Origin of the sequence: Nonomuraea turkmeniaca (assembly GCF_005889735.1) — a bacterium.
Classification (GTDB): Bacteria; Actinomycetota; Actinomycetes; order Streptosporangiales; family Streptosporangiaceae; genus Nonomuraea; species Nonomuraea turkmeniaca.
Genome location: NZ_VCKY01000015.1, coordinates 1 through 83267, shown reverse-complemented (window position 1 = coordinate 83267; position 83267 = coordinate 1). Strand labels below are relative to the sequence as shown.

Annotated in this window: 78 protein-coding genes; 41 read left to right on the top strand and 37 right to left on the bottom strand. The window is 71.4% G+C overall.

From position 1 onward, the window contains the following. Window positions 1-1259 (top strand): aldehyde dehydrogenase family protein (locus ETD86_RS06885; RefSeq protein WP_211369867.1); only part of this gene is annotated, 1259 nt, incomplete at its 5' end. A 9-nt stretch (window positions 1260-1268) separates the two neighbouring features. On the opposite strand, the gene ETD86_RS06880 is transcribed toward ETD86_RS06885, so the two are convergent. Then, complete coding sequence (locus ETD86_RS06880) at window positions 1269-2183, bottom strand: LysR family transcriptional regulator (protein WP_170222915.1); 915 nt, start codon at window positions 2181-2183, stop codon at window positions 1269-1271. Between the two features lie 78 nt (window positions 2184-2261). Between ETD86_RS06880 and ETD86_RS06875 the strand changes: the two genes are divergently transcribed. Then, the gene (locus ETD86_RS06875) at window positions 2262-3086 is read left to right on the top strand and encodes an isocitrate lyase/PEP mutase family protein (protein ID WP_138665252.1); all 825 of its coding nucleotides are present in this window, start codon (window positions 2262-2264) and stop codon (window positions 3084-3086) included. Window positions 3087-3146: 60 nt separating this feature from the next. Here the strand turns inward: ETD86_RS06875 and ETD86_RS06870 are convergent, their stop codons facing one another. Continuing rightward, entirely contained in the window at window positions 3147-3320 is a 174-nt protein-coding gene (locus ETD86_RS06870; protein WP_138665251.1) for a CsbD family protein, read from the bottom strand. A gap of 184 nt (window positions 3321-3504) precedes the next feature. On the opposite strand from ETD86_RS06870, the gene ETD86_RS06865 reads away from it, so the two are divergent. From ETD86_RS06865 to ETD86_RS06825, 9 genes are all read left to right on the top strand, one after another. Next, window positions 3505-3954 (top strand): hypothetical protein, encoded by a 450-nt coding sequence (locus tag ETD86_RS06865; protein WP_138665250.1) that lies wholly within the window; start codon window positions 3505-3507, stop codon window positions 3952-3954. 5 nt (window positions 3955-3959) lie between these two features. Continuing rightward, complete coding sequence (locus ETD86_RS06860) at window positions 3960-5183, top strand: SRPBCC family protein (protein WP_138665249.1); 1224 nt, start codon at window positions 3960-3962, stop codon at window positions 5181-5183. A 195-nt stretch (window positions 5184-5378) separates the two neighbouring features. After that, the gene (locus ETD86_RS06855; protein ID WP_138665248.1) at window positions 5379-6035 is read left to right on the top strand and encodes a GvpL/GvpF family gas vesicle protein; all 657 of its coding nucleotides are present in this window, start codon (window positions 5379-5381) and stop codon (window positions 6033-6035) included. Further along, entirely contained in the window at window positions 6026-6298 is a 273-nt protein-coding gene (locus tag ETD86_RS06850; RefSeq protein WP_138665247.1) for a gas vesicle protein GvpG, read from the top strand. The genes ETD86_RS06855 and ETD86_RS06850 overlap by 10 nt, the downstream gene beginning before the upstream one ends. A gap of 4 nt (window positions 6299-6302) precedes the next feature. After that, entirely contained in the window at window positions 6303-6632 is a 330-nt protein-coding gene (gene gvpO / locus ETD86_RS06845) for a gas vesicle protein GvpO (RefSeq protein WP_138665246.1), read from the top strand. 1 nt (window position 6633) lies between these two features. Beyond that, on the top strand, window positions 6634-7038 hold the full coding sequence (gene gvpJ, locus ETD86_RS06840) for a gas vesicle protein GvpJ (RefSeq protein ID WP_138665245.1): 405 nt from the start codon (window positions 6634-6636) through the stop codon (window positions 7036-7038). Then, a complete protein-coding gene (locus tag ETD86_RS06835; protein WP_138665244.1) occupies window positions 7031-7819 on the top strand; it encodes a GvpL/GvpF family gas vesicle protein in 789 nt (262 codons plus the stop codon). Before gvpJ ends, ETD86_RS06835 begins: the two co-directional genes overlap by 8 nt. After that, a complete protein-coding gene (locus ETD86_RS06830; RefSeq protein ID WP_138665243.1) occupies window positions 7806-8036 on the top strand; it encodes a gas vesicle protein in 231 nt (76 codons plus the stop codon). Before ETD86_RS06835 ends, ETD86_RS06830 begins: the two co-directional genes overlap by 14 nt. Continuing rightward, window positions 8029-8349, top strand: a complete 321-nt coding sequence (locus ETD86_RS06825) for a gas vesicle protein K (RefSeq protein ID WP_138665242.1) — start codon at window positions 8029-8031, stop codon at window positions 8347-8349. The genes ETD86_RS06830 and ETD86_RS06825 overlap by 8 nt, the downstream gene beginning before the upstream one ends. A gap of 132 nt (window positions 8350-8481) precedes the next feature. Here ETD86_RS06825 and ETD86_RS06820 read toward each other — a convergent pair whose 3' ends face one another. Further along, window positions 8482-9039 carry a DUF4142 domain-containing protein gene (locus tag ETD86_RS06820; protein ID WP_138665241.1) on the bottom strand — a complete coding sequence of 186 codons (558 nt, stop codon included), beginning with the start codon at window positions 9037-9039 and terminating at the stop codon, window positions 8482-8484. A 68-nt stretch (window positions 9040-9107) separates the two neighbouring features. Further along, window positions 9108-9869 (bottom strand): SDR family NAD(P)-dependent oxidoreductase, encoded by a 762-nt coding sequence (locus tag ETD86_RS06815; protein ID WP_138665240.1) that lies wholly within the window; start codon window positions 9867-9869, stop codon window positions 9108-9110. A 273-nt stretch (window positions 9870-10142) separates the two neighbouring features. Here ETD86_RS06815 and ETD86_RS06810 point away from each other — a divergent pair, with 273 nt between their 5' ends. Continuing rightward, window positions 10143-10772, top strand: coding sequence for a hypothetical protein (locus ETD86_RS06810; RefSeq protein WP_138665239.1), 630 nt, complete (start codon window positions 10143-10145; stop codon window positions 10770-10772). Between the two features lie 21 nt (window positions 10773-10793). Here ETD86_RS06810 and ETD86_RS06805 read toward each other — a convergent pair whose 3' ends face one another. The 4 genes from ETD86_RS06805 to ETD86_RS06790 all read right to left on the bottom strand — a co-directional run bounded on the left by ETD86_RS06805 (window position 10794) and on the right by ETD86_RS06790 (window position 13258). Beyond that, window positions 10794-11342 carry a GNAT family N-acetyltransferase gene (locus ETD86_RS06805; protein WP_138665238.1) on the bottom strand — a complete coding sequence of 183 codons (549 nt, stop codon included), beginning with the start codon at window positions 11340-11342 and terminating at the stop codon, window positions 10794-10796. 130 nt (window positions 11343-11472) lie between these two features. Continuing rightward, window positions 11473-12498: a zinc-dependent alcohol dehydrogenase gene (locus tag ETD86_RS06800; protein WP_138665237.1), complete on the bottom strand. Its 1026-nt coding sequence runs from the start codon at window positions 12496-12498 to the stop codon at window positions 11473-11475. An 89-nt stretch (window positions 12499-12587) separates the two neighbouring features. Further along, window positions 12588-12974 (bottom strand): VOC family protein, encoded by a 387-nt coding sequence (locus ETD86_RS06795; RefSeq protein WP_138665236.1) that lies wholly within the window; start codon window positions 12972-12974, stop codon window positions 12588-12590. Continuing rightward, entirely contained in the window at window positions 12971-13258 is a 288-nt protein-coding gene (locus ETD86_RS06790) for an ArsR/SmtB family transcription factor (RefSeq protein ID WP_138665235.1), read from the bottom strand. Before ETD86_RS06790 ends, ETD86_RS06795 begins: the two co-directional genes overlap by 4 nt. A gap of 100 nt (window positions 13259-13358) precedes the next feature. Between ETD86_RS06790 and ETD86_RS06785 the strand changes: the two genes are divergently transcribed. The 4 genes from ETD86_RS06785 to ETD86_RS06770 all read left to right on the top strand — a co-directional run bounded on the left by ETD86_RS06785 (window position 13359) and on the right by ETD86_RS06770 (window position 18705). Continuing rightward, window positions 13359-13736: an aldo/keto reductase gene (locus ETD86_RS06785; protein ID WP_246147706.1), complete on the top strand. Its 378-nt coding sequence runs from the start codon at window positions 13359-13361 to the stop codon at window positions 13734-13736. Window positions 13737-13747: 11 nt separating this feature from the next. Then, window positions 13748-13942: a DUF1918 domain-containing protein gene (locus tag ETD86_RS06780; RefSeq protein WP_138665233.1), complete on the top strand. Its 195-nt coding sequence runs from the start codon at window positions 13748-13750 to the stop codon at window positions 13940-13942. 95 nt (window positions 13943-14037) lie between these two features. Beyond that, window positions 14038-14544 carry a methyltransferase family protein gene (locus ETD86_RS06775; protein WP_138665232.1) on the top strand — a complete coding sequence of 169 codons (507 nt, stop codon included), beginning with the start codon at window positions 14038-14040 and terminating at the stop codon, window positions 14542-14544. 129 nt (window positions 14545-14673) lie between these two features. Next, window positions 14674-18705 (top strand): hypothetical protein, encoded by a 4032-nt coding sequence (locus ETD86_RS06770; RefSeq protein ID WP_138665231.1) that lies wholly within the window; start codon window positions 14674-14676, stop codon window positions 18703-18705. A 20-nt stretch (window positions 18706-18725) separates the two neighbouring features. On the opposite strand, the gene ETD86_RS06765 is transcribed toward ETD86_RS06770, so the two are convergent. Next, a complete protein-coding gene (locus ETD86_RS06765) occupies window positions 18726-19001 on the bottom strand; it encodes a hypothetical protein (RefSeq protein ID WP_138665230.1) in 276 nt (91 codons plus the stop codon). A 120-nt stretch (window positions 19002-19121) separates the two neighbouring features. On the opposite strand from ETD86_RS06765, the gene ETD86_RS06760 reads away from it, so the two are divergent. Then, a complete protein-coding gene (locus tag ETD86_RS06760; RefSeq protein ID WP_138665229.1) occupies window positions 19122-20102 on the top strand; it encodes an acetylxylan esterase in 981 nt (326 codons plus the stop codon). 51 nt (window positions 20103-20153) lie between these two features. Here ETD86_RS06760 and ETD86_RS06755 read toward each other — a convergent pair whose 3' ends face one another. Then, window positions 20154-20453, bottom strand: coding sequence for a Fe-S cluster assembly protein HesB (locus ETD86_RS06755; protein WP_138665228.1), 300 nt, complete (start codon window positions 20451-20453; stop codon window positions 20154-20156). A 169-nt stretch (window positions 20454-20622) separates the two neighbouring features. Here ETD86_RS06755 and fxlM point away from each other — a divergent pair, with 169 nt between their 5' ends. The 3 genes from fxlM to ETD86_RS06740 all read left to right on the top strand — a co-directional run bounded on the left by fxlM (window position 20623) and on the right by ETD86_RS06740 (window position 22840). Next, window positions 20623-21777, top strand: a complete 1155-nt coding sequence (gene fxlM / locus ETD86_RS06750; RefSeq protein ID WP_211369866.1) for a methyltransferase, FxLD system — start codon at window positions 20623-20625, stop codon at window positions 21775-21777. A gap of 108 nt (window positions 21778-21885) precedes the next feature. Beyond that, a complete protein-coding gene (locus ETD86_RS06745) occupies window positions 21886-22416 on the top strand; it encodes a DUF4142 domain-containing protein (protein ID WP_138665226.1) in 531 nt (176 codons plus the stop codon). 67 nt (window positions 22417-22483) lie between these two features. Then, window positions 22484-22840 carry a PRC-barrel domain-containing protein gene (locus ETD86_RS06740; RefSeq protein ID WP_170222914.1) on the top strand — a complete coding sequence of 119 codons (357 nt, stop codon included), beginning with the start codon at window positions 22484-22486 and terminating at the stop codon, window positions 22838-22840. 63 nt (window positions 22841-22903) lie between these two features. Here the strand turns inward: ETD86_RS06740 and ETD86_RS06735 are convergent, their stop codons facing one another. Further along, a complete protein-coding gene (locus ETD86_RS06735) occupies window positions 22904-24601 on the bottom strand; it encodes an exo-alpha-sialidase (protein WP_138665224.1) in 1698 nt (565 codons plus the stop codon). Window positions 24602-24854: 253 nt separating this feature from the next. Between ETD86_RS06735 and ETD86_RS06730 the strand changes: the two genes are divergently transcribed. The 8 genes from ETD86_RS06730 (at window position 24855) to ETD86_RS06695 (ending at window position 33257) form a co-directional block, all read left to right on the top strand. After that, window positions 24855-25757: a hypothetical protein gene (locus ETD86_RS06730; protein WP_138665223.1), complete on the top strand. Its 903-nt coding sequence runs from the start codon at window positions 24855-24857 to the stop codon at window positions 25755-25757. 70 nt (window positions 25758-25827) lie between these two features. Continuing rightward, entirely contained in the window at window positions 25828-26085 is a 258-nt protein-coding gene (locus tag ETD86_RS06725) for a hypothetical protein (RefSeq protein ID WP_138665222.1), read from the top strand. Between the two features lie 24 nt (window positions 26086-26109). Then, complete coding sequence (locus tag ETD86_RS06720) at window positions 26110-27510, top strand: FAD-binding oxidoreductase (protein WP_138665221.1); 1401 nt, start codon at window positions 26110-26112, stop codon at window positions 27508-27510. A 94-nt stretch (window positions 27511-27604) separates the two neighbouring features. Continuing rightward, window positions 27605-29191: an MFS transporter gene (locus tag ETD86_RS06715; protein ID WP_138665220.1), complete on the top strand. Its 1587-nt coding sequence runs from the start codon at window positions 27605-27607 to the stop codon at window positions 29189-29191. A 26-nt stretch (window positions 29192-29217) separates the two neighbouring features. Beyond that, on the top strand, window positions 29218-30357 hold the full coding sequence (locus ETD86_RS06710; protein ID WP_138665219.1) for an FAD-dependent monooxygenase: 1140 nt from the start codon (window positions 29218-29220) through the stop codon (window positions 30355-30357). 223 nt (window positions 30358-30580) lie between these two features. Continuing rightward, a complete protein-coding gene (locus ETD86_RS06705; protein WP_425465616.1) occupies window positions 30581-31603 on the top strand; it encodes a fatty acid desaturase family protein in 1023 nt (340 codons plus the stop codon). Window positions 31604-31630: 27 nt separating this feature from the next. After that, window positions 31631-32278, top strand: coding sequence for a copper resistance CopC family protein (locus ETD86_RS06700; RefSeq protein WP_170222913.1), 648 nt, complete (start codon window positions 31631-31633; stop codon window positions 32276-32278). Next, window positions 32268-33257: a hypothetical protein gene (locus ETD86_RS06695; protein WP_138665217.1), complete on the top strand. Its 990-nt coding sequence runs from the start codon at window positions 32268-32270 to the stop codon at window positions 33255-33257. Before ETD86_RS06700 ends, ETD86_RS06695 begins: the two co-directional genes overlap by 11 nt. Window positions 33258-33301: 44 nt before the next feature. Here ETD86_RS06695 and ETD86_RS06690 read toward each other — a convergent pair whose 3' ends face one another. Next, window positions 33302-34288, bottom strand: a complete 987-nt coding sequence (locus ETD86_RS06690; protein WP_138665260.1) for an aldo/keto reductase — start codon at window positions 34286-34288, stop codon at window positions 33302-33304. 23 nt (window positions 34289-34311) lie between these two features. Further along, window positions 34312-34905, bottom strand: a complete 594-nt coding sequence (locus tag ETD86_RS06685) for an NADPH-dependent FMN reductase (RefSeq protein WP_138665216.1) — start codon at window positions 34903-34905, stop codon at window positions 34312-34314. Between the two features lie 169 nt (window positions 34906-35074). Between ETD86_RS06685 and ETD86_RS06680 the strand changes: the two genes are divergently transcribed. Beyond that, the gene (locus ETD86_RS06680; RefSeq protein WP_138665215.1) at window positions 35075-35932 is read left to right on the top strand and encodes a helix-turn-helix domain-containing protein; all 858 of its coding nucleotides are present in this window, start codon (window positions 35075-35077) and stop codon (window positions 35930-35932) included. A 7-nt stretch (window positions 35933-35939) separates the two neighbouring features. Here the strand turns inward: ETD86_RS06680 and ETD86_RS06675 are convergent, their stop codons facing one another. The 4 genes from ETD86_RS06675 to ETD86_RS06660 all read right to left on the bottom strand — a co-directional run bounded on the left by ETD86_RS06675 (window position 35940) and on the right by ETD86_RS06660 (window position 40589). Beyond that, window positions 35940-36551: a pentapeptide repeat-containing protein gene (locus ETD86_RS06675; protein ID WP_138665214.1), complete on the bottom strand. Its 612-nt coding sequence runs from the start codon at window positions 36549-36551 to the stop codon at window positions 35940-35942. Window positions 36552-36568: 17 nt separating this feature from the next. After that, the gene (locus tag ETD86_RS06670) at window positions 36569-37729 is read right to left on the bottom strand and encodes a cation:proton antiporter (RefSeq protein WP_138665213.1); all 1161 of its coding nucleotides are present in this window, start codon (window positions 37727-37729) and stop codon (window positions 36569-36571) included. Window positions 37730-37737: 8 nt separating this feature from the next. Further along, complete coding sequence (locus tag ETD86_RS06665) at window positions 37738-38223, bottom strand: cation:proton antiporter regulatory subunit (RefSeq protein ID WP_425465615.1); 486 nt, start codon at window positions 38221-38223, stop codon at window positions 37738-37740. A gap of 62 nt (window positions 38224-38285) precedes the next feature. Beyond that, complete coding sequence (locus ETD86_RS06660) at window positions 38286-40589, bottom strand: phosphoketolase family protein (protein WP_138665212.1); 2304 nt, start codon at window positions 40587-40589, stop codon at window positions 38286-38288. A 62-nt stretch (window positions 40590-40651) separates the two neighbouring features. Between ETD86_RS06660 and ETD86_RS06655 the strand changes: the two genes are divergently transcribed. From ETD86_RS06655 to ETD86_RS06640, 4 genes are all read left to right on the top strand, one after another. Next, complete coding sequence (locus ETD86_RS06655) at window positions 40652-42358, top strand: IlvD/Edd family dehydratase (RefSeq protein WP_138665211.1); 1707 nt, start codon at window positions 40652-40654, stop codon at window positions 42356-42358. Window positions 42359-42459: 101 nt separating this feature from the next. Then, window positions 42460-44091: a glucose-6-phosphate isomerase gene (gene pgi, locus ETD86_RS06650; protein WP_138665210.1), complete on the top strand. Its 1632-nt coding sequence runs from the start codon at window positions 42460-42462 to the stop codon at window positions 44089-44091. Between the two features lie 60 nt (window positions 44092-44151). Next, window positions 44152-44505 (top strand): spore germination protein GerW family protein, encoded by a 354-nt coding sequence (locus tag ETD86_RS06645; protein WP_138665209.1) that lies wholly within the window; start codon window positions 44152-44154, stop codon window positions 44503-44505. A 35-nt stretch (window positions 44506-44540) separates the two neighbouring features. Next, the gene (locus ETD86_RS06640; RefSeq protein WP_138665208.1) at window positions 44541-45179 is read left to right on the top strand and encodes a LysE family translocator; all 639 of its coding nucleotides are present in this window, start codon (window positions 44541-44543) and stop codon (window positions 45177-45179) included. Window positions 45180-45258: 79 nt separating this feature from the next. On the opposite strand, the gene ETD86_RS06635 is transcribed toward ETD86_RS06640, so the two are convergent. Both ETD86_RS06635 and ETD86_RS06630 read right to left on the bottom strand, forming a co-directional pair. After that, complete coding sequence (locus ETD86_RS06635; protein ID WP_138665207.1) at window positions 45259-45981, bottom strand: VIT1/CCC1 transporter family protein; 723 nt, start codon at window positions 45979-45981, stop codon at window positions 45259-45261. A gap of 235 nt (window positions 45982-46216) precedes the next feature. Then, entirely contained in the window at window positions 46217-46900 is a 684-nt protein-coding gene (locus ETD86_RS06630) for a hypothetical protein (RefSeq protein ID WP_211369865.1), read from the bottom strand. A gap of 235 nt (window positions 46901-47135) precedes the next feature. On the opposite strand from ETD86_RS06630, the gene ETD86_RS06625 reads away from it, so the two are divergent. From ETD86_RS06625 to ETD86_RS06610, 4 genes are all read left to right on the top strand, one after another. Then, the gene (locus ETD86_RS06625; RefSeq protein WP_138665206.1) at window positions 47136-49316 is read left to right on the top strand and encodes a hypothetical protein; all 2181 of its coding nucleotides are present in this window, start codon (window positions 47136-47138) and stop codon (window positions 49314-49316) included. Window positions 49317-49378: 62 nt separating this feature from the next. Then, complete coding sequence (locus ETD86_RS06620) at window positions 49379-52777, top strand: phosphodiester glycosidase family protein (RefSeq protein ID WP_246147704.1); 3399 nt, start codon at window positions 49379-49381, stop codon at window positions 52775-52777. A 120-nt stretch (window positions 52778-52897) separates the two neighbouring features. After that, a complete protein-coding gene (locus tag ETD86_RS06615; RefSeq protein WP_138665205.1) occupies window positions 52898-54043 on the top strand; it encodes an amidohydrolase family protein in 1146 nt (381 codons plus the stop codon). A gap of 65 nt (window positions 54044-54108) precedes the next feature. After that, complete coding sequence (locus ETD86_RS06610; RefSeq protein ID WP_138665204.1) at window positions 54109-56889, top strand: glycoside hydrolase family 2 TIM barrel-domain containing protein; 2781 nt, start codon at window positions 54109-54111, stop codon at window positions 56887-56889. A gap of 87 nt (window positions 56890-56976) precedes the next feature. On the opposite strand, the gene tuf is transcribed toward ETD86_RS06610, so the two are convergent. From tuf to ETD86_RS06570, 8 genes are all read right to left on the bottom strand, one after another. Then, entirely contained in the window at window positions 56977-58155 is a 1179-nt protein-coding gene (gene tuf, locus ETD86_RS06605; protein ID WP_138665203.1) for an elongation factor Tu, read from the bottom strand. Between the two features lie 245 nt (window positions 58156-58400). Beyond that, window positions 58401-59231: an NAD-dependent epimerase/dehydratase family protein gene (locus ETD86_RS06600; protein ID WP_138665202.1), complete on the bottom strand. Its 831-nt coding sequence runs from the start codon at window positions 59229-59231 to the stop codon at window positions 58401-58403. A 4-nt stretch (window positions 59232-59235) separates the two neighbouring features. Beyond that, entirely contained in the window at window positions 59236-61428 is a 2193-nt protein-coding gene (locus ETD86_RS06595; RefSeq protein WP_138665201.1) for an FAD-dependent oxidoreductase, read from the bottom strand. After that, window positions 61425-63665, bottom strand: a complete 2241-nt coding sequence (locus ETD86_RS06590) for a hypothetical protein (RefSeq protein ID WP_138665200.1) — start codon at window positions 63663-63665, stop codon at window positions 61425-61427. The genes ETD86_RS06595 and ETD86_RS06590 overlap by 4 nt, the downstream gene beginning before the upstream one ends. Window positions 63666-63686: 21 nt before the next feature. Beyond that, a complete protein-coding gene (locus ETD86_RS06585) occupies window positions 63687-64538 on the bottom strand; it encodes a carbohydrate ABC transporter permease (RefSeq protein ID WP_138665199.1) in 852 nt (283 codons plus the stop codon). Further along, window positions 64535-65380, bottom strand: a complete 846-nt coding sequence (locus tag ETD86_RS06580; protein ID WP_138665198.1) for a carbohydrate ABC transporter permease — start codon at window positions 65378-65380, stop codon at window positions 64535-64537. Before ETD86_RS06580 ends, ETD86_RS06585 begins: the two co-directional genes overlap by 4 nt. A gap of 89 nt (window positions 65381-65469) precedes the next feature. Beyond that, window positions 65470-66837 (bottom strand): ABC transporter substrate-binding protein, encoded by a 1368-nt coding sequence (locus tag ETD86_RS06575; protein WP_138665197.1) that lies wholly within the window; start codon window positions 66835-66837, stop codon window positions 65470-65472. 98 nt (window positions 66838-66935) lie between these two features. Continuing rightward, the gene (locus tag ETD86_RS06570) at window positions 66936-67907 is read right to left on the bottom strand and encodes a LacI family DNA-binding transcriptional regulator (RefSeq protein WP_211369864.1); all 972 of its coding nucleotides are present in this window, start codon (window positions 67905-67907) and stop codon (window positions 66936-66938) included. 170 nt (window positions 67908-68077) lie between these two features. Between ETD86_RS06570 and ETD86_RS06565 the strand changes: the two genes are divergently transcribed. Then, the gene (locus ETD86_RS06565; protein WP_138665195.1) at window positions 68078-69214 is read left to right on the top strand and encodes a mandelate racemase/muconate lactonizing enzyme family protein; all 1137 of its coding nucleotides are present in this window, start codon (window positions 68078-68080) and stop codon (window positions 69212-69214) included. 108 nt (window positions 69215-69322) lie between these two features. Here the strand turns inward: ETD86_RS06565 and ETD86_RS54875 are convergent, their stop codons facing one another. Continuing rightward, the gene (locus ETD86_RS54875) at window positions 69323-69610 is read right to left on the bottom strand and encodes a carbohydrate-binding protein (RefSeq protein ID WP_170222912.1); all 288 of its coding nucleotides are present in this window, start codon (window positions 69608-69610) and stop codon (window positions 69323-69325) included. On the opposite strand from ETD86_RS54875, the gene ETD86_RS06560 reads away from it, so the two are divergent. Beyond that, on the top strand, window positions 69596-70549 hold the full coding sequence (locus ETD86_RS06560) for a serine hydrolase domain-containing protein (RefSeq protein ID WP_170222911.1): 954 nt from the start codon (window positions 69596-69598) through the stop codon (window positions 70547-70549). The two genes, ETD86_RS54875 and ETD86_RS06560, sit on opposite strands and share 15 nt — an antisense overlap. On the opposite strand, the gene menC is transcribed toward ETD86_RS06560, so the two are convergent. The 7 genes from menC to ETD86_RS06525 all read right to left on the bottom strand — a co-directional run bounded on the left by menC (window position 70539) and on the right by ETD86_RS06525 (window position 77994). Next, a complete protein-coding gene (menC, locus tag ETD86_RS06555; RefSeq protein ID WP_211369863.1) occupies window positions 70539-71639 on the bottom strand; it encodes an o-succinylbenzoate synthase in 1101 nt (366 codons plus the stop codon). The two genes, ETD86_RS06560 and menC, sit on opposite strands and share 11 nt — an antisense overlap. A gap of 112 nt (window positions 71640-71751) precedes the next feature. After that, window positions 71752-72753 (bottom strand): M24 family metallopeptidase, encoded by a 1002-nt coding sequence (locus ETD86_RS06550; RefSeq protein WP_138665193.1) that lies wholly within the window; start codon window positions 72751-72753, stop codon window positions 71752-71754. Further along, entirely contained in the window at window positions 72750-73691 is a 942-nt protein-coding gene (locus ETD86_RS06545; protein ID WP_138665192.1) for an ABC transporter ATP-binding protein, read from the bottom strand. The genes ETD86_RS06550 and ETD86_RS06545 overlap by 4 nt, the downstream gene beginning before the upstream one ends. Further along, window positions 73688-74461 (bottom strand): ABC transporter ATP-binding protein, encoded by a 774-nt coding sequence (locus ETD86_RS06540; RefSeq protein WP_170222910.1) that lies wholly within the window; start codon window positions 74459-74461, stop codon window positions 73688-73690. The genes ETD86_RS06545 and ETD86_RS06540 overlap by 4 nt, the downstream gene beginning before the upstream one ends. Beyond that, window positions 74461-75318, bottom strand: coding sequence for an ABC transporter permease (locus ETD86_RS06535; RefSeq protein WP_138665190.1), 858 nt, complete (start codon window positions 75316-75318; stop codon window positions 74461-74463). The genes ETD86_RS06540 and ETD86_RS06535 overlap by 1 nt, the downstream gene beginning before the upstream one ends. Beyond that, complete coding sequence (locus ETD86_RS06530) at window positions 75315-76403, bottom strand: ABC transporter permease (RefSeq protein WP_246147702.1); 1089 nt, start codon at window positions 76401-76403, stop codon at window positions 75315-75317. The genes ETD86_RS06535 and ETD86_RS06530 overlap by 4 nt, the downstream gene beginning before the upstream one ends. A gap of 13 nt (window positions 76404-76416) precedes the next feature. Continuing rightward, the gene (locus ETD86_RS06525) at window positions 76417-77994 is read right to left on the bottom strand and encodes an ABC transporter substrate-binding protein (protein ID WP_138665189.1); all 1578 of its coding nucleotides are present in this window, start codon (window positions 77992-77994) and stop codon (window positions 76417-76419) included. Between the two features lie 109 nt (window positions 77995-78103). Here ETD86_RS06525 and ETD86_RS06520 point away from each other — a divergent pair, with 109 nt between their 5' ends. Both ETD86_RS06520 and ETD86_RS06515 read left to right on the top strand, forming a co-directional pair. Further along, entirely contained in the window at window positions 78104-78751 is a 648-nt protein-coding gene (locus tag ETD86_RS06520) for an Lrp/AsnC family transcriptional regulator (RefSeq protein ID WP_342779230.1), read from the top strand. An 83-nt stretch (window positions 78752-78834) separates the two neighbouring features. After that, complete coding sequence (locus tag ETD86_RS06515; RefSeq protein ID WP_138665187.1) at window positions 78835-79791, top strand: TIGR01777 family oxidoreductase; 957 nt, start codon at window positions 78835-78837, stop codon at window positions 79789-79791. A 58-nt stretch (window positions 79792-79849) separates the two neighbouring features. On the opposite strand, the gene ETD86_RS06510 is transcribed toward ETD86_RS06515, so the two are convergent. Together ETD86_RS06510 and ETD86_RS59005 are read right to left on the bottom strand one after the other, a co-directional pair. Then, the gene (locus ETD86_RS06510) at window positions 79850-80188 is read right to left on the bottom strand and encodes an avidin-fold protein (protein WP_246147698.1); all 339 of its coding nucleotides are present in this window, start codon (window positions 80186-80188) and stop codon (window positions 79850-79852) included. A gap of 94 nt (window positions 80189-80282) precedes the next feature. Continuing rightward, window positions 80283-83267, bottom strand: a 2985-nt coding sequence (locus ETD86_RS59005) for a helix-turn-helix transcriptional regulator (protein WP_211369862.1), incomplete at its 5' end; no start/stop codon positions are given.

Genomic DNA, 83267 nt, shown 5'->3' with positions numbered 1-83267 from the left:
CCCCCGCCATGGCCGCCCTGCCCTCACACGCCCGCCGCGCCGCCCTCATGAAGGCCCACGACGCCCTCGACGCCGACCGCGACGCGTTCGAGCGCCTGCTCGTCATGGAGACCGGCAAGCCGCTGGTGGACTGCAAGGTCGAGGTGGCCAGGACACTCGTGACCCTCGCCACCGCCGCCGAGGAGGTCGCCAGGCTGCACGGCGAGACCGTGCCGCTCGACCTCCTGCCGTCCGGAGAGGGCCTCATCGGGTTCTGGACGCGCCGCCCCATCGGCGTCGTCGTCGGCATCACGGGCTTCAACTATCCGCTGCTCCTCGCCGCCCACAAGATCGCCCCTGCCGTGGCGGCCGGCTGCCCCGTGATCGTCAAGCCCGCTCCGGCCACCCCGCTGGCCACGCTCTGGCTGGTCCACCTCCTCCGCTCCACCGGCGTCCTCCCGGGCGCGGCCGTGCAGCTCGTCACCGGCGACATCGAGGTCGGACGCACCCTGGTGGAGGACCGGCGGGTCGGCGCGGTGTCGTTCACCGGCTCGGCCGCCGCCGGCCACGCCATCGCCCGCAACGCCGCGCCCACCAAGGTCCTGCTGGAGCTCGGCTCGAACGCCGCGCTCATCGTGGCGGCCGACGCCGATCTCGAGGCCGCCGCCGACGCGGTCGTGCGCGGCGGCTACTACGCCTCCGGCCAGGCGTGCATCTCGGTCCAGCGGGTCCTGGTCGAGGAGCCGGTACGCGAGGAGCTCGTGTCCCTGCTGGCCGACCGCGTCAAGACCGTCGCCGTCGGCGACCCGCGGCTGCCCGAGACCCGGGTGGCCCCGCTCATCGACGGGGCGGCGACGGACCGCGTCCTGGAGTGGATCGCCGCCTCCGGGGCCGAGTCGATCATCGGCGGGAGTCGCGACGGCCGGGCCATCGTGCCGACCGTGCTCGCCGGCGTCCCTGACGGGGCGGCCGCCTGGGACGAGGAGATCTTCGGCCCCGTGGTGTGCGTGCGCGCGGTGCCCGACCTGGAGGCCGCGTTCAGGGCGGTCAACATGTCGCGGTACGGGCTGCACGCGGCGGTGTTCACCCGGTCGCTGGCCACGGCGTTCGCGGCGATCGAGCGCATCGAGGCGGGGGGAGTGGTGGTCAACGACGTGCCGGGGTTCAGGGCGGACAACATGCCGTACGGCGGCGTCAAGGACTCGGGCACCGGCCGCGAAGGGCCACGCTTCGCCATCGAGGAGCTCACGGTCACCAGAATGGCCATCATCCGGCCCTAGCACCTCTCGCTAGCCGAGCAGGCCTGGCGTGTGGTCCTTCAGCACCCGCAGGAAGGCCGCCGCCGGTCGGCTGTGGTAGCCACGCCTCCTGCGGACGACGACCACGGGCAGGCCCGCGCCCATGCTCTCGACCTCGATCGCCCGCACGCTGCCGATGCGCAGCTCCTCCCGGACGCTGCTGACGGGCATGAGCGCGACGCCGAAACCGGCCTCCACCAGCCGCTTCTGCGCGGTGAGGCTGTCGACCCTGGTGATCGGGGGATCCATCAGCCCCGACGCCGTCAGCCGGCGTTCGAGAAGGTGGCCGAAGGAGTCGGGCTGGCCGCGCTCGGGTGAGAAGCCGAGCCACCGCTCGTCCGGGAGCGCTCGCAGGTCCGGCACGCTGGAGGCGGTGACCGGGTGCGACGCGGGCACCACGACCAGGAGCTTCTCCGTGCCGAGCGGGATGGACTCCAGCTGCGGGTCGGCATCCGGGAAGTAGCGCAGGCCCAGGGACGCCTCGCCACCGCGGACGAGCGTGCTCACCTCACGGCTCGTCGCGGTGCGCAGCTCGACGGAGACCTCGGGGAAGTCCGCCTCGAACGCGCGCAGCGCGTCGACGATGTGCGAGTCGGCCAGGGTGCCGACGATGGCCAGGCCGAGCGTCCGCGCGCCCCCGGCGTCTCGCGACAGGTCCCGTACGGCTCGCTCGCCGTCGCGGATCGTCGCGAGAGCGGCTTCGGCGTAGGGCAGGAGCGCCGTACCCGCCTCGGTGAGCGACACCTGGCGCCCGGCCCGCTCGAACAGCGCCGCGCCCAGTGACCGCTCCAGCTCGCGGATCCGGCGGCTGATGGCGGGCTGGGACCGGTTGAGCCTCCTGGACGCCTCCGTGAACCCGCCCGTCCGGGCGATGCAGACGAAAGCCTCGATCTCCTCGACCGTCACAACCCATAAGTATTCCTGATCAAAGTGATCATTTCTATGCATTTGACTGATTGATGGGTGGCGGCAAAGCTCGTACCCATGACCGATCAGATGGCCAGGGCGGCCCGCTTCCGGGCCCTTCACGAACGCTCGGAGCCCTTCCTGCTCCCGAACCCCTGGGACGCCGGAACGGCGCGGCTGCTGGCCGGCCTCGGTTTCGAGGCCCTCGCCACGACGAGCCTCGGCGTGGCGAACATGCTGGGCGGCCCGCGGGCCGGTCGGCAGGACATCCTCGACAACTGCCGCGTCATCAGCGCGGCGACGCCTCTCCCCGTCAACGCCGACCTCGAGAACGGCTACGCCGCCGAACCGGCGCAGGCGGCCAAGATGATCGAGGACGCGTGCGCGTGCGGCGCGGCCGGGGCGTCCATCGAGGACGGGTCGGGCGACCCGCGAGCGCCGATCTACGACTTCGGGCTCGCCGTCGAGCGGGTGCACGCGGCCGTCGAGGCGACACGTTCGCTGCCCGTGCCGCTCGTCCTGACCGCCAGGGCCGAGAACCTGCTGTACGGCGTCGCGGACTTGGACGACACCATCAGGCGACTCCAGGCGTTCGAGTCCGCCGGTGCGGACGTCCTGTACGCGCCTGGATTGCGTACCCTCGACCAGATGCGGGCCGTCGTCTCCTCCGTCGGCAGGCCGGTCAACGTCGTGATGGGCTTCGCCGACCCCGCCATCACGCTGGAGCAACTGGCGGAGATCGGGGTGCGCCGGGTGAGCATCGGAGGCGCGCTCTCCCGGCTCGCGCTGCGCTCGTTCCTGGACGGCGCCCGCCAGATGCGGGACGGCCGGTTCGGGTTCGTCACTGAGATGGCCTCGATCTCCGAGCTGCACCAGGCGTTCGAGCGCGGCCGCGGGGAGTGACGACGGCGGAAGCCCTCTGTCCGAGGGCTTCCGCCGTTGTCGTCCGCTGTCGCGGAACCACTACTTCTTGAAGGCGTCCTTCGCCTTCTCCTTCGCCTGCCTCAGAGCGCCCTTGGCCTTCTCGGTCTTGCCCTTGGCCTGCTGAGACGCGTTGTCGGTGACGTCGCCGGCGCGCTCCTTGCCCATGCCTTTGATCTCTTCGGCCTTGCCCTTGGCTTTTTCCTTGCGGGCCATATCGGTCTCCCCCCGTGCGGCACATGGTCTGCTTGGACCGGCTTCCCACTGCCCGAGCAGCCGGCGAATACACGCGGTGTCCCGTAGCACCAGGCCGCCGCTATATCCCCGTTTTTCGCATATGTGTTTGTTCGTCCTGTTTGGCGGGCAGGCGGTCGCTTAGGAGAGCGAGGGGGCGCTAATCATGAAAGACAGCACCCGCGTGGCGCTGGCGATCGCGGCCGGGTACTACCTCGGCCGGCGTCACAAGCTGCGTTTGGCGGCCGCGCTGGTGGCGGCCGGAGTGGCCGGACGGATGCGACGGGGCGAGGGCGGCGGCCTGCTCGAGCAGGGGATCAAGGCGCTAGGAGCGACACCCGAGCTGGAGGACATCTTCGGCCGCATCCGCGGCGACCTGACGGAGGTCGGCAAGGCGGCCGCCGTCGCCGCCACGAGCAAGCAGATCGACACGCTCAGCTCCAAGCTCCACGATCGCGCCGAGGCGCTGCGCACACCGTCCACGCCTGAGGCGGAGCACACGGAAGAGGAGCCTTACGAAGAGGAAGAACCAGAGGAGAGTCCGCCCGAGGAGCCGGTCGAGGAACCGGTCAAGGCCAAGCGCAGGCCGCACCTGGCACGCACGGGGCGGAGGTGAATCGGATGGCTCAGGAGACGAAGTCCGGACCGGTGCGGGAGGCCGTCCGGGAACAGCTGCCGACGGAACAGCTGCCGACGGACCAGCTGCCGACGGACCAGCTGCCGACGGAGCAGCTGCCGACGGAGCGGCTGAAGCATGAGCTGCTGAACCTCGCCGGGGCGATGGCGGAGCGATCGCTGAGCTCCTTGGCAAACCGGGTCGAGGGAACGACCGGCCGGCTGGCCGACTACGCGGAGGGGACCGGGTCCGGTCTCATGTCCGCGCTCACAGGGAAGTCCGGGGGCGGATCAGTCGTGGGTGGTCTGGCGAAGGGCGCCGTCAAGGGAGCGGTGGGAGCGCTGTTCAAAGGCGGCAAGGACAAGCAGCGCAAGAGCAAGAAGCTGAAGCTCACCAACATCGTCGAGACCGTCGACATCGGCGCTCCGGCGCGGGTCGTCTACAACCAGTGGACGCAGTTCCAGGAATTCCCGGGCTTCATGAAGAAGGTCGAGACCGTCGAGCAGGCCTCGGACGAGAAGCTCGCGTGGAAGGCGCAGATCTTCTGGTCGCACCGGACGTGGGAGGCGCAGATCGTCGAGCAGGTGCCCGACCACCGGATCATCTGGCGGTCCAAGGGTGACAAGGGCCACGTCGACGGCGCCGTGACATTCCACGAGCTCGCGCCCGATCTGACGCGGGTCATGCTCGTCCTCGAATATCACCCGCAGGGAGTGGTCGAGCGTGTGGGCAACATGTGGCGGGCGCAGGGCAGGCGGGCACGACTGGAGCTCAAGCACTTCGCGCGGCACGTCATGACCCAGACCATGCTGCACCCCGACGAGATGGAGGCGGACGGCTGGCGCGGCGAGATCCACGACGGCGAGGTCGTCAAGGATCACGAGACCGCTCTCCAGGAGGAACGCGGCGAGGAGGAAGAGAAGTCCGAGGCGGCCGCCGAGGTCGAGGAGCCAGAGGCGGAAGCCGAAGAGCCTGAGGCGGAGGCCGAAGAGGAAGAGGAGGCCGAAGAGGAAGAGGAGGAGGAAGAGGAGGAGGAAGAGGAGGAGCCCGAGGAAGAAGCGGAGCTCGAAGAGGAAGAGGAAGAGGAAGAGGAAGAGGAAGAGGAGCCCGAAGAGGAAGAAGAGACCGCCCGGGAGCGTCCGCGGACGAGGCGTGCCGAGCGGCCGATTCGCGCGGAGGAGTCCCCTTCGCGACCGGTTCGCCGCAGGCCGGCCGGCAGGCAGGCCTGACGCCACAGCGGCGGACCGAGAGGAGGCGTATGACTGTCCAACCCGCGACTGGAGGACCGGCCCGCGGACCGTCTCCATCGGGTCTGACGGACCGGACAGGGCCGCCCGAGCGGCGGGGGCAGATCGGCGACGGCTCCGGAGCGCGTGCGGACGAGTTCGCGGAGGTCAGGCGGCAGCCGGAGAGGGTGCGCTGACATGGGCACCGGCGTGTACGTCTACGGCCTGGTCCCCGAGGACGTCGAGGTGTCCGGTGACGCTCGCGGCGTGGGCGACGAGCCGGGCGAGATCAAGGTCGTACGGCACCGTGAGATCGGCGCGCTGGTGAGCGAGGTCCCACTCGATCGCCCGCTCGACACGGCCGACGATCTCCTCCGGCACCAGGGGCTCCTGGACGCCACGGCCGCCGAGGTCCCCGTCCTGCCGCTCCGCTTCGGCGCGGTCCTGGCGGACATGGACGCCGTCGTCGATGAGCTGCTGGCCCCGCATCACGACGATTTCCTCGCCGCGCTGAAGGAGATGGAGGGACGGGCGGAGTACGTCGTCAAGGGCCGTTACGTCGAGCAGGCGGTGCCGCGCGAGGTGATCGAGGCCGCGCGCAAGGCCGATACCCGCACGCTGCTGGATGCCCTCACTCCGGTGAGCGTGCTGTCCGCTGTACGGAAGCCGTCCGCTGAGCCGGACGCCGTCCACCTGGCGCTGCTCGTGGAAAGGGACCGGCAGGACGAGCTCGAGGAGGTCGTGGCGGAGTTCGCGGACCGGTGGGCGGGACGGGTGGAGTTCCGCCTGCTGGGGCCGATGGCGGCGTACGACTTCGTCATGGGCGCCCGAAGGGGTGGTGACGAATGGGATTGATCAGTCTGCTCTTCGGCTGGCCCCTCGCGCCGGTCAAGGGCGTGATCCGGCTGGGAGAGCTGATCCAGGAACAGGCCGAGCGGCAGATGCACGACCCGGCCGTGATCCGGCGGCGGCTCGAGGAGATCGAGGAGCTCCAGGCCTCCGGCGCGATGTCGGAGGAGGAGGCGGCCCGGGAGGTCGAGCTGGTCTTCCAGCGCGTCACCGGCCGATCCGGCCCCGCGAGCACCGGTACGACGGCTGGTGACGAGGAGAGGGGATGATCCTGTGCCTGCCAGGCGTGTTTCGGAGAACGAGGAACGGGTCGAGCCCAGGCAGCGCCGTTCCCGCGCCCTGTCGGCGTTGACCGCGGGAGAGGCCGGGCTGCGGCACATCGCCGAACTCACCGGCGTGGAAGTCGCGGCCGCCACGCGGGTCCAGCCGGTCGACGAGGGCTGGCTGGTGGACGTGGAAGTGGTGGAGGACCGCCGCATCCCCTCGTCCGGCGACATCCTGGCGCTCTACGAGGCCGAGCTCGACGTGGAGGGAGACCTGATCGCTTACCGCAGGAAGCGGCGCTACAGGCGCGGCAGCAGCGACAACGGTGAGGCACGGTGACATGACCGAATCGAGGCCGGTGGTACGCCAGCCGTACTCGCCGACGCCCTCGCCCGCGGGCGCGGGCAGGGAGCCGGCGAATCTCGGTGACATTCTGGAGCGGGTCCTCGACCGGGGGATAGTGATCGCCGGAGACATCCGCGTGAACCTCCTGGACATCGAGTTGCTGACCATCAAGCTCCGGCTGATCATCGCGTCCGTCGACACCGCCAAGGAGATGGGCATCGACTGGTGGGAGCACGACCCCTTCCTGACCGGGAAGAACCAGGAGCTGCTGGAGGAGAACCGCAGGCTCCGCGACCGGCTCGCCGCCGTGGAGGGCGCTCGCACCCCGCGCCGCGAGCTGGCTCCGGAGGCGGACAGGACCAGGAAACGGTCGCGTGAAGCGGAGGAGCCTGATGAGTGACGTCGGCACGTACCTCTACGCGGTCGCCCTGGCGGAGGACCCTGCTCCGTCGGAGGGCCTGACCGGCGTCACGGGCGGACCGGTGAGGGCGATCTCCCATGCCGGGCTCGTGGCGTACGTGAGCGCCGTTCCCCTGACGGAGTTCGGGGAGGAGCCGCTGCGGCGGTCCTTGGAAGACATGGACTGGCTCGGCGAGACCGCCCGCGCGCACCACCGGGTGGTGGAGGCGGTCGCGGCGAAGGCGCCCACGGCTCCGGTGCGGCTGGTCACCGTCTACCGCGACGATGCGCAGATCCGGTCACTCCTGGAGCAGCGGCATGACGACTTCGTGGACGTGCTGTCCCGGATCGCCGGCCGCCAGGAATGGGGGGTGAAGGTGTACGCCGCCCCGTCCGAGGCGCCCCAGCCCGAGGAACCGGCCGCGCCGAGCAGCCCCGGAACGGCGTACCTCAAGAAGCGCCAGGCCAGCCTGCACACCCGCGAGGAGGCCTGGCGGCAGGCGGTCGCGCGGGCCGAGCAGATTCACGACGTGCTCGGCTCTGTCGCCGTGGCGAGCCATCGCCATCGAGCCCAGGACCCGCAGCTGTCGGGCCGCGAGGAGTGGATGGTCCTCAACGGCGCGTACCTCGTCGACGAGGAGCGCGGCGGAGAGTTCGGGCAGGTCGTCGAGGGCCTGCGCGGGGAGGGGATCGAGGTGGAGCTGACCGGCCCGTGGGCGCCCTACTCCTTCACGACGGCCGTCGAGACGGGGGAGAGCGAGGCACGAGATGACGGACCTTGAGCCACGCGGCGCCGAGCTGGCGCGCGAGGGCCGCTTGCCGTCCGAGCGGGTGGCGCTCGTGGACCTCCTGGACCGCCTGCTGGCCGGCGGGGTCGTCGTCAGCGGGGACCTCGTGTTGTCGATCGCGGACATCGATCTCGTCCGCATCTCCGTCCGGGCGCTGGTCATGTCCGTGCGGGAGTCCGACACGATCGTGGGTGCGCGCCGCGATGAGTAGTATCCAGGGCGCGCGGAACGCCTACTCCGGGAAAGACCGTCGGCTGCGTATCGAGGCGGACCGCGAGGCGGTGGAGCGGGACCTGTCCCGCCTCGTCCTGACGCTCGTCGAGCTCATCCGCCAGCTCGTGGAGCGGCAGTCCATTCGCCGGATGGAGCAGGGGGACCTGTCGGACGAGCAGGTAGAGGTGCTGGGCCTGACGCTGATGCGCCTGGAGGAGGCCATGAACGAGCTGTGCGAGCGGTTCGAGCTGTCGCCGTCCGACCTCAACATCGACCTGGGGCCGCTCGGCCCGCTCCTTCCCCGCTCGTGACGCGGGTTCCCGGCCGTGACCGCGGGTTCCTGGTCGTGACCAGCGGGTCTCGATCGTGACCGGTCGTGACGGCACGCCGGCGCAGCGGCGGCCGCGACCCTTCCGGGCCGCGGCCGCCGGGGGAATGCGCCGTTACTGCTCGGCGCGGATCATGCGCAGGTGATGCCGGATCACCGGCGCGCTGTCGCGCGCCAGGTCCTTCACCCATTCCGAATGACCCAGGCGCAGCTCCACCTGACCCAGCCGGAGCGACCGGTAGTGGGCGTCGGCCTGCAGCCGCAGCCACGCCCGGTCGAAGCGATGACCCGACCTGGCGGTCACTGCGCGCAGGGCGGCCTGCTGTTCGGCGCTGGGGGCGTCCGGGATCCGGACGTCCAGCCGATGGGCGACCGACCGCAGCCGCGCGTCGAGCCGGCGGTGATCACGGATCAGCCGCCACGCGATCGCGCGTACGCCCCTGTCGCGGGACTCACGCAACGCGGCCCTTCCGGCCGCGATCTCGGCGAGGTGACCCCTGTGCGCCTGCCTCAGATACGCCCTGTCCTGGGCGGAGGCGTGCAGCACCCAGCCGGCCTGATCGACCGCGCCAGGAGCGGCGGTCGCCGTGGTCTGGGCCTGCGCCGCAGGGGCGATGGTCAACGTCAGCACGGCCGCGAGGGTCGCGGGCGCTAATTTCCGTGCTGTACTCATCGGTCAGGTCCCTCCTTTCATCGGGACGGACTCGTGCTTGCTGCCCTATGAGGGCGGATGTATTCACCTCAATTCGGCGGGTCGAAACGGCCGTCCACGGCGGTCCAGCCGCCGTCCACGTACAACACGGAGCCGGTCACGAAACTCGCCGCGTCGCTCGCCAGGTAGACCACCGCCCCGGCCATCTCGTCCGCGGACGCCCACCGGCCGAGCGCGCTCTTGGCCGCGTACGCGGCGTACCAGTCGGGATGGTCCTTGATCTGGCGGGTCAGCGGCGTCTCGACCACGCCGGGCGCGATGGCGTTCACCCGCACCCCCCGCGGCCCGAACTCGGCTGCCGCCGTGCGGAGCAACTGCACGAGCCCGGCCTTCGTGGCCGAGTAGACGCTCTGCCCCGGTTCGGTGACGGATGCCCGGATCGACGCGAACCCGATGATCGAACCCCGTCCCCGCTCCACCATGCCCGCGCCGAACGCCCGTATCACGTCGAACGAGGCCCGCAGGTTCAGGCTCACCACCCGGTCGAACTCCTCGCCGGAGTAGTCGAGCAGTCGCTTGCGGACGTTCGTGGCGGCGGTGAACACCAGGACGTCGGCCGGCTCCTCGTCGGCGGCCCGGCGTACGGCGTCGGCGTCGAGCACGTCCAGCAGCCGTGCGCTTCCCCCGCACCGGGTGGCGGTCTCCTCCGCCGAGGCCAGGTCCCGGTCGGCGCACACCACGGACGCCCCGTGGGCGGCCATGGCCAGCGCCGCCTCCCTGCCGATCCCGCTTCCTGCCCCGATCACCACGGCCCGCCGCCCGTCCAGGCGGAACAGCACGTCATATCCCATGAGAGGCACCCTAGCGACTGGTCTGACCAGTACACCAGGTGCTCGTGTGCGTGAACTGTCGGTGGCGGTGAGGAGATCGATGACGAGCGTTACGCGGTGGTCGCGGTGACGTAGCCCGCCCCGGTCTTCGGCAAGGCCGCGATCAAGGCCGGTGTGTAGCGTTGACGTCGCTCTGAGTGATCGGCAAGGTCGGGAGGCGTCTCGATCATCGCGGGCGCGGCGACGGTAGTCGTCCGTCGCCGCCGCTCTGCCTGCCTCGGAAGGAGCAGCAGCATGCCCTCTCGCCCCACCGTCACCGCGCTCGTTCTCGCCCTGGCCGCCGCGCCGCTGGCCGTGCCCGGCCCCGCGCACGCGGCCACCTCGATCTCCTGCCACGCCTCGGGCGACGTCAGCTTCAAGCCCGGCGTTCAGGCGTTCACCCAGAGGCACGAGGTCGCCTACTTCGGGGAAAGGCGCTCCTGCGTCGACCACAGCGATCTCGGCATCAAGTCCGCCGCCCTCTTCGTCGGCCTGGACGACGTCGACCTGAGCTGCCTCGCCCACGACGTGGGCCACGGCAGCGGCATGGCCATCATCAGGTGGAACACCGGTTATGCGGAGCTGGTCAGCGAGGCCGACGTCACGGTCGAGGAGACGACGGGCAACACCGCCACCGTGACGGGCATCGTACGCAGGGGCCCGTTCGAGGGCCGGCGGCTCACCGGGCGCTTCCAGACCGGCCTGCTCGGCGAAAAGGGAGAATGCGCGCACATCGCCAAGGCGGCCAAGGAGAAGGAGGCGCACGACACCAAGGACGAGGGCCGCGACGCCTGGGACCACCACAGCGCCGCTGACAAGATGTACGGCCTCGACGAGTACGGGGTGCGTGGCGCCGGGTTCAAGGGCGACTTCACCGTCGGCTGACAGGCGGCGGGGGTCCGGTGCTCACGTCCCGCGCCGGGCCCCCTCCCAATCGGCCCGCAGCAGCTCGTACTCCACCACGCCCTGCTCGCTGCCGTCGATGGCCTCGGGCCACTCCTTGAAGAAGGTCCGGACGTACCTCAGCCCGCACTTCTCCATGACCCGTCGCGAACCCCGGTTCACCGTCATCGTCTGGGCGAACACACGACGCGCCCCAAGCTCGGCGAACGCCTTGTCGATCAGCGCCAGCGAGCCCTCCGTCGCGTACCCCTTGCCCCAGGCCGACTTGTGCAGCCGGTAGCCGATCTCCGGCTCGTCGGCGGGCTCACCCTGCGGCGCACGCAGGTGGAACCAGCCGAGGAACGTCCCGGGGGGCTTCTCGATCGCCGCGAAGAAGCCGGAGGCGATGAACCTGGGGAGCGTCTCCTCGACGATCACCTTGCGCGGTGCCGGCCTGCCGCCGTTGAGGTAGCGCATGACGTCGGGGTCGTTGTGCAGGGGGAAGAGGTGGTCGGCGTCCGACTCGGTGAAGCGGCGCAGGATCAGGCGGTCGGTCTCCAGGTAGCTGGGCACGGAGAAACGCTAGCCACCGGCGGATGCGGGTGCGACGGATTTTCCGGATACGCGGATCAGGTCGGGGCGCGACGGATTCTCCGAGTGCGCGGATCAGGTCGGGGCGAGACCGATTCTCCGGATGCGCGGATCAGGTCAGGCGGGGGTCGATGAGGATCTTCGGGGCGTCGCCCCAGCCGGGCCGCCGTTTTCCCGACACGACCGCGGCGGCCTCGTCCAGCGGTACGGTGGCGGCAACCAGAGGGCGCGGATCGACCTGCCCGGAGGCGTACAGGTCGATGGCCCCGGCGAGGCCGCCCGAAGCGCTGAGCACGCCGACCGCCGTCACGTCCTTGAGCACCAGGCGGCGCGTGTCGGCCAGGCTGGGCTCGGCCGACAGGCCGATGAAGACGACGTTGCGACCCGGCTCCACGGCCTCGAGCGCGAGCGCCGGCGAGCCGGCCCCGGTCGATGCGTCGATCGCGGCATCGAACCGCGGCCCCTGGACGGGATCGAACGGCGGCGTCGTCCAGGTGCGGGTGAAGCCGAGCGAGCGGGCGAACGCCAGCGAGTGTTCGGTCACCCCGAGCAGATGCACCTCGGCCCCCTGCGCCGCCGCGATCATGGCCGCCAGCAGACCGATCGTACCCGGCCCGATGACCAGCAGCCGCTCGCCAGGCGCCACCGCGGCGGCGCGGACCGCCCGCAGCGCGTTCCCGCCGGGCTCCACCAGCGCGCCGAGCACCGCGTCGACCGGGTCGGGCAGCGGCTGGAGCGCCCGCACGGGCACCGGGAGCCGCTCGGCCAGCGCGCCGGGCCGGCCGTTGCGGACGCCGATCTCGTACCGGTCCGCGCACAGGTGCTGCCGGCCCGCCACGCACCGCGCGCAGTGGCCGCACCCCAGCATCGTGTCGCCGGTCACCCGCCGCCCCACCCAGGCGGGATCCACGCCGTCGCCGATCTCCCGCACGGTGCCGGCCCACTCGTGCCCGATCCGCACCGGGTAGCGGGCCTCGCCGGTACGCAGGTACGCCATCGCGCCCGAGTAGAACTCCGTGTCGGTGCCGCACACCCCGGCCCGCTCGACCTCGACCACCACCTCACCGGGCATCGCCGCGGGCGGTTCGACCTCCTGGACCTCCGCACGTCCTGGACCTGTGATGACGAAGGCGCGCATGCGGCCAGACGTTACCCCAGGCCCACGCCTACCTCGCCGACCTGCACCCCCGGCGGCCTGATCTGACCCCTCGGCGGCTGGGCCCCCGGCTACGCCTGCGCGGCGATCTGGATGAGGTTGCCGCAGGTGTCGTCGAAGATGGCCGTGGTGACCGGTCCCATGTCGACCGGTTCCTGCGTGAAGCGCACGCCGAGGCCCTTCAGCCGCTCGTACTCCTTGTGCACGTCGGACACCGCGAACGAGGTGAGCGGGATGCCGTCCTCCACCAGCGCCTGCTTGAAGGGTGGCACGGCGGGGTGGCTGGAGGGCTCGAGGACGAGCTCGGTGCCGTCCGGGTCGTCCGGTGACACGACGGTCAGCCAGCGGTGCTCGCCCATCGGGATGTCGTGCTTGACCGTGAAGCCCAGCACGTCGGTGTAGAAGCGCAGGGCCTCTGCCTGATCGTCCACGAACACGCTGGACAGATGGATCTTCATTCTGGCTCCTTCGGGATGCGCCTGAGCCATCGGTCGACGATGGGTTCGAGCGGCGCCGTGTTGATGAAGTGGAATTTGTAGCGACCTTCGCGGCGCGTCTCCACTAGGCCGGCGGCCTCCAGCACGTCGAGATGTTGCGAGATCGCCTGCCGAGACGACGCGAGCTGGTATTTCATCGCCAGGCGCGCACAGATCTCGAACAGGCTCTGCCCGTCCTTCTCGGAGAGTTCGTCAAGGATCTTGCGTCGCGTCGGGTCGACCAAGGCCTTGAACACGTCGCTCACGGACCCCACGATAGGCAAGTGGCGGCTTGCATGTCAATGCGCCGCACGTCGCGACACCGCGCCGCCCCCCGAAGGGATGGGTCGGCGACGCGGCGCGACCTTGATCGACACCGCCGACGTGTGCGGGCCGTACACGAACGGGGAACTCGTCGGCCGGGCGCCGGCGGGCGGCTGCCCCGAGCACGTCCACCGGTCCATCGACGCGAGCCTGCGCCGCCTCGGCACCGATAACGTGGATCCCTACCAGCCGCATCGGGTGGACCCGCAGGCGGTGCACCCGGTGACGTCGGTGCAGCCGGAGTTCCCGTTGTGGACGGGGCGGCGGCACCTCGATCGGGTCGCCCTCCAGCTCCTGGGCCAGCTCGGCGGCCGCTGGCTCGCCCTCGGCGTCCGCACGCCGCCGAGATGCCCGCCTTCCCTCGAGGGAGCGGCTGGTGCAAGGTGGGGAGGAACCTCAAAGTTGTCCTTGCCCAGCTGAGAGGAACGATCATGCAGGCGAACGTCGGTGACACCCTGCTCGTGCACGGCCACGTGGTCGGCCAGAAAGACAGGAAGGGCCAGATCGTCGAGGTCCGCGGCCCGGGCGGCTCGCCGCCCTTCGTCGTCCGTTACGACGACGGCCACGAGCAACTCGTCTACCCCGGCCCGGACGCGGTGGTGATGCCGCCCGGCGACGGATCCTGACACCGCGGCGGGAGTCCTCGTCTCACGCGTTGACGCTGGTCGGGATCGCTTCCTAAACTCATCATGTAGGGAATTAAGTGGTGAGGAGCGATCCCGTGCGCAGGACTCCCGCAGCCGTCGTCAGCGCGGTCTTCTTCGCCGTCGCACCGGGCACCGCCGCCGGCCTGGGCCCGTACTGGATCAGCGGATGGCGCATGCGCGACCCCTTCCCCGACCCGGTCATGATGCCGCTCAAGGTGCTGGGCGGTGTCCTGGTGCTGGGCGGGATGGTCGTGCTGGTGCACGCGTTCGTCAGGTTCGTGGTCGAGGGGTTCGGCACGCCGCTCCCGGTCGCGCCGCCCGACCGGCTGGTCGTCGGCGGCCTCTACCGCCACGTCCGCAACCCCATGTACGTGGCGGTCTTCGCCACCGTCATCGGGCAGGCCATGATCTTCGGGGATCCGTGGCTGCTGGTCTACGTCGCCGTCATGGCGATCCCCGTCTACTCGTTCGTGCGCTGGTACGAGGAGCCGCACCTGCGTGCGAAGTTCGGCGCCGACTACGACGACTACCGCGCCCACGTGCCCGGATGGTGGCCGCGGCTGCGCCCGTACCACTCCTGAGGGATCTCCGTCGTCCCGGATGTTGGAGTTCCATTTCCGTAGCGGTTTGACTACTGGTGAGGAATATGGTCGTCTCGTGACCATTGTTTCTGATGGGATGAATTAGACCGGTCCGGGGGAGAACGTTTCATGCTGCACGCCCTTCTGCGCGTGCTCGCTTCGACGTCCATCGCAAGCACTGTCCTGGTGGCCGTGCCGCCCGCCGCCCAGGCCGAGGCGCGTACATCAGCGGGGACGACCGTCACGGTCCGGCCGGTGCCCGCCGTCGAAGAGCCGCCGGCCGCCACGGTCACCGTTGCGACGCGGCCGTCTCTCGCCGTCCGGCCCGCGGTGGACGAGCCGGTCGGGCCGGCCGAGCCCGACGTGACCACGCCCGCGGGCCCCGGGCTGATCGACCAGATCGCCGCCGACGCCGCCGCCGTCCAGGAGGCGCAGGGAGCGGGCGGCAAGGCGCCGGACATGCGGAAGATCCTTCCCGACACCGGCCAGGCCCAGACGCTGACGCTGATCAAGCCGCTGGCCGCGGTCGCCAAAGTCTTCGACGGGCTCGGCAAGGCCGTCCCGGGGCTGACGTACCGGCTCTGCGTCGAGAGCGCCGAGGTGCCGGTGTCCTGCTCGATCCGGCAGCCCGTCGGCGTTCCCGCGGCCGCCGACGTCACCGGCGACGGCACCCCTGACCTGGCCGCCGACCTGATCCCGGCGGCCATGCCCGCGGAGGGCGCGATCGGGCTGGTCTTCGCGGTCAAGCGGCTGGCGCCGGCGAACCTCAAGGCGCGAGTCTGGGCCGAGTACGACGGCAAGGTGTCGGTCGGGTTCGACGGGCTGGGGCGCGGCTCGTCGTTGTCGGACTACGACCGGGGCACCTTCACCGTGGACACGACGGGCAAGCGGGTCAAGGCCGTGGTCCAGCGTAAGGAGCCGGGCGTGTCCGCGGCCGTGATCGCGGGCCTGACCGGGCGCAGCGCGGTGCGGCTGCGCCAGTCGCCGGCCACCGAGAAGCTCACCGTGACCGCCGCACTCGACACGCCCGAGCTCGACGTCAGCGCCTCCGCGCCCGCCAAGGTCGAGGCGCTGGCCGTGACCGGACGCCAGTTCACCCAGGCCGTGCTCGACCGGATGCCCACCCGCGCCGAGGTGCGGTTGTCGAACGGCGAGATCCGCTTCGCCGGGCCGGCCCCCATCGCCCGCGCCCGGGTGCACCACTACACCTACCGCGACGGGCGGCTGGCCAGGGTCGTGAGCGCCGAGCTGCGGAAGGTCCCGCCCACCCTCACCGCCAAGTACACCGCGGCCAACGGCAAGCAGACCCTGTCCGTCGACTCGGGCCGCCCCCGCGCCGGCGCCGCCGACCTGGTCTTCTTCGACAGGAACGCCGACAAGACCGTCCTGCGCGCCGAGCTGAGCGACCTGCCCGCCAAGGTGCGCCTGGTCAACGACCTGGCCGAGCACCGCGTCACGCACACGACCAGCTCGCCCATCGGCAGGTTCGCGGTGGTGCTGCAGCGCAACGAGGGCGCGATCTCCAGCCCGCGCGGCGGCCACGTCACCATGATCAAGAATGGTGCGGCGGTCGGGGTGTCGGGGCTGCTGACGGGGCTGTCCGGCTTCGACGTCACGTACGGGGCCGTGCCGCACGCCCACCTGGAGGTGGACTCCAGCGGCCGGTCGTTCGTGGGCGCGGCCAGCATCGACGGCACGCACCTGGCCCGGCTGGAGATCTCCAACACGCCCGCCACCGTGGACGTCACGCTCGACCCGGCGGCCAGGAAGGCCCAATACCAGGCCAGCGGCACGATCGACAAGCTTCGGGCCGCGTACGCGAACGTCAGGTCGGGGCCCACGATCGACGGCACCGTGCTCGGCGTGCGTGACGACGTGAAGGCGTCGTGGGAACTGGGCGAACGCACGACGGTCAAGGTCGACTCGTCCTCCAAGATCCGCCAAATCAAGATTTATGCCAATAAAGCGCCCGTAACGTCGAGCCGTGACAGCGGCGGCACCGGCGACGACGTGCGCGCCACCGTCGAAGGCGTGCGCAAGCATGTCGAACTGGTCGCCGACACCAAGGCCCAGACGCTCGCCTGGACCGCGGACACGCCGGTCGCCAAGGTGACCGCGCTGGCCAGAGCCAAGCTCGGCGACCGCTACGTCAGGGCCGCCGCCGAGGTGACCGGCGTGCCGGCCCGCTTCGACGCCTCGTGGAACGCCGCCTCATACCGCTTCCGTGGCCTGTCGGGGCCGGTCGGCTCGGCCGCGCTGGCCTTCACCAACCATGACGGCGCCACGTCGCCCACGGGGCCGCACCTGGCGGCGCACTACGACCAGGCGTCCGGCGACCTGGACGCCAGCGTGCTGGTCAAGGGGCTGTCACAGGTCGAGTTCAGCCCGGCGGCGCAGGGGTTCACCGCGGACTTCCGCTCGGCCAGGCAGACCCTCGCCGTGGACGCCGACGTCACCCAGGGGGACGTGCGCTACGGCCTGATCGGCAGCCTCGGCCCCGTGCCGGGCCGCCTCGCGGTCTCGGCCGCCGACGGCAGGCTCACGTACTCCGGCTCCCGCCTGGACGTGCGTGCCCGCGCCTGGCTCGGGAAGACGGCGGCGCTGCGGAAGATGCGCGCCGCGCCGGCCCTGCCGGGCGGGGTGTCGCTGGTGGACGGCGGCTGCGCGGCCGGGACCTCCGGTTGCGCGCCGGGGCCCTTCTGCACACCCGACCGCGGCTGCTTCGGGCTGCAGGGCTACCTCGACGTGACCGGGCTGCCCGATCAGGTGTCGGTGGACCTGGCGGCCAAGACGTTCGCGTTCTCGGGCTTCAGCCCGCGTCGCCGGAGCCTGGGGGTGTACCTCGCCAGCAGCGTCCTGTCACCCGTGCCGATCAAGGCCAGGGCCACGCTGACCGGCCTCCCATCCAAGATCACCAGCATGTCGCTGGGGCCGTTCGGCGTCGGGCAGGGCAATGTGGTCCAGGCCGCGTACCGCATCGAGCCCGCCGCCACGCTCGGCGCGCTCGACGTGACGGCCGAGACCGGTGACCTGCGCGGCCACGTGGCGATCAACCCGGTGCCCGCAGCCGTGAACATCCAGGGCACGTACGGCGCCCAGACCCGCATCCGCGTGCAGAACTCGGCCGCCGTCAAGCGTCTCGTCGCCAAGGTCACGCTGGCCGGCAAGGGCACGGGGGAGCTGCGGTTCGGTGACGTGCCCGCCCGGTTCGGGGTGGACGCGGACGCCTCCGCCGCCGGGCTCGGCGTGCCGGCCGTCACGTACAAGGCGGAGGGCGGCGTCAGCACCCTCGACGGGTATCTCGGCGTCGAGGGCGGGCTGGTGGACCCGCAAAAGCGGTACGGCGACGTGTCGTTCTCGGTGACGGACCTGGCCGCCGACACCACGATCAGGCTCAACCCCGACCAGACCCTCGACCTCGTCTCCAGGCCGGTGCCCACGGGCCGCATCGCGGTGCGCGGCGGGCTCACGGTGGATCCCGTCGCCCGGCAGGGCATCGCGGTGAGCAAGGAGATCCCGTACACCACCGGGTTCCTGACGTATCACCTCGGCGGGACCTTCGGGCTCGGGGCCAGCTCGGTCAAGAACCTCGGGCTGTCGGTCCGGCGGGTGTCCTGGCTGCGCGTCCGGCCCGGCAAGATCCCGTTCGGCCTGAAGGCGCCGCCGGCGCTCGGATACGTCGCTCCGGGCTTCGAGGGGGACTACGAGCGGCTCCACCTCACCGCCAAGGGCGTGGACCTGCGGCCGGACGTGGCGCTGGAGGTCAAGCTGAGCAGGGAGCTCGGCAACGACGTCTTCCGCGACTCGATGCGGCTCGGGCCCACGACGTCGCTCGCGCTGCGCCGCTACGACCAGCGGATGCGACGGATCGGGGCCAAGCAGGAGGTCAAGGCGGCCGGGATCAGCCTGGCGTGCGTGACCGTGGACGCCAAGCCGGGCTTCGCGGCCGGGGGCGCCGGGAACTCGATCACGTTGCGCGGCGCCGACGGGCCCCAGATGGTGTCCCTGCTCGACCCCGGCGGGCAGGCGCCCGACTACGCGGTGGACCTGCTGACGCACTTCATGAGCCCTTTCCCGGGGGCGGAGTGGAAGGTGGCCTCCACCAAGGCCGGCTCCTGCGCCGCCACCCGCCCGTCCCCGCATCCCCAGGCCCAATCCTGAGATCGCGCGCCCCGGCGGGGCTACGGGAGGGAGTGGCCCAGGCGGAGGCGGACGCGGTCGCCGTGCCGGGCGGCCTCGCGTACCGTCCACACGCGCTCGTCGATGACCGTGCCCTGGGCCGTCATGTACCCGCCCATCCTGAGCACCGGCCGCCCCGTGTCGTCCCTCATCAGCTGCGCCCGCGACTCCGAGTCGTCGCCGAAGAGCACCAGGAAGTCGGGGGCGTCCGCGGGGGCGTCCAGGATCAAGCCGGGATGGACGTGGGAGTAGGGGATCTGGACGACGTGTCTGCTCACGCGATCACCCCTACCCTGGAGCGGAGCTTTCACCGGACGCGGTGGAAGTAGGGGACCGGGATAGCGCTTTCCGCCATGATGGGATGAAATATCACCATCTTCGATGGGATTGGAGAGCCCGTGCCACTGTTCGACTTGCCGCTTGAGAAGCTTCGCGCCTACCTCCCCGACCGCGACGAGCCCGCGGACTTCGACGACTTCTGGTCCCGCACCCTGGCCGAGGCCAGGGAGTTCGACCTGGCGGCCGAGTACGTCCCGTACGACCTGCCCTTCGCCGCCGTGGACGTGTTCGAGGTGTCGTTCGCCGGCTGGGGCGGGCACCGGATCAACGGCTGGTTCCTGCTGCCGCGCGGGGCGGACGGGCCGGTGCCGTGCGTGATGCACTACATCGGCTACAGCGGCGGGCGCGGGTTCCCCAAGGACCACCTGTTCTGGCCCGCGGCCGGGTACGCGGTGTTCGTGATGGAGACCCGCGGCCACGGCGGCGGCAACGTGGGCAGCCCGGGCACCACGGGCGACCCGCACGGCAGCGGCAACCCGCAGGCGCCCGGCATGATGACCCGCGGCATCCTCGACCCCGAGGACTACTACTACCGGCGGGTCTTCACCGACGCCGTCCGAGCCGTGGACGCGGCGCTGGAGCACCCGGCGGTCGACGGGGGCCGCATCGTGGTCTCGGGCGGCAGCCAGGGCGGCGGCATCGCCCAGGCCACGGCCGCGCTGCATCCGGCCGTCCAGGCGGCGCTCATCGACGTGCCGTTCCTGACGCACTTCCGGCGGGCGGTCGAGATCACCGGGCGCGACCCGTACCAGGAGCTGGTCCGGTTCCTGGCCACCCGCAGGGACAGCGCCGAGCAGGTGTTCCGCACGCTGGCGTACTTCGACGGCATGAACTTCGCCGCGCGCGGCCAGGTGCCCGCGTTGTACTCGGTCGCGCTGATGGACGACGTGTGCCCGCCGTCGACGGTGTTCGCCGCGTACAACCACTGGCAGGGCCCCAAGGAGATCACCGTCTGGCCCTGGAACAACCACGAGGGCGGCGGCGGCTTCCAGTCCGAGGAACAGCTGCGCTACCTGCACAAGCTGCTCTCCGGCAGCTGAGCGGCGGCCCCGCCGCGGCCTGGCAGGCCGCGGCGGGGCGCCCGTGTCGTGTCAGGTGTCGTATCCGCCGGACTGGTCGGTGACCAGGAACGACACGCTGCCCTGGTCATCGGCTCCGGCATCGAGAGCCTTGTCGTCAAGCACGGTGGCGGCCACAGGGTCCAGGTAGACCCGCGCCCCCTCGGTCTCCACGATCGCATCAGCCGGTTCGGGCGCGGTGGCCAGCGAAAGGGTGAGCGAAGTCGCGTTCTCGCCCTGAGACGAGATGCGAATCCCGCTCTGGGCCGCATCCGGCGCGGACGCGGTCAAATCGCGAATCGCCTGTGCTGCGTTGGCTGTCAGGGTGAGCACTACGGCTCCTCCTCACGGTCGACGTTCAGGAGTTGGCTGCCCTTCCCCCCTTATCCGCCCTCAACCCTTATTAGCTCGTTCTTTACCAACTGTTCTCACGCGATCTTGTACGGGATTTCCCGACGTGCAGGCGGGCGGGGCGTGACGGGGGGCGTGGACAATGGGGGTCATGGACTGCGCGACGCAGAGGGAAGCCATGGTGGCGCTGCTGCGGGAGCGCCAGCACGTCAGCGAGCCCGTGGCCGCGGCCATGCGTGACGTGCCGCGCCACCTTTTCGTGCCCGGCGTCGAACCCCAGGACGCCTACCGCGACGAGCCCATCGTGACCAAACGCGACGACGAGGGCCGGCCCATCAGCTCCTCGTCACAGCCCGCCATCATGGCCACCATGCTCGACCAGCTCGACGTGGCGCTCGGGCACCGGGTGCTGGAGATCGGCGCGGGCACCGGCTACAACGCCGCATTGCTCGCCCGCCTGGTCGGCCCTGAGGGGCGCGTCGTGAGCGTCGACATCGACGAGGACCTGGTCGCCGGGGCCAGGGAGCACCTGGCGGCCGCGGGGGAGTCCCGGGTGGAGGTGGTGCGCGGGGACGGGGCCGCCGGCCATCCCGAGCTGGCCCCGTACGACCGGCTCATCGCCACGGTCGGCGTGTGGGACCTGGCTCCCGCCTGGCTGGCCCAACTGCGCCCGGACGGGCGGCTGGTGGTGCCGCTCGACCTGCGCGGCGTGCAGGTGTCCGTGGCCATGGAACGCGATGACGGGCACTGGGTGAGCCGGTCGGTGGCCCCGTGCGGGTTCATGCGGATGCGAGGGCCGTTCGCCGGGCCCGAGGTGGTCATCGTGCTGCGGCGGGATCCCGAGCTCATGCTGGCGCTTCCCGGGCCGCGCAAGCTCGGCGACGTGGCCGCCGCGCTCGACGCCGCGCCCACCGAGATCACCACCAAGGTCGAGGAGCCCGCACCCGTGCCCGTGATCGGCATGGGCATGTCGTTGTGGCTGGCCCTGCACGAGCCGCGCTGGTGCGCGCTCAGCGGCCAGACGGCCGCCGGGCCGGCGATCAGCGCCGGCCTCGTCGAGGGTGACAGCATCGCCGTGCTGGCGGCCGAGGGCTTCCTGGTCGCCCGCGGCCACGGCGGCGCCGGCGCCAGGCTGGCGGCCGATCTGGCCGGGCACGTCGCGGCCTGGGACGAGGCGGGCCGCCCGCAGGCGGGCGACCTGCGGGTGAAGGCCTACCCGGGGCAGGCGGACGCCGAGGGGATCGTCATCCGCAAGCAGCACACCACCCTGGAGCTGAGCTTCCGCTCCCCGGCCCGAGGCTCCTGACGTCACATCGATCCCGGGACGCGCCCGGGCCACCGGAATGCTGGGGCCGCGCCAAAGGGACCGTTACCCTGCGTAGTGGATCAGTGTCACCATGCCATAGGAACGCCCATGCGTACACGCCTGACCCTCTTGCTCGCCGTCGCCGCGCTGGCCGGATGCGCCGAGGTCCCGACCAACACCGCGGCCCTCGCGCCGAAGACCGACACGCCGCCGTCCGAGCAGGACGTCGCCTGGCTGCGGACCATCCACCAGGGTGACATCGCCGAGATCCAGGCGGGCCGGCTGGCGCAGGGCAAGGGCTCCACCAAGCGGATCAAGGCGATCGGCAGGATGCTCGTCCAGGACCACACCAAGTTCGACGTCAAGGTCTCCCAGGTGGCCACGCAGCTGGGCGTGCAGCTGCCCAGGTCGATCTCCGCCCATCAGCGGGAGGAGATCCTCCAGTTGCGGGACGCGGTGGGCAGGGACTTCGACCAGGAGTTCATCGCGACCATGACCAACGAGCACCTGGCCGCGATCGCCGCCACCAAGAAGGAGATCTCCGGGGGATCGTCCCAGCCGGTCGTCGCCCTGGCCAAGGCGGCGGCTCCGACGCTCGAGCAGCACCTGGCCGAGTTGCGCGGCTTCCACGGCGAGTAAGTGTGCATATGGGCGATATGGGGTATTAATCCCATTTACGGCAGGGTCAACGCATCGGGGGGTCGTCGTGACCGTGCAGACCGAGATCCGTAATCTGCTCGAATGCCATGTCGTCGGGCCGGACGGGGAGCCGATCGGCGAGGTCGGCCAGGTCTACCTCGACGAGCGCACCGAGGAGCCCCAGTGGGTGACCGTGCGCATGGGGTTCCTCGGGATGCGGCAGCCTTTCGTGCCGCTGGCCGGCGCCCACCGGTCGGGTCACGAAATCCGCGTTCCCTTCGACCGGGAAACGATTCACGAAGCCCCGCACATTGACGTCGACGGGCACCTGACCGCGGCGGAGGAGATGGAGCTCTACCGCCATTACGGATTGGGCCCGAGTATTCCGCCGCAGCGCGCCGGTGACCACGACAATTCCCTATAAAGAGGCCTTCGACCTGGCCTGTCACCGTCCGTTGACGCGGTGGACATATGGGAAGTCAGGCCGTCAGGAATAGAGCTCGACCTCGTTGAGCACAGCGCACCTCCGCCCAGTTTCAGGAGTGCAGTCAGCGGTCGGTGACACGACGATTTTGACGTGCCGGCCCGTCCGGGAAATAGGGTCGTACCGAAGCGCGTAATCCGTCCTGCCGATGATTCTGAGGACCGGATCGCCCCACGAGCGCCCGTCCGCGGAGACGTACACGCGCGCGTTCGCCGGATGCCCCGGCCGCAGGCTGAGCCCGATGCGGGTGAGCGGGTACTGCCGGTCCAGATGCAGCACGTAGCGCCCGCGGCGGCCCATGGCGCTCGACCAGTAGCCGGTGCTGCCGTCGAAGGCGGCCTCCGGGCGCGTCCTGGGCCGATCCCGGCTGGACCAGCGCATCGTGGTGTCGATCGACAGCTCGCCGCGCCGGTGCATGCCGGCGAGGTCCAGCAGGCCCGGACCGGGCGGGGCCACGGTGAACAGACGGCGCTTGATCGCGTACCAGCCACCGTGCTCGAACCGCCCGTGCGCCGGGCACGTCGTCTCGTTCAGCAGCCCGCCGGCACCCACGCCCGGCAGCTTGCAGTTGTCGAACACCTGGATCAGCCGGTGCGGCCCGACCGCCGCCACGCCGGTGTAACCGGACGACCCGTGCGTGTCCCACACCCCGTCCCGGTTGTGGTACGTCACCCGCGGCTCCCGCCACTCGTGCCCGAGCCCGTCCGGCGAGACGGCCAGCCAGTTGTCCGGCCGCCCCGCGCTGAGCACCAGCACTCCGTCCGGCATCAGCAGCAGTCGCGGCGCCACCCCGCGCACCACGCAGTCCATGCCCGCGAAACGCACCTCGCTCACCGGCGACCAGGTCCGGCCGCCGTCGGCCGAGCGGCTGTGGTGCAGCGTCGAGTACGGGCCGCCCTCGCGCCGCACGACCGCCAGCAAGGTGCCGTCCATCGTCTGCGCGACGGTCGCCTCGTTGTACGCGAACCCGCCGGCGGGCCGGGCGATCACGCCGCGCCGCGCGAACGTCCTGCCGCCGTCCGCGCTGGCGTACACCTCGGCCTGGTGCGCCCCCGTGTCCCGGTAGCGGACGTACGCGGTGATCAGGATCGTGCCGTCGGCGAGTTGCACCGGCGCGCCGTGCACGACCCCGCCCGGCAGCCGCTCGTCCGGCGTGGACAGCGTCGACTCGGCGCGGACCCAGCTCTCGCCGGCGTCGTCGGACGAGGAGGTCAGCACGCCCAGCCGGGCCGTGTGCGGCCCGGTCCCGGTCAGGTAGTACTCCGTGGCGAAGAACCGGCCGTCGAGCAGCTCGACCGGCGCTTCCCGCAGCGGCGTGGCCCCGGACGGGCCGAACGTCGCCCCGCCGTCGTCCGAGACCGCCGCCTCGCCGGTGAGGGTGACGACCCTGTCCACGTTCGTGGTGAACGTCGTGATCACCTTCCGTGCCGGCGTGCCGTCGGGGCGGACCACGTCGAAGGCGGACACGTTCGGGAACCCGGCGAAATCCAGTCGCTCCGAGGCCGTCGGCTCCCGCGCGGCAGGCGGCGGATTGGGATGAATCCAGTCTAGTGACGAATCACTATCGATCAGGTAAGAGGCGGACTGCTGGGAGTGCTCCGGTAGCACGCAGTGACCGCCTCTTGCCTGCGCAGCGCCGGGCGACGCGGGCAGCACGGAGGCGAGCGACATGGCCGCGACCACGGCTCTAGGCACCGGCACGGGCTGCTCCTCGCCTGTCCTTCACGCTTGCCGAACCGTACGGACTCTAGATCATCCACGGCCCGAAACGCGGGATTCACGTGCGGGAAGTCGCCCGTTCACGCCACGGCCTGACCTCTCGGCGAGGGATCCATACCCTATCTGTTAAGTGCCAGTTGACAGAAAACCGCCCGGTGCTCACGATCAGAGCGGCAACATTAAGTGTGAATTTACAGAGATCGAATACGGCCCACGGGTCAGGAGGTGGCCTCAGATGAGCATCGAGCCAAGGGCGAAAGTGGCCCCAGAGCGAGTGCCGCCTGTCTGGGACGGCTCGGAGTCGGTGGCTCCGCCGCATCTGCGCGTGGTCCGGCGGATCTGCGCCAGGGTCGCGCCCGACGGCATGGACGTCGGTGTCGGCGAGCTGCCGCCGGGCGGCCTGCAGGTGTGGATCGACACCCCGGAGCCGCCCGCCCGCCAGGAGGGCTGGGTGCTCTACCACCGCATGGCCCGCGAGGTGTCCCTCGTCGGCTGGCACTGCGAGGCCGACCAGGACCGGCTGCTGGTGCTCGGCTGGAGCGCCGCCTGCCTGCACAACCGCGTACGCCTGCTGCAGAGCGGTCTGCGCCGCCTGTCCGACTTCGCGTACACCGCCCAACGCGCCGTTCAGCTCGAGGGGCAGAGCCCGGACGACGGACCCGCCGCGGAGGTCGTGGCCGCCACGTGCGCTTCGATCGAGCGGCGGCTGCGCTGGCCCGCGCGGCTGGCCGAGCTCGACGGGTTCGAGCGCAGCTCGGAGCTGCCCCACCTGCAGCTGCTGCTGGCCCAGGTCATCGGCCTGGAGGCCAAGGTGGCGAAGGCCTGCGAAGAGCACCTCGTCATGGCGCGGGTGCTTGCGGGCGCCGTCTGCGAACAGTACGCGCGGCACTCCGACCTGCGCCGCGCACAACGAGACGTGCTGGCCGAGTCACACCGATGGGTGCACGCCAGCTCCATGATCCGCGGCTCGGCCACCCGGCCGGGCTCCACCGGCGGCGGCCGCCCCCACATGGGGCTCGCGGAACGCCGCATCGCCGCGAGCGTCATCAACCACGGCGCGCCGCGGGTCATCCCCACGGCGGTCACTCCACGGGCCGGACACCCCGGTCACGAGGAAGGCCGAGCTCCGGCGCGCTGACACAGACGCCGCTCAACGGCGAGCGGCCACCCGGAAAACACCCTTCACATCCGGTAGGAGAGCTCCCGTCATGCGAACCCCCCCGCACCTGCCCGGTCGCACCAGGCACGAGTCCCGTGACACCGACACCGTCCGCCCGCGGCGTCACCCGTACGCCCTGCACGAGGTCCCCGTGCAGTCCCCGCCGCGCGCGAGCTCCGGCACTCTCGACCTGCCCGACGCCCTCCCCGAGACCGACCCGTTCGTCGAGCAGCGCCTGCTCGGCATCAGGGAGATGTCCAACCAGGCCATCGGCTCCATCGACGACCTGCTCCAGCACACCGCCTAGCACGTGGAAGACCTGAGGAGAGACATGCAGGAGCTAACGCGAGTGGAGTTGGTGCCGCGTGACGTCGGCGGTCACCAGCCACGCTCCGTGGTGGGCACCGAGACGCCGCGCACCCTCGACGAGGTACGCGCCCTCGTCAGGAAGGCCATGACGACCAGGCACCACCTCTACCCGATCAGCACCGGCAAGAACTGGGGAATGGGCTCGGCCATGCCGGTCACCGACGACAACGTCGTCGTCGACCTCAGCGGCATGAACCGCATCCGCAGCGTCGACCTGGAATCCGGGTTCGCCGTCATCGAGCCCGGAGTCACGCAGGCGCAGCTCTCCGCGGTGCTGCGGGACACCCCGTGGATGCTGAACGTCACCAACTCCTGTGCCGACACCTCCGTCGTCGGCAACGCCCTCGACCGGGGCGACGGCACCTTCCGCTCCCGCGTCCACGACGTGGCCGGGCTGGAGGCCGTGCTGGCCGACGGCAGCGTGGTCACCACCGGCGGGCTGGACCCGACCGGCCGCTACCACGGCCGGGTCGCCGGGCCCGACCTGACGGCCGCGTTCGTCCAGCACAACCTGGGCATCGTCACCGCCATGGCGGTCGCGCTGGTGCCGCGGCCCCAGACCGTCGGCCTGGTGCACGGCCGCATCCCGCGCGACCAGGTCGGCGTCGCGCTCGACGCGATCGCCGGCTTCCTGCGCCGCGGCAACCCCGCCGACGGGATGCTGCGCGTGCGCGAGCTGGCGCTGGTCCCGAGCCACGGCGACTGGATGTTGCCCAAGGGCGCCGACCCCAGCCTGTTCAGCATCATGGGGCCGCTGTTCGGCAGCGACGCCGCGGTCGAGCTCGCCGAGGAGCTCCTCCGCAAGGCGCTGGTCGAGGTCGAGGGCGCCGAGGCGCTGCGCGTGCTCGACACCGCCGAGGTGCGGCCCGGCGACCCGCTGTACGCCAGGGCGCTCATGGCGCAGGGCATCCCCACGTGCCTGGGCGTGCGCAACGCGCTCGGCGTGACCTCCTGCGACCAGATCGACGAGGGCCGGATGGGCTTCCTGGCGCTGATGCCGCTGATGCCGACCAGCGCCCGCAGGACCGAGGACATCGTGGCCGCCCTGCAGACGGCCGTGGACGCGCACACCACCGCCCTCATGGTCGAGTGGAACCTCGTCAGCAAGCACATGGCCAACGGCGTCATCCAGATCTTCTTCGACCGCCACGCGCCGGAGGCCCCCTACCGGGCGCACCAGCTCCGCAACGACGGCAACTGCGTGCTGCGCGGCCACGGCTGCGCGATCTACCGCTCCGACATCGACCACGCCGCGGCCGACGTCTGGTCCGAGACCAGCACCGCCAGCCTCGGCATGCTCCACCGGCTCAAGACGGCGCTCGACCCCGACGGCCTGCTCTCGCCCGGCCGCTACGGCGCCTGATTCATTCGCGCACAACTCGACATGTCCATCTCGCCGGTCGCACAGCCGGAGTGTGCCGGCCGGCGGAGACCACTCATAGCTTGGAGGTGACCACGTGCGTTCGTCACCAGCGCGGGGGACGAGCACGACAGGCGTAAGCCGCCGCCACGCGGTGATGCTGCGGCTGGTCGGCGCGGGTGTCATGTTGACGGTGATGGCCGACACCACGGCCACCACCCTGGCGGTCGGGGTGCTGCGCTACACGCCGGCAGGCGCCGCCATGCCCCTGGGCGACCTGGTCTGGCTGACCAGCGCGGCGTTCATCCCGATCGCGGCGCTGCTGGCGACGGCCGGCCGCTGGGCCGATCTGTTCGGCCGCCGGCGGGTCCTGGTCGTCGGGCTGGTGGTGTTCGTGCTGGGTGGCGTCGCCACCGTCGCCGTGGAGTCCTGGTCGCTCGTGCTGGCCGCCCGGGCCGTCCAGGGCGCGGGCGCCGCGGCGATGATCCCGGCCAGCCTCGGGCTGCTGCTCGGGGAGCTGCCGGAGTCGCAGCGGCGCGGCGCGATCGCGCTGTGGAGCTCCGCCTCTGGGCTCGGCTGCCTGCTCATGCAGGCGGGCGGCGGCTGGCTGGCCGCCACCGTCGGCTGGCGAGCCCTGTTCGTCCCGGACGTCGTGATCGGCGTCGCGCTCCTCATCGCGTGCTTCGCGCTGCCCTCGGGCCGGCGCGCCGGCGCCAGAGGCCTCCCCGACGTGCTCGGCGCATGGTTGCTCGCCGCCGGGATCGCGGTCGTCGTCCTGGCCATCTCCAAGGCCATGGCCTGGGGCATGGACGTGGTGTGGCTGGCGCTCGCCGCCCTCCTCCTGCTCGGCGGCGCGCTCGCGCAGGCCAGGCACCACCGCCTGCCCGCCATCGACCTGGCGTTGTGGCGCCGGCCCAAGTTCGTCTGGGGCTGGCTGGCCACCTGGGGGTTCGGCGCGCTGTCGTACGGGCTGCTGACCGTGCAGCCGCTGTACCTGCTCCACCTCGGCTACCCCATGCTCGAGGTGGCCATGTGGCTGACGCCCACGTCGGTGGCCGTCGTCGTGACGAGCTTCCTGGCCGGAAAGCTCGTCAAGCGGATCGGCGCGTACGGCCTGATCTACGCCGGCTCGCTGCTCTGCGGCGGCGCCTGCGTGCTCGTGCTCACGCAGGTCGGGCCCACCGTCTGGGGGCTGGTCGCCAGCGTCGTGCTGGGGATGGGCGTCGGCGCGCTGGCGCCGGGCACCTCCGTGGCCACCACCCTGGCCGCCCGCCCGCAGCAGTACGCCTCAGCCGTCGGCGCGGCCACCATGGCCCGCATGGTCGGAGGTGCCGTCGGCATCACCGTCGTATCAGTTGTCATCGACCACCCGTTCGTGGCCGGCCCCTTCGCGGGCCCGTTCGCCGGCCTGGCCGGCGCGCTGGCGATCTGCGTGGCGATCTCGGTCCTCATGGGCGCGCTGGCCCTCACGAAGATCACCCGGCTGCGGCCCGACCCCGGCGACGTCATGATCAAGGTGCCGCGCCGGATGTTGCTGGAGTTGCGGATGACCCTCGCCACCGTCGCGGCGGAGGCGGACGCGTTGCTGCCTGTCGAGACCCGCACACCCCCCATGGACCACATCCCGCGGCAGCGGGCGGCCGAGGCCGGACCGCTCGCGGGGACCCGCGGGAATTCGAACTAGTTCGTACCACCGAAAGGGCTCTCGTCATGGCAACCACATCGTGCGACGTAGCCATCGTCGGCGCCGGGCTGGGCGGCTGCTTCCTGGCCTTACTCCTGGGCCGGCGCGGCCGGCGCGTCGTCGTCATCGAGCAGGGACCGTCCATCCCCAGCGCGGGCGCCGACTTCCTCAAACCCCCCGGGCTGCGGGTGCTCGCTCGTCACGGGCTGGCGAACCTCGTCGAACGCCATGGCCTGCGGCGCGACATCATCCGCTATTACCACGACGGCGACCCGATCAGGGAATGCCGCTTCCCCGACGGCGGCTTCCTCATCCGCCCGTACAAGGAGCTCGTCGAGCTCATCTACGCGGCCTGCGCGATGGAGGGCGTGGACTTCTGGTTCGACGCCGAGATCGCCGACATCGCGGTCGACGACCACCGGGTCGAGGAGCTCACCCTCTCCGACGGACGGCGGCTGCGGGCCGACGTCGTCATCGGCGCCGACGGCACCAAGTCCGCCGTGCGCCAGGCGCTCGGCATCGAGCAGGTCACGATGCCGTACGAGCGGCTGCTGATGCGGGTGGCCACCGTGCCGCTGACGGCCAGCGTCGCCCAGCTCAACCGGCTGTACTTCAGCTCCGACGGCTGGCTGGCCTACCTCTACCCGCTCAACAGGGACCAGGCCAGGGTGTTCGTCGGCCTGCCCCCCGAGGACGACAAGGAGATCTTCGAGGACGGCATCCCGGCCCTGATCGACGAGCTCAAGAAGTTCGTCACCGACAGCTCCGACGCCTTCAACGTGCTCCAGCCCGCCAGCTGGCAGCGGATCAAGGTCTCGTCGCTGCGGGTGTCGGCGTACCACAAGGGCAACGCCGCCCTGCTCGGCTCGGCCGCGTTCGCCTGCCACCCGATGACGGGCATGGGCATGAGCTACACGCTGCACGACGCGGAGATCCTCGCCGACGTCATCAGCGCGGCAGGAGGCGACGCCGAGCTGCTGGACCGGCTGCTGTACGCCCGGTACGAGCCACGCAGGCACGCGCACCGGCAGCTGATCGACTACGGCGACGCCCTGGCCGCGACCTTCCGCGACCGCGAGGCGTACCTGGCCGCCTTCCGCCCGGAACTGCACATCCACGGGGTGGCGGCCGCGCCGGCCGAGATGCCGGCCCTGCAGCTCACCTGAGCCGGCGCCCCCGCCGCCCGCCATTCCCGAACCCGGTGAGGTCGTCCAGTGCCACGCTGAGTGCGGTGGGCAGTCCGATCCCCCAGGCGGCGGGGGCGCCGTTTCACGCCCGTGGTAGGGCCAGCCCTACCACGAACAAGGGTGTCAGCGGGGATTCGCATGGTGCGGGCGCCCGCGATGCTGTTGAGTGATCATAAACGACTCGGCAGCATCGGAGAGAGCCTTGACTGTGCTGGACACCGCCCGTGCCGAACGGGGAAGCGACTTCGCCAGGCTATCGCGCCGCATCGCGCAGGCGGGCCTGCTGGACAAGCGGCCCGGCTACTACGCGGCCCGGATCGGCCTGGTATCGGCCCTGTTCGCGGGCGGCTGGGCGGTGTTCGCCGCCGTGGGTGACACCTGGTGGCAGATGCCGGTCGCGGTGCTGCTCGCCGTCGCGTTCGCCCAGGTGACGCTCCTGGCCCACGACCTGGCGCACGGCCAGATCTCCCGCTCCCGGCGCACGTCCAGGATCGCCGGGCTGCTGGTGGGCAACCTGGCCGTCGGGCTCAGCTACGGCTGGTGGATGGACAAGCACACACGGCACCACGCCAACCCCAATCACGAGGACCACGACCCCGACGTCTCGCCGGAGGTCCTCATCTGGTCGGAACGGCAGGCGGCGGCCGCCCGCGGCGTGGCCAGGATCGTCGGCCGCTGGCAGGCGTTCCTGTTCTTCCCGCTGCTCACCCTCGAAGGGGTGAACCTCAAGGTCTCCAGCTTCCGCGCGTTGCGCCGCCCGTCGCTCAAGAACCGCAGGACGGAGGGGCTGCTGCTGGGGGCGCACGTCCTGGCGTACCTGGGCGCGGTGTTCCTGGTGCTGCCGCCCGGCAAGGCGCTGGTCTTCCTCGCCGTGCACCAGGCCTGCTACGGCGTCTACCTGGGGTGCACGTTCGCGCCCAACCACAAGGGCATGCCCGTGCTCACCGCCGAGGACGAGCTGGACTTCCTCCGCCGCCAGGTCCTGACCTCCAGGAACGTGCGTGGCGGGCACCTGATCACCACCGCGCTCGGCGGGCTGAACTACCAGATCGAGCACCACCTGTTCCCCAGCATGCCCACCGCGAACCTGCGCAGGGCGCAGCCCATCGTCCGCGACTACTGCCGGTCGATCGGCGTCGACTACGCCGAGTGCGGCCTGTTCGCCTCATGGGGGCAGGCCCTGCGCCACCTGCACGAGGCCGGCCGGCCACTACGTCGCTCGTAGCACGCCCGGCGTGGGAGGATGTCGGTTGTGTCGTCCGCGTCATCAGCGCTGCGGCTGTCGAGGGCCGTCGTGTTCGCGACGGTCTGCGGTGCGCTGGCCTGTGCGCTGGCCCTGACCCCTACGCCGGCCCTCGCCCACGACGCGCTCAAGAGCAGCTCGCCCGCCAAGAACGCGCAGGTCTCCGCGGCCTCGCTCGAGGAGATCGAGCTCGAGTACACCGCGAGCGTCAAGTTCCCGTTCGTCGTGCTGCACGACGCCAAGGGGGCGCAGGTGCCGCTCGGCAAGCCACGGCTCGCCGGGCCGAAGGTGATCGCCGACGTCACCGAGCCGCTCGCGCCCGGCCCGTACGTGATCGCCTGGCGGGTCGTCTCGTCGGACGGCCACCCCATCGAAGGCGAGATCCCCTTCCGCGTGAAAGGATCACCCTCGCCCGCGCCGACGACCGGCGAGAGCACGATATCCGCGTCGCAGATCCCGTCCCCGCCGTCGTGGGCGGCCGGGTCGCCGGCCCCCGCGGCGGAGCCGCCGCCCGCCGGCGGCACGTCCCCGGCGGCGTCGGCCGGCGTCCCCGGCTGGATCTGGGGCGGGCTGGCCGCGCTCGTCGTCCTGGGAGCGTTCGTGCTGCTCAGAGGCGCGCGCCGGGGGCCCGAGCGGGGGAACGTGAATGCGGATTGACCAGGCCAGACAACTCGCGCGCCGGTGGGTCGCCGAAGCAGGCGCCGGGCTGCCCGGGTTCGGCGGCGCGTTCCTGACCGGGTCCGCGCTGTGGGCCGACGGGGACGCGGAGCTGCCCCCGTCGTCCGACGTGGACGTGACGGTGATCGCCGACCCGCCCGTCAGCATCGGGAAGTTCATGTACGAAGGGGTGCTGCTGGAGGTCTCCAGCCTTCCCGGGATCGGGTCCGCGGACGAGGTGCTCGGCGACTACCACCTGGCGGGCAGCTTCCACCTCCCGTGCGTGCTGGCCGACCCCACCGGGCGGCTCACCGAGCTGCAGCGGGCCGTCGCCCGCGACTTCGCCGCCCGGCCCTGGGTCCTGGCCCGGTGCACCGCCGCCATGGACCGGGTACGCGGGTGGATCACCGGCGTGGACGCCGCCGCGCCGCTGCCCGGCCAGGTCACCTCCTGGTTGTTCGGCACCGGGGTGACCACGCACGTGCTGCTGGTGGCGGGGCTGCGTAACCCCACCGTGCGCAAGCGGTACGCGGCCGTCAGGGAGCTGCTGGCCGAGCACGGGCGGCTGGACTACCACGAGGTGCTGCTGGACCTGCTCGGGTGCGCGGAGCTGAGCCCGGAGCGGGTCGAGCGGCACCTGACTGCGCTGGAGACGGCGTTCGACGCGGCCGCGCCCGTGCGGGCGCCGTCCTACCGGTTCGCCTCGGACATCACCGAGGTGAGCCGGCCGGTGGCCATCGACGGGAGCCGGGAGCTCATCCGGCGCGGACTGCACCGGGAGGCCGTCTTCTGGATGGTGGCGACGTACGCGCGCTGCCTGACCAAGCGGGCGGCGGCCGGGCTGTCCGGGTACGAGGACGGGTTCATGGAACTGCTGGGCGACCTGGACGCGGCGACCACCGCCGACCGCCGCCGGCGAGGCGACCGTGTCCTGTCCGCCCTCCCCGGCCTCTGGCGAACAGCCCTGACACTCTGCTGACCCCGCCCACGCCCGGCGCGGCGGGCTGTTCGCGGGTGGGCGGGTCAGCGGCCGTCGAGGCGGTGGACGGCGTCGCCGTACAGCTCCGGGCTGCGGTCGCACGCCTCGACGAAGTCCCGGGGGAAGCCGAGCTCGAACTCCACCGCCGACTCCAGCCGCCGCACCGCCTCATCGGGCAGCGCCGGCCCCGACGCCCCGAGGTTGTCCTTGAGCTGCTCGGCGCTGCTGGTTCCCACGATCGGGTGGACGCCCCGCCGTATCACCCACGCCAGCGCCACCTGCGACGCCGTGACCCCCAGCTCCCCGGCCACCTCGACCACCGCCCGCGCCGCCGCCAGGTCACGCTCGCCGAGCGAGCCCGGCGACACCCGAGACGCCCGCGCCCCCGGCTCGTTGTACCGGCCGGACAACACCCCGCGCTCCAGCGACCCCCACGCCGCCACGCTCATCCCGTACGCCTCCGCCATCGGCAGCAGCTCCCGCTCCACATCCCTGCGAAGCAGGCTGTACGGCACCTGCAACCCCGCGAACGGCGTCCACCCCCGGAACTCGGCGACCGTGTTGGCCCGGCTGACCAGCCACGCCGGAGCATCCGATATGCCGACATAGAGCACTTTCCCCGACCGCACCACGTCGTCCAGCGCCCGCATCGTCTCCTCGATCGGGGTGTGCCGGTCCCATACATGCACCCAGTAGAGATCGATGTAGTCGGTACGCAGCCGCCGCAGGCTCTGCTCCAGCGTCAGCACCAGATTCTTACGGTGGTTGCCGGCCGCGTTGAGATCGCCGCGGTCACGGGTGCCGGTGTACTTGCTGGCCAGCACGAAACGATCCCGCCGCCCCTCCAGCAGCTCGCCGACGACGCTCTCGCTGTCGCCGTACATCGAGGCCGTGTCGACCACGTTGCCACCCGCGTCGGCGTACGCGTCGATGATGCTCCGCACCTCCGGCGTCGCCGAGCGGAACGTCATCGCCCCCAGGAACAACTCCGAGACCCGCAGGCCGGTGCGGCCGAGCAACCGGTATCGCATCACGTCCACTCCTCCGATGACAGTCAGGCCTGGTACGGCGTGGCCAGGCGGGCGTCCCGCAACACCCTGCTCCACCAGCCGAGCTGGTCCATCATGGCCTTGGCCGCGCTCTCCGGCCCTTCAGGATCCACCAGCCGCCCCTCGGCGTCGAACCGGGCCCAGTGCTGGTCGAAGCTGATCCAGTTGCGGATGGTGACGGCGTGCATCTCGCAGAAGACCTGCCGCAGGTGCTCGGCCGCGCGCAGGCCGCCGCCGAAGCCGCCGTACGACACCAGCGCGACGGGCTTGGCCTGCCACTGGACGGGGTGCCAGTCGATGAGGTGCTTGAGCGAGGCGGGGAAGCTGTGGTTGTACTCGGGCGTCACCACCACGTACGCGTCCGCCCCTTCCAGCCGCGCGGCCAGCCGCCTGAGGTCCTCGGGACGGCCGTCCGCGTCGAAGAGCTCCTCGGCGGAGGCGGGCAGCTCGACCGGCAGCGGCGTGTCCGCCACGTCGAGGACGTCCACGTCGAACAGGCCGTGCTGCTGTGCTTGTCCGGCGAACCACCTCGCGATCGTGGGGCCGGAACGGCCCTCGCGAACGCTGCCGATGATCACCGCGAGTTTCATGTTCGTCATGCCGTCCAACCTGCTGCCTGTCGCGCAGCCGAGGAAGGCCGGGCGGAGACTGGCCCTGGCAGGGCCACGATAGGGCGGGGCGGCCCTCGTACACTCGGCACGTGAGCGACCGGAGGGAGCGGACCATGAGACACAGCAGCCTGCTCACCGGGCCGACGGAGGAGGCCCGGTGAGCGATAACGAGCTGGGTGCGTTCCTGCGGGCCCGCCGCGAGGCGCTCAAGCCGGCCGACGTCGGGCTGCCCGACGGGCCCCGGCGGCGCACGCCGGGGCTGCGCCGGTCGGAGCTGGCCACGGTGGCCGGGGTGAGCGTCGAATACCTGACCAGGCTGGAGCAGGGCCGCGACCGCAATCCGTCCATGCAGGTGCTCACCGCGCTCGCCGACGCGCTGCGCATGACGCCGGAGGAGCGGATCCACCTCCGCAACCTCAACAAGATCGCCAGCGGCGCCATCGGGCTGTGCCCCTCGGCCTACCAGGGGCCGGCCCGTACCGTGCGGCCCACCGTGCTGGCGGTGCTCGACCGGCTGGAGCCCGCGCCCGCCGCCGTGGTCAACCGGCTGGGCGAGGTGGTCGCCCGCACCAGCGGCTACGAGCGGATCTTCGGCCCCGTCGGGCTGCTGGACGGCGACCCGCCCAGCCTGATCAAGTACGTGTTCGCCGACGTGCGGGCCAGGACCGCCTACCCGGAGTGGGACAAGGTGGCCGACGAGCACGCCGCCGTCCTGCGCCTGGAGATCGGCCATGGTGACGAGTACGCGGCCGAGCTCGTCTCCGAGCTGTCGTTCGCCGCGGGCGACGCCTTCGCCGAGCGGCTGTCCGGGCCGCCCGAGCCGGTGCGGATGGCGGCCGTCGAACGGCTCGCCCACCCGGACGCCGGCGAGCTGCGACTGGCCCGCGAGGTGCTCGACCTCGACGGCGGCGAGCAGCAGCTCCTCGTCTACCTGCCCGCGGACGCGGCCACGTCGGCCGCGCTCGACCGCCTCACCGGCCGCCACCCGGGCGCCCTGCGCGCCGTCACCGCGTAACGGCCGCTTATTCGCGGACGACCAGGCCCAGCGCCGCGGCCACGACCGTCGCCTGGAACGGATCGATGATCGCGTCCTTGAGTGTGATCTGCTGCAGGTCCAGCGTGCTCAGATCGCTGCCGCGCAGGTCGCACTTGGTGAGATCGGCCCCGCGCAGCCACGCCCCCGACAGGTCCGCCCGCCGCAGCTCGGCACCTTCGAGCCGGGCTCCGCTCAGATCGGCCTCACGCAGCCGGACGCCGTCGATGGAGCTGCCGCGCAGGTCCGCGCCGGGCAGGGCGACGTACGACCAGTCGCCGCCCTCCACCTTCAGCAGTCCGTACGTGCACCCCTCGAACACGCTCCCGGTGATCTTGCACCCCCTGAACGTCGCGTCGAAGAAGGAGCAGCCGATGAACGTGCAGTTGAGGAACTGCGCGTCATCGTGCTCCGACACGTTGAACCGCACGTTGCCGAACGTGCACTCCTCGAACGACGAGCCGCGGTCGAGCAGCTCCGTCATGTCGACATCCTGGAACAGGACCCTCCGGTAGCTCTCGCCGGTCAGCTCCAGAGGGTCGTCCCAGTCGGCCGCGCCGATCGTGCGCTCGATGGGAAAGGTGGGTCTCCTGTTGGCCACACGAACAAGCTATCGGATCAGGCCCGCTTCGCAATGGCCGTGATGAAGGGTTGCACGAGCTTGGCGGCGAGCGGGCCGAACGCCGCCAGGATGAGCACGTACGCCGCCGCCAGCGCCCCCAGGTCGGGGTGCGCGCCCGCGCCGACCGCCAGCCCGGCGATCACGATGTTGAACTCGCCGCGCGGGATGAGCGCGATGCCCGCCCGCGCCCGTCCGGCTCTGCCGATGCCGGCCCGTCGGGCCGCGTACGCGCCGGTGAGGAGCTTGGTCACCATGCTGACCAGCGCCAGCAGCGCGGCCAGGCCGGCCACAGGAAGGATCTTCGCCGGATCGGTCTGGAGTCCGAAGAAGACGAAGAACACCGCCGCGAACAGGTCCCGCAGCGGCGCCAGCAGCGCCTGCGCGCCCTCGGCCAGCTCCCCGGACAGCGCGATCCCCACCAGGAACGCGCCCACCGCCGCCGACACCTGCAGCTGCTGTGCCAGCCCGGCCACCAGCAGGGCGAGCCCGACCACCTTGAGCAGCAGCACCTCGGAGCTCGGGCTGGACACGAACGCCTCGATGAACCTGCCGAACCGTAATGCCACGACCAGCACCACGGTCACGGTCACCAGCGCGATGCCGACCGAGATCGCCCCGCTCGCCAGGCTCAGCCCGGCCAGCACGGTCGTCAGCACCGGCAGGTAGATCGCCATCGTCAGGTCCTCGAACACCAGCAGCGACAGCACCGTCGGCGTCTCCCTGTTGCCTATCCACCCCAGGTCGGACAGCACCTTGGCGGTGATCCCCGAGGAGGTGGCATAGGTGACGCCCGCCATGGCCACGGCCGCGACCGGCCCCCAGCCCAGCAGCAGCGCGCAGATGGCGCCGGGCGCGGCGTTGAGCACCAGGTCGACGAGGCCCGCGCGGGCGTTGCTGGTCAGGCTTGTGACCAGCTCGTCGGCGTTGTACTCCAGGCCCAGCGTCAGCAGCAGCAACACCACGCCGAGCTCGGCGCCGACGGAGATGAACTCCTCGCTGGTCGCCAGCGGCAGCACGCCGCCGGTCCCGAACGCCAGGCCGGCGATCAGGTAGAGCGGGATGGGGGAGATGCCGATGCGCAGGGCCAGCGCGCCCAGCACGCCAAGGCCCAGGAGGACAGCACCGAATTCCAGAAAGAGAACCGCGGTTTCGTGCACCCGCGGCCCTACCCGTTCGCCAGGATGTCGGCCACCTCGGCGGTGCTGTCCTCACTGCCCACGACGACCACGACGTCGCCCTCGTGGAACACGAAGTCGGGGCCGGGACTGGCGAACACCCGCCCGCCGCGCACGACGGCGACGATGGAGGCGCCGGTGCGGGTGCGGACGCGGGCCTCTCCCATGGGGCGGCCCGCGTACGGGGAGCCGGGCGGGATCGGCAGCTGCACGCTGACCAGGCCCTCCACCTGCTGGTGCAGCTGGTTGAGCCGCTGCACGATGCGCGGGGCACCGAGCAGCTCCACCAGGGCGTCGGCCTCCTCGTCGTTCAGTTTGACCGTCTGGCAGGCGCGGTCGGGGTCGTCCTCGTCGTAGATCACCAGGTCCCGGCGGCCGGTGCGGTGGGACACGACGCCTACCCGTTGGCCTGCCCGGGTGGTGAAGTCGTGTCGCAGTCCGATGCCCGGCAGTGCTGTTTGTTCGACCTCCACCATGCCCCACCTGTGTTCTGTTCAACCAGTTTCCGGACCACCCTACCAATCGGCCGGTCGGTGACTTACCGGCTGTTTGCGACAGGCCATGTCCACGAGCTGATCTCCACGGGGTCCTCGCCGTACTCGCGCGTGTAGGCGCGGGCGTGCAGCCGGGCGTCGCTCATCCGCTGCCGCAGGTGCGCCGCCTTGGAGCCGAGGCCGGGGACGCGGTCGATGACGTCCATGACCAGGTGGTAGCGGTCGATGTCGTTCATCATCGCCATGTCGAACGGCGTCGTCGTGGTGCCCTCCTCCTTGTACCCGCGCACGTGCAGGTTGCCGTGCCCGTGCCGGCGGTAGGTGAGCTGGTGGATGAGCGACGGGTAGCCGTGGAAGTTGAAGACGATCGGCCGGTCCGTCGTGAACAGCGTGTCGAACTCGGCGTCCGGCATGCCGTGCGGATGCTCCGTCGCCGGCTGCAGCCGCATCAGGTCCACCACGTTGATCACCCGGACCCGCAGCTCGGGCAGGTGCTCGCGGATGAGCGCCGCGGCGGCCAGCGTCTCCATGGTCGGCACGTCCCCCGCGCAGGCCAGCACCACGTCCGGCTCCACGCCCTCGTCGGTGGAGGCCCACGGCAGGATGCCGAGCCCGCGCGTGTTGTGCGCGATCGCCTCGTCCATGGTGAACAGGTCCAGGACCGGCTGTTTCCCGGCGACGATCACGTTGACGTAGTCGCGGGAGCGCAGGCAGTGGTCGCCGACGGACAGCAGCGTGTTGGCGTCCGGCGGCAGGTAGACCCGCACCACGGACGCCTTCTTGTTGGCGACCACGTCCAGGAAGCCCGGGTCCTGGTGGCTGAAGCCGTTGTGGTCCTGCCGCCACACGTGCGACGAGAGCAGGTACGTCAGCGACGCCACCGGACGCCGCCACGAGATCTTCTGCGACGACTCCAGCCACTTGGCGTGCTGGTTGAACATGGCGTCCACGATGTGGATGAACGCCTCGTAGCAGTTGAACAGCCCGTGCCGCCCGGTCAGCAGATAACCTTCCAGCCAGCCCTGGCACAGGTGCTCGGACAGCACCTCCATCACGCGCCCGCCCGGGCCGAGGTTCTCGTCGGTCGGCAGCACCTCGGCGTCCCACGCCCGGTCGGTGGTCTCGAACACGGCCTGCAGCCGGTTGGAGGCGGTCTCGTCCGGCCCCATCAGCCGGAACGTGCGCGGGTTCGCCGCGATCACGTCCCGCAGGAACTCACCGAGCACGCGGGTCGGTTCGGTCGTCTGTGCGGCGGGCGACTTGACCTCGATCGCGTGCCTGCGGAAGTCCGGCAGCCGCAGCGGCTCCATCAGCTCGCCGCCGTTGGCGTGCGGGTTCGCGCTCATCCTGCGGGTCCCCCGCGGCACCATGCCGAGGATGTCCTGGTTCGGCCGGCCGCCGCCGTCGAACAGCTCCTCGGGGCGGTACGAGCGCATCCACTCCTCGAGCATGGCCAGGTGGGCCGGGTTGTCGCGGACCTTGGCCAGCGGCACCTGGTGGGCGCGCCACGTTCCCTCGACCGGCTTGCCGTCCACCTCGCGCGGCCCGGTCCAGCCCTTCGGCGTCCGCAGGATGATCATCGGCAGCCGGTCGGCCTCGCCGCTCTTGTAGGCGGCCATCTGGTCGAACGCGGCGTCCAGGGCGCCGGCCATCTCCTGGTGGTCGGGACCGACCACGTGCGGGAGGTAGCCGTAGCCCTCCATGAGCTTGAGGAGGTCCTGCTCGGGAATGCGGGCGAGCACGGTCGGGTTGGCGATCTTGTAGCCGTTGAGGTGCAGGATCGGCAGCACCACGCCATCGCGGCGGCGATCCATGAACTTGTTGGAGTGCCAGCTCGCGGCCAGCGGGCCGGTCTCGGCCTCGCCGTCCCCGATGACGCACGCCACCACCAGGTCCGGGTTGTCGAACGCGGCGCCGTGGGCGTGGGCGAGCGCGTACCCCAGCTCGCCGCCCTCGTGGATCGAGCCCGGCGTCTCCGGCGCCACGTGGCTCGGGATGCCGCCGGGGAAGGAGAACTGCCGGAACAACCGCCGCATGCCCTCGACGTCCTGCGAGACGTCCGGATAGCGCTCGGAGTACGAGCCCTCCAGCCACGCGTGCGCCACGGCCGCCGGGCCGCCGTGACCGGGCCCGGCGATGTAGATCATGTCCTGGTCCCGCTCCTTGATCACCCGGTTGAGATGGGCGAAGCAGAAGTTCAGCCCCGGCGTGGTGCCCCAGTGGCCGAGCAGGCGCGGCTTGATGTGCTCCGGGCGCAGCGGCTCGGCGAGCAGCGGATTGTCCAGCAGGTAGATCTGCCCGACGGACAGGTAGTTGGCCGCCCGCCAGTACGCGTCTATATGGTCCATGTCCCTGCTGCTTCCTCCACAGAACACGCTGAATCCCCCAAATGACCGATAAGGTGCCAAATATGGAGTTCAGGAGTTCGCGCTGGTACTCGGGAAACGACCGGAACTCCTACATCCATCGGGCCTGGATGCGGCGCGGGCTGCCGCGCGAGGCGTTCGAGGGTGACCGCCCGCACATCGCGATCGCGAACACCGCCTCCGACCTCACCCCCTGCAACTCCCACCTCGACGAGGTGGCGCAGAGTGTCATGAACGGCGTGTGGGAGGCCGGCGGCGTACCGCTCAACCTGCCCGTCGTCTCGCTCGGCGAGTCGAACGTGCGCCCGACCGCGATGCTCTGGCGCAACCTGGCCGCCATGGCCACCGAGGAGATGCTGCGCGCCAACCCCATCGACGGCGTGGTGCTGCTCGGCGGCTGCGACAAGACCATCCCGTCGCTGCTCATGGCCGCCGCCTCCGTGGACCTCCCCGCCGTCGTGATGCCCGGCGGGCCGATGCTGACCGGGCACTTCCGCGGCGCGCCGCTCGGCTGCGGCACCGACGTGTGGCGGCTCAGCGAGGAGGTACGCGCCGGGACGCTCTCCCGCGAGGCGTTCCTGCAGTCCGAATCGTCCATGATCCGCAGCCGCGGCCACTGCAACACCATGGGCACCGCCTCCACGATGGCCTGCCTGGCCGAGGCGCTCGGCATGACACTGCCCGGCACCGCCGGCACGCCCGCCCCTGACAGCCGCCTGCTCGAACGCTCCCATGAGACCGGCCGACTCGCCGTGGACCTCGTCAAGCAGGGCCGCCGTCCGAGCCAGGTCATGACCAAGGGCTCGTTCCGCAACGCCATCGTGACGCTGGCCGCCGTCGGCGGCTCGACGAACGCGGTCGTTCACCTGCTGGCCGTCGCCGGGCGGCTCGGCGTGGACCTCACCCTGGACGACTTCGACCGCACCGGCGCCGGGGTGCCGCTGCTCGTCGACCTCCAGCCCGCCGGGCGGCACCTCATGGACGACCTGTTCAGGGCGGGCGGGCTGGCCGCCGTGCTCAAGGAGGTCGAGGACCTGCTCGACGCCGCCGCGATCACCGTCACCGGGCGGCCGCTGGTCGAGCACCTCGCCGGAGCCGAGATCTGGGACGAGACCGTCATCAGGCGGCGCAGCGACCCGCTCCTGCCCGACGCCGGCATCGCCGTCCTCCGCGGCAACCTCGCGCCCGGCGGCGCCGTGATCAAGCCCGCCGCGGCCTCGCCCGAGCTGCTGCGGCACCGCGGCCGGGCCGTCGTCTTCGACAGCGTCGAGGACGTGTACGCCCGCCTCGACTCACCCGGCCTGGACGTGGACGAGACGTCCGTGCTGGTGCTGCGCGGCTGCGGGCCCAAGGGCTACCCGGGCATGCCGGAGGTCGGCAACCTGCCACTGCCGCAGAAGCTCCTGGCCAAGGGCGTACGCGACATGGTGCGCATCAGCGACGCCCGCATGAGCGGCACCGCGTACGGCACGGTCGTGCTGCACACCGCGCCCGAGGCGGCGGCCGGCGGCCCGCTGGCGAAGGTGCGCACCGGCGACCCGATCGTGCTCGACGTGGCCGCCCGCCGGCTGGACGTGGACATCCCGGACGCCGAGCTGAACGCCAGGCCGCCGGTCGCGATCGGCCACGCCGCACCCGCCCGCGGCTGGGAACGCCTCTACGTCGACCACGTCACCCAGGCCGACCGCGGAGCCGACCTCGACTTCCTCATCGGTTCCAGCGGCGACGCCGTCGGCCGCGAATCCCACTGAGCGCCTAAAGACTGCGCTCCGCCGTGCGCGGAATCGATCGTCCGGGGTACGGGGTTACGGGACCATGGATCGGTCGGCTTGGCAATGCGAGGAGGAGCAGCGTGAACGGCGATATCACCCAGAGCCAGGAGTGGGCGGCCCTGGCCAAGCACCAGGAGGAGCTCACGGGCAGGACCCTGCGTGAGCTGTTCGCGGAGGACCCCGGCCGCGCCGAGCGCATGACGGTGACCGCCGGCGACCTCTACCTCGACTACGCCAAGCACCGCGTCACGCAGGAGAGCGTCGACCTGCTGGTGGCGCTGGCCGAGCGGGCGGGCCTGCGGGAGCGGATCGCCGCCATGTTCGGCGGCGAGCACATCAACGTCAGCGAGGACCGGGCCGTGCTGCACGTCGCGCTGCGCCTGCCCAGGGACGCCGAGCTGGTCGTGGACGGGCAGGACGTCGTGGCCGACGTGCACGCCGTCCTCGACAAGATGAGCGCCTTCTCCGACCGTGTGCGGTCCAAGGAGTGGAAGGGCGCCACGGGCAAGCCGATCCGGACCGTCGTCAACATCGGCATCGGCGGCTCCGACCTGGGGCCGGCCATGGCGTACGAGGCGCTGCGCGACTACGCCGACGCCGGCATCGAGGCCAGGTTCGTCTCCAACATCGACCCGGCCGACATCACCGGCAACCTTCGCGACCTCGACCCCGAGACCACGCTGTTCGTGGTCAGCTCCAAGACCTTCACCACGCTGGAGACCCTCACCAACGCCAGGGTCGCGCGCCGCTGGCTGGTCGAGGCGCTCGGCGACGGGGCGGTGTCCCAGCACTTCGTGGCCGTCTCCACCAACGCCGAGAAGGTCGCCGAGTTCGGCATCGACACCGCCAACATGTTCGGCTTCTGGGACTGGGTCGGCGGCCGCTACTCCTACGACGGCGCCATCGGGCTCTCCCTGATGATCGCCATCGGCCCCGAGCGTTTCCGTGAGATGCTCGCCGGCTTCCACACCATGGACGAGCACCTCCGCACCGCGCCGTTCAACGCCAACATGCCGGTGCTGATGGGCCTGCTAGGGATCTGGTACGACGACTTCTTCGGCGCCGAGACCCGCGCCGTCCTGCCCTACAGCCAGCGGCTGCACCGCTTCCCCGCCTACCTGCAGCAGCTCACGATGGAGTCCAACGGCAAGTCCGTACGCGCCGACGGCACGCCGGTCACCGTCCAGACCGGCGAGATCTTCTGGGGCGAGCCGGGCACCAACGGCCAGCACGCCTTCTACCAGCTCCTCCACCAGGGCACCCGGCTCGTCCCCGCCGACTTCATCGGCTTCGCCGAGCCGTTCGAGGACCGCGAGGGCATGCACGACCAGCTCACCGCCAACCTGCTGGCGCAGACGTCGGCGCTGGCCTTCGGCAAGACGGCCGAGGAGATCGCCGCCGAGGGCACCCCGCCCGAGATCGTCCCCCACAAGGTGATGCCCGGCAACCGCCCCACCTCCACGATCCTCGCCCCCAAGCTGACGCCGTCCACGCTCGGCCAGCTCGTGGCGCTCTACGAGCACATCGTGTTCGTCGAGGGCACGATCTGGGGTGTCGACTCCTTCGACCAGTGGGGGGTGGAGCTGGGCAAGAAGATGGCCCTCGACCTGGCCCCCGCCCTGACCTCGGACGAGCCGCCCACGACCTTGCCTGACCCGTCCACGGAACGCCTGGTCCGCAGATACCGCACGATGCGCGGCCGCCGCGCCTGATCGCCCGGCGGACGGCCGGCGCGGGTGGTGCGCCGGCCGATCGGGGGTGACGATGGGGCCATGGACATCATGGAACTGGTGGAGCGGTCGCAGGACGCCGCGACCGTCAAGCGCGTCTTCGGTGAGCCGATCCAACACGGCGACGTCGTCGTCATCCCCGTCGCCAGGGTCGCGCAAGGAGGCGGTGGCGGGCGCGGCGAAGGTAAAGGCGACAAGGGCGAAGAGGGAGGGGGCAGCGGCGCGGGATTCGGGTTCGGGGCCACGCCGGCGGGCGTGTTCGTGCTGAAGGACGGCGACGCCGTGTGGCGGCCCGCTGTGGACGTCAACCGGATCGTGCTGGGTGGCCAGGTCGTCGGGATCGTGTTGCTGCTGACCCTGCGTGCCATCTTCAAGAAGCGGCGCCGTAGAGGGTGATCGCTCGAGGCGATCCGGCTCATAGAGTGAACGTCATGACCTCTCTGACGCAGATCGCGGCTTTCGGTGGTGTTGTGCTGCTCGGGGCCATGTCGCCCGGTCCGGACTTCGCGGTGGTCGTACGACGCTCCGCCGTTTCCGGGCGCGGTTACGGCATGGCCGCGGCGCTCGGGATCTCCGTGGGCGTGTTCGCCTGGGTGCTGGCCGCGGCCACCGGCGTCGCGGCGCTGATGGCCGCCTCCGCCGCCGCGTTCACCGTGGTCAAGGTGGTCGGCGCGGCCTACCTGCTGTATCTCGGGGTCAAGGCGCTGCGCTCGGCTCTGCGCAGGAGCGGGGAGCCGGGGCCGGACCCGGTGCCCGACCCCGGGCGGCGCAGCTCGTGGGCGGCGTTCGCCGAGGGGCTGCTCACCAATGTGCTCAACCCCAAGGCGGCGTTGTTCTTCGTGGCCCTCGTGCCCCAGTTCCTCGGCGGGGGTGCGTCCCTGGCCGACACGCTGGTGCTCTCGCTGATCGCCCTGGCCGGGACGGTCATGTGGTTCCTGGTGGTGGCCACCATCGTGGGCACGCTGCGCAAGTTGTTCGCCAGGCCGGCCGTACGCAGGACCGTGGACGGCCTGACCGGGGTCGCGCTCATCGGCCTCGGGGCCAAGCTGGCGACCACGAGCCGCCCGTAGGCTCGCTCGGGTGGCACTTCGTGGCTCTGGCCGTCCCCACGCGCCTACGCCACCGTGACGCCGTGCAGGTGCCCCAGGCCTACGCCACCGTGACGCCGAGCAGGTGCCCCAGGCCGAACGTCACCGTGGCGGCGCCCACCCCCAGCGCGAGCTGTCGCAGGCCGCCCAGCCACCACGGCCGTGCGGTCATCACCGCCACCGCCGCGCCGAATCCGAACAACCCCAGCACGCTCAGCACCACAGCCAGCACCAGGCCGGACGCCCCGAACAGGAACGGCGCCAGCGGCACCAACGCCCCGGCCGAGAACGCGCAGAACGACGAGGCGGCCGCCACATACGGCGAGGGCAGGTCGTCCGGGTCGACACCCAATTCCTCCCGAACGTGCACCCGCAGCGCCTGCTCGGGATCGGCCGACAGCCCCTCGGCGACCCGCCGTGCCAGGTCGGCATCGAGGCCGCGCGCCTGGTAGAGCGCGGCGAGCTCGGCCTGCTCGGCCTCCGGGTTGCGGGCCAGCTCGCGCCGCTCCACGGCGATCTCCGCCCGCATCAGCTCCGTCTGGGACTTCACCGACGTGTACTCGCCGGCCGCCATGGAGAACGCCCCGGCGGCCAGCCCGGCGAACCCGGCGAGCACCGCGGCCCGCCCGGCGCCCGCCGCGCCCACCACCCCGGAGATCAACGCGAAGTTCGACACGAGCCCGTCCATGGCGCCGAACACCGCCGGGCGCAGCCAGCCGCCCGTGACGTCACGGTGGCTGTGGTGCTGCTCGGGAGAGTGCGGCCGGGCGAGCTCGATGGTCATGCAAATCCTCCGCTTACGGGTCTCTTGTCCAAAATGTAGGCATATATGGACAAGATCCGCAACGAAGGAGAGGCTTGCCTGGCCTGGGAAAAGGCCATCCCGGTGACCGTTCATCACTCGATGTGAGCGACAGGATGCGGGTGTCCACCGGCGCCGCCATCCGTCGAGGATGGTGACGCAGGGGACACCGTCAGGCCAGGGCCTGGGCCGGGGTGACGGCGGGCGTTTCCGTCCGTCAGGCGTGGGCCGGGGTCGGGGCGGCCGTCGGAGTCTCCGCCTGGGAGGCGTCCGTCTCGGAGCTGCGGATCAAGGCGTCGCAGTCCGCGATCGTCTCTTCCAGCAGCCGTCGCAGCAGCGCGTCCGGGTCGGTCATGCAGGCCTGCACGATGCCCACCACGGAGAGCTGCACCGCGTTCGGCGCGGCGTACCTGCGGAAGCCCTTCTCCGTGATCCGGGCCGCGCGGCTGAAGCGCCTGGCCTGCTCGGCCGCGTGCGGCACCTCCTCCAACGCCCGGCGGCTCTGTTCGCTCATCCGGCCGGACGGGGCGCCGTCGAGCCTGGCCAGCATCTCCTCGGCCGCGAGCACCGACACGGCCAGCGCGAGCTGGCGCTCGGCCGCGGCCACCGGCAGCGCCGTCGTGGCGCAGCGCAGCGCGATCCGCGCGTCCACGCGCAGGTCGTCGCTGGCCAGCCCGATGATCGACGGTACGAGCCCGACCAGCTTGGCGCGGCTCTCGTCGCTGACGTTGTCGTTGACGAGGCGGGCGAGTGCGGCCAGCAACGGATGCGTGCAGGCCGGATGGTCGCTCCACCGCTCGCCGGCCAGGTAGGAGGCCAGCTCCATGAAACAGGCACCGCGTTTCGGGTTGCGATGTCTGCCGCGGGACAGGACCGGCAGGTGATCAAGGTGATTGTCCACGGATGCTCCACTGCTCCACGCGATCGCCGTCTATCCAGTCTGCGCCGTTGTGCGTGTCAACGCCAGAGATGGGCCGTCTTCGTCATGAACGTTCCCTGCGGCTGCCCCAGATGCGCCCCCGGAAACCTTCCGCTGAGTCTTGCCATACTTGCTGGATTTTCTGCTTGGCGGCAGCACGAATTCGTATTCGAACAATTACTTTGCGTAACGGCGCCTTGCGCGGGATCATGCTGGCGTGGACGGCTTCCTCGATGAGACCTGCGGCGGCGTGACCGAGTTGCGTGTGCACGGCGTCGCCGGCACGCCGCCGGAGGGCACGCTCAACCATCCGCATCCCCGGCGGGTCACGGGTGACGGCGTCACCGGATTCCACCGCCGCTGGTGGCCGGGCGGGCGGCCGTCGGGCGGCGACGCGGACGTGCCGGAGGCGCGCCGCCGTGAGGCGTACGCGTGGGGCGGCCTCACCTCCGGTGGCCGGGCCATCGCGCTGTGGTTGCCGCTGCTGCCGTTCTCGCTGGCCAACCTGTCCTTCTTCATGGTGCCCAGGCCGCCACGCGGCACCCGGCTGCGGCGCGCCACGGAGGCGGCTCAACGGCTGTTCGCCCTGCTGCTCACCGGCACGCTCGTCGGGGCCGTCACCCGGGCCGCGGTCGACCTCGTCGGCTGGCAGTGCACGGCCGCGGGCGGGGCCTGCGTCAGGGACCCGGGGCTCGGCTGGCTGCACTGGTTGGGCGCGTGGTGGGGCGACGAGCCGTCCAAACGCCTGGCGATCGCCGCGCTGGCGCCGGTGCTGGTCGTCGTGCTGCTGTGGTGGCTCGCCCGGCGCACCTGGGAGCGTGACGAGCGCACCCCCATCCCGGCCGGTGACGCGCCGCACGCCGACCTGCCGCTGGCGCAGCCGCGGTTGTGGCACGGCGGCGCGCCGGTGTGGCGGCTGCGGATCGTGCACGTCGCCTTCGCGTTCGCGTCGATCGGGCTGGCCGTGTCCGTGCCGTTCGCCGCCACCCCGCGGGGGCTCGCGCTGACCGTGGCCAACGCCGGCGTCCTGGCCGTGGCCGTGGTGCTGGTGCTGCTGCCGTGGATCGCCAGGCGGCTGGGCCCCGGCGAGCGGGCACCGTGGTGGCTCACGTACGCGTGCCGGGGCCTGGGCGTGGCCGCGCCGCTGGTCTTCGCGGCCACGATCGTGCTGGCGCTGGCCGGTCTGGGCCCGGGCGCACCCGGACGGGGACTGCCCGGCGTCGGGTTTGGAGCGTTCCAATTCCTGCTCATGGTCGGGGTCGGACTGTTCATCCTGCTCACGATCGGCGTGCTCGCCCGTATGGACCGCGGGGTGGAGCGGCCGGCGCTCGGTGGCCTGGCCGGCTGGTTCGCGCTGATGATCGCCGCGGGCGCCGCGAACGTCATGGGGCTCGGCCTGCTGTTCTGGACCGCCACCTACCTCGGCGGACCGGACCACGGGATCTTTCTCGACGACCCCGTCTGGTGGACGGCGACGCTGGTTCCCCTCCTGTTGCTGGGCGTGCTCGTCCTCGCGGCCGTCCTCCGCCTGATTCACCGGGCCGAGACGCGCAGGCTCACGCCACGGCTGACCCACTACTACGGACAGCGGCACAGCGGCGTGGTCGCGGGCCAGTGGGCGCTGGCCGCGCTCACCGACCGCGCCGGGCTGGTGCTGGCGGTGCTCACCGGCATCGGGCTGGCCGGATTCGCCGCGGTGACCGTGATCCACCGGTTCCACCTGATCGCCCCGGTCGGCGGAGTGGCCGGACTGCTGGCCGTGACCGGGAGCTGGGCCATGGTCGCGGCCGTCGCCGGCCTGGTGCTGCTCGGCCGCCGGACCTACACCGACCCCCGTCTGCGCAGGACGATCGGGATCCTCTGGGACATCTGCACGTTCTGGCCCCGCGCCGTCCACCCGCTCGCCCCGCCCTGTTACACCGAGCGCGTCATCCCCGAGCTCATCACTCGCGTCGGCCGGCTGGCCAGGACCGATCGGGACCAGGTGATACTCTCCGGGCACAGCCAGGGCAGCGTCATCGCCGCCGCCCTCGTGCTACAGCTCGATCCCTCGCTGCGGCGACGTGTCGGCCTGCTCACCCACGGGTCGCCGCTGCGCCGCCTCTACGCCGCCTTCTTCCCCGCCTACTTCGGCACCCCGGCGCTCGCCGCCGTACGCGACGCGGTGCCCTGGCACAACCTCTACCGGCTGAGCGACCCCATCGGCGGGCCCGTGTTCCGGCGCGTCGACCCCCTGGGCGAGGGGCCGGGCGGCGGCGACGGCGTGGACCGGTTCTGCTGGGACCCGCCGCGGCCCCGGCCCGGACAGCCGTTGCCCGAGGCCCGCTGGCACTGCGACTACTGGCTCGACCCGCCCTACGGAGAGGCGCTCGACCGGCTGATCAAAGTCAAGCGCTGAAATTTTCTTTTGGTTCACCCTTTGGTCTTGAAAGTTATATCCATGACCGGTTTAGTTCGGTCGTGCAGACCCTCCGATTGCTGGCCGCCACCGCGCTCCTGTTAGGCCCTCTGGCCGTCACCGGCGCGCCCGCGCAGGCCGACCCCGTACCTCCCGCTGAGGACGCGCTCGAGGCGTCGTCCTATCCGCCGCCGTCCACGCTGCTGGCCCGGGCAGCCGCCGGGCAGCCGCGGCTTGAGACGGCGAAGAAGACCCGGCCTGTCGCGCCGGGGATCTCGCTGACCTCGTTCGACACCTACGACGCCCTCGGTTGGCTGCGCGCGGACGCGATCACCGCCGACCTCGGCGGCGCGAAAGCCGACTACGTGTTCTCCGGCGAGGTGTCCAAGACCGAGCCGCTGTCCGGGCCCGCCAAACGCTCGCGCGCCGTCGCGGCCGTCAACGGCGACTTCTTCGACATCAACAACTCCGGCGCCGCCCAGGGCATCGGCGTGCAGGACGGCAACCTGATCCAGTCGCCCGTCGCCGGCCATGACAACGCGGTCGCGGTCACCGGCGACGGCGTCGGCCGGGTGCTGAAGATGTACTTCGAGGGCACCGCCACACCGGCCGGCGGATCGCCGATCACCCTCACCCAGTTCAACCAGATCGTGCAGGGCGGCGGCGTAGGGTTGTTCACCTCCCTGTGGGGGTCCTACACGCGTGCTCGCGCCGTCGCGGGCGCCGCGTCCGTCGCCGAGGTCGTCCTGGTCGACGGGGTCGTCTCCGAGGTGCGCACCGCTGCCGGCTCCGGTCCGATCCCGGCCGGGACCACGATCCTGCTGGGCCGCGACGCGGGGGCGACCGCGCTGTCCGGGTTGAAGGTCGGCGACCGCGTTGACGTGAAATATCAGCCGAAGTCATCCGACGGCAGCACGGTCAAGGCAGCCGTGGGCGGCAACTGGGTGCTCGTCAAGGACGGCGTCGCGCAGAACTCCACCGACCCGGCCGCGCACCCCCGTACCGCCGTCGGGTTCTCCGCCGACGGCAGGAAGATGTACCTGCTGACCGTGGACGGCCGCCAGGCCGACAGCCGCGGCGTCACGCTCAACGAGCTGGCCGCGATGATGGTCGACCTCGGCGCCGCGAACGCGCTCAACCTCGACGGCGGCGGCTCCTCCACCATGCTGGCCCGCGAGCCCGGCGCCGCCGACGTGCAGGTCGAGAACAGTCCCTCCGACGGCGGCGAGCGCCACGTCCCCAACGGCCTGGCGCTCTACGCGCCGCAGGGCAGCGGCAAGCTCAAGGGTTTCTGGCTGGAGCCCGCGAGCGACCCCGCGAAGTCGCCCGGCCTGGGGCCTGTCTCCGGCGGCCGCCCCGACCGGGTCTTCCCCGGCCTGACCAGGCGGCTCACCGCCGCCGGTTACGACGAGACGTACGGGCCCGCCGCCGGGACCCCGTCGTGGCGCGCCAACCCGGCGGTCCACGGCGTGGTCAGAGACGGGAAATTTCATGCTTTGGTGCCCGGCCAGACAACCGTCACCGCCTCGCGCGGCGACGCCAAGGGCACCATCGGCCTGACCGTGCTCCAGCCGCTGCAGCGGCTCGGCGCCACCGCCGACCGGCTGGGCATGCCCGGCAAGGACGGCACGGCCACGTTCGGCGTGGTCGGCTACGACCGCAACGGCAACTCCGCGCCCATCGAGCCCGCCGACCTCGTGCTCGATTACGACAAGAACCTGTTCGAGGTGACCGCGGCCGAGCACGGCTCCTTCACGGTCAAGGCCAAGCAGGCCAACGGGTCCGGGCTCATCACCGCCCGCGTCGGCAAGATCAGCGCCGCCGTGCCGGTGACGGTCGGGTTCGAGGACAAGCCGGTCGCCGACTTCGAGGACGCCGCCAGGTGGACGTTCGCCGCCGCCCGCGCCACCGGCTCACTGTCGGCGGCGCCCGGGCAGAGCGGGGGCGGGCTGAAGCTGTCGTACGACTTCACCACCTCGACCGCCACCCGGGCCGCGTACGCCAGCCCGCCGCAGCAGATCGTGGTGGACGGGCAGCCGCAGGCGTTCGGGTTGTGGATCCACTCCACCGGCAAGGGGGAGTGGCCCAGCCTGGAGTTCTACGACGCGCTCGGGCAGTCGCAGATCCTGCGCGGGCCGTACATGACGTGGACCGGGTGGAGGTACGTCGAGTTCGCCGTGCCGGCGGGCGTCAACTACCCGCTGAAGCTGCGGCGCTTCTACGTGGCCGAGACCAAGGCCGACGCCAAGTACACCAACGAGATCCTCATCGACGGGCTGGCCGCCAAGGTGCCGCCGGCGGTGTCCGCGCCTGTCCCGGCCAGGGTCGCGGACCCCGTGGTCAAGCCTTCCGTGGCGGAGATGCCGTGGCGGTTCGCGGTGATGTCGGACGCGCAGTTCGTGGCCAGAGACCCCGACAGCGACATCGTCAAGAACGCCCGCAGGACGCTGCGTGAGATCAAGGCGGCCGAGCCGGACTTCCTGCTGATCAACGGTGACCTGGTGGACGAGGCGTCGCCGGAGGACTTCGCGCTGGCGAAGCGCATCCTCGACGAAGAGCTGGGCGGCGCGGTGAAATATCACTACATTCCCGGCAACCATGAGGTCATGGGCGGCAAGATCGACAACTTCAAGGCCGTCTTCGGGGACACGTACCGGACCTTCGACCACAAGGGCACCCGCTTCGTCACCCTGGACACCTCGCGGCTGAACCTCCGGGGCGGCGGCTACGACCAGGTGGCGATGCTCAGGTCAGAGCTGGACGAGGCCGCTGAGGACGCCTCCGTCGGGTCGGTCGCGGTGCTGTTCCACGTGCCGCCGCGCGACCCGACGCCCGGCAAGGGCAGCCAGCTCGGGGACCGCAAGGAGGCCGCGCTGGTGGAGGGCTGGCTGGCCGACTTCCAGCGCTCCACCGGCAAGGGGGCCGCTTACATCGGGGCGCACGTGGGGACGTTCCACGCGGCGCGGGTGGACGCGGTGCCGTACTTCATCAACGGCAACTCCGGCAAGAACCCCGCCACCGCGCCCGGCGACGGCGGCTTCACCGGCTGGTCGTTGTGGGGCGTGGACCCGGTGACGCCGGGTGAGGCCGAGCACGTCAGGCGCAACTGGTTCGTCGACGCGCCCGACTGGATCGGCACGCAGGTCCGGCCGCACGTGGACGACCTGGTGCTCACGGTCCCGGGGACGGTCGCCGTCGGGGCGCCCGGCCAGGTGACGGCGGCGGTCAAGCAGGGACCCCGTACGGTCCCCGCCGCCTATCCGGTCTCGGCCGCCTGGTCCGGCTCGCCGAACCTGCACATCGGCGCCCGGCAGACGGCCAAGCCCCGGCACGTGGCCGTCCTGGACCCGGCCACGGGCACGCTGACGGCGCTGCGCGAGGGGCAGGTGACGGTCGCCGTCACGGTCAGCGGCGTCACCCGCCAGGCGACGGTGGCCCTGTCGGCCAGAGCCGCCGCCTGAGCAATCGGCCGTGGGGCACCGCTCGCCCCACGGCCACCCCCCGGCGGAGCGCTCAGCGAGATCGCCGGGGGGCGGCGCGTGCTCTCCGGGACGGCGGGGACGCTCTCATATCCTGGCCAGGTGTCCCTTGAGCCCGAGCTCGTCCCCGGCGGCCTCGCCCGCTCCATCGAGGAGTTGCGGCTGGTCGACCACCACGTGCACGGCGTCTCGGCCCGCGACCTGTCCCGCAGGGCGTTCGAGGGGCTGATCACCGAGTCCGACCGGCCGATCCCCGAGTGGATGACCCAGTTCGACTCCCAGGTGGGGTACGCGATCCTGCGCCACTGCGCCCCCGTGCTCGGCCTCGACCCGCACTGCACGCCGGAGGAGTACCTCGCCAGACGCGCCAGGCTCGGCGTGGACGAGGTCAACCGGCTGCTGCTCGGCGCGAGCGGCATCGGGCACTTCCTCGTCGAGACCGGCTACCGGAGCGAGGAGGTGCTCGGCCCCTCAGGCATGGCCGAGGCGGCCGGCGTGCCCGCCGACGAGGTCGTGCGGCTGGAGGCGGTGGCCGAGCAGGTGGCCGCGGAAGGGTGCGCGGCGTGGGCGTTCGCCGGGCGGTTCGAGGAGGCGCTGTGGGAACGCACCCGGACGGCACGCGGGCTCAAGAGCATCGCCGCCTACCGCCACGGACTCGACTTCGACCCGTCCCGGCCGACGGATGACGAGGTCGCGGAGGCGGCCGGCAGCTGGTTCGCGGCGGGCGGGCGGCTGGCCGACCCGGTGCTGCTGCGGCACCTCATCTGGACGGGTATCGACCGGGGGCTGCCGCTGCAGTTCCACATCGGGTACGGCGACCCCGACCTGGACCTGCGCCGCTCCGACCCGCTGCTGCTGCGTGGACTGATCGAGCTGGCCGAGCCGGCCGGGGTGCCGCTGCTGTTGCTGCACTGCTACCCGTACCAGCGGCACGCCGGCTTCCTGGCGCACGCGTACCCCAACGTCTTCTTCGACGTCGGGCTGGGTGTCACCTTCACGGGCGCGCGCAGCGTGGCGCTGGTGGCGGAGAGTCTGGAGGCGGCGCCGTTCGCGAAGGTCCTCTTCTCGTCGGACGCCTGGGGCCCGGCCGAGCTGCACCACCTCGGCGCGCTGCTGTGGCGGCGGGCCATGGCGCGGGTCCTGGGGGAGTTCGTGACCGAAGGGGAGTGGTCGGTCGGGCAGGCCATACGGGTGGCCGCGATGGTGGGCGGCGAGAACGCCCGCCGCGTGTACGGTCTCGGATCCTGAGAATCGGTACGGACACAGAACTCATCGCTGCCCAAAACGCTCCCGAAGCTCTAGGCTCGGCGACGATGGATCTCGAAACTTTCACCCCCGGTTCGGGACTACTCGAACCCCGGGCAGCACTCAGCACCGACGCGCCCGCCCTCGATCTCAACGGGACGTGGCGCTTCCGCCTCTCACCCACCGCGAACGTCCCCGACGACTTCGCCCAGCCCGGCTACGACGACGCGGGCTGGGACGAGTTGCCGGTCCCGTCCCATTGGCCGTTGCACGGGCACGGCGCGCCCGCGTACACGAACGTCTCCTTCCCGTTCCCGGTCGACCCGCCGCACGTCCCCGACGAGAACCCGACCGGGGACTACCGCCGCACGTTCGACCTGCCTGAGGGCTGGACGGGCGGACGGTTGCGGTTCGAGGGCGCCGAGTCCTTCGCCCGGGTCTGGCTCAACGGGCACGAGCTGGGCTTCTGGACGGGCAGCCGGCTGCCGGCGGAGTTCGACGCGGGCCCCTGGCTGCGTCCGGGGCACAACGTGCTGGCCGTGCGCGTGCACCAGTGGTCGGCCGCCAGCTACCTCGAAGACCAGGACATGTGGTGGCTGCCCGGCATCTTCCGCGACGTCACCTTCACCCGCTCCGCCGCCGACGTCTTCGTGCACGCCTCCCACGACGGCAGGCTCAGCTTCGAGGGAGCGGGCGGCCTGCTCAGCGTCCCCGAGCTCGGCGTCGCCGGCCTCGAGCCCGGGGTGGAGATCACGCTCGACGTCGAGCCGTGGACGGCCGAGACCCCGCGTCTGTACGACGCCGTCGTGACGTTCCCGGACGAGACGGTACGGCTGCGCGTCGGCTTCCGCACGATCTCCATCGTGGACGGCGTGCTAATGGCCAACGGCAGCCCGCTGCTGCTCAAGGGCGTGAACCGGCACGAGTTCCACCCCGAGCACGGCCGCGCGGTCCCGTACGAGACCATGCGCGCCGACGTGCAGCTGATGAAGCAGCACAACGTCAACGCCGTCAGGACCAGCCACTACCCGCCCCATCCCGCCTTCCTCGACCTGTGCGACGAGCTCGGCCTGTGGGTGATCGACGAGTGCGACCTGGAGACGCACGGTTTCGGCCAGGTCGGCTGGCGCGGCAACCCCACCGACGACCCGCGGTACGCCGACGCGCTGCTCGACCGAATGCGCCGCATGGTCGAACGGGACAAGAACCACCCGAGCATCATCATGTGGTCGCTCGGCAACGAGGCCGGCGTCGGCCGCAACCTGGCCGTCATGGCCGACTGGGCCCGCGAACGCGACCCGTCCCGCCCCCTGCACTACGAGGGGGACTGGTCGTGCGCGCACACCGACGTCTACTCGCGCATGTACGCCTCCCACGCCGAGGTCGAGGCCATCGGCCGCCTGGCCGAGGGCCCCCTCGACGACCCGGAGCTGGATGCGCGGCGGCGGGCGATGCCGTTCCTGCAGTGCGAGTACGCCCACGCCATGGGCAACGGGCCCGGCGGGCTGGCCGAGTACCAGGAGCTGTTCGAGCGGTATCCGCGGCTGGCCGGCGGGTTCATCTGGGAGTGGATCGACCACGGGATCGTGCATCCGGAGTTCGAGTACGCGTACGGCGGCGACTACGGAGAGGCCGTCCACGACTCGAACTTCGTGATCGACGGGCTCGTGTTCCCCGACCGCACGCCGTCGCCCGGGCTGATCGACCTGAAGAAGGTGTTCGAGCCGGTCACGTTCGAGTTCGGTGGCGGGGTCGTGCGGGTCGTGAACGGCTACGACTTCCGCGACCTGACCCACCTGGAGTTCCTCGCCACCGTCGAGGTGGAGGGGGAGAAGGTCGCCGAGCACCGGCTGGAGGTGCCGGCGGGCGGCGGCGACGTCAAGCTGCCCGACGTGCCGCCTGGGCCTTCGGGCGAGCGCTGGCTGACCGTCCGCGCCCGGCTCGCCGGTGACCAGCCGTGGGCGGAAGCGGGCCACGAGATCGCATGGGGCCAGACGCTCCTGTCGCCGCCCGGGCCTGGAACGGCCGGGCCGCCGCCGGCACTCGCGTTCGCGCGGGAGGGCGGCGCGATCGTGGCCGGCGGGTCGGCGTTCGACGCCACCACCGGGCGGCTCGTGCGCCTGTTCGGCCTGGACGTGGAGGGACCGCGGCTCGACCTGTGGCGGGCGCCGACCGACAACGACAGGTACGGCGGCCTCGAAGGCAAGTGGCGCGCCCTCGGCCTGCACCGGCTCACCCACCGCGTGGACGCCGTGGAGACCGGGGACTCGCTGACCGTCCGCACCCGGGTCGCGCCTGCCGCGACCGACCTCGGCATGCGGGCGACGTACCGGTGGACGCCCGGCACGGACGGCAGCCTGCTGCTGAACGTGGACATCGAGCCCGAGGGCGACTGGCCTGATCCGATCCCGCGGCTCGGCCTCACCATGACACTGCCGGGCACCGCCGTCGACCGGGTCACCTGGTTCGGGCGAGGGCCGGGGGAGGCCTACCCGGACACGGGCATGGCCGCGCGGGTCGGGCGGTGGACGAAGACCATCGACGAGCTGCAGGTCCCGTACGTCTACCCGCAGGAGAACGGGCACCGGGCCGACGTGCGGTGGGCCGACTTCGGGGCGTTCACGGTGTCCGGGGATCCGGTCTTCGGGATGACGGCGCGGCGCTGGAGCGTCGATGAGCTGGCCGCCGCCACACACCGGCCTGACCTGGTGGCGAGGGATCGGGTGCACCTCCACCTGGACCTCGCCCACCAGGGCATCGGGACCGCCACCTGCGGTCCTGGCACGTTGCCGCAGTACGAGCTGAGAGCTCGGACCGCGTCGTTCACGCTCCGGTTCGACCCGGCCTGAACCCAGGTCCGGCCGGTCCCGAACGACGGAACGCCGGGTCCCGCGCCTTCGCGGAACCCGGCGTAGCCGATGCGGGACCCGGGCGGCTCAACCGGTGGGCGAGCCGGACACGGTGAGAACCGTGCCCGCGCCCACCGTCAGCCCGCCCTCGCGGATCGCGAACCCGAGCCCCGGCTCGACGGCGACCGGCTTGCCCAGCTCGACCACCACGTCCACCGTGTCACCCGGCCGGGCGTCCGCGTCGAGCCGGAGCTCCCCGGGAACGTCCGTCGTCCGCAGGTAGAACTGCGGCCGGTACCCGGACACGATCGGCCTGCGCCGCCCGCCCTCCTCCGGAGTCAGGAGGTAGACGCGGGCGGTGAACGACGTACGGGCCCGCTGGCTGCCCGGCTCGGCCAGCACCATGCCCCGCCGCACCTGCTCGCGGCGTACCCCGCGCAGCAGCACGGCGGCGTTGTCACCGGCCTCGCCCCGCTCCATCGTCTTGCCGAACGTCTCGACACCGGTGACGACGGCGCTGAACCCGTCGCCGAACCCGACCGCCTCCACCGTGTCGCCGACCCGCACCGTGCCCCGCTCGATGGCGCCGGTGACGACCGTGCCGCGGCCGGTGACCGTCAGCACGTTCTCGACCGGCATGAGGAACGGCGCGTCCACGTACCGCACCGGCACCGGGATGTGCTCGTCCACCGCCTGGAGCAGCGCCTCCACCGACGCCGTCCAGACCGGGTCGCCCTCCAGCGCCCGCAGCCCGGACACCCGTACCATCGGGACGCCGTCGTAGCCGTGCTCGGCCAGCAGCTCCTGCAGCTCCAGCTCGACCAGGTCGGTCAGCTCCGGGTCGGCGCCGTCGGCCTTGTTGACGGCCACGACGAGGTGCTCCACCCCGACCCGCTTGGCCAGCAGCACGTGCTCTCTGGTCTGCGGCATGATCCCGTCATGCGCGGACACGACGAGGATCGCGCCGTCGAGCTGCGCCGCCCCCGTGATCATGTTCTTCACGTAGTCGGCGTGGCCCGGCATGTCCACGTGGGCGTAGTGCCTCGTGGCGGTCTCGTACTCGACGTGCGAGATGTTGATCGTAATCCCCCTGGAGGCCTCCTCCGGGGTCCGGTCGATCCGCTCGAACGGCGTGTACGTCGCCTGCCCGCGCTCCGCCAGCACCTTCGTGATCGCGGCGGTCAGCGTGGTCTTGCCGTGGTCGACGTGCCCCATCGTGCCGATGTTGAGATGCGGCTTGTTCCGTACGTAGGCCTGCTTGGCCATGGTTCCTTCCTTGAGACCTGGTTTCCGTGTGACCCGTGCTCGGGGCCGGCAACCTCCCCCCGCCGGGTCACCTCAGGACTCACGGGAAGAGGTCAACGCTCCAGGCCGTCGCGGACACGCTCGAGCACACCCACCGCCAGGGCGGGTGTCGTCAGGCGAGCGCGCAGGAACATGAGGAACATAGTGCGATCATCAGCACTGAACGGCAACCGATTATTCCGCCCTGGGCTCACCCACCCGTGGCTTCAGACGCGGAACTCCGCGCTGAAGCCGAGAAGGGCGGTGGCCTTGGTCAGATCCAGGGGGACCGTGCGTCCGGGCAGTGGACGGCGGATGTCGGTCGTGGGGTGGAAACGGCGGAGCAGGTCCTCGGTGGGGTGGGAGACCAGGGTCTCCGGGGCGGCCACGGTGATGACGTGAAAACCGTCGAGGCCGAGCCCGAGCAGGCATGCCCGGGCGGCGTCCCGGGTTTCCAGGTAGGCCCACAGGCCGGCCGCGTGCAGGCCGGGGTCCAGCTCGCACCTGCCCGCGAAGTCGAGGAGGCGCTCGTCGAAGCCGCCGACATACGGCAGGCGCAGGGCGGCCACCGACATGCCGTGGCGTCGCGTCATCATGTGGGCGGTCAGCTCGTCGACCTGCTTGGACAGCGCGTAGGGATCCTCGGGCAGAGGCGGCTGCTCCTCATCCACCGGCGCGTACGGCGGGTGGAGGGCGCGCGCGGCGAACGGCAGCCCGGAGATCGCCGTGCTGCTGGCCGTGCACGCCCGCATGATCCCGGCCCGGCCCGCCTGTTCCAGCACGGTGTAGGTGGCCTGCGTGTTGGTGGCGAAGACCTCCTCGGCCGGATGCCGCTCGGGACTGGGGATGGCCGCGAGATGGATCACCGCCTCCACTCCCGCGAGGGCCGCTCGCACGGCGTGCGGGTCCGTCGCGGTCCCCTCGACGACCAGGTCGGCCTTCAGGTCTCCGGGATTCTCCAGCACGAGGACGTTGGCCGGGATCCCCTGCTGCTCGAGCAGGTCGAGGAGGGCCCGGCCGATACGGCCGGCAGCACCGGTGACCAGGACACGCTTCATGCGTCTACTCATACACGCGAACCGCCACGACATGGGCGTACGGCGTCCCATTGCTGGAGTCCACCACGATTCTCAGCGCATCGGTGGTAACCGGCTCGACGTCGTGGACGTTGCGGCGCCGCCGGTTGCCGCGCGCCTCGGACACCGTACGCCAGCCGTCGCCCTGGCGTGCCTCCACCCGGTAGTCGCGGACCAGCGTCGGCATGACCTCGAACGGCGTGCGATGGTGGTGCAGGTTGATCAGGTCCTCGTTCACGTCGTCGTCGGCGAGCACGTCGACGCGGCCGACCGTCACCGGCGCGGGCCAGGACAATTCGAGGGTGGCGGGCAACTCGCCCGACACCCACATATGGGGTCCCGCATGAGGACGCTGGAAGCCGTCGAGCGCCCTCGAGGGCGCGAAGGCACCTGTCGGGCCGCTACGGAAGCAGAACGTCCGGCGCAGCAGACCCGCGTCGGACCACTCCCGCAGCGGTTGGGGCGCCTCGTCCTGAGGGCGGAGCGGAACCCGGGTCAGACAGAGCACACCGGGCGTGGGCCGGTCGGCGACCTGGAGGGAGACGTCGGGGTTCGCGCGGATCAGCAGGAACACGTTCTGCGCCTGATCCGGCTGGAACGACAGATCCACGCGAAGCCACTGATTCTTCCCCGGCTCCACCCGAACGGCACGCGAGGTGATCAGCTCCCTCGGCACGTAGTTCTGGCCCAGCCCCGGATCGTAGAGATCCACGACCAGTTCGGTCCCGGCGGCCGCGTCGAGCAGGAGCTCCACCGCGTCCAGAGCCGGGTCGACCGGCAGGATCAACCCGGCGTCGGCCTCCAGCGGCCAGGGCTCGGCCGAGGTCTCCACCTCGAACCGGGACAGCGTGCTCGACGCGGAGGCGGTAGCCGTACGAGCGAGATCCGACGGATCCTCGTACGGCAGGCCGACGATGGAGGCGTCCTCCCGCAGGAGGGTCGTCCGCAGGTCGTGCACGTCGAGCTCCCGAGGCGCGACGCCGCCGGCCACGCACAACCCGGCCGCTGTGCCGGCCGCCTGGCCGATCGTGGCGCAGGTGGCCATTACCCTGGTCGAGCCGAACGCCACGTGCGACGCCGAGATGTTCCGCCCGGCCATGAGCAGGTTGGGCACGTTCTGCGAATAGATGGACCGGTAGGGGATGTGATAGATCCCGTCGGCGTAACGCTGCTTCGCGCCGTCCTCCCTCGCGTACATGCCCTGCGGCGGGTGCAGGTCGATCGACCACCCGCCGAAGGCGATCCGGTCCTCGAAGGGCGTCTGGCCCAGCACGTCATGCTGGGTGAGCACGTAGTCGCCGAGGAAACGCCGGTACTCCCGCTTGCCGGGCAGCGCCCCCACCCACTCCAGGGTCATCGTCTCGGCGTCGAACCTCCCGGAGTTCTTGATGTAGTCCCAGATGCCGTAGATGACCGACCACAGCTCGTCGCGGATGCGGTCGTTGTCGTGCACGGTGTCCAGCTCGCCGCCGAACTCGATCCACCAGTAGGCGCAGCCGTTGTCGCCCGCCCTGATGATGCGCCGCTCGGGGATCGAGGTCCCGGTGATGTCCTTGGCGAAGCTCGGCGGGACATAACGGACCGGCTCGCCCGCGTCCTTGGTGTAGAAGAGCAGGGTGCTGCCGAGTGTGATGTCGTCCGGTAGCTCGGGCGCCCACGGCTCGCCGTATTCCGCGCGGCCCTCACGGCCTATCCGGTGGCGCGCACCGGCCAGGTGGCCGACCAGCCCGTCGCCGGTGCAGTCCAGGAAGATCGGCGACTCGAAGGTGATCAGTCGTTCCGAGCCCATCATCCAGCCGGTCACGGAGCTGATCCGCCCCTCCGCGCACGACACCTCCCGCACGTCCGTGTTGAGGTGGAGCGCGATGTTCGGCTCCTGCCTCACGAGATCGAGAACGGTCGTGTCCCAGAAGTAGGGATTTCCCTGCGGGTTGCGGTACTGGTTCTCCAGGAAGAGCTCGCCCATGATCCCGCCCTCGCGGGCGTTGTGGTTCTTGCCGTGCCCGGTCGCGCCGACCACCCAGACCCGCACCTCGCTGCTGGAGTTGCCGCCGAGCACGGGCCTGTTGGTGATCAGGGCGACCGTACGGCCCAGCCGGGCCGCCGCGACGGCGGCGTTGACGCCGGCCAGGCCGCCGCCGACCACGGTCACATCGCGCGAAAGGGTTTCCGATCTCATAGCTCCAACCCGTAGTAGAGACGCGGGGCGCCGTCCAACGTGATCTCCACGCGGCGGCCGCTGGCGGTGATGGTGCGTTCCTGGCCGATGCAGTCGATCTCCCGGACCGCCGGCCCGGAGGTCTTCAGCGACAGGGACGTCTTGGTGGGCCAGTGGTCCACCCAGGCTTCGGGGTGCGGATACCACTGGTCCGCACCGTGGTCCCGGTTGAGGATGTAGCCGTCCTTCCGGCTCCACAGGATCGCCAGCTTGCCCCGCGGCGTGTCGAACAGCAGGCCCTTCAGCTCGGGGTCGGCGAAGGTGAGCCAGCGCTTGAAGGTCGCGCCCTCCAGGTGACGTGTGGCCGTCGCGAGCGCCAGCAGCACGGGCTTGGCGCTGGTGTCGCGATTCAGCAGCCCGAAGTGGTATTCGGGGTTCTTGGGGTCGGCTTCCTGCGGGTGATGGATCGTGCTGTCGTGGGGCTGGTACCAGTTGACGCCGTCGACGCCTTCAGACAGGCAGAGCGCGAGCTGGAGCAGCGTGTTCTCGGCGGCCTGGCGGTGGGTGTCGTTCCACCAGTGGTTGGGCCGGGTGCAGGCGTACGCCTCCGTCAGCCAGAGCTCCTTGTCGCCGCCGTACTCGTCGATGGTCTGCCGGGCCTTGCGCAGCGCGCCCAGGAAGTTCCAGTAGGAGCCGTTCGAGCCCTGCTCCCACTCCTCCGGCGGCGGAGCGTAGTCGGCGGTGAAGTTGCCCCGGCCCGGATGAAAGGCGAACACGTCGATCAGATCCCAGCCGCCGGCCGCGTGGAAGTTCGCCGTCCAGCGGTAGTCCATGCCGCCGAGCCCGCAGTTCATCAGCTTGATGCCGGAGCCCTTGAGCCTGTCGTGGATCGGCTTCAGGCCGTCGCGTACGTACTCGGCCGCCTTCTGCCCCGACATCCACGGCTGGTTCAGCTCGTTCGCCACCTCGAAATAGGTCGCCCCGGACTGACGCACGATCCGCGCGCGGTCGTCCGCCCACGCGGCGATCTGCTCCGCGGTGCCATTGAAGATCACCCCGCCGAGCTGGACGTTGTGCCGGATGCCCAGGGCGTCCAGTTCAGCAGGCGGGATGCCCGGCGCGCCGCCGTAGGCGATGCGCACCCACTTGACGCCGATCTTCTGCATCAGCTTGCCGACCTGCTTTTTGTCAGGGACGAGCAGCCAGGTGTAGTTCGCGATGCCGAACTTGCCGTCACTGTCGTAGGCGTACGGCCGCAACGTGGCCAGGTTCGTCCGCGCGAACGCCTCCTCGTCTCCCGAGGTGGCCTTGACCTCGGTGAACACGATGCCCTGCGGGCAGCCTCGCACGGCGAACGTCTCCTGCCACGCCTCACCGGGCCCGAGGGTCTTGCCGAGCCGGCCGGTGCCGAGCACGGTGCCGTTGAAGTCGCGCGCCCACCAGGTCAGGGTGACGGGCTTGGCGGCCGGGCCGCCGTTGACCACCTGGGCGTTGATCGACATGGTGGCGCCGGGGTCGTAGAGGCCGAAGGGTTGCTCGCTCCACACGTCCACGCCCAGCGGCGCGGCGGTCGCCACGGCGTTGGCCGCGCCCGGCCGCATGTCGCCGACGACCAGCTCCACCTGGGTCGCGCCGTCCGCGCCCGCCGGCGCGTGGATCCAGCTTGCGTTGGTGAACGCCGGATTGGAGGACGCCAGCCGGAAGCAGGCGCTCGTGCCGGCCCACGTCTCCCGGTAGAGCGAGCCCGCGTTGATCTCGTACGGGACGCCGCCGCGGGCGTCCTTCGTCCAGACCGTGGCGGGCACGTACGTCTCCGGCGCCGTGTTGCCGATCAGTGTGCGGGAGAACATGTAGCCGCTGGGAGTCAGCGTGGCGCTGCCGCCCACCTCCCACCGCAGGCTCGCCCGGCGGGCGGCCACGGTGAACGTCCCGCGTACGGTCACCGCCGAGGCGCTCGCCGACATCTTGTAGACCACCTGGAGGGCGGGCCGCCCGTCCACGGTGATCAAGCTCGGCGTGCCCCCGAACGTGCGCTGCTGCCCGAGCACGCTGTCCTTGATCATGAAGTGCGCGATCCTGAGGCGATCGGCTCCCGCACCGTCGCGGACCACGATCGAGCCGTCGGCCTCGGCGACGAGCGTGATGCCGTCGGCCGAGATCGAAAGGGCGTCAGCCTGGGCGGAGGTGGCGGTGAGTGCGGACGCTGCGCCCGTGAGCGCGGCGGCCTGGATGAGGGTGCGACGGGAGACCTCAGGCATGGGGGGTTCTGCCTTTCATGATTAGCCTTTGACGCCGGTGAAACCGAGCCCGGCGACGACGTACTTCTGGAAGACCAGGAACAGCAGGACCGGCGGGGCCAGCGCCAGCGCCATGCTGGCGATCAGGACGTCCTGCGGCGCCTGGTCGGCCAGCGTGGCCAGGGCCACGCTGATGGGCTGCTTGTCCGGATCGGTGATGGCCACGAGCGGCCAGATGAAGTCCTTCCAGCTGTGCATGATCGCGATCAGGCTGATGACGGCCAGGATCGGGCGGCTCATCGGCAGCACGATCCTGGTCAGGAGCTGCCAGGAGTTGGCGCCGTCCACCCTGGCGGCGGCGAAGAGCTCCGGCGGCAGCGCGTCGAAGAAGCGCTTGGCCAGCAGGACGTTGAAGGCGCTGGCTCCCGCGGGCAGCCAGATCGACCAGTAGGAGTCGACGAGTCCCAGGTCGATGATGGTCAGGAAGAGGCTGGTCATCGAGACCGTGTAGGGGACGAACATCGTGGCCAGGATCGCGCCGTAGATCAGCTTGCCGAGCGCGGGTTTCAGGACCGACAGGGAGTAGCCGGCGGTGATCGCGACGATGATCTGGACGGCCCAGGAGCCGCCGACGACCTGGACCGTGTTGAGCAGGTAGTGGCCGATGCCCAGGTCGTTCCAGGCCGTGCCGAAGTTCTCCGGCCGGGGGTCGCCGGGCCAGAGCTCGAGGGGTTTGGCGATCAGGTCGGTGGCCGGGGAGACCGCGCCCTTGACGGTCATGTAGAGCGGGCCGATGCCGATCAGCAGGAGCACGGCCAAAGTAAGCCACTGGATCGTGCGCACGGCCGCCCTGACCGCCGGCCGGCGCTCCTCGACGTGGGAGATCAGGCTCATGCGGAGCCCCAGGTGCGGGTGGCCCGCAGGTAGATCGCGGACATCAGGCCGAGGAAGATCGCCAGGAGGAAGGCGAGCGCGGCGGCCTGGCCGTAGGCGCCGTCACGGAAGGCGTACCTGAAGATCAGCAGGAGGATCGTGAGGGTGCTGTTCTCAGGCCCGCCGTCGGTGAACACGTAGGGCTCGGTGAACACCTGGGTGGTGCTGACCAACTGGAGGAGGAGCAGCAGGCCGATGGTGGGACGGAGCTGGGGCAGAGTGATGTGCCACAGCCTGCGCGCGATCGACGCGCCGTCCATCTGCGCCGCCTCGTAGAGCTCGGCGGGGATGGTGACCATGGCGGCGAGGTAGATGAGGACCGTGCTGCCCATCCAGGCCCAGGTCGACTGGATGACCAGGCTGAGCATCGCGGTCCTGGGCGACTCCAGCCAGGGGAGGGGACCTGCGCCGATCAGGCCCAGCAGCTCGTTGAACAGGCCGTGCCCCGGGTCGTAGAACCACTTCCACAGCAGGATCGCCACCACCGGCGGGATCACCACCGGCAGGTAGACCAGGAACCGGTAGACCCCTGCGCCCTTCCGCACCGTCGACATGACGGTGGCCAGGATCAGCGGGGCGGGAAAGCCGATGAGCAGTCCGAGCCCGACGAACAGCAGGGTGTTCGCGATCGCCGTGTACAGCAGCGGATCCCGGACGAGCGCGGTGAAGTTGTCGAGCCCCACCCACGTCGCCGGGTCGACCAGGTTCGTCTCCTGGAAGGAGATCAGCAACCCCCGGATCATCGGCCAGTAGGAGAACACCCCGAAGGCGACGAAGGCCGGCACGAGGAAGAGGAACGCCATGACGGGCGTCCCCCGCCTTCTCCCGGGCCCGTGGCGGCCCGGGGCGGCGGTCACCGCCGGCTCGCGGCGAGCGAGGTGTGGGGCGACGGTCACTGCCGGCTCGCGGCGAGCTTGGCGTTCACGTCGGCTTCGGCCTTGCCGAGGAGGGTGTTGACGTCGGCGTCCCGGTCCGTCAGCACGGCCTGCACCACGCTGTCGAGCACGGCGTAGACGGCCTGTGCCCGCACGGGGGGTTCGGCGCGGAGCTGGAGCTTGGGGGTGCCCTCGATCCAGGGCTGGAAGTGCTCGAGCTTGACGTTCACGTAGGGCTTGACGGCTTCGTCGATCTGGGCCTGCCGGACCTCGTTGAACATCGGCAGCGTCGGCACGCCCACGGCGGCGTTCGGGTCGGCCGCCAGCGCTTTGGCCCGTTCGGCGGCGGCGCCGGTGTCGTACTGCGGCTGGGCGTAGGCGAACAGCAGCCACTTCACGGCCGCGGCCGTCTTCTCGGCGGAGGCCGACTTGGGCACCATGTAGACGTCACCGCCGGTCAGCGTGGCGTTCCCGCCCGCCTGGGGGAGCGGCCCGATGCCGAACGCGTCGATGTTCGGCATGCCGTAGGTCATCTTGGCCAGCCGGTAGGTGCCGGGCGTGCCCAGATACATCCCGATCTCGCCGGCGGCGAACCGCTTGATCACATCGTTCTGGTCGTTGAGCTGGTTGTCTCCCATGGAGTCGTCGGTCCAGCGCATCTCCTTGAGCAGGGTGAGCGCCTGCCGGGTCGGCTCGGCGTTGAAGGCCGCCACCCAGGTGTCGCCGGACTGCTTCTCCATCTCGCCGCCGAAGGCGTAGGTCAGCTTCGTGAGCTGCCAGCCGCCCTGGTTGTTCTTGGACTCGTGCACGAACCCGGCCTTGCCGGTCTTCTCGGCGATCCGCTTGGCGTGGGCCCGGACCTCCTCCCAGGTCGCCGGAGGCTTGCCAGGGTCGAGGCCGGCCTTCTCGAACAGCTCACGGTTGTAGACGAGCCCCATCGCGAAGGGAGACTGGGGCACGCCGTACACCTCGCCCCCGGAGTCGCTCAGCGGCCGCAGCACCTGCGGGTTGAACTCCTTGTAGTGCGGCCACTTGGCCAGCTCCGCGGTCAGCGGCTTGACCTGCTTGCGGGCGATGAGTCCCTGGGGCTCGGTGAGCGGCACCTTGATCACGTCTTCGACCTTGCCGCCGGCCAGCTTGGCGGAGAACGTCAGCGGGTCGTAGGCGGCCGAGGAGCCTTCGACGGCGATGCCGGGGTTCTGCTTCTCGAAGTCGGCGACCATCTTCTCGAACGCGGCCAGGCCTGGCTTGTCGGTCGCCGGGGGCATGCCCTGGACTCTGAGGGTGACGGTGCCGGACTCTTGCCCGGAACCGGCGGACGATCCGCACGCGGCGACGGCGGTGGCCAGGATGGCCACGCCGAGGGAGGCGGTGATCTTCTTCATCTGAACTCCCGCGTTCAGGTCATAGCAGGAAAAATGGTGCTAATGACGGCATGACGGATGGCGGTACGGCGTGCCGTACCGGGGGGCCGGACCTTCGGTCAGCGGCCGGCGGGACCGGTCGAGGATCTGGGGATGAGCCGGGAGCCGATCTCCACGACGCGGCCGCCGGCTCGCCCGCCGATGGTGTCGAGCAGGAGGTCGGCGGCGTGGGTGGCGAGCTCTTGGGCCGAGATGCGGATGGTGGTCAGCGACGGGGTGGAGGTCTCGGCGAGCAGCGTGTCGTCTATGCCGATCACACTGACGTCGCGCGGCACGTCGACGCCGAGCTTGGCGAGCTGGTGCAGCACGCCGAGCGCGACCAGGTCGTTGTGGGCGAGCACCGCGGTGGCGTCGGAGGAGGTGACCAAGGTGGCGGCGTGCACGCCGGTCTCGAAGCGCGGCTCGTAGGGACCGAACTCGACGAGGGACAGGTCGTGCGCCTCGAACGCCTCTCTTATCGACTTGCCACGGCTGAGCTCGGGCCGTGACCCGTTGACGAAGACGCACCTGGTGTGGCCGTACGCCTTGAGGTGCTCCGCCGCCTGGGAGATGCCGGCGGTCAGGGAGATCTGGATCTCGGGGATGCCGGGCACGTGCCGGTTCACGAGCACCACCGGCATGGTCTCCGCCAGCTCGGCGAGTCTGTCCTCCGAGAGGGTGGAGGCCCACAGGATCATGCCGTCGACCCGCTTGGAGACCGCGGTGATGGTCTCCAGCTCGTCGGACTCCCGCTCGTCGGTGTCGGCGGCCAGCACGGTGTAGCCGAGCCTGCGGGCACGGGCCTGCATCGCCTTGAAGATCGGTGGGAAGAACGGGTTGGTGATGTCCGGGATGATCAGTCCGAGCGACTCGGTCTTCCCGCCCCGCAGCGAGCGGGCCGCCGGATTGGGCGTGTAGCCCAGCTTCGCGGCCGCGTCCCTGATGCGCTGCAGGGTCTGCGGCTGCACCTGATCAGGGGCGGTGAACGCGCGGGAGACGGTCGAGACCGACACCCCGGCCGCCTGCGCCACCTGCCGGATCGTCACTGCCACGCTGCCCTCCTGGTCGTCGATAGGGAGGATGGTTGCAAACGTTCCCGGAAGCGTCAAGGGCATTTCTTCGCAGTCACCAGAGTGTTAAATCGGCATCTGGCCATCCTCGCCGAGACCGTGCATGATTGAGTTCCTGAGAATCCCGGTAACGTTCTCATTGGAGTTCATCTGTGAAGATCACTGGTTGGGAAGTGCTCACCCTGCCCGAGCACGGCGACAGCATGATGCTGGTCGTCGTCGACACCGACGAGGGGGTGCACGGCATCGGCGAGGTGGGCATCCGCTCGCGGCAGAAGGCGGTCTCAGGGGCGATCGAGCACCTTGGGGAGCTGCTGCTGGGCGAGGATCCCGCCAGGATCGAGCACCTCTGGCAGGTGATGTTCCGCCGGGGCTTCTTCCCCGCCGATCGCATCCTGTCGTCCGCGATCGCCGCCATCGATGTGGCGCTATGGGACATTCGTGGAAAGACGCTGGGAGTGCCGGTCTACGACCTGTTCGGGGGGCGGGTGCGTGATCACGTCCCCGCCTATGCGCATCTGGGGGACGACTACTACGACCTCGACGCGTTCCTGGACCGGGCCCGGTCGCTGGTCGCGGACGGCTGGCGGCACCTGCGCTTCGCCGTGCCCCATGACCGGGACGGCACTCTGGACCAGCGAGCGTCGATGCGGTGGGGCATCGAGCTGTTCCACGCCGTACGGCAGGCCGTGGGCGATGAGGTGGAGCTGATCCTCGACGTGCACACGCGGCTCGACCTGCCCGAGGCCGTGACGTTGTGCCGCGAGATCGAGCCGGCCAAGCCGTACTTCGTGGAGGACCCGTTGCGGTGCGAAAGCCTGGAGGTGTACCGGTCGTTGAGATCCCGCACGGCGGTGCCGCTGGCGGCGGGCGAGCAGTTCGGGTCGAAATGGGAGTTCCAGCGGCTCATCGAGCAGGATCTCATCGACTACGCCAGGGTGGACGTCGCGGTGGCCGCCGGGCTCACCGAGGCCAGGAAGATCGCCGCCCTGTGCGAGACGCACTACGTCAAACTGGCCACCCACAACCCGCTCGGCCCGGTGACGGCGGCCTCGTCGCTCCAGCTGAACCTGGCCTCGCCGTACATCGGAGTGCAGGAACACCAAGCCCCGCCCGAGCTGCCGGACGTGTTCACCGCGCGGCCCGAGGTTCGGGGAGGTCGCTTCGACGTCCCCGACCTCCCCGGCCTCGGCGTCGACATCGACCGGGTCGAAGCCCGGAAATATCAGGCCGTCGCCGCTGAACGCCCCCACCTGCGTGCCCGCGACGGCGCCTTCACCAATTGGTGAGCAGGCCGTGTGCGCTCTTCGGCGGGCTACAGGTGCCGGCCGCCCGGGAACGCCCTGAGCAGAGTCCGGGCCGCGCCCGCCGCCGGTGGGCGGCGGGCGCGGCGAGGGTCAGCTCCGCGACCTGTTGTCGACCTTGAGGACGAGCCGGGCGAGCTCGAGCCGGTCGACGTCCGGCCCGTACGCCGTGGCGTTGCCGAGGACGAGCGGGCCGTTCGCGGTGGTCAGGGTGAGCGGGGTGGCCTGGGGCCAGAAGGTGTCCCAGGCGTAGTTGTGCCGGAACACGCCGCGGGTGGTCGCCCCGCCGGTCTCGGTGATGTCGAGGAACCGGCTGATCACGTCGGTGTTGTAGGCGTGCCCGGTGTTGCGGTCGGCGTTGGCGTAGTGCACCACCAGCACGTACTCGCCCGGCTCACCAAGACGGTCACGATCCGGCACCTGCTCTCCCACACCAGCGGCATCGACGGCGACCTCTTCCTCGACACCGGACGCGGCGACGACTGCGTGGCGAAGTATGTCGAGGCCTGCGCCGGCCTGACCCAGAACCATCCACTCGGCGCCACCCAGTCGTACTGCAACTCCGGGTTCGTGATCGCCGGCCGCGTCCTGGAGCGGCTGACCGGCAAACGATGGGACGACGTGCTCAGGGACGGCATCGCCGAGCCGCTCGGCCTGACCCACACGTGGACGCTGCCCGAGGACGTGCTGCGTTTCCGGGCCGCCATGGGCCACCGGGAGGGCGGCGAGCCCGCCCCGCAGTGGGGGCTCATGCGGGCCACGGGCCCGGCCGGGCTGATCTGCGCCCGCCCCGCCGACGTGGAAGCAGTGGGGGATCGGCTGGATCCGCGACGAGTGGGACGGCCACCGCGTCCTGTCCCACGGCGGCAACACCATCGGCCAGCACGCCATGCTCTGGGCCGTCCCCGACACCGGCACCGTCGTCTGCGCGACCGCGAACGGCGGACAGGCGAACGCCTTCGCCCGCGCCCTGGCCAGGGAGCTGTTCGCCGAGCTCGACGGCCTGACCGTGCCCCCTCCGCTCAGCCCGCCGACGTGGACGCCGGGCGCTACGCGGGCGTCTACGAGCGGGCCGGCGTCCGGCTCACGGTGTCGATCCGCGACGGGGAGCCCTGGCTGCGGTACGAGGCCACGGGCCCCGTCGCCGCCCTTCTCCAGCAGGAACCCCAGGAGAGCCGGCTGGTTTCCGTCGACGACGTCACGTTCCTGTGCAGGATGGGCGGCTCGCCCGACTGGACGGCCGCCGTGTTCTACGAGCTGCCCGACGGCTCCCCGTACGTCCACCTGGGCGCCCGGGCGACGCCGAAGCTCAGAGACTGATCCACTCCGTGGCCGTGGTCACCTCGTCGAGCACGTCCGGGAGCGGCTCGACGCCGATCCCGGGCCTGGCCGGCACGTCCAGGTGCCCGTCCGCCAGCTCGAACGGCTCCGTGATGTCGGTCGCGTAGTAGCGCCGCGACGCCGACGTGTCGCCCGGCAACGTGAACCCCGGCAGTGCCGCCAGCGCCACGTTCGCGGCCCGGCCGAGGCCGGTCTCCAGCATGCCGCCGCACCACACGGCGATCCCGTTCGCCCGGCACAGGTCGTGGATGCGCCGCGCCTCCAGGTAGCCGCCGATACGGCCCGGCTTGATGTTGACGATCGAGCAGGAGCCGAGCGCGATCGCGGCGGCGGCGTGCTCGGCCGACTCGATCGACTCGTCCAGGCAGATGGGCGTCTTGAGGAGCTGCGCCAGCTTCGCGTGCTGGACCAGGTCGTCGTTGGCCAGCGGCTGCTCGATCAGCAGCAGGTCGAACGCGTCCAGCTTGGCCAGGCGCGGGGCGTCGACCAGGGTGTAGGCGGCGTTGGCGTCCACCTGGAGCAGCACGTCGTCGCCGAACCGCTCGCGCACGGCCCGGACCGGCTCGACGTCCCAGCCGGGCTCGATCTTCAGCTTGATCCGGACGTACCCCTCGTCCAGGTAGCCTGCGACGGCGTCGAGCAGCTGCGGGATCGAGTCCATGATGCCGACCGACACCCCGCACGGCACCCGGCTGCGGGCCGCGCCGAGGAAGCGGGCGAACGACTCACCCGCCGCGCGCAGCTGCGCGTCCAGGATGGCCGTCTCCAGCGCCGCCTTGGCCATGCGGTGGCCTTTGATCGGCTCCAGCGCGCGGCCGACGTCGTGCACGTCCAGGTTCTTGGGCAGGGCGGGCAGCAGGAAGCGGCGGATCACCTCGGCGGCGCCGTCGACGTACTCGGAGGAGTAGAGCGGCTCCGACATGGCCACGCATTCGGCCCACCCCTCGGCGTCCGGCGTCACGACCTTCACCAGCAGGACGTCGCGGGCGGTCTCGGTGCCGAATGAGGTGCGGAACGGCGCCACCAGCGGCATCGCGATCCGCCGCAGCTCAACTCCACTGATCTTCACATGCTCTCCACAACTTGTAGGTCGTGCCCACGCCTAGGCCGTTCCCGGGTCCGCACCGCGCAACCCCGGTCAACAGCGACGTTATGCCATGGCCGGGGCCGCCGTGTCCTCGCTAGCGCTCCAGCACGTGCAGGGCGGGCGGTCCCGACGTCAGTACCACAGGGCCGGTGTCCGTGCAGGCCACCACGTCCGCGACCCGCGCCCCGAACAGCTCGGGCACGTAGATCGCCGGCTCCAGGCAGAACGTCATGCCGGGCGCGAGCGGCGTGCCCTCGCTCAGCCGCGGTCCCTCGTCCGGGCCCAGGCCGACGCCCCGGCCGGTGCGCGCGGCGGCGAAGCGGCCGTACCCGCTGCCGTCGATCACCTCGCCCACCGCCCGCGCGACGTCCGCGGCCGGGGCGGGCGGCCGGGCCGCCGCGAGGGCCGCGCCGTGGGCGGCGAGCACCACCGAGTACATGGCCTCGAAGTCCTCGGGCGGCTCCGCCACCGCGAAGACCCGCGCCACCTCCGCGCAGTAGCCGTCCCACCGCCCGCACAACGACACCAGCAGCGCGTCCCCGGGGTTGATCACACGTGCGCCGGGCAGGTGCGCGGGCCGAGCCGTGTGCTCGCCGGCCGCCACCCGCAGCGACAGCACCTCCTCGCAGCCGGACTCCAGCGCCAGCATCCGCAGCGTGGCCGCCATCGCCCGCTCGGTCGCGCCGAACCAGGCCAGCTCCCGCGCCTGCCGCAGCACCTCCTCGGCCCGCAGGGCCGCCCGCCCGATGGCGGCGATCTCGTGCGGCTCCTTACGCAGCCGCAGCGGGGCCAGCACGGCGGACGCGGGCACCAGTTCGGCCTCGATCGCCAGCCCGAACAGCTCCCGCACCCGCATCTCCGCGTCCACCCCGACCCGCCGCGCCCCCTCCGGCACCAGCACCGCCGGGTCGGCGGTCGCGGCGATCGTGTCCCGCGTCACCACGAGAAAGGCGGCACCGTCGGGCGTGCCGCGAGACTCCTCGCCGCCGAGGAAGCGGAAGTCCGGCGACGGCCGCAACACCAGGGCGTCGAGTCCTTCCTCGTCCATCGCCGCCCGCACGGCCCGCAGCCGCGCCTCGGCCCGCCCCGGCGTCACTTCGGTTCGTGCAGCCAGCAGGCCACCGGCCCGAAGTCCGGCTCCTTCACCCGGCACACGTCCATCACGAACGGGCACCGGGGGTGGAACCTGCACCCCTCTGGCGGATTCGCCGGATCCGGCACGTCCCCGGGCAACTCCGCCGGCAGCACGCCCATGCCGTCCGGCCGGGGAATGGCCTTCAGCAGCGCCTGCGTGTACGGATGCCGCGGCTCGGCCCACACCTCCTCCGTGCGCCCCACCTCGACGATCTTGCCCAGGTACATGACGGCGATCCGGTCCGCGATCACCCGCACCACGGACAGGTCGTGGCTGATGAACAGCAGCCCCGCCCCCGAGTCCACGGCCAGGTCCCGCATGAGCCTGGCCACCTGCGACTGCGCCGAGGCGTCCAGCGCCGAGATCGGCTCGTCGCCGATCAGCAGCCGCGGCCGGGCGGCCAGGGCCCTGGCGATCGCGACCCGCTGCCGCTGCCCGCCGGAGAACTCGTGCGGGTGCCGCCCCGCGAAGTCACGCGGCAACCCCACCCGCTCCAGCAGGTCGGCGGGCGTGGTGCTGGTGTCGCGCGCCGTCCGCAGCCCGTCGGCGATCTGGTCGCCCGCCCGCCGCCGCGGGTTCAGCGACGTGTACGGATCCTGGAACACCATCTGGATGCCGGTCAGCTTCCTGCGCCGCAGGCCCAGCGGCGTGACCGGCCGCCCCTCGAACGTGATCGAGCCCTCGGTGATCGGGTTCAGCCCGCAGACCGCGCGGGCCAGCGTCGACTTGCCGCACCCGGACTCCCCGACCAGCCCGACGACCTCGCCGGGAGCGACCTCCAAGCTGGCCCCGGCCACGGCCCGCACGGCCGGACGTCCGGGGGAGCGGTGCTCGACGACCAGGTCGTCGATGCTCAGCAGCGTCACGTGGTCCCTTGTTCGCTCGCCGCGCTCGCTCATCGGGCCTCCGCCTCGGGCAGGGATTCCAGCAGCGAACGGGTGTAGGCGTGCGCGGGCTCGCGCAGCACCCGGCCCCGCGGCCCCGACTCGACGACCAGACCGTCCTTCATCACGCTCACCTCGTCCGCGACCGCCGACATCACCCCCAGGTCGTGGGTGACCAGCAGCACCGCCAGCCCCAGCTCGTCGCAGAGCCCGCGCAGCAGCCGCAGCACGCCCGCCTGCACGGTCACGTCCAGCGCGGTCGTCGGCTCGTCGGCGATCAGCACCTTGGGCGAGCAGGCCAGCGCGATGGCGATCGCGATCCGCTGCCGCATCCCACCAGAGAACTGGTGCGGGAAACGCCGGTACGCCTCCTCCGCCCCGGGGATGCGGACCTTCGTCAGCAGCTCCACCGCCTGTGCCCTGGCCTCGGCCTTGCCCAGTCCCAGGTGGTGCCGCATGTGCTCGGTCAGCTGCTTCCCGATCGTCAGCATCGGGTGCAGGCTGGTGGCCGGGTCCTGGAAGACCATGGCGACCTCGCCGCCGCGGACCCGGTTCAGCTCCTTGGGCGGCAGCGTGAGCAGGTCCCGCTCGCCGAGCCGGATCGTGCCCGAGGTGCGCGCGCCGTGCGGCAGCAGCCCCAGGACGGCCAGCCCGGTCATGGTCTTGCCCGACCCGCTCTCGCCGGCGAGACCGTGCACCCGTCCGGGCTCCAGCCGCAGGTCGACGCCGCGCAGGATCTCCTTGCCGCCGATCGTCACCGTCAGACCGGCGATGTCCAGCGCCATCACAGCGCACGCTCCTTGATCGCGCGGGCGGTACGGGGGTCGAGCGCGTCCCGCAGCGTGTCGCCGAGGAAGTTGAACGCCAGCACCACCGTCAGGATCGCCAGCCCCGGGAACGTCGCCACCCACCAGCTGTCGAACACCTCCACCCCCGAGGCCACCATCGCCCCCCACTCGGGAGACGGCGGCTTGGCCCCCAGGCCCAGGAACGACAGCCCGGACAACAACAGCAGGGCCGTGCCGATGTCCAGCGTCGCCAGCACCAGCACGGGGCCTGTCACGTTCGGCAGCACGTCCACCCGCAACGACCGCCAGACCGAGAAGCCCAGCAGCCGCCCGCTCAGCACGAACTCCCGCTCCCGCACCCCCAGCACCAGCCCCCGCGTGACGCGCGCGTAGGCGGGCCAGGCCACGACCAGGACGGCCAGCACCGCGTTCGCCAGGCTCGCGCCCAGCGCCGCGGCGACCACCATGGCCAGGATCACGGTCGGGAACGCGAACACCAGGTCCGCCACCCGCATGATCGTCTCGTCCACCCACCTGCCGAAGTAGCCGGCGCACGCGCCGAGCAGGCCGCCGATCAGCACCGAGAGCGCCACCAGCAGCAACGTCAGCGGGATCGACACCCGCGCCCCGTACATGACGCGGCTCAGGATGTCGCGCCCGAGCTGGTCGGTGCCGAACCAGTGCCCAGGCCCGGGCGCGGCCAGCCGCGGCAGGTCCTGCGCGAGCGGGTCGTGCGGCGCCAGTACCGGCGCGGCCAGCGCGATCACCAGCCAGGCCACCGCCAGCACGCCGCCGGCGACGGCCAGCGGCTGCCGCCACGCCTCCGGGAGCCGGCTCGACAAGGGGCGTCTCATTGGAGCCTCACTCGGGGGTCGATCACGCCGTACAGGACGTCCACGATCAGGTTGATGACCAGGTAGACGACGCCCACGACCAGGCCGACGCCCATGATGGCGGGCAGGTCGAGGGTGGTGGCGCTCTTGTAGGCGTACTGGCCGACGCCCGGCCAGGCGAAGATGGCCTCGACCAGCACCGTCCCCGACAGGAGGCTGCCGAAGGCCAGGCCCGCCACCGTGATGATCGGGACCAGCGCCGAGCGCAGCACGTACCGGAAGAGGATCACTCTGCCGGGCAGGCCCTTGGCGCGGGCGGCGCGGACGTAGTCCTGGCCGAGCACCTCCAGCACCGCCGACCGGGTGAAGCGGGTGAGCAGCCCGATCGTGTAGAGCGCCAGGACGAGCGCGGGGGTGATCAGGTGGCCGACGGCGGAGGTGAAGATGTCCCACCGGCCCGCCAGCAGCGCGTCCACCGTCTGCAGCCCGGTCACGGCGGGCGCCGAGCCGAGCGCCGCGTCCACCCGGCCGCTGCCCGGGGTGAGCTGCAGCCGGTAGAAGAACACGTAGAACGCGATCAGCGCCAGCCAGAACGTCGGCACGGAGATGCCGACCAGGCTCAGCAGCCGCAGCGCGTGGTCGGGCAGCCGGTCCCTGCGCAGGGCGGCGATCACGCCGAACGCCACGCCCAGCACCAGCGACACCAGGATCGCCGCCCCGGCCAGCTCCAGCGTCGCCGGCACGAACTCGGCCAGGTCCTGGCTCACCGGGCGGTGGCTCTGCTGACTGGTGCCCAGGTCGCCCTGGAGCAGCCCTTGGAGGTGGAGGAGGTACTGCTGCCAGAGCGGCTTGTCCAGGCCGTGCTCCGCCCGCCACTGGGCCACGATCGCCGGGTCGCCCAGCGCCCGCTGGCCCAGGTTGGCGGCCACCGGGTCGCCGGGGACGAGGTTCGTCAGGACGAACGTGACGAGCGTGATGCCCCAGGCCATGAGGACGGCGAGCAGGATGCGGCGGACGAGGAACCGCGCCAGCGGATGCGCCTGCCGCCGCCCCGGCCTCAGCCCCTCGGGCCGCGTCGCCTTGACGGCGTCCGGGGTGTCGGACACGTGCGGGAACCCCTTACTTCACGCCGAGGTCGGCGACGTCGACCGTCCACACCGGGTGATACTCCAGCCCGGTCACCGACCCCGCCGTCACGATGTTCTGGCTCGGCTGGATCAGCGGGATGAACGGTCCGGAGGCGTTGAGCTTGGTCTGCACGTCGGCGTAGGCGGTCTTGCGGGCGTCGTCGCCGATCGTGGTGGCGGCCTTGTCGCCCGCGGCCTCGATCTCCTTGGCGGCTCCCGCCTTCCAGCCGGCCCGCAGCCCGACCAGCTTCCCGGGGAGGAAGGCCAGGTAGTCGCTGGGGTCGGGGTAGTCCGGACCCCAGTACCAGAGGCCCATCTCCTCCTTGCCGTTGCGGTAGTTGTCCAGCGCCGTGGTGACCGGCGCCGGCTGCAGGTCCACCGTGATGCCGACCTCCTTGAGGTTGGCCTGGATCCGCTCGGCCAGCGGCTGGAACGACAGCCCGTTCACGGTCAGCTCGCTCGGGTACTCCAGCTTCACGGTCGGGTTCGACAGCCCGCTGGCGGCCAGAGCCGCCTTGGCGCCCTCGACGTCCCGCTGGGCGGCCTGGTCGGGCGGCAGCGCGCCGAGGATCTGCGACGGGATGACGCCGGGCGCCTGGGTCGAGCCCTCGCCGGCCAGCTCCAGCAGCCCCGCGTAGTCCACGCCCTTGCGCACCGCCTCGACGAACTTGGCGTTCGGCGTGGTCTTGCTGATCGCGGAGTCCTGGTTGGCCAGCAGGAAGATGACGTTCGCCGAGGCGGTCTTCTTGACCTGCAGCGTCGCGGGCATGCCGGCGACCTGGTCGCCGGACAGGTTCAGCGCCACCTGGCTGTCGCCGCGCTGCACGTTCAGCTTCTGGGTGGCGGCCTCGACGTTACGCAGCACGACCTTGTCGTAGGCCGGCTTGGCGCCGTAGTACTTCGGGTTCGCCTTGAGCGTGACCTGGCTGCTGACGTTGAACGACTCGATCGTGTACGGTCCGGACCCCGCGGAGGCGGAGTTCAGCCACTGCTCGGCCTTGTCCTGCTCGTTCGTGGTCGCGCCGTGCTGCTGGGCGAGCTTGCTGTTGATGATGCCGAGCGCCGGGTTCGGCAGGATGTACGGCAGCGCCGGGTTCGCCGCCTTCGACGTCAGCGTGACCGTCGTGTCGTCGGTCTTGGCCACCTCGACGCCGTCCAGCAGGAACGACGGAGTGCCCTTCATGTCCCGCACGCGGGTCAGCGAGAACACCACGTCGTCCGCGGTCACCGGCGCGCCGTCGGCGAACGTCGCGCCCTGCTTGAGCTTCAGCGTCAGCGTCTTGCCGTCCTCGCTCAGCTCGTACGACTCGGCCAGGGCCGGCACCGGCTTGGTGACGTCGGCGCCGTCGAAGGTGAGCAGCGTCTCGTAGACGGCCTTGCCGACGATCAGGCCCGTGGGCTCGTACGTGCGGCCAGGGTCGGCCGTCTTGAGGTCGAAGGACGTGTCGATGACGAGGGTCTTGCCGCCGGAGGCCGCGGGCGACTGAGCGGTTCCGCCGCCGCTTCCGCAGGCGGCGAGGGTGAGCGCAGCGGCGAGCAGCAGAGCCGCCGTCTGCGAGCGGGTCGCCATGGGGGTCCTCCAAGGATTTGGACGTTCGGCAGAAGGATGTCGAGGATTGTGCGGCAGAACGTCCAGGCACCGTGCGGTCGGCTAGACGTATATAAAGGTCAGTGAGGTAATGATGAGTGAAATTTCCAGAAATGGCGTCAGCAGCACCGGTCAACCTGGACGGATCGGCATCGGTCTCGAGCTGGACGACATCCACATGAAGATCCTCGAGGTCCTGCGCGAGAACGGCCGGATCTCGGTCGCCGCGCTCGCCGAACGGGTGGGCATCTCCCGGGCGAACGCCTACACCCGCTTCGAGGCGCTGCGCGCGGATGGCGCGATCAAGGGCTTCACCGCCGAGATCGACCACGTGCGGGCCGGGCTCGGCATCACCGCGTTGATCTTCGTGACCGTGCGCCAGCAGATGTGGAAGCAGTTCCGGGCCGAGCTCGCGAGGATGCCGGAGGTGGAGTACTGCGCGATCACCACCGGGCAGCACGACGCGATGATCCAGGTGCGGGTGGCGGACGTGGCGGCGGTGCACTCCATGGTCACCGACCGGCTGGCCAACATCCCGGCGGTCAAGGCCACCGAGACGGTCTTCATCCTGGACGAGGTGCTCAAGCGGCCGTACGTGCTGCCGAGCGACGGCCGGCAGGCCGGCCAGGCCCGCCGGAGCTCGCGCCCGGCCCAGGAGGCGCAGGGCGACGTGCCGCTCGGCAAGATGCGCTTCGTCGGCGCGGCCGAGGGCCGGGCCGCGCTCAAGAAGGACGACTGAGCGGGAACGGCTTGAGCAACCCTCCTTTGAACGTGTTCAACGCGCTGCGTTAGGCTCGTCCCGCCTACCTTGGGGGGAGCCTGATGAAGATCGTGATACCCGGGGGCACGGGGCAGGTTGGCACGATCCTCGATCGCGCGCTGACCGCCGCAGGCCATGACGTCGTGGTCCTGACCAGACGGCCGGTGCGCGATCGTGAAGTCCGCTGGGACGGCGCGACGCTGGGTCCATGGGCGGCGGAGATCGACGGCAGCGACATCGTGATCAACCTGGCCGGACGCAGCGTCAACTGCCGCTACACCGCGGCCAACCTGCGGGCCATGATGGACTCGCGGGTGCACTCCACCCAGGTCGTGGGTGCGGCGATCGCAGCCGCCGCGCGGCCTCCCCGGGTCTGGTTGCAGATGAGCACCGCCACGGTCTACTCCCACCGCTTCGACGCGCCCAACGACGAGGCGACCGGCGTGCTCGGCGGCGCCGAGCCCGGCGTGCCGGGCTACTGGGCCTACAGCGTCGAGATCGCACAAGCGTGGGAGCGGGCGCAGGAGCGAGCCGAGACCCCGAACACGCGCAAGGTCGCCCTGCGCGCTGCCATGGTGATGAGTCCCGATCGCGGCGGCGTCCTCGACGCCTTGCTGCGGATGGCGCGGCTCGGCCTCGGCGGCCCGATCGCGGGCGGCGCGCAGTACGTGTCCTGGATCCACGACCGCGATTTCGTCCGCGCCGTCGAGTTCCTGGCCGGCCGGGACGACCTCGCCGGGCCGGTGAACCTCGCCGCCCCCGGTCCTTTACCGCAGCGCACGTTCATGCGCGTGCTGCGTGCCGCGTGGGGTGTTCCGGTGGGCCTGCCCGCAACGAAGTGGATGGCCGAGCTCGGCGCGTTCGTGCTGCGCTCGGACACCGAACTCCTGTTGAAGAGCCGCCGGGTCGTCCCCCGCCGCCTGCTCGAAGCGGGCTTCACCTTCGACCACGCTCAGTGGCCGGAGGCCGCCGAGGACCTCGTGCGGCGGGTGCGCGGCGGGCCTAGGGTCACCAGATGATCCCACGGCTCCCGCCCGCCGGCAAAGGCGTCGCCGTTCCGCCTTCACGACGGAGCCGTCAATCCGGGATCTCAGCGCACACGCTGACGTGCGGTGTGTCGTCGCCGTCGAACGTGAACTCCTCCACCAGGCGCAGCAGCCCGTCGTCTCCCGCCTCGACGCGGCTGCTGCTCTTGCCGCCCGCGGTCCCGCCGGCCTTCAGCGCGTGCGCGTAGGCGATCGACACCTGGTCGCCGTCGCGGGTGCCGACGAAACGCCCGTGGGTCACGGTGTCACCCGCGTAGCTGCCCCACACCACCCCGTCGGCCTCCCAGTACAGGAACTCCGTGGGAGTGTCCGGGTCCACCACGCTCGCCGTCGAGCTCACCATCACGAATTTGCGGCCGTTGAGATTCACGGCCCCCATGGTGCATGGATTCCCCCACCCATCACCGCACGGCTGGACGAATGGTCAGAACAGCAGGTCACGGCCGCCAATCCGTCCAAACCCGTCAGTTCATGATCTTGGTGGTCAGCGCCACCCGCGAGCTCACCCCGAGCTTGGCATAGGCGTTGCCCAGGTGGTACTCGATGGTCTTCACGCTCAGCACCAGCTCCCTCGCCACCTGCCGGTTCGTCATCCCGGTCGCCACCAGCCGCGCCACCGCCAGCTCCTGCGGCGTCAGCCGCAGCAGCAGCGGCGAGCTCCCCGGCTCCTCGTGACGGGGCTCCGCCTGGGCGGCGGCTTCGACGCGGACCCAGCCGAGCCCGCTCAGCTCCCGCTCGCACCGCTCCGCGTACGGCGCCGCGCCCAGCCGCGTGAACAGCTCCAGCGCCCGCTCCAGCTGCCGCTGGGCCTGCCTGCGCCGCCCCACCCTGCGCAGGAATCGCCCGTACGCCAGCCGCAGCCGCGCCTCGTCGAACGGTAGCCCCGCCACCGCCGCGTGCTCGAGACCGGCGGAGAACGCGGCGTCGGCCAGGTCGGCCTCGTGGCGCGCGGCGTGCAGGCCGCCCCTGCAGCGCGCCGCGGCGGCCAGCGCCGAACGCCGGCCGCGCCGCCCGGCCAGCGCCTCCGCGTCCGCGAGATGGGCTTCGGCCCGGTCCGGCTCGCCCAGCGCCACCAGGGCGTCGACGAGCAGGTCGAGCCACTGGACGATGCCCGGCTCGTACACGATGTCGTGCGTCTTCACCGCCAGCAGCGGCTCCACCGCCTCGACCGTGCCGGCGTGATCGCCCCTGGCGGCGGCCAGGTGCGCGGCGGCGCTGCACGACTGCGCGAGCGCCGCCACCGAGACCCTCCCCGCCAGGGCCGCCGCCACGTGCGCCTCGGCCGCCGCCCAGTCGCCCCGCGCCGCCGGCACCAGCGCCGCCAGCCCATGGCAGATGGGCGACAACCACCGCTGGTCGGCGTCGTCGGCCACCGACGCGGCCGTCTCGGTGTGCAGGCACGCGTCGTCCCAGCGGCCGGCCCGGTACTCCGCCTGCCCCAGCATGGCCATGGCCAGCATGCGGAACGGCACCGAGCGCGCCCCGCAGGCCGCCACCGTGCCCGACAGGTCGGACAGGCCACCCACCAGGTCGTCGCTGCAGGTACGCAGCAGGCCGCGGCCGAGCAGCGCGTCCAGCTCGGCGATCGACGCCGACGCCGGCGGCGGCAGATCCCTGGCCGACTCCAGCGCGGCGTCGATGTCGCCGGAGATGCCCAGCCCCGTGAGGTACGTGTAGCGGTTGTAGTCGATGCTGAAGCGGTAGCCGGGCGAGCTCCTGGCCCGCTCCGCCCACCGGGCCGCCTGGCCGCCCTCCGCCTTGACCAGGCAGAGCATGGCCAGCTGCTGCGCCGCCCGCGCCGCCAGACCGGACTCCGCAGGCCCAGCGCACTCCCAGGCGGTGGTCAGGTGGGCGCGGGCCGCATCGACGTCGCCGCGCACCATGGCCAGGTGGCCCAGCGCGTAGCCGCGTACCGCCGGGTGCGCCTGCTCGGGCAGGTTCGCGGCCAGCGCGGTGGCCTCCTCGACCCGCCCGTCCAGCAACAACGCCTCCACGGCCTCGGCGGCGAGCAGCGCCCCACTCGGCGGCGCTCCTGACGGCGGCGCTCCTGACGGCGGCGCTTCTGATGGCGGCGCTTCTGATGGCGGCGTCCCTGATGGCGGCGCTCCTGCCGGCCGGGCTTCGCCCGGGGGGCTGAGCGGGATGCCCTCGCTCCGCCGCGGATCCATCTCAGCCGGGTCGCCCGACAGCTCCGCGGCCGCCTTCAGGTGCTCGGCCGCGCTGCCGAACGCGCCGAGCCGTACCTGCGCCCGTCCCAGCTCCGCCAGCTCGGCGGCCAGCGCCGGGCTGGGGCCCGCCACCGCCTCGACGCGGTGGCGCAGCCGCGCCTGCTCGCCGTCGGCGACCACCGCCGCCCGGGCATGCAGCGCCGAGCGCTGCGCCGGCCCCAGGTCGCGGTAGACGGCGGCCCTGATCAGCGGATGCGCGAACGCCGCCACGGGACCGCGCGCCGAGGACCGTTCCAGCAGGACGCCCTCGCGTACGGCCTCCTCCAGAGCCTGCAGCGGCTCGTCGATCCCGGCCACCCGCGCGGCCAGGTGCAGCGGGCACGACTGGCCCAGCGCGCTCATCGCGCGCACCAGCTCACGCACCGGCGGCGCGCACCTGGCCACCCTGGCCAGCACCAGCATCGTGTACGAGCGCGGCGCCGGCAGCGGCTGGGTCACGTCGTCGAGCGCCTCGACCGGCACCTCCTCCAGCAGCGCGCGCAGGTGCAGCGGCACGCCCTCGGTGTGCGCGACCAGCCGTGCCACCGCCCCCGGCGACACCGTGCCGCCTCCCGTGCGGCCGCCGGGACCGCCGCCTCCCGTGCGGCCGCCGGAACCGCCGCCTCCCGTGCGGCCGCCGGGACGGCCGACCAGCCCGTCGACCATGGCCGCCACCTCGCGCGCGCCCAGCCCGGTCAGCCGCAGCCGGCGCGTCGAGTCGGCCGCGATGAGCCGCAGCAGCCCCTCGGGCCCCGGCAGCAGGGCGGCCTCGCGCAGGACGAGCACCGCCAGCACCCGGTCCACGCGGAGCCTGCGCAGGCAGAACGTCAGCGCGCGCAACGTCGGCGCGTCCGCCCAGTGCACGTCGTCCGCGATCAGGCAGAGCGGCGGCTCGCTCTGCTGCCGCTCGCTCACCACGTCCAGCAGCGCCGCCCCGGCCGCGAGCGGATCGGCCTGGTCGAGCGCGGCGAGCCGCGCCGGGAGGGCGTCGCCGAACAACCTGATCAGCGTGCCGTACGGGATCAGCGCCTCGCCTTCGTCGCCGTCGGCGTACAGGACGCGGGCTGCGCCGCAGGTCGCCAGGAAGCGGTGGATCAGCGTCGTCTTCCCGATCCCCGCCGGCCCCTCGACCACCACCAGCCGGGGCAGACCGGCGCAGGCGCGCGCGAACTCCTCGCCGAGGCATCGCAGCTCGTCGTCCCGCCCCACGAACGTCGCACCACGCTGTGCCATACCGCCCTC

Bases quoted from the DNA above. Each gene is read 5' to 3' on its own strand.
- ETD86_RS06730 (WP_138665223.1), top strand. From the start codon at position 24,855: ATGAGCATCGAGCCAAGGGCGAAAGTGGCCCCAGAGCGAGTGCCGCCT.
- ETD86_RS06815 (WP_138665240.1), bottom strand. From the start codon at position 9,869: ATGGGATATGACGTGCTGTTCCGCCTGGACGGGCGGCGGGCCGTGGTG.
- gvpJ (WP_138665245.1), top strand. From the start codon at position 6,634: ATGACCGAATCGAGGCCGGTGGTACGCCAGCCGTACTCGCCGACGCCC.
- ETD86_RS06665 (WP_425465615.1), bottom strand. From the start codon at position 38,223: ATGGTGGAGGTCGAACAAACAGCACTGCCGGGCATCGGACTGCGACAC.
- ETD86_RS06780 (WP_138665233.1), top strand. From the start codon at position 13,748: ATGCAGGCGAACGTCGGTGACACCCTGCTCGTGCACGGCCACGTGGTC.
- ETD86_RS06655 (WP_138665211.1), top strand. From the start codon at position 40,652: ATGGAGTTCAGGAGTTCGCGCTGGTACTCGGGAAACGACCGGAACTCC.
- ETD86_RS06660 (WP_138665212.1), bottom strand. From the start codon at position 40,589: ATGGACCATATAGACGCGTACTGGCGGGCGGCCAACTACCTGTCCGTC.
- ETD86_RS06830 (WP_138665243.1), top strand. From the start codon at position 7,806: ATGACGGACCTTGAGCCACGCGGCGCCGAGCTGGCGCGCGAGGGCCGC.
- ETD86_RS06835 (WP_138665244.1), top strand. From the start codon at position 7,031: ATGAGTGACGTCGGCACGTACCTCTACGCGGTCGCCCTGGCGGAGGAC.
- ETD86_RS06610 (WP_138665204.1), top strand. From the start codon at position 54,109: ATGGATCTCGAAACTTTCACCCCCGGTTCGGGACTACTCGAACCCCGG.
- ETD86_RS06820 (WP_138665241.1), bottom strand. From the start codon at position 9,039: ATGAGTACAGCACGGAAATTAGCGCCCGCGACCCTCGCGGCCGTGCTG.
- ETD86_RS06535 (WP_138665190.1), bottom strand. From the start codon at position 75,318: ATGAGACGCCCCTTGTCGAGCCGGCTCCCGGAGGCGTGGCGGCAGCCG.
- ETD86_RS06860 (WP_138665249.1), top strand. From the start codon at position 3,960: ATGGCTCAGGAGACGAAGTCCGGACCGGTGCGGGAGGCCGTCCGGGAA.
- ETD86_RS06870 (WP_138665251.1), bottom strand. From the start codon at position 3,320: ATGGCCCGCAAGGAAAAAGCCAAGGGCAAGGCCGAAGAGATCAAAGGC.
- ETD86_RS06855 (WP_138665248.1), top strand. From the start codon at position 5,379: ATGGGCACCGGCGTGTACGTCTACGGCCTGGTCCCCGAGGACGTCGAG.
- ETD86_RS06690 (WP_138665260.1), bottom strand. From the start codon at position 34,288: ATGCGATACCGGTTGCTCGGCCGCACCGGCCTGCGGGTCTCGGAGTTG.
- ETD86_RS06710 (WP_138665219.1), top strand. From the start codon at position 29,218: ATGGCAACCACATCGTGCGACGTAGCCATCGTCGGCGCCGGGCTGGGC.
- ETD86_RS06795 (WP_138665236.1), bottom strand. From the start codon at position 12,974: ATGAAGATCCATCTGTCCAGCGTGTTCGTGGACGATCAGGCAGAGGCC.
- fxlM (WP_211369866.1), top strand. From the start codon at position 20,623: ATGGACTGCGCGACGCAGAGGGAAGCCATGGTGGCGCTGCTGCGGGAG.
- ETD86_RS06745 (WP_138665226.1), top strand. From the start codon at position 21,886: ATGCGTACACGCCTGACCCTCTTGCTCGCCGTCGCCGCGCTGGCCGGA.
- ETD86_RS06580 (WP_138665198.1), bottom strand. From the start codon at position 65,380: ATGGCGTTCCTCTTCCTCGTGCCGGCCTTCGTCGCCTTCGGGGTGTTC.
- ETD86_RS06640 (WP_138665208.1), top strand. From the start codon at position 44,541: ATGACCTCTCTGACGCAGATCGCGGCTTTCGGTGGTGTTGTGCTGCTC.
- ETD86_RS06525 (WP_138665189.1), bottom strand. From the start codon at position 77,994: ATGGCGACCCGCTCGCAGACGGCGGCTCTGCTGCTCGCCGCTGCGCTC.
- tuf (WP_138665203.1), bottom strand. From the start codon at position 58,155: ATGGCCAAGCAGGCCTACGTACGGAACAAGCCGCATCTCAACATCGGC.
- ETD86_RS06685 (WP_138665216.1), bottom strand. From the start codon at position 34,905: ATGACGAACATGAAACTCGCGGTGATCATCGGCAGCGTTCGCGAGGGC.
- ETD86_RS06875 (WP_138665252.1), top strand. From the start codon at position 2,262: ATGACCGATCAGATGGCCAGGGCGGCCCGCTTCCGGGCCCTTCACGAA.
- ETD86_RS06810 (WP_138665239.1), top strand. From the start codon at position 10,143: ATGCCCTCTCGCCCCACCGTCACCGCGCTCGTTCTCGCCCTGGCCGCC.
- ETD86_RS06825 (WP_138665242.1), top strand. From the start codon at position 8,029: ATGAGTAGTATCCAGGGCGCGCGGAACGCCTACTCCGGGAAAGACCGT.
- ETD86_RS06590 (WP_138665200.1), bottom strand. From the start codon at position 63,665: ATGCCTGAGGTCTCCCGTCGCACCCTCATCCAGGCCGCCGCGCTCACG.
- ETD86_RS06850 (WP_138665247.1), top strand. From the start codon at position 6,026: ATGGGATTGATCAGTCTGCTCTTCGGCTGGCCCCTCGCGCCGGTCAAG.
- ETD86_RS06540 (WP_170222910.1), bottom strand. From the start codon at position 74,461: ATGGCGCTGGACATCGCCGGTCTGACGGTGACGATCGGCGGCAAGGAG.
- ETD86_RS06865 (WP_138665250.1), top strand. From the start codon at position 3,505: ATGAAAGACAGCACCCGCGTGGCGCTGGCGATCGCGGCCGGGTACTAC.
- ETD86_RS06800 (WP_138665237.1), bottom strand. From the start codon at position 12,498: ATGCGCGCCTTCGTCATCACAGGTCCAGGACGTGCGGAGGTCCAGGAG.
- ETD86_RS06520 (WP_342779230.1), top strand. From the start codon at position 78,104: ATGATGAGTGAAATTTCCAGAAATGGCGTCAGCAGCACCGGTCAACCT.
- ETD86_RS06720 (WP_138665221.1), top strand. From the start codon at position 26,110: ATGCAGGAGCTAACGCGAGTGGAGTTGGTGCCGCGTGACGTCGGCGGT.
- ETD86_RS06645 (WP_138665209.1), top strand. From the start codon at position 44,152: ATGGACATCATGGAACTGGTGGAGCGGTCGCAGGACGCCGCGACCGTC.
- ETD86_RS06770 (WP_138665231.1), top strand. From the start codon at position 14,674: ATGCTGCACGCCCTTCTGCGCGTGCTCGCTTCGACGTCCATCGCAAGC.
- ETD86_RS06600 (WP_138665202.1), bottom strand. From the start codon at position 59,231: ATGAAGCGTGTCCTGGTCACCGGTGCTGCCGGCCGTATCGGCCGGGCC.
- ETD86_RS06595 (WP_138665201.1), bottom strand. From the start codon at position 61,428: ATGAGATCGGAAACCCTTTCGCGCGATGTGACCGTGGTCGGCGGCGGC.
- ETD86_RS06515 (WP_138665187.1), top strand. From the start codon at position 78,835: ATGAAGATCGTGATACCCGGGGGCACGGGGCAGGTTGGCACGATCCTC.
- ETD86_RS06575 (WP_138665197.1), bottom strand. From the start codon at position 66,837: ATGAAGAAGATCACCGCCTCCCTCGGCGTGGCCATCCTGGCCACCGCC.
- ETD86_RS06585 (WP_138665199.1), bottom strand. From the start codon at position 64,538: ATGAGCCTGATCTCCCACGTCGAGGAGCGCCGGCCGGCGGTCAGGGCG.
- ETD86_RS06545 (WP_138665192.1), bottom strand. From the start codon at position 73,691: ATGAGCGAGCGCGGCGAGCGAACAAGGGACCACGTGACGCTGCTGAGC.
- ETD86_RS06695 (WP_138665217.1), top strand. From the start codon at position 32,268: ATGCGGATTGACCAGGCCAGACAACTCGCGCGCCGGTGGGTCGCCGAA.
- ETD86_RS06635 (WP_138665207.1), bottom strand. From the start codon at position 45,981: ATGACCATCGAGCTCGCCCGGCCGCACTCTCCCGAGCAGCACCACAGC.
- ETD86_RS06725 (WP_138665222.1), top strand. From the start codon at position 25,828: ATGCGAACCCCCCCGCACCTGCCCGGTCGCACCAGGCACGAGTCCCGT.